103 protein-coding genes (2 of these 103 only partly in view) are annotated in these 111785 nt (G+C 71.5%); 52 read left to right on the top strand and 51 right to left on the bottom strand.

The genetic code is table 11. The features are described from left to right. Positions 1-821, top strand: partial view of a molybdopterin molybdotransferase MoeA gene (locus MNOD_RS24735; protein ID WP_015931691.1) — the 3' portion only. 433 nt of this gene lie to the left of the window's left edge; only the last 821 of its 1254 coding nucleotides appear in the window; its start codon lies off the left edge, out of view; the stop codon is at positions 819-821. Positions 822-1262: 441 nt separating this feature from the next. On the opposite strand, the gene ccoP is transcribed toward MNOD_RS24735, so the two are convergent. From ccoP to ccoN, 4 genes are read right to left on the bottom strand one after another with little or no spacing between them, the layout of a single operon-like run. Next, positions 1263-2144, bottom strand: a complete 882-nt coding sequence (gene ccoP, locus MNOD_RS24730) for a cytochrome-c oxidase, cbb3-type subunit III (protein ID WP_015928786.1) — start codon at positions 2142-2144, stop codon at positions 1263-1265. Positions 2145-2149: 5 nt separating this feature from the next. Beyond that, positions 2150-2299: a cbb3-type cytochrome c oxidase subunit 3 gene (locus MNOD_RS24725; RefSeq protein WP_015928785.1), complete on the bottom strand. Its 150-nt coding sequence runs from the start codon at positions 2297-2299 to the stop codon at positions 2150-2152. Positions 2300-2303: 4 nt separating this feature from the next. Beyond that, on the bottom strand, positions 2304-3047 hold the full coding sequence (ccoO, locus tag MNOD_RS24720) for a cytochrome-c oxidase, cbb3-type subunit II (protein WP_015928784.1): 744 nt from the start codon (positions 3045-3047) through the stop codon (positions 2304-2306). A gap of 27 nt (positions 3048-3074) precedes the next feature. After that, positions 3075-4727: a cytochrome-c oxidase, cbb3-type subunit I gene (gene ccoN, locus MNOD_RS24715; RefSeq protein ID WP_015928783.1), complete on the bottom strand. Its 1653-nt coding sequence runs from the start codon at positions 4725-4727 to the stop codon at positions 3075-3077. A gap of 216 nt (positions 4728-4943) precedes the next feature. Between ccoN and MNOD_RS24710 the strand changes: the two genes are divergently transcribed. The 5 genes from MNOD_RS24710 (at position 4944) to MNOD_RS24690 (ending at position 11924) form a co-directional block, all read left to right on the top strand. Continuing rightward, positions 4944-5759 carry a universal stress protein gene (locus MNOD_RS24710; protein ID WP_015931690.1) on the top strand — a complete coding sequence of 272 codons (816 nt, stop codon included), beginning with the start codon at positions 4944-4946 and terminating at the stop codon, positions 5757-5759. Positions 5760-5847: 88 nt separating this feature from the next. After that, positions 5848-6141: a hypothetical protein gene (locus MNOD_RS24705; protein WP_015931689.1), complete on the top strand. Its 294-nt coding sequence runs from the start codon at positions 5848-5850 to the stop codon at positions 6139-6141. Positions 6142-6369: 228 nt separating this feature from the next. Beyond that, on the top strand, positions 6370-8088 hold the full coding sequence (locus tag MNOD_RS24700) for an NAD(P)H-dependent oxidoreductase subunit E (RefSeq protein WP_015931688.1): 1719 nt from the start codon (positions 6370-6372) through the stop codon (positions 8086-8088). A gap of 214 nt (positions 8089-8302) precedes the next feature. Next, complete coding sequence (gene fdhF / locus MNOD_RS24695; RefSeq protein ID WP_425277516.1) at positions 8303-11086, top strand: formate dehydrogenase subunit alpha; 2784 nt, start codon at positions 8303-8305, stop codon at positions 11084-11086. Positions 11087-11681: 595 nt separating this feature from the next. Next, a complete protein-coding gene (locus tag MNOD_RS24690; RefSeq protein WP_015931685.1) occupies positions 11682-11924 on the top strand; it encodes a hypothetical protein in 243 nt (80 codons plus the stop codon). A 10-nt stretch (positions 11925-11934) separates the two neighbouring features. On the opposite strand, the gene MNOD_RS24685 is transcribed toward MNOD_RS24690, so the two are convergent. The 4 genes from MNOD_RS24685 to MNOD_RS24670 all read right to left on the bottom strand — a co-directional run bounded on the left by MNOD_RS24685 (position 11935) and on the right by MNOD_RS24670 (position 18524). Next, complete coding sequence (locus tag MNOD_RS24685; RefSeq protein WP_015931684.1) at positions 11935-13218, bottom strand: DUF3422 family protein; 1284 nt, start codon at positions 13216-13218, stop codon at positions 11935-11937. 95 nt (positions 13219-13313) lie between these two features. Continuing rightward, positions 13314-14918 carry a bifunctional phosphoribosylaminoimidazolecarboxamide formyltransferase/IMP cyclohydrolase gene (gene purH, locus MNOD_RS24680; protein WP_015931683.1) on the bottom strand — a complete coding sequence of 535 codons (1605 nt, stop codon included), beginning with the start codon at positions 14916-14918 and terminating at the stop codon, positions 13314-13316. Between the two features lie 384 nt (positions 14919-15302). Continuing rightward, positions 15303-17024, bottom strand: coding sequence for a heparinase II/III family protein (locus tag MNOD_RS24675; RefSeq protein ID WP_015931682.1), 1722 nt, complete (start codon positions 17022-17024; stop codon positions 15303-15305). A 153-nt stretch (positions 17025-17177) separates the two neighbouring features. Further along, positions 17178-18524, bottom strand: a complete 1347-nt coding sequence (locus tag MNOD_RS24670; protein WP_015931681.1) for an RsmB/NOP family class I SAM-dependent RNA methyltransferase — start codon at positions 18522-18524, stop codon at positions 17178-17180. Between the two features lie 125 nt (positions 18525-18649). Here MNOD_RS24670 and MNOD_RS24665 point away from each other — a divergent pair, with 125 nt between their 5' ends. The 3 genes from MNOD_RS24665 to MNOD_RS24655 all read left to right on the top strand — a co-directional run bounded on the left by MNOD_RS24665 (position 18650) and on the right by MNOD_RS24655 (position 19716). Beyond that, positions 18650-18856 carry a DUF1674 domain-containing protein gene (locus MNOD_RS24665; protein WP_015931680.1) on the top strand — a complete coding sequence of 69 codons (207 nt, stop codon included), beginning with the start codon at positions 18650-18652 and terminating at the stop codon, positions 18854-18856. 92 nt (positions 18857-18948) lie between these two features. Next, a complete protein-coding gene (locus MNOD_RS24660; protein WP_015931679.1) occupies positions 18949-19323 on the top strand; it encodes a PH domain-containing protein in 375 nt (124 codons plus the stop codon). A 54-nt stretch (positions 19324-19377) separates the two neighbouring features. Continuing rightward, positions 19378-19716: a cupin domain-containing protein gene (locus tag MNOD_RS24655; protein ID WP_015931678.1), complete on the top strand. Its 339-nt coding sequence runs from the start codon at positions 19378-19380 to the stop codon at positions 19714-19716. 357 nt (positions 19717-20073) lie between these two features. Here the strand turns inward: MNOD_RS24655 and MNOD_RS24650 are convergent, their stop codons facing one another. Continuing rightward, positions 20074-20580 carry a L,D-transpeptidase gene (locus MNOD_RS24650; protein ID WP_015931677.1) on the bottom strand — a complete coding sequence of 169 codons (507 nt, stop codon included), beginning with the start codon at positions 20578-20580 and terminating at the stop codon, positions 20074-20076. Positions 20581-20788: 208 nt separating this feature from the next. On the opposite strand from MNOD_RS24650, the gene MNOD_RS24645 reads away from it, so the two are divergent. Beyond that, complete coding sequence (locus MNOD_RS24645; RefSeq protein ID WP_015931676.1) at positions 20789-21028, top strand: DUF6894 family protein; 240 nt, start codon at positions 20789-20791, stop codon at positions 21026-21028. A 9-nt stretch (positions 21029-21037) separates the two neighbouring features. Here MNOD_RS24645 and MNOD_RS24640 read toward each other — a convergent pair whose 3' ends face one another. Continuing rightward, entirely contained in the window at positions 21038-23326 is a 2289-nt protein-coding gene (locus MNOD_RS24640) for a GumC family protein (RefSeq protein WP_157091545.1), read from the bottom strand. A 196-nt stretch (positions 23327-23522) separates the two neighbouring features. On the opposite strand from MNOD_RS24640, the gene MNOD_RS24635 reads away from it, so the two are divergent. The 3 genes from MNOD_RS24635 to MNOD_RS24625 all read left to right on the top strand — a co-directional run bounded on the left by MNOD_RS24635 (position 23523) and on the right by MNOD_RS24625 (position 27286). After that, positions 23523-24095 (top strand): polysaccharide biosynthesis/export family protein, encoded by a 573-nt coding sequence (locus MNOD_RS24635; RefSeq protein WP_015931674.1) that lies wholly within the window; start codon positions 23523-23525, stop codon positions 24093-24095. Positions 24096-24279: 184 nt separating this feature from the next. Then, positions 24280-25530: a glycosyltransferase gene (locus MNOD_RS24630; RefSeq protein WP_015931673.1), complete on the top strand. Its 1251-nt coding sequence runs from the start codon at positions 24280-24282 to the stop codon at positions 25528-25530. Between the two features lie 235 nt (positions 25531-25765). After that, the gene (locus MNOD_RS24625) at positions 25766-27286 is read left to right on the top strand and encodes an undecaprenyl-phosphate glucose phosphotransferase (protein ID WP_015931672.1); all 1521 of its coding nucleotides are present in this window, start codon (positions 25766-25768) and stop codon (positions 27284-27286) included. Positions 27287-27328: 42 nt separating this feature from the next. On the opposite strand, the gene MNOD_RS24620 is transcribed toward MNOD_RS24625, so the two are convergent. The 7 genes from MNOD_RS24620 to MNOD_RS24590 form a co-directional block, all read right to left on the bottom strand. Further along, complete coding sequence (locus tag MNOD_RS24620) at positions 27329-29020, bottom strand: cation acetate symporter (protein ID WP_015931282.1); 1692 nt, start codon at positions 29018-29020, stop codon at positions 27329-27331. Continuing rightward, positions 29017-29325 (bottom strand): DUF485 domain-containing protein, encoded by a 309-nt coding sequence (locus tag MNOD_RS24615; RefSeq protein WP_015931281.1) that lies wholly within the window; start codon positions 29323-29325, stop codon positions 29017-29019. The genes MNOD_RS24620 and MNOD_RS24615 overlap by 4 nt, the downstream gene beginning before the upstream one ends. 83 nt (positions 29326-29408) lie before the next feature. Then, entirely contained in the window at positions 29409-31358 is a 1950-nt protein-coding gene (acs, locus tag MNOD_RS24610; RefSeq protein WP_015931280.1) for an acetate--CoA ligase, read from the bottom strand. A 246-nt stretch (positions 31359-31604) separates the two neighbouring features. Further along, positions 31605-31877 (bottom strand): hypothetical protein, encoded by a 273-nt coding sequence (locus MNOD_RS24605; protein WP_015931671.1) that lies wholly within the window; start codon positions 31875-31877, stop codon positions 31605-31607. A gap of 62 nt (positions 31878-31939) precedes the next feature. Then, positions 31940-33289: an MFS family transporter gene (locus tag MNOD_RS24600; RefSeq protein WP_015931670.1), complete on the bottom strand. Its 1350-nt coding sequence runs from the start codon at positions 33287-33289 to the stop codon at positions 31940-31942. Between the two features lie 248 nt (positions 33290-33537). Further along, positions 33538-34872 (bottom strand): ABC transporter substrate-binding protein, encoded by a 1335-nt coding sequence (locus MNOD_RS24595; protein ID WP_015931669.1) that lies wholly within the window; start codon positions 34870-34872, stop codon positions 33538-33540. Between the two features lie 113 nt (positions 34873-34985). Then, positions 34986-37895 (bottom strand): ATP-binding protein, encoded by a 2910-nt coding sequence (locus MNOD_RS24590; RefSeq protein ID WP_015931668.1) that lies wholly within the window; start codon positions 37893-37895, stop codon positions 34986-34988. Positions 37896-38131: 236 nt separating this feature from the next. Between MNOD_RS24590 and MNOD_RS24585 the strand changes: the two genes are divergently transcribed. Further along, positions 38132-38575 (top strand): phasin, encoded by a 444-nt coding sequence (locus MNOD_RS24585; protein WP_015931667.1) that lies wholly within the window; start codon positions 38132-38134, stop codon positions 38573-38575. Positions 38576-38813: 238 nt separating this feature from the next. Here MNOD_RS24585 and MNOD_RS24580 read toward each other — a convergent pair whose 3' ends face one another. Then, a complete protein-coding gene (locus tag MNOD_RS24580) occupies positions 38814-39053 on the bottom strand; it encodes a hypothetical protein (RefSeq protein ID WP_015931666.1) in 240 nt (79 codons plus the stop codon). A 129-nt stretch (positions 39054-39182) separates the two neighbouring features. On the opposite strand from MNOD_RS24580, the gene MNOD_RS24575 reads away from it, so the two are divergent. After that, a complete protein-coding gene (locus MNOD_RS24575) occupies positions 39183-39470 on the top strand; it encodes a hypothetical protein (RefSeq protein WP_015931665.1) in 288 nt (95 codons plus the stop codon). Positions 39471-39539: 69 nt separating this feature from the next. Here MNOD_RS24575 and MNOD_RS24570 read toward each other — a convergent pair whose 3' ends face one another. The 6 genes from MNOD_RS24570 to MNOD_RS24540 form a co-directional block, all read right to left on the bottom strand. After that, positions 39540-40187, bottom strand: a complete 648-nt coding sequence (locus MNOD_RS24570; protein WP_015931664.1) for a L,D-transpeptidase — start codon at positions 40185-40187, stop codon at positions 39540-39542. An 874-nt stretch (positions 40188-41061) separates the two neighbouring features. After that, on the bottom strand, positions 41062-41313 hold the full coding sequence (locus tag MNOD_RS24565; RefSeq protein WP_015931663.1) for a hypothetical protein: 252 nt from the start codon (positions 41311-41313) through the stop codon (positions 41062-41064). Positions 41314-41541: 228 nt separating this feature from the next. Continuing rightward, entirely contained in the window at positions 41542-42615 is a 1074-nt protein-coding gene (locus tag MNOD_RS24560; protein ID WP_015931662.1) for a transglycosylase SLT domain-containing protein, read from the bottom strand. Positions 42616-42861: 246 nt separating this feature from the next. Beyond that, positions 42862-43083, bottom strand: a complete 222-nt coding sequence (locus MNOD_RS24555) for a hypothetical protein (RefSeq protein ID WP_015931661.1) — start codon at positions 43081-43083, stop codon at positions 42862-42864. Between the two features lie 255 nt (positions 43084-43338). After that, entirely contained in the window at positions 43339-44352 is a 1014-nt protein-coding gene (locus tag MNOD_RS24550; RefSeq protein ID WP_015931660.1) for an NADP-dependent oxidoreductase, read from the bottom strand. A 373-nt stretch (positions 44353-44725) separates the two neighbouring features. Then, positions 44726-45286, bottom strand: a complete 561-nt coding sequence (locus MNOD_RS24540) for a hypothetical protein (RefSeq protein WP_015931659.1) — start codon at positions 45284-45286, stop codon at positions 44726-44728. 176 nt (positions 45287-45462) lie between these two features. Here MNOD_RS24540 and MNOD_RS24535 point away from each other — a divergent pair, with 176 nt between their 5' ends. The 5 genes from MNOD_RS24535 (at position 45463) to MNOD_RS24515 (ending at position 48241) form a co-directional block, all read left to right on the top strand. After that, positions 45463-46164 carry a phosphodiester glycosidase family protein gene (locus MNOD_RS24535; RefSeq protein ID WP_244424811.1) on the top strand — a complete coding sequence of 234 codons (702 nt, stop codon included), beginning with the start codon at positions 45463-45465 and terminating at the stop codon, positions 46162-46164. 45 nt (positions 46165-46209) lie between these two features. Further along, entirely contained in the window at positions 46210-46710 is a 501-nt protein-coding gene (gene coaD / locus MNOD_RS24530; protein WP_015931657.1) for a pantetheine-phosphate adenylyltransferase, read from the top strand. A 62-nt stretch (positions 46711-46772) separates the two neighbouring features. Continuing rightward, positions 46773-47312: a peptidylprolyl isomerase gene (locus tag MNOD_RS24525; RefSeq protein ID WP_015931656.1), complete on the top strand. Its 540-nt coding sequence runs from the start codon at positions 46773-46775 to the stop codon at positions 47310-47312. After that, a complete protein-coding gene (locus MNOD_RS24520) occupies positions 47302-47790 on the top strand; it encodes a hypothetical protein (RefSeq protein ID WP_015931655.1) in 489 nt (162 codons plus the stop codon). The genes MNOD_RS24525 and MNOD_RS24520 overlap by 11 nt, the downstream gene beginning before the upstream one ends. After that, positions 47783-48241: a peptidylprolyl isomerase gene (locus tag MNOD_RS24515; protein ID WP_015931654.1), complete on the top strand. Its 459-nt coding sequence runs from the start codon at positions 47783-47785 to the stop codon at positions 48239-48241. The genes MNOD_RS24520 and MNOD_RS24515 overlap by 8 nt, the downstream gene beginning before the upstream one ends. A 293-nt stretch (positions 48242-48534) precedes the next feature. Here MNOD_RS24515 and MNOD_RS24510 read toward each other — a convergent pair whose 3' ends face one another. Continuing rightward, positions 48535-49203, bottom strand: coding sequence for an LON peptidase substrate-binding domain-containing protein (locus tag MNOD_RS24510; protein WP_015931653.1), 669 nt, complete (start codon positions 49201-49203; stop codon positions 48535-48537). A gap of 65 nt (positions 49204-49268) precedes the next feature. Continuing rightward, the gene (gene trxA / locus MNOD_RS24505) at positions 49269-50177 is read right to left on the bottom strand and encodes a thioredoxin (RefSeq protein WP_015931652.1); all 909 of its coding nucleotides are present in this window, start codon (positions 50175-50177) and stop codon (positions 49269-49271) included. 242 nt (positions 50178-50419) lie between these two features. On the opposite strand from trxA, the gene MNOD_RS24500 reads away from it, so the two are divergent. After that, a complete protein-coding gene (locus MNOD_RS24500; RefSeq protein WP_015931651.1) occupies positions 50420-52177 on the top strand; it encodes an ABC transporter ATP-binding protein in 1758 nt (585 codons plus the stop codon). 170 nt (positions 52178-52347) lie between these two features. Then, positions 52348-53331 (top strand): cysteine synthase A, encoded by a 984-nt coding sequence (gene cysK, locus MNOD_RS24495; protein ID WP_015931650.1) that lies wholly within the window; start codon positions 52348-52350, stop codon positions 53329-53331. Between the two features lie 111 nt (positions 53332-53442). On the opposite strand, the gene MNOD_RS24490 is transcribed toward cysK, so the two are convergent. Further along, entirely contained in the window at positions 53443-53733 is a 291-nt protein-coding gene (locus MNOD_RS24490; protein WP_015931649.1) for a hypothetical protein, read from the bottom strand. A gap of 221 nt (positions 53734-53954) precedes the next feature. Between MNOD_RS24490 and MNOD_RS24485 the strand changes: the two genes are divergently transcribed. The 5 genes from MNOD_RS24485 to MNOD_RS24465 all read left to right on the top strand — a co-directional run bounded on the left by MNOD_RS24485 (position 53955) and on the right by MNOD_RS24465 (position 57381). Next, positions 53955-54308 (top strand): hypothetical protein, encoded by a 354-nt coding sequence (locus MNOD_RS24485; RefSeq protein WP_015931648.1) that lies wholly within the window; start codon positions 53955-53957, stop codon positions 54306-54308. Then, positions 54305-54496 carry a hypothetical protein gene (locus MNOD_RS24480; protein ID WP_015931647.1) on the top strand — a complete coding sequence of 64 codons (192 nt, stop codon included), beginning with the start codon at positions 54305-54307 and terminating at the stop codon, positions 54494-54496. Before MNOD_RS24485 ends, MNOD_RS24480 begins: the two co-directional genes overlap by 4 nt. A gap of 58 nt (positions 54497-54554) precedes the next feature. Further along, positions 54555-55160, top strand: coding sequence for a sulfite oxidase-like oxidoreductase (locus MNOD_RS24475; protein ID WP_015931646.1), 606 nt, complete (start codon positions 54555-54557; stop codon positions 55158-55160). Between the two features lies 1 nt (position 55161). Beyond that, positions 55162-55866, top strand: a complete 705-nt coding sequence (locus MNOD_RS24470) for a ferredoxin reductase (RefSeq protein WP_015931645.1) — start codon at positions 55162-55164, stop codon at positions 55864-55866. Between the two features lie 120 nt (positions 55867-55986). Then, the gene (locus tag MNOD_RS24465) at positions 55987-57381 is read left to right on the top strand and encodes an FAD-binding oxidoreductase (protein WP_015931644.1); all 1395 of its coding nucleotides are present in this window, start codon (positions 55987-55989) and stop codon (positions 57379-57381) included. A gap of 363 nt (positions 57382-57744) precedes the next feature. Here the strand turns inward: MNOD_RS24465 and MNOD_RS24460 are convergent, their stop codons facing one another. Continuing rightward, positions 57745-58536 (bottom strand): DUF4198 domain-containing protein, encoded by a 792-nt coding sequence (locus MNOD_RS24460; protein ID WP_015931643.1) that lies wholly within the window; start codon positions 58534-58536, stop codon positions 57745-57747. 490 nt (positions 58537-59026) lie between these two features. Between MNOD_RS24460 and MNOD_RS24455 the strand changes: the two genes are divergently transcribed. Together MNOD_RS24455 and aac(3) are read left to right on the top strand one after the other, a co-directional pair. Further along, entirely contained in the window at positions 59027-60262 is a 1236-nt protein-coding gene (locus MNOD_RS24455; RefSeq protein ID WP_015931642.1) for a helix-turn-helix transcriptional regulator, read from the top strand. After that, on the top strand, positions 60259-61071 hold the full coding sequence (aac(3), locus tag MNOD_RS24450; RefSeq protein WP_015931641.1) for an aminoglycoside 3-N-acetyltransferase: 813 nt from the start codon (positions 60259-60261) through the stop codon (positions 61069-61071). Before MNOD_RS24455 ends, aac(3) begins: the two co-directional genes overlap by 4 nt. A 16-nt stretch (positions 61072-61087) precedes the next feature. On the opposite strand, the gene MNOD_RS24445 is transcribed toward aac(3), so the two are convergent. From MNOD_RS24445 to MNOD_RS24425, 5 genes are read right to left on the bottom strand one after another with little or no spacing between them, the layout of a single operon-like run. After that, positions 61088-62341 (bottom strand): CCA tRNA nucleotidyltransferase, encoded by a 1254-nt coding sequence (locus MNOD_RS24445; protein ID WP_015931640.1) that lies wholly within the window; start codon positions 62339-62341, stop codon positions 61088-61090. Then, positions 62338-62595, bottom strand: a complete 258-nt coding sequence (locus MNOD_RS24440; protein WP_015931639.1) for a DUF6111 family protein — start codon at positions 62593-62595, stop codon at positions 62338-62340. Before MNOD_RS24440 ends, MNOD_RS24445 begins: the two co-directional genes overlap by 4 nt. Further along, the gene (locus tag MNOD_RS24435; protein WP_015931638.1) at positions 62592-63260 is read right to left on the bottom strand and encodes a CoA pyrophosphatase; all 669 of its coding nucleotides are present in this window, start codon (positions 63258-63260) and stop codon (positions 62592-62594) included. Before MNOD_RS24435 ends, MNOD_RS24440 begins: the two co-directional genes overlap by 4 nt. Beyond that, positions 63257-63841, bottom strand: coding sequence for a DUF1285 domain-containing protein (locus MNOD_RS24430; protein WP_015931637.1), 585 nt, complete (start codon positions 63839-63841; stop codon positions 63257-63259). Before MNOD_RS24430 ends, MNOD_RS24435 begins: the two co-directional genes overlap by 4 nt. Before the next feature lie 40 nt (positions 63842-63881). Next, positions 63882-64307, bottom strand: coding sequence for a PaaI family thioesterase (locus MNOD_RS24425; RefSeq protein ID WP_015931636.1), 426 nt, complete (start codon positions 64305-64307; stop codon positions 63882-63884). Between the two features lie 211 nt (positions 64308-64518). Between MNOD_RS24425 and MNOD_RS24420 the strand changes: the two genes are divergently transcribed. The 4 genes from MNOD_RS24420 (at position 64519) to MNOD_RS24405 (ending at position 71520) form a co-directional block, all read left to right on the top strand. Beyond that, complete coding sequence (locus MNOD_RS24420; RefSeq protein ID WP_015931635.1) at positions 64519-65529, top strand: AAA family ATPase; 1011 nt, start codon at positions 64519-64521, stop codon at positions 65527-65529. A gap of 8 nt (positions 65530-65537) precedes the next feature. After that, complete coding sequence (locus MNOD_RS24415) at positions 65538-66449, top strand: DUF58 domain-containing protein (protein WP_015931634.1); 912 nt, start codon at positions 65538-65540, stop codon at positions 66447-66449. Between the two features lie 16 nt (positions 66450-66465). After that, positions 66466-69285 carry a DUF4159 domain-containing protein gene (locus MNOD_RS24410; protein ID WP_015931633.1) on the top strand — a complete coding sequence of 940 codons (2820 nt, stop codon included), beginning with the start codon at positions 66466-66468 and terminating at the stop codon, positions 69283-69285. A gap of 156 nt (positions 69286-69441) precedes the next feature. Beyond that, the gene (locus MNOD_RS24405) at positions 69442-71520 is read left to right on the top strand and encodes a membrane protein (protein WP_015931632.1); all 2079 of its coding nucleotides are present in this window, start codon (positions 69442-69444) and stop codon (positions 71518-71520) included. 5 nt (positions 71521-71525) lie between these two features. On the opposite strand, the gene MNOD_RS24400 is transcribed toward MNOD_RS24405, so the two are convergent. Next, the gene (locus tag MNOD_RS24400; protein ID WP_015931631.1) at positions 71526-72026 is read right to left on the bottom strand and encodes a GNAT family N-acetyltransferase; all 501 of its coding nucleotides are present in this window, start codon (positions 72024-72026) and stop codon (positions 71526-71528) included. Between the two features lie 265 nt (positions 72027-72291). Between MNOD_RS24400 and MNOD_RS24395 the strand changes: the two genes are divergently transcribed. The 4 genes from MNOD_RS24395 to MNOD_RS24380 are packed head-to-tail and all read left to right on the top strand — an operon-like array spanning position 72292 to position 75393. Further along, the gene (locus tag MNOD_RS24395) at positions 72292-73176 is read left to right on the top strand and encodes a transporter substrate-binding domain-containing protein (protein WP_015931630.1); all 885 of its coding nucleotides are present in this window, start codon (positions 72292-72294) and stop codon (positions 73174-73176) included. A 6-nt stretch (positions 73177-73182) separates the two neighbouring features. Further along, entirely contained in the window at positions 73183-73881 is a 699-nt protein-coding gene (locus MNOD_RS24390) for an ABC transporter permease (RefSeq protein ID WP_015931629.1), read from the top strand. Continuing rightward, the gene (locus MNOD_RS24385; protein WP_015931628.1) at positions 73878-74594 is read left to right on the top strand and encodes an ABC transporter permease; all 717 of its coding nucleotides are present in this window, start codon (positions 73878-73880) and stop codon (positions 74592-74594) included. Before MNOD_RS24390 ends, MNOD_RS24385 begins: the two co-directional genes overlap by 4 nt. Before the next feature lie 16 nt (positions 74595-74610). Further along, on the top strand, positions 74611-75393 hold the full coding sequence (locus tag MNOD_RS24380) for an ABC transporter ATP-binding protein (protein ID WP_015931627.1): 783 nt from the start codon (positions 74611-74613) through the stop codon (positions 75391-75393). Between the two features lie 373 nt (positions 75394-75766). Here the strand turns inward: MNOD_RS24380 and MNOD_RS24375 are convergent, their stop codons facing one another. The 3 genes from MNOD_RS24375 to MNOD_RS24365 are packed head-to-tail and all read right to left on the bottom strand — an operon-like array spanning position 75767 to position 78389. Further along, a complete protein-coding gene (locus tag MNOD_RS24375; protein ID WP_015931626.1) occupies positions 75767-76540 on the bottom strand; it encodes a MetQ/NlpA family ABC transporter substrate-binding protein in 774 nt (257 codons plus the stop codon). Between the two features lie 27 nt (positions 76541-76567). Beyond that, on the bottom strand, positions 76568-77233 hold the full coding sequence (locus MNOD_RS24370) for a methionine ABC transporter permease (protein ID WP_015931625.1): 666 nt from the start codon (positions 77231-77233) through the stop codon (positions 76568-76570). Further along, a complete protein-coding gene (locus MNOD_RS24365) occupies positions 77223-78389 on the bottom strand; it encodes a methionine ABC transporter ATP-binding protein (RefSeq protein ID WP_015931624.1) in 1167 nt (388 codons plus the stop codon). Before MNOD_RS24365 ends, MNOD_RS24370 begins: the two co-directional genes overlap by 11 nt. 376 nt (positions 78390-78765) lie before the next feature. Between MNOD_RS24365 and MNOD_RS24360 the strand changes: the two genes are divergently transcribed. Together MNOD_RS24360 and MNOD_RS24355 are read left to right on the top strand one after the other, a co-directional pair. After that, on the top strand, positions 78766-79938 hold the full coding sequence (locus MNOD_RS24360) for a zinc-dependent alcohol dehydrogenase (RefSeq protein ID WP_015931623.1): 1173 nt from the start codon (positions 78766-78768) through the stop codon (positions 79936-79938). 106 nt (positions 79939-80044) lie between these two features. Then, positions 80045-80620 carry a DUF4267 domain-containing protein gene (locus MNOD_RS24355; RefSeq protein ID WP_015931622.1) on the top strand — a complete coding sequence of 192 codons (576 nt, stop codon included), beginning with the start codon at positions 80045-80047 and terminating at the stop codon, positions 80618-80620. Here MNOD_RS24355 and MNOD_RS24350 read toward each other — a convergent pair. The 3 genes from MNOD_RS24350 to MNOD_RS24340 form a co-directional block, all read right to left on the bottom strand. After that, complete coding sequence (locus MNOD_RS24350) at positions 80598-83816, bottom strand: error-prone DNA polymerase (RefSeq protein ID WP_015931621.1); 3219 nt, start codon at positions 83814-83816, stop codon at positions 80598-80600. The two genes, MNOD_RS24355 and MNOD_RS24350, sit on opposite strands and share 23 nt — an antisense overlap. A gap of 300 nt (positions 83817-84116) precedes the next feature. After that, entirely contained in the window at positions 84117-85625 is a 1509-nt protein-coding gene (locus tag MNOD_RS24345; RefSeq protein ID WP_083786543.1) for a Y-family DNA polymerase, read from the bottom strand. Continuing rightward, complete coding sequence (locus tag MNOD_RS24340; protein WP_015931619.1) at positions 85543-86292, bottom strand: ImuA family protein; 750 nt, start codon at positions 86290-86292, stop codon at positions 85543-85545. The genes MNOD_RS24345 and MNOD_RS24340 overlap by 83 nt, the downstream gene beginning before the upstream one ends. Before the next feature lie 104 nt (positions 86293-86396). Here MNOD_RS24340 and MNOD_RS24335 point away from each other — a divergent pair, with 104 nt between their 5' ends. Further along, positions 86397-87326, top strand: coding sequence for a hypothetical protein (locus tag MNOD_RS24335; protein ID WP_244424558.1), 930 nt, complete (start codon positions 86397-86399; stop codon positions 87324-87326). Positions 87327-87357: 31 nt separating this feature from the next. Here MNOD_RS24335 and MNOD_RS24330 read toward each other — a convergent pair whose 3' ends face one another. The 6 genes from MNOD_RS24330 to MNOD_RS24305 all read right to left on the bottom strand — a co-directional run bounded on the left by MNOD_RS24330 (position 87358) and on the right by MNOD_RS24305 (position 95163). Then, positions 87358-88107 (bottom strand): sigma-70 family RNA polymerase sigma factor, encoded by a 750-nt coding sequence (locus MNOD_RS24330; protein WP_015931617.1) that lies wholly within the window; start codon positions 88105-88107, stop codon positions 87358-87360. A 200-nt stretch (positions 88108-88307) separates the two neighbouring features. After that, positions 88308-91475, bottom strand: coding sequence for an efflux RND transporter permease subunit (locus MNOD_RS24325; protein ID WP_015931616.1), 3168 nt, complete (start codon positions 91473-91475; stop codon positions 88308-88310). A gap of 11 nt (positions 91476-91486) precedes the next feature. Continuing rightward, the gene (locus MNOD_RS24320; RefSeq protein ID WP_015931615.1) at positions 91487-92644 is read right to left on the bottom strand and encodes an efflux RND transporter periplasmic adaptor subunit; all 1158 of its coding nucleotides are present in this window, start codon (positions 92642-92644) and stop codon (positions 91487-91489) included. A gap of 262 nt (positions 92645-92906) precedes the next feature. Beyond that, positions 92907-93284 carry a hypothetical protein gene (locus MNOD_RS24315; RefSeq protein ID WP_244424557.1) on the bottom strand — a complete coding sequence of 126 codons (378 nt, stop codon included), beginning with the start codon at positions 93282-93284 and terminating at the stop codon, positions 92907-92909. Between the two features lie 86 nt (positions 93285-93370). Then, the gene (locus MNOD_RS24310; RefSeq protein WP_015931613.1) at positions 93371-94204 is read right to left on the bottom strand and encodes a beta-keto acid cleavage family enzyme; all 834 of its coding nucleotides are present in this window, start codon (positions 94202-94204) and stop codon (positions 93371-93373) included. Positions 94205-94206: 2 nt separating this feature from the next. Next, a complete protein-coding gene (locus MNOD_RS24305; RefSeq protein WP_015931612.1) occupies positions 94207-95163 on the bottom strand; it encodes a 3-hydroxyacyl-CoA dehydrogenase NAD-binding domain-containing protein in 957 nt (318 codons plus the stop codon). 147 nt (positions 95164-95310) lie between these two features. Between MNOD_RS24305 and MNOD_RS24300 the strand changes: the two genes are divergently transcribed. The 3 genes from MNOD_RS24300 (at position 95311) to MNOD_RS24290 (ending at position 98183) form a co-directional block, all read left to right on the top strand. After that, complete coding sequence (locus tag MNOD_RS24300) at positions 95311-96291, top strand: ABC transporter substrate-binding protein (RefSeq protein WP_015931611.1); 981 nt, start codon at positions 95311-95313, stop codon at positions 96289-96291. 249 nt (positions 96292-96540) lie between these two features. Continuing rightward, a complete protein-coding gene (locus MNOD_RS24295) occupies positions 96541-97374 on the top strand; it encodes an ABC transporter permease (RefSeq protein ID WP_015931610.1) in 834 nt (277 codons plus the stop codon). Between the two features lie 5 nt (positions 97375-97379). Continuing rightward, the gene (locus tag MNOD_RS24290) at positions 97380-98183 is read left to right on the top strand and encodes an ABC transporter ATP-binding protein (protein ID WP_015931609.1); all 804 of its coding nucleotides are present in this window, start codon (positions 97380-97382) and stop codon (positions 98181-98183) included. A gap of 291 nt (positions 98184-98474) precedes the next feature. Here MNOD_RS24290 and uvrB read toward each other — a convergent pair whose 3' ends face one another. After that, a complete protein-coding gene (uvrB, locus tag MNOD_RS24285; RefSeq protein WP_043749343.1) occupies positions 98475-101180 on the bottom strand; it encodes an excinuclease ABC subunit UvrB in 2706 nt (901 codons plus the stop codon). Positions 101181-101327: 147 nt separating this feature from the next. Then, positions 101328-102245, bottom strand: coding sequence for a LysR family transcriptional regulator (locus MNOD_RS24280; RefSeq protein WP_015931607.1), 918 nt, complete (start codon positions 102243-102245; stop codon positions 101328-101330). Between the two features lie 103 nt (positions 102246-102348). Here MNOD_RS24280 and MNOD_RS24275 point away from each other — a divergent pair, with 103 nt between their 5' ends. Next, a complete protein-coding gene (locus MNOD_RS24275) occupies positions 102349-102747 on the top strand; it encodes a DoxX family protein (RefSeq protein ID WP_015931606.1) in 399 nt (132 codons plus the stop codon). 11 nt (positions 102748-102758) lie between these two features. Next, positions 102759-103304 carry a VOC family protein gene (locus MNOD_RS24270; protein ID WP_015931605.1) on the top strand — a complete coding sequence of 182 codons (546 nt, stop codon included), beginning with the start codon at positions 102759-102761 and terminating at the stop codon, positions 103302-103304. 69 nt (positions 103305-103373) lie between these two features. On the opposite strand, the gene MNOD_RS24265 is transcribed toward MNOD_RS24270, so the two are convergent. Next, entirely contained in the window at positions 103374-103640 is a 267-nt protein-coding gene (locus MNOD_RS24265; RefSeq protein WP_015931604.1) for a DUF3297 family protein, read from the bottom strand. Positions 103641-103904: 264 nt separating this feature from the next. Between MNOD_RS24265 and MNOD_RS50070 the strand changes: the two genes are divergently transcribed. The 3 genes from MNOD_RS50070 to MNOD_RS24255 all read left to right on the top strand — a co-directional run bounded on the left by MNOD_RS50070 (position 103905) and on the right by MNOD_RS24255 (position 105183). Beyond that, entirely contained in the window at positions 103905-104033 is a 129-nt protein-coding gene (locus MNOD_RS50070) for a hypothetical protein (protein ID WP_015931603.1), read from the top strand. Beyond that, the gene (locus tag MNOD_RS24260; protein WP_015931602.1) at positions 104030-104314 is read left to right on the top strand and encodes a hypothetical protein; all 285 of its coding nucleotides are present in this window, start codon (positions 104030-104032) and stop codon (positions 104312-104314) included. The genes MNOD_RS50070 and MNOD_RS24260 overlap by 4 nt, the downstream gene beginning before the upstream one ends. A 164-nt stretch (positions 104315-104478) precedes the next feature. Continuing rightward, positions 104479-105183 carry a hypothetical protein gene (locus MNOD_RS24255; RefSeq protein ID WP_015931601.1) on the top strand — a complete coding sequence of 235 codons (705 nt, stop codon included), beginning with the start codon at positions 104479-104481 and terminating at the stop codon, positions 105181-105183. 321 nt (positions 105184-105504) lie between these two features. Here the strand turns inward: MNOD_RS24255 and MNOD_RS24250 are convergent, their stop codons facing one another. Further along, positions 105505-106380: a lytic transglycosylase domain-containing protein gene (locus MNOD_RS24250; RefSeq protein WP_015931600.1), complete on the bottom strand. Its 876-nt coding sequence runs from the start codon at positions 106378-106380 to the stop codon at positions 105505-105507. Positions 106381-106518: 138 nt separating this feature from the next. Between MNOD_RS24250 and MNOD_RS24245 the strand changes: the two genes are divergently transcribed. The 4 genes from MNOD_RS24245 to MNOD_RS24230 all read left to right on the top strand — a co-directional run bounded on the left by MNOD_RS24245 (position 106519) and on the right by MNOD_RS24230 (position 111499). Further along, entirely contained in the window at positions 106519-108144 is a 1626-nt protein-coding gene (locus MNOD_RS24245) for an ABC transporter ATP-binding protein (protein WP_043749339.1), read from the top strand. Further along, positions 108141-109364 (top strand): phosphopentomutase, encoded by a 1224-nt coding sequence (locus MNOD_RS24240; protein WP_015931598.1) that lies wholly within the window; start codon positions 108141-108143, stop codon positions 109362-109364. Before MNOD_RS24245 ends, MNOD_RS24240 begins: the two co-directional genes overlap by 4 nt. An 82-nt stretch (positions 109365-109446) precedes the next feature. Beyond that, positions 109447-110766, top strand: a complete 1320-nt coding sequence (locus tag MNOD_RS24235; protein ID WP_043749336.1) for a cytochrome P450 — start codon at positions 109447-109449, stop codon at positions 110764-110766. An 88-nt stretch (positions 110767-110854) separates the two neighbouring features. Next, entirely contained in the window at positions 110855-111499 is a 645-nt protein-coding gene (locus MNOD_RS24230) for a TetR/AcrR family transcriptional regulator (protein WP_015931596.1), read from the top strand. Positions 111500-111511: 12 nt separating this feature from the next. Here MNOD_RS24230 and rnd read toward each other — a convergent pair whose 3' ends face one another. Then, on the bottom strand, positions 111512-111785 hold the 3' portion of the coding sequence (gene rnd / locus MNOD_RS24225) for a ribonuclease D (RefSeq protein ID WP_015931595.1). It continues 896 nt past the right edge of the window; 274 of the gene's 1170 nt are visible here — the last part of the coding sequence; the start codon falls outside the window, past its right edge; the stop codon is at positions 111512-111514.

Below are 111785 nucleotides of genomic sequence, written 5' to 3'. Positions count from 1 at the left end.
ACCGGCGCCCGGCCGGCGAGGATATCGGCCGCGGCGCCGTGGTGATCCCGGCGGGCCGACGCCTCTCGCCGCCCGACCTCGCGCTCGCGGCCGCCACCGGGCATGCGGCGCTGCCCGTGCGCCGCCCCTTGCGGGTCGCGGTGTTCTCGACCGGCGACGAGCTCGCCGAGCCCGGTGCCGCCCTGCGCCCGGGCGCGATCCACGACTCGAACCGCGTGCTCCTGGTCACGCTCCTGCGCCGCCTCGGCACCGCGGTGTCGGATCTCGGCATCCTGCGGGACGAGCCCGGCATCTTGCGCGAGCACCTCGCCGCGGCGGCTCGGGAGCACGACCTCATCCTGACCTCGGGCGGCGTCTCCACCGGCGAGGAGGACCACGTGAAGGCGGCGGTCGAGGCGATCGGCCGCCTCGTCTTCTGGCGGCTCGCCATCAAGCCCGGCCGGCCGGTGGCGATGGGCCTCATCGATGACGCGGCCTTCGTCGGCCTGCCCGGCAATCCGGTCGCGGTCTACGTCACCCTGCTCTTCGTGGTACGCCCGCTCCTCGCCCGTCTCTCGGGGGCGACCCTCGCGCCGCCTCCCTCCCAGCCCGCCCGGGCGGCCTTCCGCTACCGCAAGAAGACGGGGCGGCGGGAGTACGTGCGCGTCTCGCTGCGGCGGGCACCCGACGGCACCGTTGAGGCCGTCAAGTTCCCGCGCGACGGGGCGGGCGTGCTGACCTCGCTCACCGGCAGCGACGGCTTGGCGGAACTGCCCGAGGATGCGGCCGGCGTGGAGGAGGGCGACCGCGTCGAGGTGTATCTCCACCCGCTGCTGTGGTGAGCGGGGACTGGTTCCTGTCTCGGAGCTGCCTCGGCGTCCTGGCTGCACGCGGCGCATCGCGCATCATCCGTGCGGTGCTCCCTTTATCTTTCCTGGATCTCCTTCCGCTGGCGCTGCATGCGCCCGGGAAAGGGGCGGATACCAACGATCATGTCCAAAGATACGGTTTCCGGTTGATCTGTTCGGAGACAAGAGGGCGCGGGAACCGCGGGATCCCCTCTCCCGTGCGGGAGAGGGGTATGGGGATCGAAGATCCCACGTGAGGGTCCCGGACCCTTCAGAATAAAACCAAGACGGCGGTGCTGGCAGCGGCCCGGTTCAGGATACTTGCCGAACCACCTGGGCCCTCACGCGCGATCTTCGATCGCCTGCCCCTCTCCCGCACGGGAGAGGGGTTCCCCGCGCGGACTCGTCTCGGAAGGAATCGGATCGGAAACCGTACTATTTCCCGCCGCCGAGGCTGTGCAGGTAGACGGCGAGGGACTTGATGGTGGCGGTGTCGAGCCGGCCCTCCCAGCTCGGCATCACCCCCGCGCGGCCGCCGCTGATCGTCGCCGTCACCTGCGGGGGCGCAGCGCCGTACAGCCAGACCGCATCGGTCAGGTTCGGCGCGCCGAGCTCCGGATTGCCCCGGCCCTGCTCGCCGTGGCAGGCCGCGCAGTTCTGGGCGAAGAGCTCGGCGCCCGTGGCCAGGCTCAGATCCGCGGCGAAGGCCCGGCCCGACCAGGACAGCACGTAGTTGGCCACCGTCGCGATCTCCGCCCGCGTCAAGAGCCCGTCCCGCCCGAAGGCCGGCATCTCGCCCGCGCGGGTCTCGGCATGGCCCGAGCGGATCCCCACCCGGATCGTCCGGGCGATCTCCTCCAGCGTCCCGCCCCAGAGCCAGTCGTCGTCCTGCAGGTTCGGATAGCCCAGCCGGCCCGTGGCCGCGCTGCCGTGGCAGCCCGCGCAATTGTCCCCGAACGCCGCCTGGCCGGTGGCCTGCGCCAGCGCCCGCAGCCCCGGATCCGCCGCGATCGCGCCCAGCTCCGCCGCCGCCAGCCGGTCCTGGCCCAGCAGCGCCCGCGCCTGCCGGGTCTGCGCCAGCTCCGCCAGCACCGCCGCCCGGCTCGAATAGCCCAGCAGCCCGCGGCTGTGATCGGCCACGAGCGGCCAGGCCGGATAGGCGATCCAGTACCCCACCGCCCAGACGATCGTCGCGTACAGCCCGTACAGCCACCAGCGCGGCAGCGGGTTGTTGTATTCCCGGATCCCGTCCCACTCGTGCCCCGTGGTGGCGGGGGCGCCGGGCCGGTCCGCGGAGGAAGGGGATGCGTCGGCCATGGGGCTCACTCCTCATCCAGCGGCAGGCGGGCGGCGGCGTCGAACCGGCCCTGGTGGCGCGGCCACAGCGCGTACAGGAGGGCGCCGGCAAACAGCCCCACGAAGTAGAGAAGGCCGCTGGTCTGCGCGAAGCGGGCGGCGAGATCGTAGCTCACGGCATCACCTCAGGTTCTGCTGCGCGTCGTAGAGCTTGAAATCCACCATGGTGCCCAGCACCTGCAGGTAGGCGACCAGGGCATCGAGCTCGCTCACCGGGCCGCGCCCGCCGGGCCGGTGCAGCCCCGCCCCGGGATAGCGCTGCTGCAGCCCGGCGGCGCCCGGGCCGTCCGGATCGAGCTGGGCGTGCAGGTCGGCGCGGGCCCGGGCGATCATCGCCGGGCTGTAGGGCACGCCCAGCCGCCGCTGGGCCACGAGGTCGTCCGCGATGGCCTCGGCCTCGAGCGGCCGCTCCAGGAAGGCATAGGCCGGCATGATCGAGCCGGGCACCACCGCGCGCGGATCCCGCAGATGCTCGCGGTGCCACTCGTCCGAATACTTGCCCCCGACCCGGGCGAGATCCGGCCCGGTGCGCTTCGAGCCCCACTGGAAGGGATGGTCGTACAGGCTCTCGGCGGCGAGCGAGAAATGGCCGTAGCGCTCGACCTCGTCGCGCAGCGGCCGGATCATCTGGCTGTGGCAGAGATAGCAGCCCTCGCGCACGTAGATGTTGCGGCCGGCCAGTTCGAGCGGCGTGTAGGGCCGCACGCCCTCGACCGTCTCGATGGTGCTCTTGAGGTAGAACAGCGGCACGATCTCGATCAGGCCGCCGAGCGCCACCACGAGCAGGGTGCCGAGCAGCAGCAGGATGGAGTTGGTCTCGAAGAGCTCGTGCCTCTTCCAGAGGCCGGGCGGGGCGAGGGCCATGGCCGGGGTCTTTCGTGTGCGAGGGGATCAGGCGGCCGGCGCGAGGGCGGCGCCGGGGACGGGGGCGGGGGCTTCCCGGCCGCGGATGGTCATGGCGAGGTTGTAGGCCATGATCAGCGCGCCGATCAGGAACAGCGTGCCGCCGAGCGCCCGCACCAGATAGTAGGGCTGCATCGCCGCGACCGTCTCGACGAAGGAGTATTCGAGGAAGCCGAAGCTGTTGTAGGCCCGCCACATCAGGCCCTGCATGATGCCGGCGACCCACATCGAGCAGATGTAGAGCACGATGCCCAGCGTCGAGAGCCAGAAGTGCCACTCGACCAGGCGCAGGGAATAGACCTCGCGGCGGTTCCACAGCCAGGGCACCAGGCAGTAGAGGGCGCCAAACGAGATGTAGGCGACCCAGCCGAGCGCGCCGGCATGCACGTGGCCGATGGTCCAGTCGGTGTAGTGGCTGAGCGCGTTGACGGCTTTGACCGACATCAGCGGGCCCTCGAAGGTCGCCATGCCGTAGAAGGCCAGCGACACCACCATCAGGCGCAGGATGGGGTCGGTGCGCAAGCGGTCCCAGGCGCCCGAGAGGGTCATCAGGCCGTTGATCATGCCGCCCCAGGAGGGCATCCACAGCATGACCGAGAAGGTCATGCCGAGCGTCTGGGCCCAGTCGGGCAGCGCGGTGTAGTGCAGGTGGTGCGGCCCGGCCCAGATGTACATGAAGATCAGGGCCCAGAAGTGGATGATGGAGAGCCGGTAGGAATAGATCGGCCGCGCGGCCCGCTTCGGGATGAAGTAGTACATGATGGCGAGGAAGCCGGCGGTGAGGAAGAAGCCGACGGCGTTGTGGCCGTACCACCACTGGATCAGCGCGTCCTGGACGCCGGAGAAGATCGGGTAGGACTTGGAGCCGAACGGCGAGACCGGGAGCGCGAGGTTGTTGACGATGTGGAGCATCGCGATGGTGACGATGAAGGCGAGATAGAACCAGTTGGCCACGAAGATGTGGGGCTCCTTGCGCTTGCGCAGGGTGGCCAGGAAGACGAGGAGATAGACGACCCAGACGAGGGTGAGCCAGAGATCGGCGTACCATTCGGGCTCGGCGTATTCCTTGGACTGGGTGACGCCCATCAGGTAGCCGGTGGCGGCCATCACGATGAACAGGTTGTAGCCGAGCACGACGAACCAGGGGCTGAGGTCGCCGGCGAGCCGGACCCGGCAGGTGCGCTGCACGACGTAGAGGGAGGTGGCGATGAGCACGTTGCCGCCGAAGGCGAAGATCACCGCGGAGGTGTGCAGCGGGCGCAGGCGGCCGAAGGTGGTGGCGTCGAGGCCGAGATTGAGGGCGGGGGCCCAGAGCTGGAAGGCGATCAGGCAGCCGACCAGGAAGCCGGCGAGGCCCCAGCCGAGGGCGGCGAGGGCGGCGACCTTGATGGGGCCGAGCGCGTAGTTGGGCTTGCCGGCGATCTCCTGCGGGATGGGATCGGGCCCGCGGGCGGCGTAGCGGCGCAGGATGGCGAGGAGGCCGGCGGCGCTGGCGGCGGCAAACAGCAGGGCGTGGGCGGCGAAGGGGGCGTCGACGGCCTTGGCGGCGGCGACCAGGCTGAGGAGGAAGCCGAGGGCGAGGGCCGCGCTGAGGCCGGCCTCGCCCTCGGTCATGTATTTGCTGGCAGGGGCTGAGGCCATGGCTCGCTCGCGGGAAGGCGCGGATCGCCGCGCGGACCAGCGCTTATCCGGCACGCCCCGCCCCCCGGCCTTGATGTGGATCAAGCGGACGCCCGACGAGCCGGTTGGCCGGACCATGATGCGCGAGACCGGGTGGCGGGTTTGCGCTGAATCAACGCCGCCTCCGTCCGCGGGGAGCAGGATCAGAACCGCACAGTCGTGGCTGCGGAGAGTCCCATGACCTATGCCAGCATCATGGTTTCCCTCGATCTCGGCCCCGCCGCCGCAGCGCGCGTGCAGCTCGCGGCCGATCTCGCTGGCCGGTTCGACGCCCGCCTGATCGGCGTGGCGGCACGCCACGTGCCCGATCCGGTCACCGCCGCCGACATCGCCGAGGTGGAACAGATCTTCGAGGCCGAGAAGGACCGCGTCGTGGAAGAGCTGGGCCAGGCCCGGGACCTGTTCGAGCGCGCGGCGAACTCCTACGCCGAGACGGCGTGGCGTTCGGCGATCGCGCCGGGCATCGCCTATCTGGCCCTCCAGGCCCGTGCCGCGGACCTTCTGGTGGTGGGCCGCCACGGCGCGCGGGACGGCGATGCGGGGCCGCTCGGCGTGCCGCCCGGGCCGCTGCTGATGGAGGCGGGGCGCCCGATCCTCGTCGTGCCGCCGGGTCTAACCCGCATGCGGGCGGAGCACGCCGTGGTGGCCTGGAAGGACACGCCGGAGGCGCGCCGGGCCGTCCTCGCCGCCCTGCCGCTGCTGCGCCGGGCGAGCGACGTCCTCGTGCTGGGCATCGCGCCGGAAACGGACGCAAAGGCGGTCGGGGACGTGGCCGACTTCCTGGTCCGGCATGGCGTCGCGGCGGCGGCGAAGACCGTGCCCGAATCCGAGATCCGCGCCGGTGCGGCGATCCTCGCCAACACGGCGGCGCAGCGGGCCGATCTCCTGGTGATGGGCGCCTACGGCCACAGCCGCCTGCGCGAATGGCTGTTCGGCGGCGTCACCCGCGAGATCCTGCAGACCGCCACGGCCTGCTGCCTGATGAGCCATTGAACCGCACCCCGGTCCGGGCCGACAAGGCCGGGGGGACGAATCCGGCCCTCGCGCGTTTCTCCTCCCGCCACGCGAGGGAGCAGCGCCCATGCCGGAGACGGAGAGGACGGCTCGCGGTTGGGCCCGGATCACCGCGGAAGCCTACGCGGCCGAGACGCGCCCACCGCTGACCGCCACCATGCGGAAGGATCTCGAAGCGCGGCTCTCCGCCGCGTGGCCGGACGGGCTCGATGCGGTCAACGCCGTCCTCGACGCCTTCGAGGAAGCCCTCGACGCGGTCGCCGGCCCGCGCCTCGCAGAGATCGACGCGGCGAAAGGGCGCGTGCGTCTGGTGCACCGGTCGGAAGCCGGCCGGCCGCTTCGCGCTTTCGGTGGCCAATAGCCCTGCATTCGACTTTGGTAGGGGGCGCCGGCTCCTGACGCAGGCGCGCGCAAGCCCTTATGCTATCTGTCTGAACGAGGGTCGGTTCGTCGCGCCGGGCGCGACGATCGGGGCGAGACCTTGGCGAGCCCCCCGCCTCATCACGCGCAACACCGCCCGGCGAAATCACCCCGCGAGCGCCTCTGTGCGGATCCTTGTATTTTGTATGCCAGCTGGTACGGTAGCCCCATGAGCCAGCACGACGTGTCGCGCGTACAGCGCTTCGAACATCCCGGACGGGGCCGCGAGCGGGCCAGGCCCGTGCCGAAGGGGCGCCAGGTCGACCCGCGCGCCAAGGCGGAGATCGCCGCCCTGCTCGGCGAGGCGCCGCGCCGCCGCGACCTCCTGATCGAGCACCTTCACCTCATCCAGGACACCTATGGCCAGATCAGCGCTCCCCATCTCGCGGCGCTCGCCGACGAGATGGGGCTCGCCTTCGCGGAGGTGTTCGAGACCGCCACCTTCTATGCCCATTTCGACGTGGTGAAGGAGGGCGAGGCGGCGGTTCCGGCCCTGACGGTGCGCGTCTGCGACAGTCTCACCTGCGCGATGCACGGGGCCGAGGCGCTGCTCGCCACCCTGCAGGCCGAGATCGGCGGGCCGGTGCGCGTCGTGCGCGCGCCCTGCGTCGGCCTCTGCGATCACGCCCCGGCGGCGGAGGTCGGCCACAACTTCCTGCCCCGGGCCACGCCCGAGCGCGTGAAGGCGGCGGTCGCGGCCGGCGACACCCACCCGCACATCCCCGACTACGTGGACTACGACGCCTACCGGGCGGCGGGCGGCTACCGCACCCTGGAGCGCCTGCGCGCCGGCGAGCTGACGGTCGAGGCGGTGCTCGCCATCCTCGACGATGGGGCGCTGAAGGGGCTCGGCGGGGCGGGCTTCCCGACCGGGCGCAAATGGCGCTCGGTGCGCGGCGAGCCGGGGCCGCGGCTGATGGCGGTCAACGGCGACGAGGGCGAGCCCGGCACCTTCAAGGACCAGCTCTACCTCAACACCGATCCGCACCGCTTCCTCGAAGGCACGCTGATCGGCGCCCATGTGGTCGAGGCCGCGGAGATCTACCTCTACATCCGCGACGAGTACCCGATCGCCCGCGCGATCCTGGCCCGCGAGCTCGCCAAGCTCCCGCCGGGCGGCCCGCGCATCCACCTGCGCCGCGGGGCCGGGGCCTATATCTGCGGCGAGGAATCCTCGATGATCGAGAGCCTCGAGGGCAAGCGCGGGCTGCCGCGCCACAAGCCGCCTTTCCCGTTCCAGGTCGGCCTGTTCGGGCGCCCGACGCTGATCAACAACGTCGAGACCCTCTACTGGGTGCGCGACCTGATCGAGAAGGGGGCCGCCTGGTGGAAGAGCCACGGCCGCAACGGCCGCACCGGGCTGCGCTCCTACTCGGTCTCGGGCCGGGTGGCCGCGCCCGGCGTGAAGCTCGCGCCGGCCGGCCTCACCATCCGCGAGCTCATCGACGAGTTCTGCGGCGGCATGGCCGCGGGCCACCGCTTCGCGGCCTACCTGCCGGGGGGCGCCTCGGGCGGCATCCTGCCGGCCGCCATGGACGACATCCCGCTCGATTTCGGCACGCTCGAGAAATACGGCTGCTTCATCGGCTCGGCCGCGGTGGTGGTGCTCTCGGACCAGGACGATCTGCGGGGCGCCGCCCTCAACCTGATGCGGTTCTTCGAGGACGAATCCTGCGGCCAATGCACGCCCTGCCGGGTCGGCACCCGCAAGGCGCGCCGGCTGATGGAGCAGGGGGTCTGGGACACCGACCTCCTCGGCGAGCTCTCGCAATGCATGCGCGACGCCTCGATCTGCGGCTTGGGGCAGGCGGCCGCGAATCCCGTCACCAGCCTCATCAAATATTTCCCGGACCTCTTCCCGACCCCGCGGCCCGTGGCGGCCGAGTAGGGATTGCGGGTTCGGCAGCGGAAGCGACACCATGAGCAGCGGCACCCAGAACAGCAATCCGGCCGGCAGCGACCCGCTCGTGACCGGCCCGTCCGCCCCGCAGGATGCCGGCGGCTCAGGGGGCCGGCCGCAGGCGGGCGGCGCCTCTTCGCAGGGCACCAAGGCCGGCGGCCAGGCCGGGCCGGCGCCCAGCGGCACCCTGTCCCTGCGCGAGATGCCGGCGGGCATCCCGGGCGTGGTGTTCGAACTCGACGGGGAGCCGGTCGAGGCGCGCCCCGGCGAGACGCTGTGGGCCGTGGCCCAGCGCCTCGGCAATCCCATCCCGCATCTCTGCCACAAGCCCGCGCCGGGCTACCGGCCGGACGGCAATTGCCGCGCCTGCATGGTGGAGATCGAGGGCGAGCGCGTGCTCGCCGCCTCCTGCAAGCGCGTGCCGGCCGTCGGCATGAAGGTGAAGACCCAGAGCGACCGGGCCGTGAAGGCCCGCGCCATGGTGATGGAGCTCCTCGTCGCCGACCAGCCGGAGCGCGCGACCTCGCACGACCCGGACTCGCATTTCTGGGCCCAGGCCGATGGCGTCGGGGTGACGCAGAGCCGCTTCCCGTCCGAGGCGCGCTGGCAGCCGGATGCGAGCCATCCGGCCATGCGGGTGAACCTCGATGCCTGCATCCAGTGCAACCTCTGCGTCCGCGCCTGCCGCGAGGTCCAGGTCAACGACGTGATCGGCATGGCCTACCGCAATGCCGACGCCAAGGTGGTGTTCGACTTCGACGACCCGATGGGCCAGTCGACCTGCGTGGCCTGCGGCGAGTGCGTCCAGGCCTGCCCGACCGGCGCGCTGATGCCGGCCGCCTACCTCAACGAGGCGCAGGAGCGCGTGGTCTATCCGGACCGCGCGGTCGATTCGCTCTGCCCCTATTGCGGCGTCGGCTGCCAGGTCTCCTACAAGGTCAAGGACGACCGCATCGTCTACGCCGAGGGCATTGACGGCCCGGCCAACCACAACCGGCTCTGCGTCAAGGGGCGCTTCGGCTTCGACTACGTCCACCATCCCCACCGGCTGACGAGGCCGCTGATCCGCCTCGACAACGTCCCGAAGGACGCCAACGACCAGGTCGATCCGGCCAATCCCTGGACGCATTTCCGCGAGGCGACCTGGGAGGAGGCGCTGGAGCGCGCGGCGGGCGGCCTGCGGCGGATCCGCGAGGCGCACGGGCGCCACGCGCTCGCCGGCTTCGGCTCGGCCAAGGGCTCGAACGAGGAAGCCTACCTGTTCCAGAAGCTGGTCCGGCTCGGCTTCGGCAGCAACAACGTCGACCACTGCACCCGGCTCTGCCACGCCTCCTCGGTGGCGGCGCTGATGGAGGGGCTGAACTCGGGCGCCGTCTCGGCCCCGTTCTCGGCCGCCCTCGACGCGGAGGTGATCGTCATCATCGGGGCGAACCCGACCGTGAACCACCCGGTCGCCGCCACCTTCATCAAGAATGCCGTGAAGGAGCGGGGCGCCAAGCTCATCATCATGGATCCGCGCCGGCAGGTGCTGTCGCGCCATGCCCATCGCCACCTCGCCTTCAAGCCCGGCACCGACGTGGCGATGCTGAACGCGATGCTGAACGTGATCGTGGCGGAGGGGCTCACCGACCAGCAGTACATCGCCGGCTACACCGAGAACTTCGACGCGCTGAAGGAGCGCATCCGCGAATTCACGCCCGAGCGGATGGCCCCCGTCTGCGGCATCCCGGCCGAGACCCTGCGCGAGGTGGCGCGGCTCTACGCCCGCTCGCGGGCCTCGATCATCTTCTGGGGCATGGGGGTGAGCCAGCATGTGCACGGCACGGACAATTCCCGCTGCCTGATCGCGCTGGCGCTCACCACCGGCCAGATCGGCCGGCCCGGCACCGGCCTGCACCCGCTGCGCGGCCAGAACAACGTCCAGGGCGCCTCCGACGCCGGCCTGATCCCGATGGTCTATCCCGACTACCAGTCGGTCGAGAAGAAGGCGGTGCGGGAGCTGTTCGAGACCTTCTGGGGCCAGTCCCTCGATCCCCAGCAGGGCCTGACCGTGGTCGAGATCATGAAGGCGATCCATGCCGGTGAGATCCGCGGCCTGTATGTCGAGGGCGAGAATCCGGCGATGTCGGATCCCGACCTCAACCACGCCCGCGGCGCCCTGGCGCGGCTCGACCACCTCGTGGTGCAGGATCTGTTCCTGACCGAGACCGCCTTCCACGCCGACGTGGTGCTGCCGGCCTCGGCCTTCGCCGAGAAGGCCGGCACCTTCACCAATACCGACCGGCGGGTGCAGATGGCCCGCCCGGTGGTGCCCCCGCCGGGCGAGGCGCGCCAGGACTGGTGGATCATCCAGGAGCTGGCGCGCCGCATGGGCCTGGCCTGGGACTATCGCGGCCCGGCCGACGTCTTTGCCGAGATGACGCGGGTGATGCCGTCGCTCAAGAACATCACCTGGGAGCGGCTGGAGCGCGAGGGGGCGGTGACCTACCCGGTCGATGCCCCGGACGAGCCCGGGAACGAGATCATCTTCTACGCCGGCTTCCCGACCGAGAGCGGGCGGGCCAAGATCGTGCCGGCCGCGATCGTGCCGCCGGACGAGGTGCCCGACAGCGAGTTCCCGATGGTGCTCTCGACGGGCCGCGTGCTGGAGCATTGGCACACGGGCTCGATGACGCGGCGCGCGGGCGTGCTCGACGCGCTCGAGCCCGAGGCGGTGGCCTTCCTGGCCCCGCGCGAACTCGGCCGCTTGGGGGTGGGTCCGGGCGACCGGATCCGGCTGGAGACCCGGCGCGGCGCGGTGGAGGTGACGGTGCGCTCCGACCGGGACGTGCCGGAGGGCATGGTGTTCATGCCGTTCTGCTACGCGGAGGCGGCCGCGAATCTGCTCACCAACCCGGCGCTCGACCCGCTGGGCAAGATCCCGGAATTCAAGTTCTGCGCCGCCCGGGTGGTGCCGCTCGCCGCCTCCTCAATCGCCGCGGAGTGATTGCGGCGGGGCGACGGATCGTCGCGACCTGCCTGCCTTTGTCCTGATCGATCGTGCCGACCGGCCCTGTGCCGGTCGGCCTTTTCGTGATGGGCCGGTGGCGGCGTTCTCCTGTGAGCTGCGGGGCATCATTCAGGATCGTCCATTTCTGGGGGGCTGAACCCTCCTCAAGCTGAGAGGTGCAGGCGATCGAAGATCGCGCAGGCTGCCTCGAAGCACGCCTGACCGCTGATCCGAGACGCGGGTGGCCGGGATTACCGGCCCGGGGTGCTTCGAGGCAGCCTGCGCGATCTTCGATCGCCTGCACCTCAGCATGAGGAGCGGGGCGGCCTCCACGCACATCAGTTTCGATTGAGGGCCGTTCCGGCCTCCACGACCGCTGGTTTCGATTTAGGATCGCTCTGCGTGCCAAGCCCGGCCCCAAGCCTGGCCGCGGCGGCCTTGCCCATCACCCCACCCATTGCCGCCTTGGCGAGCGCCGTTCGGCGCCCATGTCTCGGAAGGGGAGGGCAGCCAGGCTTGGCACGGGCCGTGCCGGGAGAACCGGCCGACCGGTCTCCTGCCGGCCGGCGTCAACGGGAAGGGTGGTCATCCCATGAAGACTGCGCTCGTCGTCGCTCTCTCGCTGATCCAGCCGGTGCATTCCTGGTACCCTTACGAATGCTGCTCTGATCAGGATTGCGAGCCGGTGAGCGATGCCGTCGAAGTCCCGGGAGGCTACAGGACCCACGGCATCTTCATCCCGATGGCCAAGGTCCGCCCGAGCAAGGACGGCAACTTCCACTGGTGCCACCGAGGCGATTACGTGTTCTGCTTCTTCGTGCCCCTGGCGGGATGAGCGCCGGCGCTCAATGGGCGCCGGGCTCCGCGTGCATCCGCCGGATGCGCCGGACCATCCAGGCGACGCCGAGCACGATGACGGGCACCGCCACCGCGGTGCCGACCGTCGCATCGACATGTAGGCCCGCCGCATGGGCCCCCTCCAGCACCAGATGCATGAGGCTCGCCACGTAGTAGCTGATCGCCGCGACCGAGAGCCCTTCCACCGTCTGCTGTAGCCGGATCTGGAGCCTGACGCGGTCGTTCATCGCCTGGAGCTGGGCGTGGTTCTGCCGCTCCAGCTCCACGTCGACCCGGGTGCGCAGCATCTGCGCGATGCGCGACAGCTTGCGCGAGAGGGTGTCCTGCCGTTCGCCGGTGGTGACGCAGGTGCGGATCGCCGGGTTGAAGCGGCGGGCGAGGAAGACCGACCAGCTCGTCTGGCCGGGAATCGCCTGCTCGCGGATGGCCTCGAGCCGCAGGCGGATCAGCTCGTCATAGGCCCGTGTGGCGCCGAAGCGGAACAGCGAGCGGGCCGCTCCGGCTTCGAGCTCGGCCGCGAGCGCGATCAGCCGGTCGAGGAGGCGGTGGTTCGCCTCGAAACCCTCGCTCGTCCGCATCTCCTCCATGAGGTCCGGCAGGGCGGTCTCGATGCGCCGGATCGCGGGCGCCAGCGCCTGCGCTTCGGGCAGGCCGAGGAGGGCGAGGGTGCGGTAGGTCTCGATCTCCAGCACGCGCTGCACCAGGGCCCCGGCCGCCACCCGCGTCATGCCCCGGTCGGCGATGACGATGCGCACGTAGCCGTGGGGATCGGGCTGGAAGTCCGTGGCGATCAGGGCCGCGCCGCCCTCGGCCTGCGCCGCCGCGAGCGAGGCGGGCGTGAAGGTGGTGCCGATCTCGGGCGGCAGGTCGCCCTCGCCCGCCGCCAGCAGGTGGAGGTCGACCGCGGCGAGGAGGGGACCGGGCTGCGGCAATCCCTCCATGACCCCTGAGAGCGCATCGGGCTGGGGCTGGAAGGCGAGGCCCTGCCCGTCGGCGAATTCCCAGGTGTAGGTGGTGAACTCGCTGTGGCTCTCCCAGCGCAGGATCGCGCCGGAGAACACCACCCGGTGCTGCTTGGCGCCCGGTGCCGGTCCCGGCAGGCCGAGCGAGGCGCAATAGGCGTCGAGGGCGGCGCGGTCGGCCGCCGCGGCCTCGCCGTCGGTCAGGAAGGCGTAGTGCAGGAAGCGCCGCGGCGTCTTGACCGGCATGAAGGGGCGGGCGTGGACTTCCGCCAGCACCCGCGCCCGCAGGTCGTGTTCGTAGAGCCGCATCCCGTCCTGCCCCGCCGTCCGCCGCGGCCGACGGCTAGGCTTGGCGCAAGGCGGTGGCGGACGTCAACGCACCCGCCGGCTCCGTCCCCTCCGGATCAGTGCCGGAAGTGCCGGTGCCCCGTGAACACCATGGCGAGGCCAGCCTCGTCGGCGGCGCGGATCACCTCGTCGTCGCGCATTGAGCCGCCGGGCTGAATCACCGCCGTGGCACCGGCCTCCGCCGCCGCGAGGAGCCCATCCGCGAAGGGGAAGAAGGCGTCGGAGGCGACCACCGCCCCGCGGGCGAGGCTCTCGGGGGCGCCCGCAACCCTGGCGGCCTCCGCGGCCTTCCAGGCGGCGATGCGGGAGGAATCGACCCGCGACATCTGCCCGGCGCCGATGCCGACCGTGGCGCCGTCCTTGGCATACACGATGGCGTTCGACTTCACGTGCTTGGCGACCCGGAAGGCGAAGCGCAGATCCGCGAGCTCCCGCGCGTCGGGGGCCCGCTTCGTCACGACGCGCAGGTCCATGTCGTCGACCACCGCCGCGTCGCGGCTCTGCACCAGGATGCCGCCCGCGACCGTCCGCCAGACCGCGCCCGGCTGGCGCGGGTCGGCGACCCCGCCCGTCACCAGGAGGCGCAGGTTCTTCTTGGCCGCCACGATCGCCGCAGCCTCCCCGGTGGCGTCGGGTGCGATGATGACCTCGGTGAAGATCTCGACGATGCGCCGCGCAGCCTCTGCATCGAGCGTGCGGTTCAGCGCCACGATGCCGCCGAAGGCCGAGACCGGATCGCAGGCGAGCGCCCGCTCGTAGGCGGCGAGCAGCGAAGCCCCTTCGGCCACGCCGCAAGGGTTGGCGTGCTTGACGATGACGACCGCCGCCGTGCGCGCGGGATCGAACTCGGACACGCATTCGAAGGCCGCGTCCGTGTCGTTGAGATTGTTGTAGGAGAGTTCCTTGCCCTGCAGCTGACGGGCCGTCGCCACGCCGGGGCGCGCTGCGCCGGCCGTGCGATAGAAGGATGCCTGCTGGTGCGGGTTCTCGCCGTAGCGCAGGCCCTGGGCGAGGGTGCCGCCGAGCGCGCGATACACCGGCGCCTCGGCGACCTCCGCGGCGTATTCGCCTTCGAGCCAGGTGGCGATCGCCGCGTCATAGGAGGCGGTCCGCGCGAAGGCCTTCTGGGCGAGGCGCCGCCGGGTCGCCCGGATCACCGCGCCGCCATGGGCGTCGAGATCGGCCAGGATCGCGCCGTAATCCGCGACATCCACCACGACGGCCACATCCTCGTGGTTCTTGGCCGCCGCCCTGATCATCGCCGGCCCGCCGATATCGATGTTCTCGATGCACTCCGCCGCCGGGCGCCCGGCCGCCAGCGTCGCCTCGAACGGGTAGAGGTTGACGACGAGGAGATCGATCGGCGCGATGCCATGGGCGAGCATCGCCGCCTGATGCTCGGGGTTGTCGCGCACGGCGAGCAGCCCGCCATGGACGCCCGGGTGCAGCGTCTTGACCCGGCCGTCCATCATCTCGGGAAAGCCGGTGAGGTCGGAGACTTCCGTGACGGCGAGTCCCGCCTCGGTGAGCGCCCGGTGGGTGCCCCCGGTCGAGACGAGCGCCACGCCCCGCGCGGCGAGCGCCCGGGCGAAATCCACGAGGCCGGTCTTGTCGGAGACCGAGAGCAGCGCGCGGGTGACGGGGATGAGGTCGCTCGCCATGGGTCAAGGTCCGTGCATCGGAGCGGAAAGCGGGCGTGAGCGCCTGCCAGCGGGTTGGAATCAGCGCGCGGTAGCAGAAACGGCCGGGGGAGGCCAGCGGAGGCGTTGCGCCGTCCCCCGGAGCTCGCGGTGTCATATGGCTTCCGGTTGATCTGTTCGGAAACGAGAGGGCGCGGGAACCGCGGGATCCCCTCTCCCGTGCGGGAGAGGGGTAGGGGTGAGGGTCCCGGACGGATCCGCAATAATCCTGAGGCCGTGGTGCTGACAGCGGCCCGGTTCCGTCTTCTTGCTGAACCACCTGGACCCTCACCCCTGCCCCTCTCCCGCACGGGAGAGGGGTTCCCCGCGCGAACTCGTCCCGGAACAGATCAATCGGCAGTCGTATCAAAGCCGCCGGAACCGCCACGCCACCCTGGTGCCGTCCGTGACGCTCAGGTGCAGCACGATCTGCTCCGTGCGCCGCGCTCCGTTGAAGGCTGCGAAGAACACGCTCTCCTCGATGACCGGGTCGATGGCCTCCGCCTCGAACAGCCAGGTCTCGCCGTTCGCGCCGAGGAGGCGCACGGCGTGGCCCTCGCGTCCGACCCGCACCGACGGATGCAGATGGAAGCGGATCGCCGCCTCGACTGGCCGGGTCTCGTCGCGCCCGCTTCCCTCGCGCAGCGGGCGCAGGAAGGCATCCTCGCCCTCCAGCAGCGCGCCGTCCGCCGCAAGGCGCCAGCGACGCTCGTGAACGAGGCCGAAGCTCGGGACGTAGCCGTCGTGGCTCGCTGCGAGCACGCTCGTGCCATCCGGTTCCGAGCCGCGCTCGGAGGGGACATGGGCGGGGCCGCGCACGATCACCGGGCCGATCCGGCTCTTGAGCCAGACCGCGAGCGGATGCGTGAAGCCGCGCCCCGGCGGGTTGAGGAACCGGCACGACGATGTCTCGCTGAAGGTTGCGGTGGAATGGGCCGCCGTGGTGCGGGCGAGCTGGCGCATGTCCTCCCCGCTCGCCGGCATGCCGCAATTCACCACCAGGCGCTGGGCGCCGCTCGACAATTCGAAGGACAGGCTGCCGGCCCCCGCCACGGTCGAATAGGCGGGCGGGGGCGCCGCCCCGATATCCGCCACGAGCAGCGTCGCGCCGCCTTCGAGGCGGGAATAGCCCGTATGGGGCGCGTGCATCAGCGGGCGGGCGAGCGCCCCGTCGTAGATGAGGAGCGTCGCGAGCTGGTCGGCCTCCGTCGCCCCCATGCCGTTGTGGTGGCCGAGGGAGGCGTCGCCGTGGCGCAGCAGCCGCAGGAAGGGCAGCATCCGGTCGATGGCGTTGAGCAGCGCCTCGGGCGGCGCAATGTCGCGGCTGAGGAAGCTCTGGCGCAGCGGCAGCAGGTCGAGGAGGAGTTCCTTCACGGCCGCCGGGTCGCGGCTGCGATGGCCGCCATCCGGCAGGATCTGACGGGCGAGTTCCCGGGATAGGAGCCGCACGCCGCGGCGCAGCACCGGCTCGTAGCCGTCGCAGCACAGGCCCGCATAGGTGAGCGCGACGGCGGCCCCGAGGCGCTGCCGGGGCGGGATGCCGTGACGCACCGCCGCGTCGAGGCGGCGCACGCAGCGCTCGATCCCCTTCAGAAAGGCCTGGTAGAAGGCGTGATCCGCCCCTTCGAGCACGAGCGGCGACTGGCTGAGGAGCGAGATCAGGCGCCGCGCCGCCACGGATGGGCGGTCGGCGATCTCCCGGTCGCCGCGCCCAGCCAGGAAATCCTGCACGAAGGCGCGGGCGTTGGAGCGGGCGAGCGCGCTGTCGGCGGCGCTCAGGTGGCGCAGCCAGCCGAAGCCGTAGAGCGCCTCGCCCCATTCGGGGGAGGGCGGCGTGAAGTCGAAGGGCGAGCGCCCGCCGGTGGCGAGCGCCCGGCCCGCGAAGACAAACAGCCCCGCATAGATATCGCCCGCCAGGGTGGCGTCGCTGGTGCGCAGATCCTGAGGCGCGATGACGAGACCGGTCGGGCGCAGCCGTGCGAAGGCCGACGGGGCCGAGGAGACTCGGCTGACGGCGCCGCGCGCGGCGCGGCCGATCTCACGCCCGACGAGCCGGTAGAATCGCCAGCGGTCAGGCCCCCAATGCAAAATACCCCCCGGAAGCCTCCGCGCGCGGCGGGGCGCCCGGCCCCGGCTGCGCGAGACCGTGCTCAGCCAACCGGGATCAACCAATGGTGAAGGATCACGGCGGCGTCAAACGCCGCGGCTGCACTTGTGAACAGCGCCGGACCAATTTGGCGTTCAGGTCTCGGCCTTCCGCAACCGGACCGCGAAGAACCCGTCGATTCCGCCGCGACCTCCCGCCGCGTCCGGCCAGTGCGAGGGGAGGGTGCGCAGGTCGCCCCGCTCGCTCACGAAGCCGGTCTCCCCGCCGACCTCCTCGGCGGCGATCGGCAGGCGCGCGAAATCCGAATGGCGGGCCAGGAAGGCGTCGGCCTGGGCCTCGCCCTCCTCGGGCTCCAGGGAGCAGGTGCAGTAGACGAGCCGCCCGCCCGGCCGCAGGAGCCGCGCCGCTTTGTCGAGGAGCTTCCCCTGAAGCGCCGCGAGGCGCGGGAGATCCCCTTCGCGCTTCGTCCAGGCGACGTCGGGGTGGCGGCGGATCGTACCGGTGGCGCTGCAGGGCGCGTCGAGCAGGATCGCGTCGAATTGGTCGTCGTCCGGGAGCGTCAGGGCGTCCACCGCCCGCGTTTCGGCGGCGAGGCCGAGCCGTGCGAGATTCTCGCTCAGGCGCCGGAGCCGGGCCTCCGAGCGGTCGACCGCCACTACCGCGGCGCCGGCGGCGGCGAGCTGGGCGGTCTTGCCGCCGGGGGCGGCGCAGAGATCGGCGACGCGTTCGCCCGGCCGCACCGCGAGCAGCCGGGCCGGGAGGGCGGCGGCGGCGTCCTGCACCCACCATGCGCCGGAATCGTAGCCGGCGAGTTGCGGCACCGGCGTGCGGGCGTCGTCGAGCCGCAGGCTCCCGGTCGGCAGGAGCCGGGCCCCGAGGCGCTCCGCCCAGGTTTCCGGATCCGCCTTGACGGTGAGGTCGAGGGGGGCGCCGCGCATGTGCGCTTCCGCAATGGCCCGCGCCGTCGCCGCGCCATGGGCCGCACTCCAGCGGCGGGCGAGCCAGGCGGGCGTGCCGAGCCCCAGCGGGTCGGCGTCGCCTTCCTGGCGGATCGCCGCCTGCTCCCGGGCGATGCGCCGCAGCACCGCGTTCACGAGCCCGCTCAGGTGGCGCAGGGCCGCTTCGTTCTTGGCGATCCGCACCGAGAGGTCGACGGCCGCATGATCCTGAACGTTGAGGTAGAGGATCTGCGCCGCCCCCGTCGCCAGGAGCGCGAGGAGCCGCGGCTGGTCCTCCGGCAGGCCCTGGGTCATCCGGGCGGCCAGCGCGTGGCGGATGACCCCGAGATGGCGGAAGGTGGCTGCGGCGATCGCCCGGGCGAGCCCGAGATCCTGCGCGCCGAGGGAGGCCCGGGCGGCTGCCGGGTCGAGCACGTCGTCGAGGACGGTGCCGGACCGCGCCCCGAGGAGATCCGCGACGCTCGCATGGGCGAGGCGCCGCGCCGCCAGTCCGGCCGTCCGATCGTCGTGCCCGTCATCCATGCGCCTGTCGCCGCTCCTGCCTTGACGGCGCGCCGGCCCCCCTCCACCTGCGGGAGGAGATCCGACGCGCGAGGGACCGGGCGTGGCACCGCGCCGGCCCGGATGCAAGCGGGAGCATGACGAGCATGGACGACACCAAGCCGGCGCAGGCGCCGCGCAAGCCCCTCAGCCCGGCAGCGGAGCGCGCCCTTGCCGAGGCGCAGGCCCGTCGCGCGGCGATCGATGCCCGGGCGGCCGAGATCCGGCGCGCGCGCGAGATCGACGGGCGCGGCGGGCTCGAACCCGTGCGCTACGACGATTGGGAGGTGAAGGGCCTCGCCACGGATTTCTAGAGCCAGTCCAGGGGACGCGGACAGCTTTTCTCCGTCCAGATGGGCGACACGGCAAGGTTTGGCGCCGCAGAGACACCCAGAGGAGGAACGCGATGGGGTTGCTCGACGGGCTCCTCGGTCATGGCAGCGACGCCGCGCCCGATGCCGTGGCGCGCGACCTCGACGGGATGCTGGTCCCGGGCGAGGCGGTCCAGGTGGCTTTCCGGGTCATCCGCGACCTGATGGTGTTCACCGACCGGCGCATGATCCTCGTCGACCGCCAGGGCCTCACCGGGCGCAAGGTCTCCTACCTGACCGTGCCCTACCGGGCGATCACCGCATTTTCGATCGAGAATGCCGGCAGCTTCGACCTCGATTCCGAGTTGAAGATCTGGGTCTCGGGCCGGCCCGAGCCGATCGCCCGGACGCTCGGGCGCGGCGCCGACATCCGAGGCATCCAGCGGGCGATCGCGGCCTCCCTGGCTTAAGGGAACACCGGCCGTGAGCCTTCCGTTGGGGTCGGAACGATCGCGGAGGCAGCGATGGCAGAGACAACGATCAAGAAGATCTCCGGCGAGACCTCTCCGCACGGGCCGCAGGGCGAGCGCTATCTCGCCTCCGGCAAGCGCGTGTCGATGCGGCTCTGGGAGAAGGAGGCGCCGACCGACAGCAAGCCGGCGGCGGCACGCGACTACGAGACCGTGGGCTATGTGATCGCGGGCCGGGCGGAGCTGGAGGTCGCCGGGCAGACCGTCCGCCTCGAACCCGGTGATTCCTGGCTCGTGCCGGCCGGGGCGCAGCACACCTACCGCATCCTGGAGACCTTCACGGCGGTCGAGGCCACGTCCCCACCCGCGCAGGTGCACGGGCGGGACGGGTGAGACGCTCGCCGAACGGTTGATTCGGAGAGCGTCTCATCGATCGGCCCGCCCGGCTTCCTCACGCCCGCTCCCCCCTGTTCCGGGCGCATGCAGCGTCAGCGGAATGCGACCCGGGACCCAGCAGAAGAAGTCGCGCAGCGACCGCTTGTCAGCGCCGGTGCTGGAAGATTGAGCCGCTTCGCGGCACGTCCTCGTGCTGGGTCCCGGGTCTCCTTCCGCTGGCGCTGCAGTCGTGCAGGCCCGAACGGGCCCGGAAAGAGGGAGCCGGAAGAGCGGAGAATCCGGGAAGGGGCGGAGACCGGATCATCGCGCTCCCATCCGCACGGCGAAACCATCGACCAGATGTCGGAGGACGCGTCAGTGCGTCACGATTACCGGGGTCCCGACCTCGACGCGGCTGTACAGATCCACGACATCCTGATTGTACATCCGGATGCAGCCGTAGGACGCGAATGTCCCGATCGAGCTCGGGCGGTTGGTGCCGTGGATGGCGTACTCGCCCCGGTCGAGGGTGAGGGCGGCGGCGCCCATCGGGTTGTGAGGCGAGCCGCCCGCAATGATCCTCGGCAGGCGCGGGTTGTCGCGCTTCACCTCGGCGGGCGGTGCCCAGGCCGGCTGGACGTACTTGCCCTCGATATGGGCGAGCCCCGTCCACTGCTTGCCGAGCTTGCCCACCGCGATCGGATAGCGGATCGCCGTACCGTCCCCGTTCACGAAGTAGAGCCGGCGTTCGCCCGTGCGCACCACGATGCTGCCGGGCGAGACGCCGGGATCGAAGGCGACGATCTCGCGCGCCGATGCCGGGCCACACGCCACCATCGCCGCGACGGCCAGCGCCGCGGCCCCACCACTCTGCTTGATCATCCCTGCGGTCCTCGAACGTGACCTTTGAAGCGGGACGATAATTCGCGGCGATTTCTGTCGTTCCGGTTGGCGAAGATGCTTGCTCGACCGTGAATGGCGGCCTCGTCCGGGCGAGGCTTAACGCTTGGCTTCGGGAATCGCGCGACTGCGCATTGACATGCGAACAAAGTGTGAACAAATCTCGGATCGCACAGGGAGATCCGAACGCATGGCGACCTACCGGTTCCACTGCACGAACGGACTGGAATGCCTTCTCGACGCGGAGGGCCAGCGCGTCCGGCCGGGCGAGTCGATCCGCCGGCGGGCTGCGCAGGTGGCCGAGGGCGTGCGGCGGCGCTTCGGCGGCGACTGGTCCGACTGGAGCGTCACGGTGCACGACCTGGAGGGGCGGCAGGTGCTCCTGCTGCCGTTCGGGGCGGAGGCGGCCGGGATGGCGCTCGCGGCGTGACGCCGGTCTTCAGGCCGAACGCCGCAGCGGATAGGCCGGCATGGCGATCGGCGCCGGCGGCTGCTCCTGCGCCACGATCACCTCCGGAACGCCGGCTTCCTCGGCGAGATCGTAGAGCGCCACCAGGTTCGCATCGTCCGGCGCGGCATCCGAGGCGATGACCACCGCATCCATCCAGCTCGACGTGGCGGCGATCAGCGGTCGCATCGCCCCGGTGCTTCCGTCGTTCACGGCGCAGAGGATCCAGTCATAGGCCTGCCCGAGGGCGTCGAGGGCGATGCCGAGGCCCTGTCGCTCCTCGATCAATAGGCCGATTTCACTGACGCCGCGATCGATGACGTGCAGGCGCGAGCCGGGGTCGCGCCGGATGGCCTCTCCGAAGGCTGCCTCGCCGGCGACGATGTCGGTGAGGCCCGGGTGCTTGGCCGCGCCCGCCACTTCCATGCGGACCATCACGGCGCGGGACGAGCGGGCGAGCGAGCGGCCGAGTGCCGTCGCGAGCGCCTCGAAATCCTCCTCGGACCCGGTGCCGACCACGAGCACCCGGCGGCCGCCGCCGGCGGTCTCGACGGTGCCGAGCCGGGCCACCAGGGCGTCGAAGTCGAATCGCTCCGTGCCGGGATCGATCGTCCGCCTGGGCGCCGGCGATCCGGGCTTCGCCAGGGACGCGTCCGCGGAGCCGCCTGGCGCGGTGGTCCGGCCGAAGGGAGCGGGCGGATGGACGGTGGTGCGCGCAAGTCCCGGGCCGTCCGTCCGGCCCGCGGGGGGCGGGATGTCCGTCGGGCCTGCGGCGCTGCGGGGCGGCGGGCTGCCGCGCCGGCGCTGGTCGTCGGGATCGGCCGCGATCAGGCTGCGCGCCACCACGGCACCGGCGGCGAGCAGGAAGGCCACCACGGTGGTGAAGCCGACGATCGGCAGCTTCTTGGGGAAGGACGGCGTGTCCGGCACGATCGCCCGCGAGACCACGCGGGCATCCGCCGGCGCGGCGCTCTCAGCGTCGCGGGCCGCGGCCTCGCGATAGCGGGCCAGATAGGATTCGAGCTGCTCGCGCTGGACCTTCGCCTCCCGCTCCAGGGCGCGCAGCTGCACCTCGCTGGTATTGCCCTTGGCGACGACGTCGCGCTGGGATTCGACCGCGGCCTGGAGGGTCTCGACGCGGCTCCCGGCGATGCGGGCATCGTTCTCCAGGGTGCGGACGGTGCGGTCGGCGGCGGCGCGGATCTGCCCTTCGAGGTCGGCGAGCTGCGCGTTCAGCTCCTTGATGCGGGGATGCTGCGGCAGCAGGGTGCGGCTCTCCAGCGCGAGCTGTGCGCGCAGGGTGATGCGCTGCTCGACGAGCCGGCGGATCAGCTCGTTGTTGGCGACGTCCGGGATCTCGAAGGCCCGTCCGTCCCGCAGCATGTCCTTGATCAGCTTGGCCTTGGCGGCGGCGTCGGCCTGGGCGGCGCGCGCCTGGGTGAGCTGCGTCGACAGCTCGGTGAGCTGCTGGGTGCCGATCGGCTGGGTCCCGGCGGTGCCGGCGGCCCCGCCGATCAGGCCGTTCCTGGCGCGAAACGCCTCGACCTTCGCTTCCGCCTCGGCCACCCGGCTGCGCAGGGTGTCGATGTTCGAGCCGAGCCAGGTCGAGGCGAAGCGGGCCGTGTCGACCTTCGCGGCGGCGAGCGAGGCGAGGTAGAGTTCGGCGATGGTGTTGGCGCCGCGGGCGGAGAGCTCGGGGTCGCGGGAGCGGAACTCAATCGTGAGGATGCGCGACTTGCCCGCCGGATAGACGAGCAGGCGGTTGAAATAGGTCTCGAGGATCCGGTCCTCCGGATCGCGGTCGAGGGGATTGGGCAGGAGGCTCAGCATGACGAGGGCCCGCTGGACCGGGCCGACCCCCTCCACCATCGGGTCGAACTCGCGGTTGCCGACGAGGCCAAGGCGCTTGATCGCCTCCCGGGCGATGTCGCGGGACATCACCACCTGCACCTGGCTCGCCACCGCCTGCTCGTCGATGGGCTGGGGCACGTCGCCCCGCTCCTGCTGCGGCCGCGTCAGCGCGCTGTCGCGGCTCTCCAGCAGGAGCTTCGCCTCTCCGGTGTAGCGCGGAGGCACGATCTGCACGAAGGCGAGCGAGAGGGCGAAGGCGGCGAGCGTCGGGAGCAGGATCGCGAGCCAGTGCCGCCGCAGCAGGCGGCTGAGATCGCCGAGCGCCACGCCCTCGTCCCTCGGTGTCTCGCGGCTGCCGGGCCGGCCGGCGCGGCCGGGCAGCGCGCCGCCCGCAAGCAATCTCGGGGCAACGGGAGAGACGCGGAACATGCGGGCCGTCTGCAGTTGAGAGGAGCCGAGGACCATCGGAGCGGTCCGGCCCCGATCACACCTGATTAAGGTTGCCGGCCGGTAAAGATCCGCCGCGTCGCCTCGACCCCAAGGCGGACAAGTCGAGTATCCGGGTGAGCTTTCATTAACCATGCCGGCCTAAACCGGGCGCATCGGACGCATTTGGCCGAAAGCGATGAATCGACGCGTTCTCCTGACCGGTCTCGCCGCCACGCTGGCGCTCGGCGGCTGCATGCATCCCGGATATCGGACCGAGTATCTCGACGCGGCCGTCACCGGCTCGACCGGGGCGCAATACGCTCTCGCGGCCGGCGACAGGCTGCGGGTGATCGTCTTCGGGCAGGACAATCTCTCCAACCTCTACACGGTCGATGGAGGCGGGCGGATCATCATGCCGCTGATCGGGCCCGTGCCGGTGGGCGGGGGGACCACGCTGCAGGCGGCGCGGGCCATCGAGGCGCGCCTGCGCGACGGTTTCGTGCGCGAGCCGCACGTGACCGTCGAGATCGACCTCTACCGGCCCTTCTTCATTCTGGGCGAGGTCACGACCTCGGGGCAGTACCCCTACGTGAACGGCATGACGGTGGAGACCGCGGTGGCGATCGCGGCGGGGTTCGCGCCCCGGGCGGCCCGCGACCATGCGGTGCTGACCCGCCAGACCCGCGACGGCCTCGTCTCGGGGATCGTGCCGATGACCTATCCGGTGCGTCCCGGAGACACCATCCTCATCAAGGAGCGGTGGTTCTGACGGCCGGGCGTTTTTCGTCACGCGCCCTTAACCACCGTTCAAGGCGGCCGGACCGGAGCGGCCGCGTTTAACCCGCCGGCTACGACAGCGGCCCGAGAACGGGGCCGCGCGGGGTCCGGATGCGACCCGCCCGTTCCCGGGGGAGCGGCCACCCCGCTTCTCGTTCGCCGTCCGGGAGAGGATCGTGGCCGCGCCCCAACTCCGTTCCATCGATCCATCGCCGGGCCCCGTCCCGCCGCAGGTCGCGCCCGCGCCGCGGGAGCGCATCCTCCATGTCTTCCGGGCCCCGGTCGGCGGCCTGTTTCGCCATGTGCTGGATGTCGCCCGCCTGCAGGTCGCGGCGGGACACGCGGTCGGCATCTTCTGCGATTCCAGCACGGGCGGCACCCGGGCCGAGGCCGTGCTCGCCGAACTCGTGCCGCGGCTTGCGCTCGGCCTGACCCGCGTGCCGATGCGGCGCAATCCGCACCCGCTCGACCTTGCGGCGCTCGCCCGCCTGCACCGCGTCGTCGGCCGGACTGCCCCGACCGTCCTGCATGGGCACGGATCGAAGGGCGGGCTGTTCGCGCGGCTCGTCGCGAGGCCCGCCGGCGTGCCGGACGCGATTCGCGCCTACACGCCCCATGGCGGCAGCTTCAACTACCGTCCGGGCACGGTGCTTCACGGCCTCTACATGACGGCCGAGGCGATGCTGACCCGGCGCACCGACGTGTTCCTGTTCGAGAGTGCCTATATTGCGGGGCGCTACCGCGAATATGTCGGCGAGGCCGACCGGCTGGTCCGGATCGTCCCGAACGGCATCGACGCCGCCGAGTTTGCGCCGATCGCGCCGGCGCCCGAGCGGCACGACCTCGTCTATATCGGGGAATTGCGGGAGGCGAAGGGCGTGACGGTGCTGTTCGACGCCCTCGCGCGCATCCGGCACGGGCCTGGCCGCCGCCTCACCCTGCTGGTCGTCGGCTCGGGCCCCGACGAGGCGGATCTTAGGGAGCGCGCCGAGCGTCTCTCCCTCGGCGACGTGATCCGGTTCGAGCCGCCCCAGCCGATCCGGGACGCCCTCTGCCGCGGCACGGTGATGGTCGTGCCCTCCTTCGCGGAATCGCTTCCCTACGTGGTCCTGGAGGCTGCGGCGGCGGCTCAGCCCCTCGTCGCGACGGGTGTCGGCGGCATCCCGGAGATCTTCGGCCCTGCTGCGGGCGCGCTGGTGCCGCCGCGCGACGTGGAGGCGCTGGCTCGGGCCCTCCTGCGCAAGCTCGACCAGTCCGAGGAGGAGCGCCGGAACGAGGCCGCGGGGCTGAGCGCCTTCATCCGCAGCCGCTTCTCGATGCAGCGCATGGCCGATGGCGTGGCCGCCGGCTACGGCGCCGCCCGCGAGACGCGGCGCGCTTCCCTCGGCCGCGCTCCGGCTCCCGACACCGCGGCAGCGCCGCGTTAAGGCTTCCGTGAGGGCTCGCCGCACATAAATCCCGCCGGGCATCGCCCCTCGGCCGTCATCCGCCGCCGCGCCGGCCGCCCGGCCACGACCGGGTCGCCCGCCGGCGGGGTGCCGGCCCGCCGACGGCGCCCGCCCGACCGCCAGCCTGCGCGCGTGCCCCGGAGCCGTCGAACCGCGGCCGCATTGCGCCCGATCGCCCCGCGGGACGGGGCGCCGCGTAGCCGGAAGACGCGACATGACTGCGTTCAACGTTCGCGACATCCTGAAAACGGCCGCAGCCCAGCCGGCGCAGGCAGGCCCGCGGGCGGCGATGCCCCCGGCCGAGAACCTCGTTCCGCCCCGGAGTGGAGGCCCGCTGTCGCCGATCGTGCTCACCGGCTGCGTCCGCGCCGGGGAGTTCGCCCTCATCGCGGTCACCGGCATCCTGGTGCAGCTCGTCCTGCTGCGCGGGATCATCCCCCTGCATGCGGGGTATCTCGCGGCGATCTTCGGGCTTGCGGGGCTCAACGTGGCGGTACTGCAGGCCGCCGGCACCTACGGCATCCGCGCCTTCCGGGCCTTCTTCTCGGTGGGCTTGCGGGTGGTGCTCGGATGGTCGCTGGTCGTCCTGCTCGCAGCGACCGTGCTGTTCTTCGCCAAGCTCGGCGATCACTATTCCCGCCTGTGGCTCGGCGTGTTCTTCGTCGTGGGACTGGTGCTCCTGCTCGCCGGGCGGCTCATCCTGTCGGTCATCGTGACCGCGCAGATGCGGCGCGGCCGCTTCGACCGCCGCACCGCGATCGTGGGCGGGGGCGAGCCTGCCGAGGCGCTGATCGAGGCGCTCGAATGGCAGCCGGATTCGGGGATCCGCATCGTCGGCGTGTTCGACGACCGCTCGGACGGGCGCTCCTCGGATGTGGTCGCGGGATATCCGAAGCTCGGCACCGTGAGCGATCTCGTGATCTACGCGCGCAACACGCGGCTCGACCTCATCGTCTTCACCCTGCCGATCTCGGCCGAGGCCCGCATCCTGCAGATGCTGTCGAAGCTCTGGGTGCTGCCCATCGACATCCGCCTCTCGGCGCATGCGAGCAAGCTCAGGCTGCGCCCGCGCAGCTACTCCTATCTCGGCTCCGTGCCGGTGCTCGACCTGTTCGACAAGCCCATCGCCGACTGGGACGTGGTGGTGAAGACCCTGTTCGACCGCGTCGTCGGTGGCCTTCTTCTGATCGCCTTCGCGCCCGTGATGCTGGCGGTCGCGCTCGCCGTGAGGCTGACCTCGCGGGGACCGGTCCTCTTCCGGCAGAAGCGCTACGGCTTCAACAACGAGCTGATCGAGGTCTACAAGTTCCGGTCGATGTATGTCGACCAGAGCGACGCGGGCGCGGCCAGGCTGGTCACGAAGAACGATCCGCGGGTGACGCCGGTCGGGCGCTTCATCCGCAAGACCTCCCTCGACGAGCTGCCGCAGCTGTTCAACGTGCTGAAGGGCGACCTGTCGCTGGTGGGGCCGCGGCCGCACGCGCTCCAGGCCAAGGCCGCCAACACCCTGTACGATCAGGTCGTCGACGGCTATTTCGCCCGCCACAAGGTCAAGCCGGGTCTCACCGGCTGGGCCCAGATCAACGGCTGGCGCGGCGAGACCGACACCAGCGAGAAGATCCAGCGCCGTGTCGAGCACGACCTCTACTACATCGAGAACTGGTCGGTGTTCTTCGACCTGCAGATCCTGGCGATGACGCCCTTCGCGCTGCTGAAGACCGAGAACGCCTATTGAGGAAGGCCGCCCTCCCGCCAGGGGAGGGCGGTTTCGGCCGCGTCAATGGGCGTGAGCGGCGGCGGCGCCGATGCCGGTCTCGGAGCGGACATACTGCGCCTCGAAGCTGTCGCGCTCCCGGCGCGCCCGGGCGCTGGCATCGAGCGACGACACCGCCCAGATCGCCAGGAAGGCCACGGGCATCGAGAACAGCGCCGGGTTGTCGTACGGAAACAGCGCCGTCGCAAACCCCAGCGTCGCCACCCACACCGCCTTCGACAGCACCACCATCACCACCGCGCTCACCAGCCCGATCAGCCCGCCCACCAGCGCCCCGGTCGTGGTCGTCCCCTTCCACAGGATCGACATCGCCAGAACCGGGAAGTTGCAGCTCGCCGCCACCGCGAAGGCCAGCCCCACCATGAAGGCCACGTTCTGGTTCTCGAACACGTAGCCCAGCCCGATCGCCACCAGCCCGATCGCCACCGCCGCCAGCTTCGACAGCCGCACCTCCTGCTGCTCCGAGGTCCGGCCCCGCGCCAGCACCTGCGCGTAGAGGTCGTGGCTCACCGCCGAGGCCCCCGCCAGCGTCAGGCCCGCCACCACCGCCAGGATGGTCGCAAACGCCACCGCCGAGATGAAGCCCAGAAACAGCGCCCCGCCGGTGGCGTTGGCCAGGTGGATCGCCGCCATGTTGGTCCCGCCGATCAGCCCCGCCACCCGGTCGTAGGCCCCCTCCGGCCCCGGCTTGAAGTAGCCCGGATCGCTCATCAGGAAGGTGATCGCCCCAAACCCGATGATGAAGGTCAGGATGTAGAAATAGGCGATCAGGCCGGTGGCGTAGAACACCGACTTGCGCGCCGCCCGCGCATCCGCCACCGTGAAGAACCGCATCAGGATGTGCGGCAGCCCGGCGGTGCCGAACATCAGCCCCAGGCCCAGCGAGAGGGCCGAGATCGGGTCGCTGACCAGCCCGCCCGGCGCCATGATGGCGTCGTGCTGGGGATGCTCCTGCACCGCGGCCGCAAACAGCGCCTCCGGGTTGAAGCCGTAGCGCCACAGCACCGCCGCCGCCATGAAGCTGGCCCCCGCCAACAGCAGGCAGGCCTTGATGATCTGCACCCAGGTCGTCGCCTTCATGCCGCCGAAGGCCACGTAGACGATCATCAGCAGCCCGACCAGCACCACCGCATAGAGGTAGTCGAGCCCAAACAGCAGCTGGATCAGCTTGCCCGCGCCCACCATCTGGGCGATCAGGTAGAAGGCCACCACCACCAGCGTGCCGGTGGCCGACAGCAGGCGGATCCGGGTCTGGTCGAGCCGGAACGAGGCCACGTCCGCGAAGGTGAACTTGCCCAGGTTGCGCAGGCGCTCGGCGATCAGGAACAGCACGATCGGCCAGCCGACCAGGAAGCCGATCGAGTAGATCAGCCCGTCGAAGCCCGAGGCGAAGACCAGGCCCGAGATGCCCAGAAACGAGGCCGCCGACATGTAGTCGCCCGCGATGGCGAGCGCGTTCTGGCCGGCCGAGATGCCGCCGCCGGCGGCGTAGAAATCCGCCGCCGAGCGGGTCTGGGCGGCGGCCCGGTAGGTGATGCCGAGCGTGCCGAGCACGAACAGCAGGAACATGCCGATCGCCGTCCAGTTCAGGCCCTGCTTCTGCACGGCGCCGAGATCCGGCCCGGCCGCCGCGGCGGCGGTGGCGGCGAGCGCCGCCAGGAGGAGAAGAAGGAGGGGCAGGCCGCGGCGGATCATCGGGCGAGGTCCCGGGCGAGGGCGCGGGTGAGGTCGTCGAAGCGGCCGTTGGCGCGCTGCACATACAGACCGGTGAGCCCGAAGGCCGCCAGGATCACGCCGAGGCCGAGCAGGATGCCGAGCGAGGTCACGCCCGCGCCGATCTTCAGGGCGAGAAAGCCCTTGGCGAAGGCCACCAGCAGGATGAAGCCGAGATAGATCCCCAGCATCACGCCGGAGAGCACCCAGCCGAACCGCGTCCGCTGCTCCACCAGCTCGCGGAACTTCGGGTTGTGCAGGATGCGCGCAGTGTCCAGGCCGGACATCGGGGTTCCTCCCTGTGGTGGGCGGCGCGGGCCGGGCCCGCCCGCGCGGCTGCCGACCCCCCGCCTGAGGCGGGGCGCAAGGCTCAGCCGGCGCGGTTCTGCCGGTTCTCGATCAGGTCGTCGACCACCGCCGGATCCGCCAGGGTCGAGGTGTCGCCGAGCGCGGCAAAATCGTCCTCGGCGATCTTGCGCAGGATGCGGCGCATGATCTTGCCCGAGCGGGTCTTGGGCAGGCCGGGGGCGAACTGGATCAGGTCGGGCGAGGCGATCGGGCCGATCTCCCGGCGCACCCAGGCGACCAGCTCCTTGCGCAGCGCCTCCGAGGGCTCCACCCCCTGCATCAGCGTCACGTAGGCGTAGATGCCCTGGCCCTTGAGGCTGTGGGGATAGCCCACCACCGCCGCCTCCGAGACCTGCGGATGCGCCACCAGGGCGGATTCGACCTCCGCCGTGCCCATCCGGTGGCCCGAGACGTTGATGACGTCGTCCACCCGGCCGGTGATCCAGTAGTCGCCATCCTCATCCCGCCGGCAGCCGTCGCCCGAGAAGTAGCGGCCCGGGAAGGTCGAGAAATAGGTCTGCACGAAGCGCGCATGGTCGCCCCAGACGGTGCGCATCTGGCCGGGCCAGGACTCGTCCAGGCAGAGATTGCCCTCGCAAGCACCCTCCAGCACCCGGTTGTCGCCGTCGACCACCACCGGCTTGACGCCGAAGAACGGCCGGGTGGCCGAGCCGGGCTTGAGCGGGGTGGCGCCGGGCAGCGGGCTGATCAGGATGCCGCCGGTCTCGGTCTGCCACCAGGTGTCGACGATCGGGCAGCGCTCCTCGCCGACCACCCGGTAGTACCATTCCCAGGCCTCCGGGTTGATCGGCTCGCCGACCGAGCCGAGGATGCGCAGGGAGGCGCGCGAGGTCCGCTGCACCGGCTCCGCGCCGGCGCTCATCAGCGAGCGGATGGCGGTCGGGGCGGTGTAGAAGATGCTGACCTGGTGCTTGTCGACCACCTCCCAGAACCGGGCGACCGACGGATAGGTCGGGATGCCCTCGAACATCAGGGTGGTGGCGCCGTTGGCGAGCGGCCCGTAGACGATGTAGCTGTGCCCGGTGACCCAGCCGACATCGGCGGTGCACCAGTAGACGTCGCCCTCGTGGTAGTCGAAGACGTACTGGTGGGTCATGGCGGCATAGACCAGATAGCCGCCGGTGGTGTGGACCACGCCCTTGGGCTGGCCGGTCGAGCCGGAGGTGTAGAGCAGGAAGAGCGGATGCTCGGCCTCGACATGGGCGGCCGGGCACTCCTCGGTGACCTCGCGGGCGGCGGCGTCGTAGTAGACGTCGCGCCCCGGCTCCATGGCGACGGCGCCGCCGGTGCGGCGCACCACGATGACATGGTCGACGCTGTCGGCGGGCAGGCGGGCGATGGCCGCATCGACATTGGCCTTGAGCGGGACCGTGCGGCCGCCGCGCAGGCCCTCGTCGGCGGTGATGATCAGGCGCGAGGCGCAGCCCTGGATGCGGCCGGCGAGGGAATCCGGGGAGAAGCCGCCGAACACCACCGAATGGATGGCGCCGAGCCGGGCGCAGGCCAGCATGGCGACGGCGGCTTCGGGGATCATGGGCAGGTAGATGGTGACGCGGTCGCCCTTGGCGACGCCGCGGTTGCGCAGGACGTTGGCCATGCGGCCGACCTGGGCGTGCAGCTCGCGGTAGGTGATGCGGCGGGTGTCGGCGGGATCGTCGCCCTCCCAGATGATGGCGACCTGGTCGCCGCGGCTGGCGAGGTGGCGGTCGATGCAGTTGTGGGCGACGTTGGTGATGCCGTCGGCAAACCAGCGGATGGAGACGTTGTCGGGTCCGAAGCTGGTCTCCTTGACCCTGGTATAGGGCTTGAACCAGTCGATCCGCTTGCCGTGCTCGCGCCAGAACCCCTCCGGATCGTTGATCGAGGCGTCGTACCACGCCTTGTACTTGGCTTCGTCAATGTGAGCCCGCGCACGCACCGCGTCCGGCACCGCGACGATCCGATGGTTCATGGCGCTCTCCCTGTCGTCACCTTCGCCGGATCCTCCGCATCGGTGATCCGCTGCCTGTCAGGTGGTGTTAATCCCGCGGGAGCCCGGCCGGCAACGGATTCTTCCGTCTAACGCCTTTCGGATAATCCGGTCTCCCGCCGCCCCTCGACTCGACAAGACATCCGGACGCGGGCGCGCGGCTGGACAGCGTCTCGGTCGTGTGACGGGCGGTCTCGCACGGGCGGAAGCAGAGGGCTTTGACCTGGATCAGTTGCAGCCGATGCAGATGCCGGTATCGATCCTGCGGTTGATCTCCTTGATCCGGTCGGGCTGGTTGCCCTCCCGCGGGGCCGCGGCCCGGCCCGGCGGCTTTGTCTGGCCGGTCGACGTGATGGTGCGGGTCGTCGTGCCGGTGCTGGTCGGCTCGTTGGTGCGCGGGCCCGGGAGCGGCGCCCCCGGGTCGGCGGTCTGGGCCGCGAGCGGGGCCGCACCGAGGGAGGCGGCCATGAGCGCGAGGCCGATCAGGCGGGTGGGGCGCATCGCTGAATCCTTCTCTCGGCGGAGGATGTCTCGCAAAGCCAACGCCCTTCCCCGGCCGAGGTTCAGGCGGTGCCGTCGCCCTGCAGGTAGCCGGAGCGGCGGCTGTCGGGCATCTGCAGGGAGGTCAGGAACGCGATGGCGCACATGCCCGTCACGTACCAGAAGAACCAGGTCTCCACGCCCAGATCCTTGAACTGCAGCGCCACGAACTCGGCCGAGCCGCCGAAGATCGCGTTGGCGATGGCGTAGGAGAGGCCGACACCGAGCGCGCGCACCTCGGCCGGGAACATCTCGGCTTTCACGAGGCCGCTGATCGAGGTGTAGAACGACACGCAGAGCAGCGCCGCCGTGATCAGGCCATAGGCGAGGATCGGATCCTTGGCGGAGCCGATCGCGTGCAGCAGCGGCACCGTCAGCAATGTGGTCGAGGCGCCGAAGATCAGCATCGCGGTCTTGCGGCCGAACCTATCGGCGAAGAGCCCGAACAGCGGCTGCACCACCATGTAGGTGAACAGGACCGCCGTCATCACCAGGTTGGCGGTCTTCTTGTCCATGTGCGTCGTGTTGACGAGGTATTTCTGCATATAGGTGGTGAAGGTGTAGAAGATCAGCGAGCCGCCGGCGGTGTAGCCGAGCACCGTCAGGAAGGCGCGGCGGTGATGGTGCCAGAGCGCCCGCACGCTGCCGGCTTCCCGTGAGCCGCGGGTCTGCTCCGTCGAGGTCTCGTGCAGGGAGCGCCGGAGATAGAGGGCGACCACAGCGGCGAGCGCGCCGATGAAGAAGGGGATGCGCCACCCCCAGGCGGACATCTCCTGGTCGCTGAGCGCGAGGGTCACCAGGACGACGACGAGCGAGGCGAGCAACTGCCCGCCGATCAGCGTGACGTACTGGAACGAGCCGTAGAAGCCGCGCCGGCCCTTCAGCGCCACCTCGCTCATGTAGGTCGCGCTGGTGCCGTACTCGCCGCCGACCGAGAGCCCCTGCACCATGCGGGCGAGAAGCAGCAGCACCGGGGCGAGGAGGCCGATCTGCCCGTAGGTCGGCAGCACCGCGATAACGAGCGAGCCGAGGCACATCATCAGGACGGAGATCAGCATCGAGGTCTTGCGGCCGAACCGGTCGGCGACGCGGCCGAACAGCCATCCGCCGATCGGCCGCATCAGGAAGCCGATGGCGAAGACCGCCGCGGTGTTGATGAGCTGGACCGTCGGGTCGGAGCCGGGGAAGAACGCGTCCTTGAAATAGATCGCCGTGAAGGCATAGGCATAGAAATCGTACCACTCGACGAGATTGCCCGACGACGAGCCGATGATGGCCCGGATGCGCGCCCGGGTGTCGTAGGCGGCGATGGTCGGGTTCTGCGACGCGAGGGCGTCGGCGGCGGTGGCCTGGGCTGTGGTCGTGGTGGTCATCGCGGGGGCGCGTCCTCCTGGGCAGCGTCGCGGCCCGGTGTCTCCGCAGAGATCGACCGTCCGGCGACTGCATGCGCACTTAGCCCCTGCCGGCCGCCGATGGAAGCGCCCGCCACGCGACAAGTCTATTGCCCTGTGATTCGGCCAGGACGCGCGTTTCTCAGGTCGTCCTCAAAGAAGAGATGAAATCTTGGCTCCAGACGAGCCGCCGCATCATGGGCCGGATACGGCGGAATGGCAGCAGGACCTTAGGTCCGGTCGCAGGGCGCCGGTCGCTCCGGCCAGGGCTGTCCCGTCTCGGTCGCGGCGCGGGCGACGAACTCCGTCGCCGCGGAATCGAGCCGGGGACGCAGGCGCTGGCGCAGGGGCGCGATCTTGTCGCTCACCTGCACCCACTTGGCGCCGTTCCACTCGAGCACGAAGCCCGCCAGATGGCCGCTGTGATTGGTGCAGGAGAGCCGCAGGCTCGCCGCGAACCCGGTCAGGCCGAGTTCCTTCCAGCGCGCCCCGTCGAGGTTCACGGCCTCGAGCCCGCGCTGCACGGCGTCGCCGTCGACGATCCGGCGCCCGGCGAGACGCTGCGCGTTGCGGATGCCCTCCGCCATCACCACCGCCGCATAGACGCCCCGGTTGTACAGGAGGCCGGTCGCCCGGTCCTTCTCGGTGCGGGAGAGGCCCGCATCGATGACGAGGAGGTCCATCTGATCGAAGGCCGGGAAGCTGTCCGTGGCCGCGTGCCACGTGATCTCCTTGAATCCCTTCGCGGCCGGCCCCGCCCGGCGCAGGGCCTCGATCCCTGGCCCGCCGAGCGCGATGACGCGGCCGAGCGGGATTCCCGCCGCAGCCGCATCCGTGACCGGATCGCCCGCGAACCCGGCCGAGCCGTCGAGGAGCAGGTAGTCGGGGGAGGCCGCCTTGGCGGCGCGCCAGACATCGGCGGCCTTGCCCTCCGGCGCGTCCGGCAGGGCGTAGCTGCGCAAGCTGAAGCCGAACTCCTCCGCAAGCCCCTCCAGCATGCGGACCGGATCGCGGCCCGCCGCGCTGTCCCGGTGGAGGTAGGCGATGCGCCGTCCCTGCAGGTTCTCCGGTCCGTCGAGCTCGTCGATGAGATAGGCGAGCGCGATGCTCAGCCCGTCCCAGACGGTCGCGGGAGGCGCGAAGGCATAGGGGAAGATGCGGCCGAGAGCCGTGACCGAGGGCCCCGCCGCGACGGTCACCAGGGGGATGCGGTCCGCCGCGCTGGCGTTGAGGAGCGCCAGGGCGAGGTCGGCGCCCCCCGGATTGACGGCGACGACGCCCTGCGCCTTGGCGGCCTCGTAGCAGGACAGCCCGCGCTCAACGCTTCCGCCGGTCTCGCACTCGGCGACGGCGATGCGCTGGCCCCCGATGCCCCGATCGCGCTGGTTGAGCATCGTGAAATAGTCGGAGAAGCCGTTGGCGAGCGCCTCGCCCGTCACCGCGGCCGGGCCGGTGCGCTGGGTGAGGAGCGCCACGGAGAGACCGTCCGCCGCTGCGCAGCGCGGGGCCGCCGCGGCGAGCAGGGTCCCGGCGAGAGCGGCGCTCAGCACGTGGCGGATCGTCATGACGGTTCCCTGGCGGAGCGCGCGGCCGAGCCCCGGGCAAGCCTCGCCGCACCGCACAATTCTAGCGCCGTTCGGCGCCCCGACGATAGATGGACCCTGGTCGGGGAAGCCGCTCAGCCGGCGAGCACGCGAGCGGGGGGAAACAGCACCTCGACCAGCGTGCCCTCGTGCTTGCGGCTCGTCACCCGCAGCGTGCCCCGGTTCGCCTCGACCAGGGCCTTGGTGAGAGGAAGGCCGAGCCCGGTGCCGCGCCCGCGCCGGTTCTGCGCGGTCGCGACCTGCCGGAAGGGCTGCAGCGCCGTCTCGATCTCGTCGGGCGTCATGCCGATTCCGGTGTCGCGCACCCGCAGGGCGACGCCGCCGCGGTCGGTCATCGCCGTCGAGACGATCACCTGCCCGCCCGCATCCGTGAACTTGATCGCGTTGGCGATCAGGTTGAGGGCGGCCTGCCGCATGGAGCGCATGTCGGCCAGGACGGGCTTGAGGCCGCTCGCGAAGCTCGTGCGGACGACGACGCGCTGGCGGGCGGCCTGAGGCTGCATCAGCGAGACGCTCGCGCCCACGAGATCGTTCAGCGCCACCCCCGTGAAGCTGAGGTCGAGGTGACCCGCCTCGATCTTGGCGAGGTCGAGCAGGTCGGTGACGAGGCTGACCACATGCTCGCCGGAGGTGCGGATGTCGCGCAGGTAGTCGCGATAGCGCTCGTTGCCGATCGGCCCGAACTGCTCCTCCATCATGACTTCCGTGAAGCCCAGGATGGCGTTGAGGGGCGTGCGGATCTCGTGGCTGATCGTGGCGAGGAAATCCGACTTCTGGCTGTTCGCCGCCTCGGCGGCCCGCTTGGCGCGCAAAAGCTCGGCCTCCGTGCGCCGCGCGGCGGTGACGTCGCGCAGCAGCGCGGAGAAGCGGCGCGTGCCCTCGCCGGCGATCGGCGCGACGGTGAGGGCAAGGATGCCCTCGCGCCGCTCGCCGATGGCCTCGATGCTCGCCGGCTCCCCGGACCGGGCGCGCTGGAGCGCCGCCTGCACGGCCGGCCGGCTGTCGGGGGTGAAGAGCAGGGAGAAGTCCTCGCCCGTGACCTCCCGCGGCTCATGGCCGAAGAGCGCCTTGGCGCCCTTGTTGAAGTCGAGGATGCGTCCGCTTCCGTCGAGGGTGACGACGCCGTCGGTCATGGAATCGAGGACGGCCTCGATCTCGCGCAGATTCGCCTGCTGCCGGGCGAGGTCGAGTTCGGCGGCGGCCAGGTCCTGGGCCGGGTCGGCATCCGGAAGACGGCGCAGGAGCAGCAGGCTCGCGGGCGCGCCGCTCCACTCGACGGTGGTGAGCGTGACCGCAACCGGCAGCGTCCCGCCCTCGCGCGTCGCGAGGCAGACCGGATATCCGGCCTCCGTGGGGGGAAGGCTTGCGGGATCGCGTCCCTTGAACAGCGCCCCTGCGCCTCCGGCCTGCGAGAGGTCTTCGGCCGTCCCGTAGCCGGCAAGGCCGAGCAGGCGCCGGTTGGCGAACAGCACATCGTCGCCGCGATGCACCAGGACGCCCAGCGGCAGCCGGTCGAGGATGCGCGCCGACGGATCCTCGGCGCCGGCCGGTTCGCGACCCGCCTGGCGGGCAGGCGCCGCGGCACCGCGGAACGGGGTCACGGCGCCGCCGCGGCGGGGCGCGCCGTCATCCGCCCCCTCCGCCGCCGGATCCATCCCGGGCGGGTCGCCTGCGAAACGCGCGCCGAGCGCCCGCGCGATCTCCCGGAAGGCCGCATGCTCGTTGAGAGAGAGCTGGCTCGCCGCAAGGGGCCTGCGCCCCGCGGGCTCCGGGGCGGACTCGGGCGCCTTCACCGCCTCGGGCGCCGCTTCGGAGGGTGCCGCAGCGGCCGCCTCGCCCGGGCCGGGCGCATCCGGACCGGGGGGCGGCGAGGCCGGAATCTCGCGGGGAGGCACTTCCTCGCTGGCCGGCTCTCCGGCCTCGTCGGCGGGATCCGAACAGAAGGTCCAGCCGAGGCCGAAGGGATTGAGGGACGTCGAGGCCATCATGCCGGCGAAGCCCGCGAGCGTCGCGCCCGCGAGGGACGCGAAGGCGGGAAGATCCGCGACGTAATCCGGATTGGCTCCCGGCGGAGGAGAGGGCGCCTCGGGATTCGCGGCGCGGCCGATGGAGATCACGGCAGCCGCGCGCTCCCGCAGGCTCGGACGCGGCCTTGCGGGCGAAGCCGGAGGCCGGGGCGGGAGGGCCGCGACACGATCCGGGTGGATCACCCCGAATCCGCTGAAGCCCGCGAAGGCCCGTCCCTCTCCGAGGCGCGGCGCGCCCGAGAGATCCACCTGCACGCCCTGGTCGCTCTCGCCGAGCCGCCAGCGGACCGGCACCGCCCGGAAGGTCCGGTGCTCCTCGAGGGCCGCCGCGAGGCGATCGTCCTGCGTCAGGACGGTGCCGGCGAGAAGCTCGTCCCAGTGCTGCCCGACCGGGGAGGCGCCGACCGCATCCGCGAGGGATGGGGTCGCCTCGACCAGCCGACCGCCCGCGTCGCTGCGCCAGAGGAAGCGGATGGGGGCGGCGTCGGCCGCCGGAGCGGGCGTGTGCGCAGCTGGCGCAGGCGGTGCGGGCGCGCCCACGACGCCCGGGGCGGCGGCCCGGCGCCGCGGCCGCAGGGCGGGGAGGGGATCGACCGGGACCAGGGCAAGGGCCTGTCGCCCGTCGCTGAAGGTGACCTGGAGGCACGCGCAGACCAGCGGAGGGGAGAGCCGGCCCGGATCGAGCCGCAGCCGCGAGAGCCGCGGCGGCCCGGCCTCGGGCGCGAGAGGTCGAACCCCGCGCAGCTGTTGCGCAAGGCGAAGCTCGGGGTCGATGCGCCCCGCCGCATCCGCCATCGCCTCCCGGAGACCAATTGCCGCAGGGGAAGCGTACAGGATGCGCTCGGCCGCCTCGTCGACGAACAGGCACGGCAAGGCGCGGCCGGCCATCAGCCGGTCGAGGGCCGGAAGCGCCTGCAGGGCCGCGATGCTCGCCTCGAACAGCGCCGTGTCGTCCACTTCCGCTCCCCAACCCGCCCGATCCTGGCCGAACCGGACGATTCGCCGTCCCGCATCCTTCCCGATCCCGGATTTAACGGAAATGAAACGCTGGCGCACGGGCACGGATTGCGCAGGCCAAGCGTTACATCATCATTAACCTTAACGACCCGCGTCAAACTGGCGTTCCGCGGGCGATGTGGTATTGTGCAGTGCACAACGCCCGTGCTGCACAAATCACCAGCGAGGAGACGAACATGACCACGACCCCGAACTACGAGATCCCGGCCGAGATGCGCGACTTCGCCGAGAAGAGCGTCGAGCAGGCCCGGAAGGCGTTCGACTCGTTCATCAGCGCCGCGCGCAAGACGGCCGACACGATCCAGGGTTCGGCGGAAGTGGCCCGGACCAATGCGCAGACCATGTCGAGCCGCGGTTTCACCTTCGCCGAGCAGAACGTGAACGCGGCCTTCGACCTGGCCCAGAAACTCGTCCGCGCGCGCGACGTGCAGGAGGCGATGCAGTATCAGGCCGAGTTCATCCGCAACCAGTTCGCGGCGATCCAGTCGCAGGCGAAGGAGTTCGGCAGCATGACGCAATCGGCCATGCAGCAGGGCGCCGAGACCGCCAAGGCGGCCATGCAGCAGGGCGTCGACACGGCCAAGGGTGCGGCCAACGACACGACCCAGAGCGCCTCGTAAGCGCAGCCGCAGGTCGAGCTCCCAGAGCGGCCATCGCGCGGCTCGCCCGCGCGGTTCACGACCGGGCATCCGAGGTTCTCCGCGGAGCCCGAGCCAAGGAGGAGACGGTGAGGGCGCCGGCAGGGCGGCCGTCGCCGGGGAAGGAAGAAGCCTTCCCGAATTCGAATAACGGGCGTTGATGGGCGGCCGTATCCCGGACGGGGTACGGCCGCTCGCGTTGCCGGGTTTCCGCGCCGGATCACGGGGCGCGCGTCGGTTGCGACGACAGCGCGTGGGTCAGGGCACCGACTTCCGGCTCCGTGTCCGAATCGGCCTCGGGCGCGCCGGTGCAGCTCTCGCCCGGCGGCGGTTCGAGATTGCGCATGAGTCGGGCGATCTGCATGGCGCGATCGGCGCAGTCGGGAGAGAGCCGCGCGATCTCGTCCGTCAGGGCGAGAATCGCATCGAGGGTGCGCTGCCACTGGCCCGGGCTGGTCATGGCTTGCCTCCCGGCCTTCCCTCAAGAAGCGAGACCGTACGTTGCCGGTGCGGTCGGCTTCCGCTACCGATGCCCCCCACGCCGGCCCGCCCCGCGGGGCGGCGCCTCATCCTGACGGAGAACGCAGTGATGCGACGGTTCGTTCGCGCCTCCCTCGCGTCGGCGGCCCTGCTTGTCACGGCCCTGACCGGCTTGGCCGCCGCCCAGCCCTATTACGTCCCCGACGACGAGCCGCCGCCGCGCCGCCGCGCCGTCGGCTACAATTGCGAAGCGATCCAGCGCGGGTTCACGGGGCCCCACCCCTATTCCTGCCCGATGCCCGGTCCGCGTCCGCTCGGCGCACGCTGCTTCTGCGACGTGCCGATCGCGCCCTTCAGCCCGCCCCAGCCTCCCGCCCCGGGGCGCGTCGTTCCCTGAGCGGCGTCGCTCCTTGAACGACGAAGGGCTGCCTCGCGGCAGCCCTGCACAATCCCGGCCCGGTGCCGGTCAGTTCAGCACGACGACTTTCGTACCGACCTTCACCCGGTCGTAGAGGTCGGTCACATCCTCGTTGGTCATGCGGATGCAGCCCGAGGACACCGCCTGGCCGATCGTATCCGGCTCGTTCGAGCCGTGGATGCGGTAGAGCGTGCCGCCGATATACATGGCGCGGGCGCCGAGCGGGTTGTCGATACCGCCGGCCATGTAGCGCGGCAGGTCGGGACGGCGCGCCAGCATTTCCTTCGGGGGCGTCCAGGACGGCCACTCGCGCTTCGCCACCACCCTCTTGGTCCCCGACCAGGTGAAGCCGGGTCGGCCGACGCCGACGCCGTAGCGGATCGCCATGCCGTCGCCGAGCACGTAGTAGAGGCGGCGCTCCGAGGTCGACACCACGATGGTGCCGGGCCCGTACTTGTTGCCGAAGGGCACGAGTTCCCGGGGAATCGGCGCGACCTGTGCCTGATCCGTGCTGCCCGCCATGTGACCCTGACCATAGGACGGGGTGCTGTAGATGGGGGCGCCGTAGGGCCGGCTGGCGTAGTACTCCTCGCCGGGATTGATATCGAAGGGGTCGTAAGGCGCGGCCTTGACCGGGGCCGAGGCGAGCACGCAGGCACCAAGGACGCCCGCGAGGGCGGTGGCGAAGATCTTCATGGCTGGGAGCCTTACCTCAGCAATTACCTTTGCAGTGAAGAATGTACGACGGGCGATTCGGTTCCGTGAAAATGCCACGGTTCGTGCGGCGGTGAACCACTGAGCCGTCGGACGGTTCACGACTGCTTGACCGCATCATGCGGATGCTGCGGTGCGCCCGCACACCTTGGCCGTTCCGCGCGCAGGCGCACGCTCATCTTCGCCCTGCGCGTCGTCCTTGCGTACCCCGAAAGAGACGAGAGTGCCGGCGCGGCGCTCGCTCCGGGATGGGCCGGCCTTGATCGAATGCCCGCGCGTATTCGTCGGAACCCTGCTCCCGCACGGGAGGGGATTCCCGGTGCCTCACCTGTCGCCAAATAGAAACCGACCTGCGTGAAGGCCGCCACGCTCCTCAGGTTCCGATTGAGGCCGCGTCAACCCACGCGAGGATATCCGCTCCCTCTTTCCCTGGCGCATGCAGCGGCAGCGGAATGCGACCCGGGACCCAGCACAGGACGTCGCGCAGCGACCGCTTGTCAGCGCCGGTGCTGGAAGATTGAGCCGCTTCGCGGCAACTCACCGTGCTGGTTCCCGGATCTCCTTCCGCTACGCTCCAGTCGTCCGGGAAAGGGAGAGTGCGAAGGGCGGAGAATCCGGGAAAGGGGCGGAGACCCTGTGATCTGGTCTGCGACCGCTCGTTCGCAGACCGTCTCGTCGCGCCCCTTAAGCCAAGCATGCCGTCCGAGCGCTCCCGCCAGGGGCAGCCAACTTCAGCCCTCAATCTCATGCTTGCTCAGCATGAGCACCGGTAAGGATGCCATCGGAAGGGGCGCCCTTGCGGCCGCCTCAGGTTCCATCCGTCACGGTCGGCAAAGGTCGGTGGTGAACTGATGCGTCAGTGCGGCCCGCGGGCCCGCGCCTCGAAAGCCTCGGCCATCGTGTCGTCGTGGCGGCCCAGCGATTCGAGGTGCTCGGCGAGTCGGGTCTGCTCCTCGCGGTCCGCGCCGCGGCTCAGGTCGGCGGACAGCCGCGCCCGGGCCGCCTCCCGCCGGTGACGCTCGGCCTGCTCGCGGAAGAAGGCGGCCTGTTGCCCGGCCGTGGCGGCGTACTCGCTGGCGTAGGAATCCGCGTCGTCCTTCGCTGCCATCGCGATCCTCATCTCCCCCTGAACGGCGTCCTTCCGGACCGACCCCGTCCCGCGCGGAACGGCCGACGGGTTCGGCCCGGCTCTGCGAGCAAGAAAGTTTAGAGCATTTTCCGACGAAGTGGATCCCGGGGCACCGCAGACGATGCGGCGAAAACAAAGACCTGGAGTGGAATCCGTTCCACCGTGAACGGATTCCACTCTAGGGCAGCGGGATCGAACGGGCGCGCGTCAGGGCGACTGTGCGGCGGCGTAGGCCATGATGCCCGTGAGCGAGCCGACGTCGCGATAGCGGTCGCCGCGGGTCGTCATCATGGCCTCGAACTTGTCGTGGACCTGCGCGACGGTGAGGCTGCGGGCTTTCCGGCGCCCGACGCGCTCGTAGAAGATCGGCTTGTTGGCCTTCGCGGGCTTGGGCAGGAGAGCGGCGGCCTCCGCCTTCGGCTCCTCCACGACCTTCGCCATGAAACGCTCGGCGTCGTCCGGGCCGAGGAAGTGCGCGAGGTAGGTCTCGCCGAGAGACAGGGTGCGGCCGATCCGGGCGGCGATCCGGGCGCTGTCGCGCTTGAGCATCTCGCCCGCGAGGATCGCCGAGAGGGCCGGATCGCGGCGCAGGTCGAGGATCCGGGCGCGCTCGGCCGCATCCGCGACGGTGTTGTCCTCGGCGATCAGCGACGCCTCGCGGGCGTAGCCGTGCAGGGCGCCGAACTCGCGCATGACCTGGAGCCAGGTGCGCTCGATGAACTGGTAGAGGCCGGTGGCCGAGGAGGTGCGCGCCTGGACCTCGGTGAGGAAGCTCGATTCCTTGTCGGCGACCGCCATCAGCAGAACCGGGTCCATGCCGACCGTGTAGGCCGCCTTCACGATCTTCTGCACGATGTGGCGGCGCACCCTCATGGGGCCGAAGCTGAGCACCTCGTTCGGATCGCCGCCGACGGTGGCCGACAGGAGGTCGTCGTAGGAGACGCGGTCGACGCCTTCCGAGCCGAGCGCCGTGTCGAGGTCGTGCACCGGCATGCTCAGTGGGGCCTCCTTGGGCTGCGTCTGCACGCGCGGCTTCGGCATGACCAGGAGGTCGGCCATCATGGCGACCGAGGGGCGGGTCGTCGTGAGGTCCGGACCGTAGCGGTGCAGCAGGGAGCCGAGCCCGGCGGCGAGGCAGGCGGCGGTCAGCATGGTGCGGGCGAGAACCGGGATTCCGCCCTGATGCGCGCGGGCACGGCCGCCAAGGGTCAGGACATCCCGGGAGCCGGAGGGCGCCCAATGGACGGCCTGGGCCGACGGTCCGATCGCGCGACGCTGCATGAAGGGTCATCCCCGTGCTTCGGCCGAATGTGTCCGGCCCGTTTCGGCCAAGAAGCCGGGGAGTTGTGGCGATAAGACGGCGCCCCTCGCGCGGCCGTGAGCGGCGTTCCGGGAAAGCTTCACCGGTCCACACGGGATCGCTGGCCGTCGAACGGCCAAGCTCAACTCGGATCGACCGGGTGAAGCTTGGCCGTATTCGTGCTGCGCCGCGAAGAGCGCGGTCGGGCGGCGGCCGGATGCTCCGAATCAGCGATTCGCCGGCGGCGCGTTGCGCGCACGCTCGCGCTTGTTCGCCTGATGGCGCCCGATCGCGCAACCGGCCGCAGCCCCGGCGAGGCCGTGATGCCCCGCATAGTGGCCGGCGATCCCGCCGACGATCGCACCCTTGATGCAGCCCTTGGCCTCCGCCATGCCGCAAGCGGCCAGGAGGCCAGCTGCCGCCGATGCGGCGATCAGGAGCGTCTTCATCGGTCCTCCTTCGGCGACCGGACCGGTCGCGACAGCCGGACCGGTCGCGATCTGGCGACCCCATCGGTCGCGCGGGAAGGAACCCCGGCCCGGCGATCCGGTTCCGGGCCGTGGCCGTCGCGGCTGCGCCACCCGATTCGAGCATCGTCCGGCCCAGGAGGTGCCGAAGGAGATGCCGGTTCGTCGCACGCGCTGCGGCCCGATCGAGCATCGGGAGCACAGCCTGTTACCGGTGGAACGGAGCGTGCTCGCGCGTCAGAGCTTCACGACCAGCTTGCCGAAGTTGCGGCCCTTGAGAAGGCCGATGAAGGCCTCGGGCGCCTGTTCGAGACCCTCGACGAGATCCTCGCGATAGCGGATGCGGCCCTCGCGCAGCCAGCCCGCCACGTCCCGCAGGAAGGCCTGCTCCTGCTCGGCGAAGTCCCACACGATGAAGCCCCGGAAGGTGAGCCGCTTGCTCAGGATCGCGCGCATCAGCGCCGGCACCCGGTCGGGACCGGGCGGCAGCTCGGTCATGTTGTAGTTCGCCACGAGGCCGCAGACCGGGATGCGGGCGAAGTCGTTGAGGAGCGGCAGCACCGCGTCGAACACCGCCCCGCCGACATTCTCGAAATAGACGTCGATGCCCTTCGGGCAGGCCTCCGCCAGAGCCGTGGGCAGGTCGTCGCCGCGGTGATCGACGGCCGCGTCGAAGCCGAGCTCCTCGATGAGGTAGCGGCATTTGTCCGGGCCGCCCGCGATGCCGACAATCCGCGCGCCCTTGAGCTTGGCGATCTGTCCGACCAGGGAGCCGACCGGTCCGGTCGCGGCGGCGACCACCACGGTTTCGCCCGGCTTCGGCGCCCCGATCGTGAGCAGGCCCGTATAGGCCGTCATCCCCGGCATGCCGAGCACGCCGAGCGCCGTCGTGACGGGGGCCACAGAGGGGTCGAGCTTGCGCAGGCCCTGGCCGTTCGAGACCGCGAAATCCTGCCAGCCACCATAGGCGAGCACGGTGTCGCCCACCACGAAGTCGGGATGATGGGAGGCGACCACCTCCGCGACCGTGCCGCCGACCATCACCTCGTTGATCTCGACCGGCTTGGCATAGGACTTCGCCGCGCTCATCCGGCCGCGCATGTAGGGATCGAGGGAGAGATAGCGGTTGCGTAGCAGCACCTCGCCGTCCCGGGCCACCGGCATGGCGCTCCTCTCCAGCCGAAAATGCGCCGGAGTCGGCTCGCCGTGCGGGCGGGAGGCGAGGACGATGCGGCGGTTGAGGTCGGACATGCGCGGTCTCCCTGAGAGGACGGTTCCGAGCCATGCGACGGTTCGGCCTGCCGGCCGCCGCGGTTCCCGCGAACCGATCGCCCAGCTTGCTGCGGCCACTTGGGGCAATGGTCGCGCTCGTCAATGAGCGCGTGCGGCCCGGCGGGGTGCCGGCGATCGCGGCCGAGCCCGGGAACCCGCGCGTCGCCCGGCGGCGCATGCTCGAGGATGCGCGGGCCGGGAAACGGGAACGGGATCCGGTCGTGGCCGAGGCGGTCGGTGCAGGCGCCGAGGCTGCGGCCGTGCGGCGGTCGCCGCGATGCCGATGCGCACGAGGCGGATCGACGCAAATTGCGGTGAGCGGGGCCGCGCGAGGCGGCCCTGCATCCGCCGATCAGTAGCAGCGGGTCACGAGGACGCGCTGGTAACCGAAGGGGGTCCAGCGCACGCGCGGCACCTGGTAGCAGCCGGCGCCGTAGTAATAATCGTCGTAGCCGTAATAGCCCGCCGGATAGTAGCCGCCGTAATACCCGTAATACGGATAGGCCGAGGCGGCTGCGAGGCCGAGACCCAGGCCCAGGCCCAGACCGGCCGCGCCGAGGCCCCATCCGCGGCGATAGCCCCAGCCATGGCGATAGCCCCAGCCGCCGTAGCCGAACCGCGCGCCGCGGAAGCCGTAGCCGCCCGCGAAGCCCGGACGGGCGAAGCCGCCCGCGAAGCCCGGACGGGCGAAGCCGCCCGCAAAGCCCGGACGGGCGAAGCCGGCACCCCGGAAGCCGCCACCGAAGCCGGCGCCACGGAATCCGCCGCCCGCGAAGCCGCCGCGGAACCCACCTCCGCCGAAACCGCCGCCGCGGAAGCCTCCGCCGCCGAAGCCGGCACGCGCTTCCGCCATCGTGGGCACCAGCATGAGCGCGCCCACGAGTGCTGCGGACGCCACCATCACCCGTTTCATGTCGTCCTCCGCGTGCAAGAACGAAGTCCCCCGGAAAGAAACGCCGTGGTGGCGCTTTCGGTCCGCACTGCACAGGAACTTGATCGCGTGCTACCGACCCTCGCCAGGGGAGACCGCGACGAGGCGGGGGAATGTCGAGTCGGAACGGCGGCCTGCGGGCCGCTCTCGGTTGCGCGATGCTGGTGTGGACCGCTGCGGCCGCAGCCTCCCCAGGGCCGTGCGAGCCGATGACGCATGAGGGCGAGCGTTTCGTCGCCTGCACGGTCGATCTGCGCCGGGCCCGGGTGAAGCTTTTCTGGCGCGGCGCCGACGGGCTGCCCTACGGCTCCCTCGGACGGCTCGCCTCCGCGCAGGGGCCGCGGCTCTCCTTCGCGATGAATGCCGGCATGTACAACGCCGACCTCGCGCCGGTCGGCCTCTACGTGGAGGACGGCCGCGAGATGAAGGTGGCCAACACGGCGAACGGCCCAGGCAACTTCCACCTCAAGCCGAACGGCGTCTTCTACGTGAGCGGCGACAAGGTCGGGGTGGTGGAGACGGGCCGCTACCTGCGCAGCCGCGTGAAGGCCGACTACGCCACCCAATCCGGGCCGATGCTGGTGATCGGCGGGCGCATCCACCCGAAGATCTCGACGAACGGCCCCTCGCTCAAGATCCGCAATGGCGTCGGGGTGAAGCCGGACGGGCATACGGCGGTCTTCGCCATCTCGGAAGGGCCGGTGACCTTCGGGGCCTTCGCGCGGCTGTTCCGGGATGCCCTGAACTGCCCGAACGCGCTGTTCCTCGACGGGAGCGTGTCGAGCCTCTATGCGCCCGCCCTCAACCGCTCGGATCTGAGCCGCCCGCTCGGACCCCTCGTCGGCGCCGTTCCGCGCTGACGGCCCGGTTTCCTTCTCCGACCCGATGCTCTACCTGGGGCCGCGATGAACCGTACCGCGCTCTATGCCGGGTCCTTCGATCCGGTGACCAACGGCCACGTGGACGTGATCCGGCAGGCCTGCCGCCTCGTCGGGCGCCTGGTCATCGCCATCGGCGTGCATCCGGGCAAGACACCGCTCTTCTCCGCCGAGGAGCGGGCGGAGCTGATCCGCGCCACCTGCGACCCGATCGCCGCGGCGGAGGGGTCGGCCCTGGAGGTCGTCACCTTCGACGATCTCGCGGTCTCAGCCGCGCGGCGGGCGGGGGCGAGCCTGTTCATCCGCGGCCTGCGCGACGGCACCGACCTCGATTACGAGATGCAGCTCGCCGGCATGAACAGCGCCATGGCGCCGGAGGTGCAGACCGTGTTCCTGCCGGCCTCCACGGGCGTGCGCCCGATCACCGCCACGCTGGTCCGGCAGATCGCCGCCATGGGCGGCGACGTGCGGCCCTTCGTGCCGGAGCTCGTGGCGGAACGCCTCGAGGCGCGCTTCGCCAAGCCGTGACCGTTCGGCCCCGACGCCGAGACCCGGGCGCCCCGCGCTCTCCCGATGAGAAGGATTCCCCGATGACCCGCTGGCTCGTCGCCCTGGTGTTCACCGTTGCGGCGGCCTTCGGCGCCGCTGCGGCGCCGGATGCCAACACCGTCTATCTCGACACCAAGGACGGCCGCATCACCATCCAGCTGCGGCCCGACCTCGCGCCCAAGCACGTCCAGCAGATCAAGACGCTGGTGAAGCAGGGCTTCTACAACGGCGTGCCGTTCCATCGCGTCATCGACGGCTTCATGGCCCAGACCGGCGATCCCACCGGCACCGGCATGGGCAAGTCGAAGCTCCCCGACATTCCGGCCGAGTTCACGCCGACCCCGTTCAAGCGCGGCACGGTCGGCATGGCCCGCGCGCAGGACCCGAATTCCGCGAACTCGCAGTTCTTCATCTGCTTCGGCGATGCCTCCTTCCTCAACAACCAGTATACGGTGGTGGGCGAGGTCACGTCCGGCATGAACGTCGTCGACAAGATCAAGAAGGGCTCGAGCGCTGCGAACGGCTCGGTGCAGAACCCCGACAAGATCGTGCGGATGCAGCTCGCCCAGGATGGCCAGTAGGCGGAGGGCGGCGCTCCGGCGGGCCGCTCTCGCGGCCGCCCTCATCGCCCTGGGGGCTGCGCCGGCGGCGGCGCAGTTCGACGATGACGAGAATCCGCCGGTCCTGTCGCTGCCGACGACCCTGCGGGCGACCGTGCGGGTGCCGGTCGATCGCGCCAGGATCGTCGCGCCGGCCGATACGCTCACCCAGCTCTATCCGGCTCTCGCCGCCTGCTGGACGCCGCTGCCGGGCCTCGGGCGTGCCCAGATCACCCTGCGGCTCAGCCTCACGCGGGACGGGCGCCTGCAGGGCCCGCCGCACGTCACCTATTCCAGCCTGCCCCTTGAGCGGCGCCGGCCGCTCGCCTCTGCCACGCTCGATGCCCTGCACGCCTGCACGCCCGTGCAGGTGACGGCGGGGCTCGGTGGTGCCATTGCGGGGCGGCCCATCGCCCTGCGATTCGTGTATTCCGGACCAAAGGAGACCCGGCATGAGTGATCAGAACACCCTGGTGATGGAGACGACCAAAGGCCGCGTCGTCATCCAGCTTCGCCCCGACCTCGCCCCCAACCACGTGGAGCGGATCCGCACCCTGTCCGAGCAGGGCTTCTACGACGGCGTGCCGTTCCATCGCGTCATCGAAGGGTTCATGGCCCAGACGGGCGACCCGACCGGCACCGGGACCGGCGGCTCCGACCTGCCCGACCTCAAGGCCGAGTTCAACGCGGAGCCGCATGTGCGCGGCACCTGCTCGATGGCCCGCACCAACTTTCCGCATTCGGCGAATTCGCAGTTCTTCATCTGCTTCGCCGATGCCCGCTTCCTCGACCGCCAGTACACGGTGTGGGGCAAGGTCACGGAGGGCATGGAGGTCATCGATCAGATCAAGCGCGGCGAACCGGTGCGCGATCCCGACAAGATCCTCTCGATGCGCGTGAAGGCCGCCTGAGCCTTACGGAGCCGATGCCGCGACGCTTGTGGAAGTCGCTGCGCTCCTCATGCTGAGGTGGCCGGCGAAAGCCGGCCCTCGAAGCACCCCAGACCGATGATCCAAGCCACCCGGAGCTTGGATGAGCGTTCAGGGGTACTTCGAGGCTGCTGCGCCGCACCTCAGCATGAGGGCCAGGGTTGGCTGCCACATGAGCGCTCATTCAGCCGGTTTCATCCATCAGGGCCGGCCGGGTGGTGAACTATGCCGAGGCGCCGTGCGCCTGCCGGAGCGCAGGCGAGCCCCGCTTAGCCTCACTGCAGGGTCGGCTCGGAGCCCGACCCGCGCACCAGCTCCATCTCGGTCACGGCGATCAGCACCTCGGCGCGGGTCTTCAGGTCCGGCGCCTCCAGCATCGCCTGCTTCTCGCGGGGGCCGAACGGGCTCATCATGCAGAGCGCGTTCACCAGCGCCTCGTTCGGCGCTTCCTCGATCCCGGCCCAGTCGACCTTGAGGTCGTTGGCCTCCACGAAATCCTTCAGCGCGCGCAGCACGCCCGCCCGATCGACCGCCTCCTCGCCCGCCCGCGCGTGGAAATCCGCCGCGAAGGGGTCGAAGGTCACCCGGCAGAGCCGGTAGGGCATCGTCGTCGAGAGTTCCTCGTCGACCCGGAATCGCGCGATACCGGTGAGCGAGATCAGATAGCGGCCGTCGCCCGTCTCGGCGAATTGCGTGACCCGGCCCGCGCAGCCGACCCGGTAGAGCCTCGGCGCGAGCGGCTGCTCGGCGGCATCCGGATCCGGCTGGATCATGCCGATCACGCGGTCGCCGCGCAGGGCGTCGTCGACCATCGCGAGGTAGCGCGGCTCGAAGATGTTCAATGGCATCTGGCCTCGCGGCAGCAGCAGCGCTCCCGGCAGGGGAAACACCGGGATCACCGCCGGGCAATCGCCCGGGCCCTTGTACGCCACATTCATGCTCATCGAGCCGCTCCCGCCCCTGTCGCGGCCGGCCTCCGGGGCGCCCCACGCCCCGTCCGGCCTGTCACCTACGAGAACATCAGCGACGACAGCTTGCGCCGGCCCCGGATCGTCATCGGGTCCATGGGACCCCAGGCCTCGAAGAGCTGCAGCAGCTGCTTGCGGGCGGCGTCGTCGTTCCAGCCCCGGTCCCGCCGCACGATCTCGATCAGGTGATTGACCGCATCCTCCTGACGGCCACGGGCATTGAGCCCGAGCGCGAGGTCGAAGCGCGCCTGATGATCGGACGGATCCGCTTCGACCTGACGTTGCAGAGCGCCGAGGTCGCCCAGGGCGGCGGCCTGCTCGGCGAGCTCGATCGCCGCGCGCACGCTCGCCACGGCCGGGCTCTTGGCCGCCTCGGGCGGCGCCGAGTCGAGGAATTGGCGCGCACCCTCGACGTCGCCGCGGTCGAGGACGAGCTTGGCAAGCGCCGCGATCGCGCCGGCATGGCCGGGCTCCTGGGCCAGCACCGCGCTGTAGATCTCGGCGGCCGCCTCGGCGTCGCCATCCGCGGCCACCGCCTCGGCCTCGGCCATCAGGTCCTCGACCTGCGTGGGCCCGAGCGGCCCGACGAGGCGCTCGATGAAGCTCTTCACCTGGCCCTCGGGCAGGGCGCCCATGAACCCGTCCACCGGCTGGCCGCGCTGGAAGGCGATCACCGCCGGGATCGACTGGATGCCGAGCTGGCCGGCGATCTGCGGGTGCTCGTCGATGTTCATCTTGACGAGCTTCACCTTGCCGCCGGCGTTCTTGATCGCCTTCTCGAGAATCGGCGTCAGCTGCTTGCAGGGGCCGCACCAGGGTGCCCAGAAGTCGACCAGCACGGGCTGCCGCATCGACTCCTGCATCACGTCCTGGCGGAAGCCGTTGGTGGTGGTGTCCTTGATCAGGGCGTCCGCAGGCGCTTGGCCGGCCGCGGGGGTGTCGGTGAGCATGAAGACCTCGGGGAAACGACGGGCGTTTCGGCGACGCTGGACTGTCCGGCAGGACATTCCGTCCGGCAAGACATGGGGTCGCACTGCCAGCCTGACTAGTGTGCCCGGCCCGCTGCCGCCAAGCGAAATCGCCAAGTGAAGTCGCCGGTGGAGTCGCCGAGCCGACGTCGCCGGCGAAATCGGCACGGGCGGCTTCGCCGCCGTCTTGCCTCGCCGGGCTTGCCCGCGTACGCGCCTTGGCGATGCGCGCGCTGATCGACCTTGTCCGCGTGATGCGTCCGCGCGACCGGCGGCGCATCCTCCTGATCGCCCTCGGGCTCGCCGTTGCGAGCCTGTTCGAGATCGTGGGCGTCGCCTCGGTGGTGCCGTTCCTCTCCCTGGTGGGCGATCCCGCAGCGGCGTCCCGCATCCCGGTGCTCGGGACGGTCCGGGCGGCGCTCGGCCTCACGGACGATCGCAGCTTCCTGGTGGCCACGGGCTTTGCCGCGCTCGCCGCGATCCTGACGACGAGCGTCGTCAATGCCGGGCTCAGCTACGCGCAGCTCCTGTTCGCGCACCTGACCGGCTACGGCTTCGCGCGGCGGCTCCTCGCCCGCTACGTCGCCCGCGACCGCCTGTTCTTCGCCCGCACCAACAGCGCCGAACTCGCCAAGAACGTGCTGAGCGAGACCGACCGGCTCGTGACCGGGGTGCTGATGCCGAGCCTCGTCATCGCCTCGCGCGCGGTCTCGGCGACGGCCATCGCGGTCTTCCTGCTCGTCTACGCGCCCACCCTCGCGCTGATCTTAGGCGGAGGCTTCGGCAGCCTCTATGTCGGGCTCTATCTCGTGGTGCGGGCCCGGCTGGCGCGGCTCGGCGCCCGGGCGACCGCCGACAACGAGATGCGCTTCCGGGTGGTCCAGGAGACCTTCGGGGCCCTGACCGAGCTGTCGCTCTACGGACGGGTCGGCCCCTTCACGGCCCGATTCGACGCGCCCGCCCGCGCCTATGCCCGCGCCAGCGCGGCGAGCCTCGTGACCGGTCAGATGCCGCGCTTCGTCATCGAGGCGCTCGCCTTCGGCGGGGTCATCGTGGTGGTGCTGTTCGCGTTCTCGCGCGGGCTCGACACGGCCGGGCTGCTGCCGCTCCTCGGGCTGTTCGCCTTCGCCGGCTACCGCATGCTCCCGGCCTTCCAGAACATCTTCAATTCGCTCGCCCAGCTGCGCTTCTACCTGCCGGCGGTCGGCCGGATCGTGGCCGAGCTCTCCCGCGAGGAGGAGCCGCGCCCCCGCTTGCCCGAGCGCCTGCCCTTCCGCGACGCGGTCCGGTTCGAGGGGGTCTCCTTCGCCTACGAGCCGGGGCGCCCGACCCTGCGCGGCGTCGATCTCACCATCCGGGCGAACACCACGGTCGGCCTGGTGGGCCGGACGGGGTCGGGCAAGTCGACCCTGATCGGCCTGCTCCTCGGGCTCGTCGCCCCCGCCGCCGGGGCGATCCGGGTCGACGGGGTGCGGCTCGATTCCCACACCCTGCCGGCATGGCAGAACCGGATCGGCTACGTGCCCCAGGACGTGTTCCTGATCGACGGCACGGTCGCGCAGAACATCGCGCTCGGCATCGAGGATCCGGATCCGGCCGCCATCGAGCGGGCGGCCCGGCTCGCCGGCCTGCACGAGGTCGTGGCGGCGCTGCCCGGAGGATATGGCGCGGGGGTCGGCGAGCGCGGAGCACGGCTCTCGGGCGGCCAGCGCCAGCGCATCGGCATCGCGCGGGCGCTCTATCACGATCCGGACGTGATCGTGTTCGACGAGGCCACGTCGGCCCTCGACGGCGAGACCGAGGCCGCCGTCATGGCCGCCCTCTCGGCTCTGTCGGGGACGCGCACCGTGGTGATGATCGCCCATCGCCTGACGAGCCTCGCCCGCGCGGACGTGGTCCACATCCTCGACGAGGGGCGGGTCGTCGCCTCGGGGCCGCCCGCCTCCGTGCTGGCCGAGCGCGGCCTGATGGCCCGGGCCTGACCTCCGGCGGGCGGGATTGCGGCCGGCGGAATTGGCCCTGCTACCCACATTCCACAGTCGAAATATGTATGATCGACTATATCTCGACGCCAAGTCGGATTTAGGCTAGGCGTGCTCGTGGAGCGGGCCCTTGCGCCCCTGCGTCACCTCTGCCTTCCAGGAGCTTCGACATGGCCGATGCTGCCACCACCGCCTCTGACACGGGCCGCAAGCCCGGTCACGGCCGCGTGTTCGGTTCGATCACCGAGACCATCGGCAACACGCCGCTCGTACGCCTCAACCGCCTGCCCCAGGAGCGCGGCGTCGAGGCCGAGATCCTCCTGAAGCTCGAATTCTTCAACCCGATCGCCTCCGTGAAGGACCGCATCGGGGTGAGCATGATCGACGCGCTCGAAGCCTCCGGCACCCTCAAGCCGGGCGGCACCCTGGTCGAGCCGACCTCCGGCAATACCGGCATCGCGCTCGCCTTCGTGGCGGCGGCCCGCGGCTACCGGCTGATCCTGGTCATGCCCGAGACGATGTCGATCGAGCGCCGCAAGATGCTGCTCTTCCTCGGCGCCGAACTCGTGCTCACCCCCGGCCCGCAGGGCATGAAGGGCGCCCTCGCCAAGGCCGAGGAACTGCTTGGCGAGATCCCCGGCTCGATCATGCCCCAGCAGTTCAACAACCCGGCCAATCCCGAGATCCACCGCGACACCACCGCGGAGGAGATCTGGAACGACACGCAGGGCCATCTCGACGCCTTCGTGGCCGGCGTCGGCACGGGCGGCACCATCACGGGTGTCGGCCAGGTGCTGAAGCCGCGCCTGCCGCAGCTGCGGGTGATCGCGGTGGAGCCGGAGGATTCCCCGGTCCTGTCGGGCGGCAATCCCGGGCCGCACAAGATCCAGGGCCTCGGCGCGGGCTTCGTGCCCAACGTCCTCGACCGCAGCGTGATCGACGAGGTGGTCACGGTGTCGAACCAGACCGCCTTCGAGACCGCCCGGCTGCTCTCGCGGCTGGAGGGCATCCCCGGCGGCATCTCGACGGGCGCCAACGTCGCCGCCGCCCTCGAGGTCGCTGCGCGGCCCGAGTTCAGGGGCAAGCGGATCGCCACCGTCGCCCCCTCCTTCGCGGAGCGCTACATCTCGTCGGCGCTGTTCGACGGCATCTGACCTCGGTGCAAGCCTCAGCCTCCCGCGGAAGCGGGAGGTTGCGGCACTCGAAGTCTCGATCGGTCATCCGTTCGGGCGGAGAACCGGATTCCACCTCTCCCGGACAGATCTCTAGGCCACCAGCTCGGGCTTGCCCGGGCAGTCGGGCACGGAGCGCCGGAACAGTGCAGCGCAGCGCGATTCCCGGTGCACGCTCAGGATCGAGGCCCGGTCGATGTCCGGATTCTCGGCCAGGATGCGCCGGACGTCTTCCACGAGCTGCCCATAGCGGCCCGGGTCGTAGCCGCTCTCCAGCGGGCTCACCGCGATATAGGCCTCGACCACCAGAACCTTCTCGGACGACTCGCGGGTGACCTCCGCCGCGATCCAGGCGGATTTCACCAGACGATTCGGCATGACCATGGCGTACCTCCAGATTGCTCGGCCGCTCTCCCGACAGCCTGTGCCGGCTTCAGACTGCGACAAGCCGGAGCGGGATTAAAGGGGCCTTGGCACGATTTCGCCGCATATTCGTTGCGGCGGCGCAAGGCGCGGCCCCGCGACGCTGCCCTGGCCGAGCCGCAACCTCATCCGGCGCCCGGAGTTGTCTCCGGACATCCGCGACCAGCGTGAGGCTTTCGACCATGGCGAAAACGGATCAGGCGCGGCCGTCGCTGCGCGAGTTCGATCCCTATACGGATCGCAACGGCCAGGACATGGGCCAGGACAGTCCGCTGGACGTCGGCGTCCCGTCCCGCACCCAGCAGGATCTGAAGAGCAACCCGATGGGCGAGGCCGGCACCGCCCGCACGGCCTCGGACGAGGACCGGCTCGATTCGATCGGGGCGACCGATGCGAGCGAGCAGACCGCGGCCGAGACGTCGCCCGAGACCCTGCGCCGGATCGGCGACCCGCGGGCGCGGCCCGCGACCGAGGAGGCGATCGACCGGGCGACCGCGTCGGTCGGGCACGAGGACGAGCGGGGCCCCAGCCGATGAGCGCCCGGGAGAAGAAGAGCGCCGAGGACAGGAAACCCGCCCGCGAGGCGCGCACCGACCGGCCGGTGACGGCCGAGGATCTCAAGGGCGTCGCGGCCGTGCCGCAGGACGGAGGAGCCAACGGCAACCGCTCGGGCGCCGACGCCTCGGACCGCCAGGGCGACGAGGTCGATCCGGGGGCGGGCTGAGGGCTCGACGGCAGGTCGACCGCGCGCCATCTTGGCGGCACGCGACGAGGAGACCCGTATGGCGACGCGAGGGTTCACGGGCCGGCGGCCCTCCCGGCCAGTCGAGGAGCGGCTGCCGCCCGGGCAGTATCTGACGACCGACTTTCCGGTCCTGCAGCTCGGGCCGACCCCCCGCATCGACCTCGCCCGCTGGTCCTTCACCCTCTGGCAGGGGCCGAAGCCCCTGAAGAGCTGGACCTGGGACGAATTCGAGGCCCTGCCGCACACCCGCTGGAGCGGCGACATCCACTGCGTGACCAAGTGGTCGAAATTCGACACGGCCTGGGAGGGCGTGAGCTTCGACGACCTTCTCTCCGCCGCCGGCATCGCGGCGCCGACGCCCTTCCTCCTCGCCGAGGGCTACGACGATTACAGCACGAACGTTCCGGTTGCCGACCTCGCCGGCGGCAAGGGCATGGTGGCCACGCGCTACGACGGCCGGCCGATCCCGCCCGACCATGGCGGCCCGGCCCGGCTCCTGGTCCCTCACCTCTACTTTTGGAAGAGCGCCAAGTGGGTGAAGGGCCTGCGCTTCACGGCCAAGGACGAGGCCGGATTCTGGGAGCTGCGCGGCTACCACATGTACGGCGATCCCTGGCGCGAGCAGCGGTTCTCGGACGATTGAGGTGGCGCTGGCGTGGCAGGAGGCGGTGATCGCGGCCATCGCCGCCGAGACGCCGCGGGTGAAGCGCTTCACCCTCCGCCCCGACCGTCCCTTCCCGTTCCGGGCCGGGCAGCACGTGGATGTGCGGCTCACCGCCCCGGACGGCTATCAGGCACAGCGCAGCTACTCCATCGCCTCCGCGCCGGGCGGCGAGGAGAGCTTAGATCTCATGATCGAGCACCTCGACGACGGGGAGGTCTCGGGCTTCTTCGCCGACGTGGCGGAGGTGGGCGATCGCATCGAGCTGCGCGGGCCGATCGGGGCCTTCACCTGGGAGGCGGGGCAGGGCGGTCCGCTCCTCCTCGTTGCGGGTGGATCGGGCGTGGTGCCGCTCCTGTCGATGCTCCGCCATCGGGCCGCGGCCGCGCCTTCCGTGCCGGCCCTCCTTCTCTATTCCGCCCGCACGCCCGAGGAGGTGATCGCCCGCGCGGAGCTGCTGCGGCGCGACGCACAGGAGCCGGCCTTTCAGCTGATGCTCAACCTGACCCGCGTCCCGGGCGGACGGCGCCTCGACGCGGCGCGCGTGGCGGAGGCGCTGTCCCGCCTCGGCCCGCCCGCGAGCAGCTTCGTCTGCGGCGGCAATCCCTTCGTCAGCACGGCATCCGACCTCCTCGTCGATGCGGGCGTGGCGCCGGAGACGATCCGGACCGAGCGGTTCGGTGGTTAGAGTCCGTCCGGACGGAGAGCCGCTGACCCCTTCGCCCGGATCTCCGCGAGACCGCGCTTGACGCCGGGCGGCATCCGCGCGAGGGCGGGCCCTCGCTTGCCCTTCCGGAGACCGCCCCCGATGAGCCCCGAGACGACACACGACCTCGTCGCGCGCCTCGCCGCCCGTCTCGGTCCGGGCGGCCTTCTCACCGAGGAGAGCGACATCGCCCCCTTCGCCATCGACTGGCGGCGGCTGTTCCCGGGCCGTCCGGCCTGCGTGGCGCGGCCCGCGAGCACCGCAGAGGTGGCCGACGTGGTGCGGATCTGCCGCGAGGCCGGGGCGGCCCTCGTGCCGCAGGGCGGCAATACCGGCCTTGCAGGCGGCGCCGTGCCGGACGCCTCGGGGACGCAGGTCGTGCTCTCGCTCATGCGCATGAACGCGATCCGGGCGGTCGATCCGGTGGGGCTGACGCTCACGGCGGAGGCCGGCTGCGTGCTCAAGGCGGCGCAGGACGCGGCAGCGGACGTGAACCGTCTCTTGCCCGTCAGCTTCGCGGCGGAGGGCTCCGCGATGGTGGGCGGCGTCATCGCCACCAATGCGGGCGGGCTCAACGTCGTGCGCTACGGCATGACCCGCGGCAACGTGCTGGGCCTTGAAGTGGTGCTCGGGGACGGCACCGTCGTCGACGGGCTGCGGGCCCTGTGCAAGGACAATGCGGGCTACGACTGGAAGCAGCTCTTCATCGGGTCCGAGGGCACGCTCGGCATCGTCACGGCGGCGGTGCTGCGGCTCACAGCCCGCCCGCGGCACGTCGCGACCGCGCTCCTCGCGGTGCCGGATCCGCAGGCGGCCCTGCGGCTGTTCACCCTGGCTCAGGACGAGCTCGGCGACGCGATTCAGGCCTTCGAGCTGATCTCCGGCCTGTCCCTCGATCTCGTCGCGCGCCATGGGGGCCTGCGCAATCCGCTCGGACCGGCCGGCTGGTACCTGCTCGTCGAGGCGGCCTCCTCGCTTCCGTCCCTGCGCGAGGCGGCCGAGGGCGTGCTTGCGACGGCGCTGGAGCAGGGGGATGCGGTCGATGGCGTGCTGGCCGAATCGAGCCAGCAGGCGGCCGGCCTGTGGGCGCTGCGCGAGGGCATCACCGAGGCCGAGGCGAAGGAGGGGCGCGGCGTCAAGCACGACGTCTCGGTGCCGATCACGGCGATTCCCGCTTTCCTGGAGGCGGCCGGGCGGGCGCTCGCCGCGGATCTGCCGGGCGCGCGCGCCAATGCCTTCGGCCACATGGGCGACGGCAACATCCACTACAACGTGCTGGCCGCGCCCGGGCAGACCAGCGAGGCGATCAACCAACTGGTGCACGGCGTGGTGGAGGATTTCGGCGGCAGCATCTCGGCCGAGCACGGCATCGGCCAGTACCGGGTGACGGAGCTGGTCCGCCATCGCCGGCCCGGGGAAATCGCCCTGGCACGCCGGATCAAGGCGGCGCTCGACCCCGACGGCCTGCTCAATCCCGGCAAGGTCCTGGCGCGCTGACCTCTCCCGGGCACGTTCGATCGCGCCCGATCCAAATAGAAGCCGAGGTGCGTGGCAGCCGCTCCGCTCCTCATGCTGAGGTGGCCGGCGCGAGCCGGCCCTTTGGCCGGCATCAGCCGGCACGCACCCCGGACCGGTGCTCCCAGCCACCCAAAGCCTCGGACCAGCGGTCAGGCGTGCTTCGAGGCTGCTACGCAGCACCTCAGCATGAGGGCCGGGGTTGGCTGCCACGAAAGGAAGTGCTCATCCGGCCGGTTTCATCCGTCGGGGTCGGCCCGGCCGGTGGTGAACTCAGCCAACGGCCCAGGCTGCTGACGCAGCAGGTGCTGACGCATCAGGCCGTTGACTTAATGCTGCGGCGCCTCAGTTCACCGAAGCCTCATCGAGGCGGAACGCGAAGGTCGCGCTGTAATCGTCGCGGTCGGCCAGGTCCGGCGTCGCCGAGGGGCTGACGCCGTGCCGGACCGTGAGAAGCTGCGCCCCGGCCTTGCGGATGGGGACGGTCGCGATGCCCTCCGCATCGGCCGTGACCTGCGGCGCCTGGCCCGGGTCGAGGTCGGCGCCACTCTCACCGTAGACCACGCTGGCGCCCGCCAGCGGCTCGCCCCGGAACAGCACCCGCACGCGGATCGCGCCCGCGGTCGGCGCCGGAATCTCCAGCGGCACGATCTCGAGCGCGTGTCCGACCACCTTCAGCCAGGGGGCCGCAGGCCCGAGCGCCGCCTTGGCGAATCGCACCGACCAGCGGCTGGCCGTCGCGTCCGGCACGAGGCGGCGGCTGGTGTTGCGGCCGCTCCCGTCCGTCAGAGTCACCCAGTAGCCGCTGTCGTAGGTCGCGGCGACGAGCGTGCGGCTTGCCTTGCTGGGCAGGGGGGCCACGAGGGCCGGCGGCACGTCCGGCGGGCTTGGGCGCAGCGCCGCCACGAAGGTCGTCGTCTCGTCCGGCGTGATCGCCTGAAGCGCCACGAGCTTGGGCTTGGCCGGCGTCAGCCGCTCCCGCGGAGAGCCGAAATTCACCCGCACCTGCGGGCCGGCCTCCGGCGTGCTCAGCGTCAGCCACAGGTCATGCGCGCGGGCCGGCGCGGCGAGAGCCGCGAGCGCCATCACCGCCGCCACCGCGAGGGAGGTTCGGCGCGGGATGGGGGGATGGGACATCGGCCGTTCGTGCTCCTGGCGCCGCTCTGCTGCAGACCGATTGCAGGTGGGATCGCAGGCCATGACGTCAAGCGTCATGCCGGATCCGATGCGGCCATGCGGGGGCGCCGTTCGGACGAGCCCTGCCGCGAGACCGGGCGAGACGCCCGACGGTTGTGTTTGCAGCAGTCCTTACATCCGATGGCCGCTCTTCTGCCTCAGGCAAGTTCACGCGAGTGTACGCGGTCGACATCATATCATATCCGATCTCTCTATGCTCTTGCCGAATGCTCTTGCCGAGAGAGCCCGCGGCCAATGATCAGGTGCGGAAACGCACGTCTCGGCTGCGACGCTCCTTGGGCCATCCTGACACGATCTTGCCGAGAAGCCCAAAAAAATACCAAATCGGTACCGGCCGATCGGGGCGATCGGCCGTTCTCCAGACGGGCCGGACCGTCTCCCGGGGTGGGACGGCCCGCCCGCCGGGAGGCATCCTCCGGGGGGCCCATTCATGCCGCTGACGCAGGGCGCTTTCTCCGATCTGGTGGGCCGCATCTACGATTGCGGACAGGATCCCGACCTGTGGCCCGACACCTTGGCACGGCTCGTCGAGGCGCTCGGCGCGCTGGCGGGCTGGATCGGCATGCAGGACCCCGCGGGCCGCAATGGTTGCATCGCCGTCGGGGTCGGCCTCTCGCCGGAGCAGCAGTCCCTCTATGCCGAACGCTTCGTCGGCCTGTGCCCCGTCTCCCTGGCGACGTGGTTCACGCAGGTCGGCAGCGTCGTTGCCCTGTCGGAACTCGTCGACCGCGACGCGTTCCGGGACACGGTCTTCTACAAGGAATGGTGCCGTCCGCAGCGGATCGAGGACCTGATCGCCGGCATCCTCACGAAGTCGCCGGCCGGCTGCGGGAGCCTGTCCGTCTCCTTCGACCGTCCCGCTTCGACGGAGGCGCGGGAGCTGATGATGCTCCTGCTGCCCCATCTGCGCCGGGCGGTCGAGACGGGGCGCCTGCTCGCCGAGCGGAGCGGCGAGACCGAATGCCTGACCGCCGCGATGGACGCCCTCAGCGCGGGCGTGATCCTTCTCGACGGAGCCGGCCGCGTGCTGCGCACCAACGCCGCGGCGGACGCGATCCTGCGCGAGGGCGACGCTCTGCGGCGCATGCCGGCCGGCACGCTCGCGACCGCCGAGCCCCGGTCTCAGGGCGCCCTGGAGGCTGCGCTGGCGGTCTGCCGATCGGGCGACGATGCCCGGCCGCGGCCGGCCTTGCCGTTTCCGTCGCGGCGCAAGGCCGTGCCGCGGGGAGGGCTGGTGGGGCAACTCGTGCCCCTGCGCAGCGCCATCCTGGCCCCGCGCGACCCGGTCTGCGGCGCCGGACCGGATGCGGAGCGCAAGCCGGTGGCCGCGCTCTTCGTGCAGGATCCCGAGCGGCCCTGCGCGGTGCCGAGCGAGGCGCTGGTGCGGCTCTACGGCCTGACACCGGGCGAATGGCGGGTGCTGCACGGGCTCGTGCAGGATCTCACGCTGAGCGAGATCGCGGAGATCTACGGCATCGGCGTCGCGACGGTGCGGACCCATCTGGCGCGCCTGTTCGACAAGACCGGCACCCGGCGGCAGGCCGAGCTGCTCCGCGCCGTGATGGCGGCAGCCCCGGCGCTGCGCGCGCCGGAGCCGTGTCAGGATCGCGGCGTTGCGCCCGCATCGGCGGGCCTACGCGCGCGGGGCGCGACGATGCCGGCATGACGGAATCCCCGCACTCCTTCCGAACCCGCGCCGCGCTGCGGGCCGACCTCGCGGCCCTGGGCGTGGGCGCGTCCGACGCCGTCATGGTGCATGCGGCGATGCGGCGGGTGGGCCGGCTCCTGAACGGGCCGGACGCGCTCATCGGCGCGCTGCGCGATGCCGTCGGCCCCGGCGGGACGATCCTCGCCTATACGGACTGGGACGCGGCCTATGACGGCCTGCTCGACGCCGAGGGCCGCGTACCGCCGGCCTGGCGGGAGCACGTGCCGCCCTTCGATCCGGCCGCCTCCCGGGCGATCCGCGACAACGGCATCCTGCCCGAATTCCTGCGCACGACGCCCGGCGCGCTGCGCAGCGGCAATCCGGGCGCCTCCGTGGCGGCGCTCGGTGCCCAGGCCCGCTGGTTCACCGCCGATCATCCGCTCGATTACGGCTACGGCGAGGGGTCGCCCTTCGCGAAGCTCGTGGAGGCGAACGGCAAGGTGCTGATGGTGGGCGCCCCGCTCGACACGATGACGCTCCTCCACCATGCCGAGCATCTCGCCCGTATTCCCGGCAAGCGCGTGCGCCGCTGCGAGGTGCCCTTCGCCACGCAAGCGGGCGTCCATTGGCGCATGATCGAGGAGTTCGACACGGCAGCGCCGGTCGTGGCCGGTCTGCCCGACGATTACTTCGCCGACCTCGTGCGCGATTTCCTCGCGACCGGCCAGGGGGCGCACGGATCCGTCGGCGAGGCGCCCGCCCTGCTCGTGGAGGCCGCGCCCCTCTGCCGCTTCGCGGTGGCATGGCTGGAGGAGAGGGTAGGCTGAGCGTCGGCCGAGACCGTCAGGCCGCCGGTTCGATTCCGAGGGCGATCGCCACGAGGCGCTCGCGCGCGCCGGCATCGGTCGGGCAGCCCGCATCGAGCCACGCCGCGCGGGCGGCGGCGAGCGCGCGCCCGAGGCTGGGGCCGGGCTTCGCGCCGCGGGAGACGAGAAGCGCCCCCGAGATGGGTAAGGCGGGCACCGGCTCGGCCCCGGACGCGAAGGCGGCGAGCGCCCGCGCGGCCTCCTCGGTGAGGACGGGAGTCGGCTCGCCCGTGAGCACGAGGATGGCGTCCGACACCGCCTGAACCCCGGACAGCGCCACCCGCCGGCGGATCTCCGCGACATCGACGGGCGCCTGCGCCCCGTGCAGGGCGGCGGAGGCCTCCGCATAGGCCGCGAGACGCGCATGCTCGGCCTTGGACAAGCGCAGGGCGTCGCGCAGGCGATCGGCATCGGGGCCCGACAGAACGGCGAGGGCGGCGAGGCGGCGCAGGGGATCCGGCACCGCCTCGCTCGCGGCCAGGCGGGCGAGGCGGCCGAGATCGCCGATCCCGCCGATGAGCCGCTGCAGGAGCCCGGTCCCCGAGAGGATCGCGGTGGCCTGCGCGGCGCCGGGCGCAGCAAGGAGCTTCAAGAGCTCGACCCGCACGCGCTCGCGCGACAGGGTGGCGAGGCCCTCGCGCGCGGCGATCGAGGCGGCCAGCCCTTCCGGATCCAGGGCCCCGCGCCCGTAGCGCGCGTGGAAGCGGAAGAAGCGCAGCACCCGCAGGTAATCCTCGCGGATGCGCTGCGCGGCCGCGCCGATGAAGCGCACCCGCCCGGACGCGAGATCCGCGGCTCCGCCGACCGTGTCGTGGAGACGGCCCGCCGGATCCGCCGACAGGGCATTGATGGTGAAGTCGCGCCGTTCGGCATCCCGCGCGAAGTCGCGGCCGAAGCGCACCACCGCATGACGGCCATCCGTCTCGATATCCTCGCGCAGAGTCGTGACCTCGAAGGGCTCGCCCTCGGCAACGACCGTGACGGTGCCGTGATCGATCCCGGTCGGCACCGGCTTGAGGCCGGCCTTCGCAGCCAGTCGCACCACCTCCTCCGGCAGCAGCGTCGTGGCGAGGTCGACATCCGCGACGCGGCGGCCGAGCAGCGCGTCCCGCACCGCCCCGCCGACGAGCCGCGTCTCCTCGCCGGGAGCCTCGAGGGCGGCCAGCACCCGGCGTAGGCGCGGGCGGGCGAGGAGCGCGGCGAGGCCGGCCTCGTCGAGCCCTGCGGTCATCGGAACTGCCCCGGCACGACCCGGCCGTTCTCGATATGCGTCGGCACGAAGCCCTGGCCGTGCCGCTCGGCCAACAGGCCGGCGGCCATGAGCGAGGCGACGACGAGGAGGCCGCCCGCGATCGCGAGCCGCAGCGCCTGATCGCTCCAGTGGATCCACCGGAACGGGCTGCGCTGCCGCAGCACGAGGTAGAGCGCGAACAGCGCGAAGGGCAGGAAGAACAGGATCAGGTCGTCGATGACGGCGCGGATCATCGCGGGGCGGCCTGGGAGAGGCGGTCGGAGAGGTTGCGCACGATCCCGGCCGTGACGCCCCAGATATAGCGCTCGCCGAACGGGATCGCGTAGTAGCGGCGCCGGCGCCCGCGCCATTCCCGGCTGTGCAGGGCGTGGTTGGCGAGGTCGAGCAGGAAGGCCAGCGGCACCTCGAAGGCGTCCGCCACCTCGTTGGGGTTGAGAGAGAGCGGCGCCGCCGGATCGACGAGGCCGACCACGGGCGTCACCAGGAAGCCGGTGCCCGACAGGTACGGGTCGAGATAGCCGAGCGGGCGCACATGCGACCGGTCGAGGCCGATCTCCTCCTCGGCCTCCCGCAGGGCGGCGGCGAGCGGGGAGGGGTCGGCGGGATCGATCTTGCCGCCCGGGAAGGCGATCTGGCCGGAATGCTCGCGCAGATGGGCGGCGCGCTGGGTGAACAGCACGGTCACCGCCTCGGGCCTCGCCAGGACCGGCACCAGCACCGCCGCGAGCCGCGGCGGATGCGCGAGCGCTGCGCCGAGCACGTCGGGTTCGAGGTCGTGGTCGCCGCGCGGGTTCGAGGTCGGGTCGAGCGGTCCCGGCGGGTCCGGGCGCAACCCCGCCGCCGCCCGCGCCAGGAAGGCCTCGACGGCAGAGGGCTGTGGCGAGACGGCCGCCGTCACGACAGATCCGCGGCCGGGAGGATGCGGTGGAAGCGCCCGCCCGCCGCGAGTCCGAACCAGCGCGTGCCAGCGACCATGCGCTCCTCACAGAGATCCACGAGATCGTAGACCAGCGAACGGGTCACCAGGGCCCAGAGCCCGTGGCGGACATGCAGGTAGGGCTTGAAGCCGCCCGCGGCGTCGCGCTCGAAGCGCAAGGGGTGGTCTTCATCCACCGGCACGACGTCGTCCATGTTGGTGCGGAAGGCGAGCGCGCGTCCGTCGCCCTCACCCTCCACCGCCATCTCGACCGCGAGGAACGGTGCGTCCTCGACCTCGATGCCGACCCGCTCCGCCGGGGTGACGAGCACGATGCGCCCGTCGGGATCGCGCCGCAGGATCGAGGCGAACAGGCGCACCAGCGCCGGCCGGCCGATCGGGCTGCCGTTGTAGTGCCACGTCCCGTCCGCGGCGATCCGCATCGGGATCTCGCCGCAATAGGCGGGGTTCCAGCGCTCGACCGGCGGCGGGCCGCGCCGGTTGCCCTCCGCCCCGAGGGCGGCGGCGAGGCGGTCGAGGGGTCCGGACGGTACGTGCGTCATGCGTGCCAAGATAGGTGAGACGCGGCGGTTTTGAACGGCATCATGCCGGCACCTCCGGGCGCCGCCGCAGGATCTTCCACACGCCGGTGCAGCTCGCCGCAACCCGGCCGCCGCTCATCAGGTCGCCGCGCAGGAAGACGAGCGTGCCGGTGCGCTGCACCACCTGCGGCGCCAGCGTCACCACCTCGCCCATCCGCACGGCGGCGATGAACTGCATCTCGAACTGCACCGTGACGCAGTTCGCGCCATCCGCCGCCGCCATGGCGGTGACGCCGAGCGCCCGGTCGGCGAAGGTCATCAGCATGCCGCCCTGCACGACGCCGATGAGGTTGGCGTGCTTGGGCTCCGCCCGGAACGCATAGGCAGCCGGGCCGTCGCCCTCGCGGACGAAGATCGGGCCGACGAGATCGACGAAGCCGGGATCCGTGAAGGGATGCCAGCCGGCGGCGGGATCGAGTTCGCTCATGCGCCGGCGAGTAGCGAGCCGGGCGGCCCTCCGCAACGGCGCATCCGCCGGGCCCGCGCCGCGGACCGCCACGCTCTGCCTGAAAGGACGACGGCGGAGCAACCCTGCGTCGTCTCGCCAACCTTGCCACGCGGGGGGGAAGGGTCCCACACTCCCGGGTCTGGTGCGGATCGGGGCGGATCCGAAACCACCGCGAGCAGAGGATCCCCGCATGACCCACGGCAGCGCGCCGGCCACCGCGACCTCCCTCGACGACGGCATCGTGGCCGCTGCGGAAGCCTGCCTCGCCTCGGTCGGGAAGGCGCGCGAGGCGATCCAGCAGGTGATCTTCGGCCAGGAGACGGTGGTCGATCTCGCCCTGGTGACGCTCCTGGCGGGCGGCCACGGGCTCCTCGTCGGCCTGCCCGGTCTCGCCAAGACCAAGCTCGTGGAGACGCTCGGCACCGTGCTCGGCCTCGATGCCCGCCGGGTGCAGTTCACTCCCGACCTGATGCCCTCCGACATCCTCGGCACCGAGATCCTCGACGAGGATCAGGACGGGCACCGCACCTTCCGCTTCGTGCGCGGCCCGGTCTTCACCCAGCTGCTGATGGCCGACGAGATCAACCGCGCGAGCCCGCGCACGCAATCGGCCCTGCTGCAGGCGATGCAGGAGCACTTCGTCTCGGTGGCGGGCGACCGGCACGACCTGCCGCGGCCCTTCCACGTGCTCGCCACCCAGAACCCGATCGAGCAGGAGGGCACCTACCCGTTGCCCGAGGCCCAGCTCGACCGCTTCCTCCTCGAGATCGACGTCGGCTATCCGGACCGGGCCGCCGAGCGGCGCATCCTCATCGAGACCACCGGCGCCGAGGAGCACCGGGCCGAGCCCGTGATGACGACCGAGGCGCTGCTCGCCGCCCAGCGGCTGGTGCGACGCCTGCCCGTCGGCGACCGGGTGGTGGACGCGATCCTCGACCTCGTGCGTGCCGCGCGGCCCGACGGAGGCGACGCGGCCGTGGCGCCGAAGCTCCTCTGGGGCCCGGGGCCGCGCGCGAGCCAGGCCCTGATGCTGGCGGTGCGCGCCCGCGCGCTGATCGAGGGCCGGGTCGCCCCCTCCATCGACGACGTGGCGGCCCTGGCCGAGCCGGTCCTCAAGCACCGCATGGCCCTCACCTTCGCGGCCCGCGCGGATGGCGAGACCATCACCGGCCTCGTCGGCCGGCTCGCCTCCCGCCTTTAGAGCACCACATGGTCTCGACCCGCGTCCTCGACGCGCCCGGCCGCGCCCCGGGGCGGCGGGAAGCCGAGAGCGGCCTCGCGCTCGCCGAGCGGATGCCGCGCCTGATCCTGGAGGCGCGCCGCGTCGCCTCCACGCTCTCGCACGGCCTGCATGGACGGCGGCGGGCGGGGCCCGGCGAGAGCTTCTGGCAATTCCGGCCCTTCGTGGCCGGCGAGGCGGCGAGCCGGATCGACTGGCGCCGCTCGGCCCGCGACGAGCGGCTCTACGTTCGCGAACGCGAATGGGAGGCGGCCCATACGGTCTGGCTGTGGATCGACCGCTCCGCCTCGATGGGCTTCGCCTCGTCGCTGGCGCAGGCCCCGAAGGTGGAGCGCGCCCTGGTGCTGGGCCTTGCCCTTGCGGACACCTTCGTGGAGGCGGGCGAGCGGGTGGGGCTCCTCGGCCTGGCGCGGCCGCAGGCCTCGCGGACCATCGTGGAGCGCGTCGCCGAGGCGCTGGTGGCGGACGCGTCCGGCCTCGACGAGGACCTGCCGCCGCGCGCGCCGGTCGCCCGCTTCGACGAGGTGATCCTGATCGGCGATTTCCTGACGCCGGTGGACGAGGTCCGTGCGGCGGTGGCCGGCATCGCGGGGGCGGGCGGGCGCGGGCACCTCGTCGTCATCGTCGATCCGGTGGAGGAGACCTTCCCCTTCGCGGGCGAGGCCGAGCTGCACGACCTGGAGGCCGGGCTGTCCCTGCGAGTCGGCGACGCGGCGGCCTGGGGCAGCGCCTACCGCACGCGGATCCAAGCGCATCGGGACGCGTTGGCGGAGGTTGCCCGCGGTCACGGCTGGACCGTCAGCCTGCACCGCACCGACCGGCCGGCGAGCGAGGTGGCCCTGCGTCTCGTGACGCTCGTCGCCGCGCGCGGCGCGGGTTGAGGGAGACGCGACCCCGATGTTCGGACTTCCCGTCAGCTTCGCCGCGCCGCTCGCCCTCGCCGCGTTGCTGGCGCTGCCGGCTCTCTGGTACCTGCTGCGGGTGACGCCGCCGCGCCCGCGCCGCATCGACTTTCCGCCGCTGCGCATCCTCGCCGATCTTCTGCCGGAGCGCGAGACGCCGGCCCGCACGCCGCCCTGGCTGCTGATCCTGCGGCTCGCCGCCGCCGCCTTCCTGATCCTGGCGGTGGCCGGCCCGGTCTGGAACCCGGCCGCCACGAGCATCGGCGACGGGCGCTCGCCCCTGGTCCTCGTCCTCGACAACGGCGCCACCGCCGCCCAGGACTGGCGCGACCGCGTCCGGGTCGCCACCGACGAGGTGGAGGCGGCATCCCGGGCCGGCCGACCCGTCGCGATCCTCGCCACCGCCTCCGCGCCGGCGGGCCTGGAGGCGACCGGGCCCGGGCCGGCCCTGGAGCGCCTGCGGGCGATCCAGCCCCAGCCGCACCTCGCCGCGCGCGACGCGCACCTGCCCGCGCTCGCGGCCTTCCTGGAGCGCGATCCGGGCAGTGCCGTGGTGTGGATCAGCGACGGCGTCGCGGGGGTCGACGAGGGCCGTTTCCCGGCGGGTCTCGCGGAGGCCGCGGCCAGGACCTCCGCCTCCCTCACCGTGCTGAAGGGCGACCGTGCTCCCGCGCTCGCGCTCTCCGGCCCCGAGGGCTCCGGCGGCCGCATCGGCGTGCGGGTCCTGCGGGCCGAGCCGAACGGCCGCGATTCCGGAACCGTGCGGGCCCTCGACGCGAAGGGCCTGCCCCTGGCGGAGGGCCCCTTCGGCTTTGCGAGCGGCGCCACCGAGGCCGAGACCGGCTTCGATCTGCCGGTCGAGATCCGCAACGCCATCGCCCGCTTCGAGATCGCCGGCGAGCGCTCGGCGGGTGCCGTCACGCTCGCCGACGAGCGCGGGCGCCGCCGCCGCGTCGGCCTCGTCTTCGGCGGCACGGCCGATCAGGCCCAGCCGCTCCTGTCGCCGATCTACTATCTCTCCCGCGCGCTCTCGCCCTTCGCCGACGTGCAGGAGCCCCGCGGCGGCAAGGGCGTCGCCGAATCCATCGGCCAGATGCTCGACAGCCAAGTCTCCGTGCTGGTGCTCGCCGATGTCGGCGCGCTCGATCCGCCAACGCAGGAGCGCGTCGCGGGCTTCGTCGAGGCGGGCGGGCTGCTCCTGCGCTTCGCCGGTCCGCGGCTCGCCGCGGGCAGCGACGACCTCGTTCCCGTGCGCCTGCGCCGGGGCGGCCGGGTGCTCGGCGGGGCCCTGTCCTGGGACAGCCCGAAGACGCTGGCCCCCTTCGCGCCCGAGAGCCCCTTCGCGGGCCTGAAGCCCCCGGCCGATATCGGGGTGCGGCGGCAGATCCTGGCCGAGCCGGACGGCGATCTCGCCCGCAAGACCTGGGCGGCGCTGCAGGACGGCACCCCGATCGTCACCGCGGCCAAGCGCGGGGAGGGGCTGGTGGTTCTCGTCCACGTCACCGCCGACACGACATGGTCGAACCTGCCGCTGTCGGGGCTATTCCTCGACATGCTGCGCCGGACGGTGGCGCTCGCCGGCACCGCTCGGCCGGTCGAGGGCGGGCCCCAGGCCGGGCCGCCGCCGGTGCTCGCCCCGCGCTTGGCGCTCGACGGGTTCGGCGCGCTGAGCCCGCCGCCCGCCACCGCGCGGGCGATCCCGGCGACCTATACCGACCGCGCCACCGCCGAGCACCCGCCGGGCTTCTACGGCCCGGCCGATGGCGGGCTCGCGGTGAACGCGCTCAGGCCCGACGACCGCCTGCGGCCTCTCGACTTCGCCCCCCTCCAGGCCGCCCGGTTCGGCAGTCTCGGGCAGGAACAGAGGCGCGACCTGCGCGGGCCTCTGTTCCTGCTCGCGCTCGGCCTCCTTGCGCTCGACACCCTGGCGACCCTCTGGCTCGGCGGCTTCCTCGGCCTGATGGCGGCCCGCTGGCGGCGTCCGGCGGCCGTGTCCCTGCTCCTGCCGGGTCTTCTCGTCCTCGGCGCCCCCGAGCCGGTCCGGGCCGCCGAGCCCCAGGCCAACCGGCCGAACGGGTTCGAATCCGCCCTCGTCACCCGCATCGCCTACGTGGTCACCGGTGATGCCACGGTCGACGAGACCAGCCGCGCCGGGCTCACGGGCCTCACCCAGATGCTGTCGAGCCGCACCGCCCTCGAACCCGGCGAGCCGGCCGGGATCGACCCGGCCAAGGACGAGCTCGCCTTCTATCCGCTGATCTACTGGCCGATCGTGCCGAGCCGTCCGCAGCCGAGCGCACAGGCGATCCGGCGCATCGACGCCTTCATGAAGAACGGCGGCACCGTGATCTTCGACACCCGCGACGCCATGACGGCCCGCTCCGGCGGTCCGCCGACCGCCGAGGGGCTCTATCTCCAGCGCATGCTCGCGACCCTGGAGGTGCCCGAATTGGAGCCGGTGCCGCGGGACCACGTGCTCACCAAGGCCTTTTATCTCGTCGACGGCTTCCCGGGCCGCTACGCCAACGGCCAGACCTGGGTCGAGGCCCTGCCGCCGGCCGGCGACGGGGCCGAGCGCCGCCCGGCCCGGGCGGGCGACGGCGTCTCGCCGATCGTGATCACGGGCAACGACCTCGCCTCCGCCTGGGCGGTGGGCCGGCGCGGCGAGGCGCTCTACCCGGTGGTCGGTGGCGATCCGCGCCAGCGCGAGATGGCCTTCCGCGGCGGCGTCAACCTCGTGATGTACGTGCTCACCGGCAACTACAAGGCCGATCAGGTCCACGTCCCGGCCCTGCTGGAGCGGCTGGGGCAGTGAGGACGGAATTGATCGGGTTCCGGATGCCGCTTCCGAGACGAGACTGCGCGGGGAACCCCTCTCCCGCACGGGAGAGGGGGCCTCCGTCCCGCGTTTCATTCTGAGAGGGACGCGGGAGCCGGCCCCGACCCGACGCGGCGGACCCGAGGACCACCGATGCTGAGCCTGAGCTTCTCACCCCTCGTCCCGGTCCCGGTCCTGTGGGGATTGCTCGCGCTGGCGGCCGTGCTCGGCGTGCTGGCCTATCTGGCGCGCGGGCCGGTGGCGCTGCTGCGCGTGCTCGTCCTCGCCCTGGTGCTCGCGGCGCTCGCGAATCCCTCTCTCGTCCAGGAGGAGCGCGAGCCGGTCAAGGACATCGCGGCCGTGATCATCGACCGCTCGGGCTCGCAGATGCTCGGCGACCGGCCGGCCATGACCGACCAGGTGAAGGCCGAGCTGCAGCGGCGCTTCGGCGGGCTGACGGAGGTCGAGCCCCGCTTCATCGAGGTGCCGGAGGCCGGCAGCGACGAGGGCACCAAGCTCTTCACCGCCCTGTCGAACGCGCTGGCCGACGTGCCGCCGGACCGTCTCGCGGGCGTCGTCATGGTCACGGACGGCGTCGTTCACGACATCCCGGCCAACGCGGCGGCGCTCGGCTTCAAGGCGCCGCTGCACATTCTCGTCACCGGCCGGCCGGACGAGCGCGACCGGCAGATCCGTCTCATCGAGGCGCCCCGCTTCGGCATCGTCGGGCGCGAGCAGACCATCCGCGCCGAGGTGATGGAGCGCGGCGGCACCGGCTCGGCCGTGGTGACCGTGCGCCGCGACGGCGAGGAGGTGGTGCGCCAGTCCGTGCGCACCGGCCGGCCCTTCACCCTGACGCTGCGCATCGAGCATGGCGGGCCGAACGTGGTCGAGATCGAGGCCGAGGCGCTGCCGGGCGAGCTGACCACGGCCAACAACCGCGCCGTGCTGCCGATCGAGGGCATCCGCGAGAAGCTGCGCGTCCTGCTCGTCTCCGGCGAGCCGCATGCGGGCGAGCGCACCTGGCGCAACCTGCTCAAGTCCGACGCCAATGTCGATCTCGTCCACTTCACCATCCTGCGCCCGCCCGAGAAGCAGGACGGTACCCCGATCTCGGAACTCTCGCTCATCGCCTTCCCGACCCGCGAGCTGTTCCAGCAGAAGATCAAGGACTTCGACCTGATCATCTTCGACCGCTACGCCAACCAGAGCGTGCTGCCGTCGAGCTACTTCGACAACATCGTGCGCTACGTGCGCGAGGGCGGGGCGCTGCTGATCGCGGCGGGACCGGAATTCGCCTCGGCCGCCAGCCTCGCGCGCACGCGGCTCGCCGCGATCCTGCCGGGCGAGCCGAACGGCCGGGTGGTCGAGCGGCCCTTCAAGGCGGCGCTCACCGGCAGCGGCCAGCGTCACCCGGTCACGCGCGACCTGCCGGGCTCCGAGGCGAGCCCGCCGGCCTGGGGCGACTGGCTGCGGCTGATCGGGGCCGAGGTGCGTCCCGGCATCACGCCGATCATGGCGGGCGCCGACGCGCTGCCGCTGCTCGCCCTCTCGCGCGAGGAGAAGGGGCGCGTCGCGCTCCTCCTGTCGGACCATGCCTGGCTGTGGGCGCGCGGCTATCAGGAGGGCGGCCCGCATCTCGACCTGCTGCGGCGCCTCGGCCACTGGCTGATGAAGGAGCCGGCGCTCGAGGAGGAGGCGTTGCGCGCGGCCACCACGGGCCATGGCCGCGAGGTCCGGGTCGAGCGCCAGACCATGGCCGACACCACCGAGCCCGTCACCGTGACGGCGCCGAGCGGCGCCACGCGGAGCCTCACCTTAAGCCCCGACAAGCCGGGCCTGTTCGCCGCCACCTTCGAGGCGGGCGAACTCGGCCTGCACACGCTGCGGTCGGGCAATCTCGTCAGCTTCGTCAGCGTCGGACCGGCCAATCCGCGCGAACTCGTCGACGTGTTCAGCGACACCGAGCGCCTGCGCCCGGTGGCCGAGGCGACGGGCGGCTCCGTGCGCCGCCTCGCCGAGGCCGGCGGCGGCGTGACCGTGCCGCGGCTGCAGATCGCCCGCTCGGGACGGCTCGCGGGCGCCGAGTGGATCGGCTTCCGGCCGAGCGACAGCGCGGTGGTGCGCGGCGTCTCGGTCTATCCGCTGGCGCTCGGCCTCGTCGCCCTCGCGCTGCTGGCGGCCGCCGTGGTGGCCATGTGGCTCGCGGAGGGGAGGCGGGGGCAGGCGTGAGGCTGTCAGGCCCCGCCGACGATGGCCCCCGTCACGCCCTCCAGCGCCCCCTCGCGCAGTTCCAGCACCAGGAACCGCGCCGGGTCCACCGGCCCCGGCAGCGTGAGGCGCCGCGGCGGAACCGGGCGGAAGCCGAAGCGGGCGTAATAGGGCGCATCGCCGACGAGCAGCACGAGGCCGTGCCCGCCGTCCCGCGCGGCGTCGAGCGATGCCGTCATCAGCGCGGCGCCGATGCCGCGGCTGCCGAAGGCCGGGTCGACCGTGAGCGGACCGAGCATCAGGGCCGGCGTGCCGCCGATCCGGACCGGCGAGACCCGGACCGAGCCGACGAGCAGCGTGCCGACGAGGGCCGTGAAGGAGAGGTCGGGCAGATGCGCCACGCCCTCGCGCAGCCGGTAGGCGGTGCGCGCAAAGCGGCCGGGGCCGAAGGCCCGCTCGTGCAGGCGATCGATCGCGTCGGAATCGCCCACGCGTTCGGGGCAGATGACGAGGGGGAGAGAGCTCACGGGATGGCCTCGCGATGGGAAGGACGGACGGATGGCCTCATTGCGGCCGTCGTCGCGCTTCCCCGCGCCGTGCTCCCATGGCTGGCTCCCCTCCGGCCCGAGGCTTAAGGGCCGCGCCGCCCGATAGCAGGCCGGACGGGCCGGTGCAAACCTCCGCTGGCACGGGGCTGGCATCGCGGGGACGCGTGCGATGCGGGGCTTGCGGAGCGGGGCCGTCCGCGGGTTCATTGCAGCGCCCCAACGCGGACAGCCACGGGATCGACCCATGCCAGGATTCTCCACCCCTCCGATGCTCCGGCCGCTCGTCGCGTTCGCCGCCCTCGCGCTCGTCGCGATCGGAGCAGCGGGTCCGGCCGCCGCAGAGGAAGCGGTCCCGCCCGTGGTGCGCATCGCCACCGAGGGAGCCTACGCGCCCTACAACTTCACCAAGCCGGACGGCAGCCTCGACGGCTACGAGATCGAGCTCGCCCGGGAGGTCTGCAGGCGCGCCAAGCTCACCTGCGAATTCGTGGTGCAGGACTGGGACGGGGTAGTGCCGGGCCTGCAGGCGAAGAAGTTCGACGCGATCATGTCGGGCATGACCATCACGGATGCGCGCCTCAAGGTGATCGACTTCACGCGCCCCTATAGCAGCGACTTCTCGGGGCTCGCCGTCGACCGCAACGGGCCGCTCGCCAGGCTCCCCCTCGCCGACCGGAAGCTCAGCCTGACCGCCGACGAGGCGCAGGCGGTGAAGGCCATCGACGAGATCAAGCCGCTCCTCAAGGGCATGGCCGTGGGCGTCCAGGTCTCGACCATCCACGCCGCCTTCCTCGACAAGTACCTCAAGGGTACGGTCGAGATCCGCGAGTACAAGACCACCGAGCAGCATGACCTCGACCTTGCGGCCGGGCGCATCGACGCGATCTTCGCCAACGACGCGGTGCTGCGCGCCACCGCCGAGAAGCCGGAATTCAAGGGGAGCATCGCGCTGGCCGGGCCGCGCTTCCGGGGCGGCATCCTCGGGCAGGGGGTGGCGATGGGGCTGCGCAAGGGCGAGACGGCGCTGAAGGCCCGCCTCGACGAGGGCATCGGCTCGGTCATCGCCGACGGCACGCTCAAGGCCCTCTCGATCAAGTGGTTCAAGGTCGACATGACGCCCCAGGGCTGAGGCCGCGTGGACGCCCTCGCGCTCCTCGGGCCGGGCGGTTGGGGCCCGGCCCTCCTGCTGGCAGCGGGCACCACGCTCGCGCTGGCGCTGTGCGGCTTCCTGGTCGGCGCGGTGATCGGGGCGCTCGCCGCCTCGGCCAAGCTGTCGGGCCTGCTGCCCCTGCGGGCGGCGGCGGATGTCTACACCACGCTGCTGCGCGGGGTGCCGGATCTCCTCGTGATCTATCTCCTGTATTTCGGCGGCAGCGCCGCGCTCGGCTCCGTTGCCGGCCTGTTCGGCGCCTCGGGCTTCGTCGGCCTGCCACCCTTCGCGGTCGGGGTCGCGGCGCTGGGGATCATCTCGGGGGCCTACCAGGCCGAGGTCTTCCGCGGCGCCTATCTGGCCCTCGACCGGGGGCAGATCGAGGCCGCGCGGGCCGTCGGCATGTCGCCCGCGCTCCTGTTCCGGCGGGTGGTGACGCCGCTCGTCGCCCGCACGGCCCTGCCCGGCCTCGGCAATGTCTGGCAGATCCTCCTCAAGGATTCGGCCCTGGTCTCGGTGACCGGGCTGGTGGAGCTCCTGCGGCAGGCGCAGGTCGGGGCGGGCTCGACCCGCCAGCCCTTCACCTTCTATCTCGCCGCCGCCGCCCTCTACCTCGCCATCACCACGCTCTCGACCTGGGGTTTCTCCCGGGCGGAGGCCCATGCGCGACGGGGGCTGCCGTGATCGATCCGGACTTCCTCGGCGAGACCCTGGTCGCGCTGTCGCGCGGCCTGCCCCTGACGCTCGGCCTCACGGCGGGCTCCGTCGCCTGCGGGGCGGTCCTGGCGGCCCTCGCGGCGGCCGCACGCCTCTCCGGGATTCCGGGCCTCGGCCTGCTCGCGCGCGGATACATCTTCGTGTTCCGCGGTACGCCGCTCCTGGTGCAGCTCTTCCTGATCTATTACGGGCTCGGCCAGTTCCGGTACGGCCTCCAGGCGCTCGGCCTGTGGTGGTTCTTCCGCGAGCCCTATTGGTGCGCCCTGCTGGCGCTCAGCCTGAACACCGGCGCCTACACGGCCGAGATTTTTCGCGGTGGGGTGCTGGCGGTGCCGCACGGGGCGCTCCTGGCCGGGCGCGCCTGCGGCATGTCGCGGCTCACGCTGCTGCGGCGCGTGACCCTGCCGCTCGCCGCCCGGCAGGCGCTGCCGGCCTACGGCAACGAGATCATCTCGGTGGTGAAGGCCACCGCGCTCGCTTCGACCATCACCATCCTCGAACTCACCGGCATCGCCCAGAAGCTGATCGCCCAGAGCTTCCGGGCGCTGGAGATCTTCCTCTGCGCGGCCGCCTTCTATCTGGCGATCGTGAGCGCCATCATCGTCCTGGTGCGGCTGGCGGAGGCATGGCTCTCGCCCGACCTGCGTGCGCGGCCGGTGGTTGCGCCGCGCGCCGCGTGACCTTTCGGAGTTTCCCGTGCTGGCTCCCGCTCCGCCCCGCTCCGACGCCGTCGCGGTCCGCAACCTGACGAAGCGCTTCGGCACCCACGAGGTGCTGCGCGGCGTCTCGCTCTCCGCCCGGGAGGGCGAGGTGGTGGCGATCCTGGGCTCGTCCGGCTCGGGCAAGTCGACGCTCCTGCGCTGCATCAACCTCCTGGAGGTGCCGGAGGCGGGCGAGATCACGGTCGGCGGCGAGACGGTCGCCTGGCGGGCTCGCCGCGGCGGGCGCGTGCCGGCCGACCGGCATCAGGTGGAGCAGCTCCGCGCGCGGGTCGGCATGGTGTTCCAGAGCTTCAACCTCTGGTCCCATCGCACGGTGCTGGAGAACGTCATCGAGGCGCCGGTCCACGTCCAGCACCGCCCGAAGGCGGACTGCATCGCCGAGGCCGAGGCGCTCCTCGCCAAGGTCGGCATCGCCGAGAAGCGAGACCATTACCCCGCCCATCTCTCGGGCGGGCAGCAGCAGCGGGCCGCGATCGCCCGGGCGCTCGCCATGCATCCGCAGGTGCTGCTGTTCGACGAGCCGACCTCGGCCCTCGATCCGGAGCGGGTGGCGGAGGTGCTGCGGGTGATCCGGGCGCTCGCGGAAGAGGGGCGCACGATGCTGATCGTCACCCATGAGATGGCCTTCGCCCGCGAGGTCGCCCACCGGGTGGTCTTCCTGCACGAGGGCCGGATCGAGGAGGAGGGCGCGCCGGACGCGCTGTTCCGCTCGCCGCGCTCGGAGCGGCTGCGGCAGTTCCTGGCCCGGGGCGGGTAGGGTCGATCGCCGAGAAAGCGGTAGCGTCCGGCAAGCAGACCGCTTCCACGCCCCTCAGGGTCGATTGAGACCGCGTCGGCCCAGGCGAGGATGTCCGCTCCCTCTTTCCCGGATCTCCTTCCGCTGGCGCTGCAGTCGTGCAGGCCCGAACGGGCCCGGAAAGAGGGAGCGCGCAGGGGCGGAGAATCCAGGAAGGGCGGAGACCCTGTGATCCGGTCTGCGAAGGATCCGTTACGCGGCGCGGAGTTCTGCTCCGCGCCGGCTTGACCTCTGCATGAGGAGCCTGGCGGCCTCCACGCACGTCAGTGTCGAGTCAGGAAGCTCGTGCCCTCCGGCCGCGGGGGATACCGGCGGGACGCGGGATGGTCGCCCGCTACCAGCTCGTCAGCACCGCGCCCTTGAAGGTCTTCTCCACGAAGTCCTTCACCTCGGGCGAGCGGTAGGATTCCACCAGCGCCTTCACCCAGGGCTTGTCCTTGTCGGCGCTGCGCACCGCGATGACGTTCACGTAGGGGCCCTTCGGCTCCTCGCGCAGGATCGCGTCGGTGGGCTTGAGCCCGGCAGGCTCCGCGTAGTTGGTGTTGACCGCCGCCGCATCCACGTCGTCGAGGGAGCGCGGGGTCTGGGCGGCGTCGACCTCGATGAAGCGCAGCTTCTTCGGGTTCTTCACGATGTCGGCGACGCTCGGCTTGAAGCCGACGCCCTCCTTCAGGGTGATCACGCCCTTGTCCTGCAGGAGCAGGAGCGAGCGCCCGCCATTGGTCGGGTCGTTCTGGATCGCGATCGTGGCGCCGTCCGGCACCGCATCCCAGGACTTGTATCGCTTCGAGTAGATCCCCATCGGGAAATTCACCGTCTGGGCGACGCTGTCGAGCTTGTAGCCGCGATCGGCCTTCTGGTTGTCGAGATAGGGCTGATGCTGGAAGGAGTTGGCCTCCAGCTCGCCGGCCGCGAGCGCCTCGTTGGGAATGACGTAGTCGGAGAATTCCTGCACCTGGAGGTCGATGCCGTGCTTGGCCGCGATCGGTTTGACTGCCTCCAGGATCTGGGCGTGGGGGCCCGGCGTGGCGCCGATGCGCACGCGGTCGGCGGCCGCGGCGGGAAGAGCGGCGGCGAGCGCCGCCACGAGGGTGAGAACACGCAACATCGGTCAAGGTCTCCGAGGGGGGAAAGCTCAGGCGTGGCGCAGGCGCTTGTTGAGGCGGCGCGCGAGCCGGTCGCCGATCGTCTGCACGGCCTGCACGAGGACGATCAGCACGGCGACCACCGCGGCCATCATCTCGGGCATGAAGCGCTGATAGCCGTAGCGGATGCCGAGATCGCCGAGCCCGCCGCCGCCGACCGCGCCGACCATGGCCGAGAAGCCGATGAGCGAGACCACCGCGAGGGTCAGGCCGAGCACGATCCCGGGCAGCGCCTCGGGGATCAGCACCTTCAGCACGATCTGGAGCGGGCTCGCCCCGAAGGCGCGGGCGGCCTCGACGAGGCCGGCATCGACCTCGCGGATTGCACCCTCGACTAGGCGGGCGATGAAGGGCGTCGCCGCGACCGTGAGCGGCACCGTCGCGGCGTTGGTGCCGATCGAGGTGCCGGCGACGAGCCGCGTGAACGGGATGATCGCCACGACCAGGATGATGAAGGGCGTCGAGCGCGTCGCGTTGACCAGGATGCCGAGCACCCGGTTGGCCCAGGGCGCGGCGAAGAGCTCGCCCCGCCCGCTCGTGGCGAGGAAGACGCCGAGCGGCAGGCCGAACAGGGTGCCGAGGCCGGCGGCGATCGCCACCATCCGCAGGGTGTCGCCGGTGGCGACGACGAGGAGGCGCAGGAGTTCAGGCGACATGGTTTGATCCGGTCTGGCTCGATCCGGTCCGGCTGGCGGGCGGCCACGCGGCGGCGGGCAGCGAGCCCAGCACCTCCACGTCGAGGTTGCGCGCCCGGAGGAAGTCCTGGGCGCGGGCGACGAGGCCGGGCGCCGACGACACCCCGACCACGAGCGTGCCGAAGGGGCGTCCGGCGATCTCGTCGACCGTGCCCGAGAGGATGCAGGGCTCGATGCCCGCATCGTGCGCGAGCTGCGCCAGCACCGGGTCGGTGGCGTGCGGCCCCCGGAAGGTGATGCGCAGCACGGTGGTCTCGCCCGCGCCCTCCGGCATCAGCCGGGCGGCCAGGACCGGCGGCAGGGCGCGGCCGGTCTCGCGGTCGAGGAAGGTGCGGGTGATCGCCGCCTGCGGGCGGGTGAAGACCTCGAAGACATCGCCGCTCTCGGCGATGCGGCCGCCATCGAGCACTGCGACCTCGTGGGCGATGGCCCGGATCACCGACATCTCGTGGGTGATGAGCAGGATGGTGAGGCCAAGCTCGCGGTTGATGCGCCCGAGCAGATCGAGGATCGAGCGCGTCGTCTCGGGGTCGAGGGCCGAGGTGGCCTCGTCGGAGAGCAGCACCTTCGGCTTGGTGGCGAGCGCCCGGGCGATGCCGACCCGCTGCTTCTGCCCGCCCGACAATTCGGCCGGGTAGCGGTCGCCCCGGTCGGCGAGCCCGACCAGCGCCAGTAGCTCGTCGACCCGGGCGCGGATCGCCGCCCTGTCATAGCCCGCGATCTCGAGCGGGAAGGCGATGTTGCCGGCGGCCGTCCGCGACGAGAGCAGGTTGAAATGCTGAAAGATCATGCCGATGCCGCGCCGCTCGCGGCGCAGGGCGGCCTCGGAGAGGCTGGAGATCTCGGCGCCGTCGACGATGACGCGCCCGCTCGTCGGCCGCTCCAGCCCGTTGACGAGGCGGATCAGGGTCGACTTGCCGGCGCCGGACCGCCCGATCACGCCGAGCACCGAGCCGCGCCGCACCGCGAGGTCGATGCCGTCCAGGGCCGTGATGGCCGCAGCACCCCGGCGCGCCGGGTAGGTCTTGGCGATTCCCTCAAGGCGTACCAGCGCGTCGGACGCGCCGAGGCGGTCGCCGAGGTCGGCCGGGGCCGGCACGCGCACCGGGGCGGTCATGGCCGCGCCTCGGCCGGAGCGGGAAGAGCGGGAGAGAGCATGATCCGTCGTCCGTCTGGTTGGGCGGACAGAAACCGCGGATGGACCGGCGTGTCAACCGAAACGTTCTTTTTAGAGAACGTACCCGAAGAGAAAGCCGTGCCTTTCAGGCAGGGCGAGGCAGGATGCGGTTCCCGCGGGCGGAGCGGGCCTCTGCCATGGGGCCGCCGCAGCCTGAGGGCCGCGCAGTCCTGACCTGAGCGCGGGTCTGAGAACTCCTCCCAAGTCCTGATCGCATGGCTCCTGCCGGTGCGGGCGCGTTGTCCCGCGATGCCGGATCGCGTTCCGCGAGACGGGACGGCGGTCGCGCGCGGATGGCTCAACGAGGAATGCCGGCATGAAGGCTCTGGTTTGGCACGGAACGGCGGATATCCGCTGCGAATCGGTTCCGGACCCGCGCATCGAGGACGATCGCGACGCCATCGTCAGGGTGACGACCTGTGCCATCTGCGGCTCGGACCTGCACCTCTACGACCACTTCATGCCCGGCATGGAGAAGGGCGACATCATGGGCCACGAGTTCATGGGCGAGGTGATGGAGGTCGGCAGCGGCGCCAAGTCCGCCCTCAAGGTCGGCGAGCGCATCGTGGTGCCGTTCACGATCATCTGCGGCCAGTGCGACCAGTGCCGGCGCGGCAATTTCTCCGTCTGCGAGCGCTCGAACCGCAACAAGGCCATCGCCGACAAGGTCTTCGGCCACGCCACCGCGGGGCTGTTCGGCTACACGCATCTCACGGGCGGCTATCCGGGCGGACAGGCCGAGTATGTCCGCGTGCCCTTCGCGGACAAGACGCACATCAAGGTGCCGTCGGGCCTCACCGACGAGCAGGTGCTCTTCCTCGGCGACATCTTCCCGACCGGCTGGCAGGCCGCCGTGCAATGCGACATCGAGCCGACCGACACGGTGGCGATCTGGGGCTGCGGGCCGGTCGGCCAGATGGCGATCCGCTCGGCGATCCTGCTCGGCGCCCGGCAGGTGGTTGCCATCGACTGCGTCCCCGAGCGCCTCAGCATGGCGCGGGCGGGGGGCGCCACCACGATCGACTTCCGCGAGGAGAGCGTCGTCGAGCGCCTCAACGCACTGACGGACGGCAAGGGCCCCGAGAAATGCATCGACGCGGTCGGCCTCGAAGCCCACGCCACCGCGACCCTCGACTCGATCTACGACCGCGCCAAGCAGGCGGTGATGGCCGAGACCGACCGGCCGCACGTGCTGCGCGAGATGATCTATGTCTGCCGCCCGGCCGGCACCCTGTCGGTCCCGGGCGTCTATGGCGGGCTCATCGACAAGCTCCCGTTCGGGGCGCTGATGAACAAGGGGCTCACCGTCCGCACCGGCCAGACCCATGTGAACCGCTGGACCGACGACCTCGTGCGGCGGATCGAGGAAGGCCAGATCGATCCCTCCTTCGTCATCACGCACAGCGTCGGCCTGGAACGGGGCCCCGAGATGTACAAGACCTTCCGCGACAAGAAGGACAACTGCATCAAGGTCGTGCTGAAGCCCTGAGAGCGTCCTGAGCCGACGGGACAGGAAGACAGACCCGTCTGCTGTGGCGTCCGCCAGACGACGGGGAATGCTCCCCCGTTTCGAAAACTCTTCGAGGAGACCCCCCATGCCCGCGACGCGCCCCGACCAGACCCTGCTCTCCCGCCGCACCGCCGAAACCCTCGCCAAGGGGCTCGGCCTGTTCTCGATCGGCCTCGGGCTCGTCGAGCTTCTCGCGCCGCGCCGCCTGACCCGCACCCTCGGCATGCCCGGCTTCGAGGGGGTGGTGCAGGCCTACGGGGTGCGCGAGATCACGAACGGCGTCGCCATCCTCGCCTCGCACGATCCGACGCCTTGGCTGTGGACGCGGGTCGGAGGGGATGCGCTCGACCTCGCCACGCTGGCGACCGGCCTCGATAGCGACAATGCCCGCAAATCCCACGTGATGCTGGCTTTCGCGGCGGTGGCGGGCGTGACCGCGGCCGACATCGCCTGCGCCAGGGCGCTGGAGGAGCAGCGCGAGACGCATCGCGGGCCGTTCCGCGACTTCAGCGACCGCAGCGGCTTCCCGCGCCCGCCGAACGCCATGCGGGGCGCCGCGCGCGACTTCGCGATCCCGAAGGACTTCCGCACGCCGGAGCTGCTGCGGCCGTTCCCGCAGAGCCGCGGTGCGGCGCCCCTCACCGGAAGTCCCGCGTCCTGATCCGCAGGCCGGGGCGGACGAGGCTCCGCGCGCCGCCGCCGCCCGGGCGCGCCTCGTCCCCGCACCCGCCCGGCGACAGCAGGGCGCCGCGCCCGCCGATCTCGGCCAGCAGGTCCGAGAGGTCGATCAGGTGCTCGGCGACGAGGTGGATCACCTCGCCCTCCCGCTGCACCCGGCCGCGGGCCGCCATCATCCCGGCCGACAGGATCAAGCTGCGCTGGCGGGCGAACAGCGCGGGCCAGACCACGAGGTTGGCGACCTCCGTCTCGTCCTCAATGGTGATGAACAGCACGCCCTTGGCCGAGCCCGGCTTCTGGCGCACCAGCACCAGCCCCGCCACGGTGACGCGCGCCCCGTCCCGCAGGCGTTTCAGCGCCGCGCAGGCGCTGATGCCGTCCCGGGCGAGGTCGGGGCGCAGGAAGGCGACCGGGTGCCGGCCGAGGCTCAGGCCCGAGGCGCGGTAATCCGCCACCACGGCGGCCCCCTCGGGCATGGGGGCGAGCGCCACGGCGGGCTCGTCCAGTTCGGGCCGGATCGCCGCCTCGCGTGCGTCCGCCGCCGCGAAGAGCGGCAGGGGCAGGGGCGCGAGGCCCTTGATCGCCCACAGCGCCTCCCGGCGACCGAGGCCGAGCGACCGGAAGGCATCCGCGGCGGCGAGATGCTCCAGGGCCTTGAGCGGCACGGCGGCACGGCGCCAGAGATCCTCGACCGAGCGGAAGAGATCCGCCTCGCGCACGGTGGCGATGCGGGCGCCCTCGGCATTGCCGAGGCCCCGCACCAGGCGCAGGCCGAGCCGCAGGGCCATCAGCCGCCCCTGCGCCGGTTCGAGCGTGCAGTCCCAGCGCGAGGCATTGACGTCGATGGGGCGGACCGGGACCCCGTGCCGGCGGGCGTCGCGCACGATCTGGGCCGGGGCGTAGAAGCCCATCGGCTGCGCGTTGAGGAGCGCGCAGGCGAAGACGTCCGGATGGTGGCATTTCAGCCAGGACGAGGCGTAGGCGAGGAGCGCGAAGGAGGCGGCGTGGCTCTCCGGGAAGCCGTAGGAGCCGAAGCCTTCGAGCTGCCGGAAGGTGCGGGCGGCGAAGTCCGGCGTGTAGCCGTTGCGGATCATCCCGGCGATCAGCTTGTCGCGGTAGAGGCCGATCTTGCCGTTGGCCTTGAAGGTCGCCATGGCGCGGCGCAGGCCGTCGGCCTCCGCGGCCGTGAAGCCGGCCGCCACGATGGCGACCTGCATCGCCTGCTCCTGGAACAGCGGCACGCCGAGCGTCCGCTCCAGCACGCTCTTGAGCGCCTCGCTCGGATAATGGACGAGGCTGCGATTCTGGCGGCGGCGCAGATAGGGATGGACCATGTCGCCCTGGATCGGGCCGGGCCGCACCAGCGCGACCTCGATGGTGAGGTCGTAGAGATGCTTCGGCTGCATCCGCGGCAGCATCGCCATCTGGGCCCGGCTCTCGATCTGGAACACGCCGAGCGTGTCGGCCTTGCCGATCATCGCGTAGGTGGCGGCATCCTCGGGCGGGATCCCGGCGATGTCCTGGGGCGGATTCTCGTCGCCCCGGTGCTCCTTCAGGAGCGCGAAGGCCCGGCGCAGGCAGCCCAGCATGCCGAGGCCGAGCACGTCGACCTTCATGAACTTCAGGGCCTCGATGTCGTCCTTGTCCCATTCGATGGTCTGCCGGTTCTCCATGGTGGCGGGGGTGATCGGGCAGAGTTCGTCGAGGCGGTCGAGGGTCAGCACGAAGCCGCCCGGATGCTGGCCGAGATGGCGCGGCGTGCCGATGAGCGCCTTGGCGATGTCGAGGGTCAGGCGCAGGCGCCGGTCGGAGAGGTTGAGGTTGAGGGCTTCCGCCTCCCGCTCGCCGGCCCCGTCCCGCGACCAGCCCGAGACCAGGCGGGCGAGCGCCCCGGTCACGTCCTCGGGGACGCCCAAGACCTTGCCGACCTCGCGCACCGCGCCGCGGGCGCCGTAGCGGATCACCGTGGCGGTGAGCGCCGCGCGGTGGCGCCCATAGGTCGCGTAGACCCACTGGATCACCTCCTCGCGCCGGTCGTGCTCGAAATCGACGTCGATGTCGGGCGGCTCGTCGCGGTTGTCCGAGACGAAGCGCTCGAACAGGAGCTTTAGCCGCACCGGATCGATGGCGGTGATCCCGAGGCAGAAGCAGACCACCGAGTTCGCCGCCGAGCCCCGCCCCTGGCAGAGGATGCCCTGGTCGCGGGCGAAGCGCACGATCGCCTCGACGGTGAGGAAATACGGTGCGTAGGTCTTGCTGGCGATGAGGTCGAGTTCGTGCCGGATCTGCTCGCGGACATTCTCCGGGATCCCGCCGGGGAAGCGCTGGGCCGCCCCCGCCAGGGTCATGGCCTCCAGCCGCTCCTGGGCCGAGCGGCCGTCCTCCCCGGTCTCGTCCGGATAGGTGTAGGTGAGGTCGTCGAGGGAGAAGCGGCAGGATTCGGCGATGGCCTGCGCCCGCTCCACCGCCTCTGGGTGGCGGGCGAACAGGCGGGCGGTCTCGGCGGGGGGCTGCAGGTGGCGCCCGGCATGGCGCTCACGGGCGAAGCCGGCGGCCTCGATGGTGGTGCCGAGCCGGATACAGGTGACGACGTCCTGCATCAGGCGGCGTTCCGGGACGTGGTAGAGCACGTCCCCCGTCGCCACGATCGGCACCCGGGCCGCGCGGGCGAGATCCGCGATACCCTCGAGCCGCCGATGGTCGTTGACGCCGAAGCGGCGGGTGAGGGCGCAGAAGCTGTGCCGGCCGAAGATCCCTTTCAGGCGGCCGAGCCGCGCCGCGAGGGCGTCGTCCGACTTGTCCGTGAGGAGAACCGCGATCAGGCCCTCGCTCCATTCGGCGACGTCGCCGAAATCCAGCGTGCAGCCGCCCTTGCCGGCCCGCTCCTTGCCGAGGGTGAGCAGGCGGCAGAGCCGGCCATAGGCGGCGCGATCGGTGGGATAGACGAGGAGCGCGGTGCCCTGGTCCGGCCCGGACAGGTCGAGTCGGCAGCCGGCGACGAGGCGGCAGCCCGTCGCCCGGGCGGCCTCGTGGGCCTTCACCAGCCCGGCGACGGAATGGCGGTCGGTGACTCCGAGGGCGGTGAGGCCGAGGAGGGCGGCGGTCGTGAACAGCTCCTCCGGCGAGGAGGCGCCGCGCAGGAAGGAATAATGCGTCGTGACCTGGAGCTCGACGGTCATGGCGGGGAGCACCCGACCGACCTGAACGGCCGGTCCAGGCAGCGGCCAGGATGGGATCGGCGTTCCGGGATGCTTCTTCTGTGGCAACCAATCTCGGCCCTCATGCTGAGGTGGCCGGCGACAGCCGGCCCTCGAAGCACGCCTGACCGCTGGTCCAAGGCTCTGGTGGATGGGAGAATCGGTCCGGGGTGCTTCGAGGCTCCTTCGGAGCACCTCAGCATGAGGAGCGGGGTTGCCTCCACGCATCTCAGGGTCGATTGAGGCGCGTTGCGGGTGCCATGAGACGGGGCGGCCATGGCTTCACGCCTCCCCCAGACCGTGCAGCCACCAGCGTCCCCCTTCCGCGGCCGGGGCGTCGCGGAAGAGCCAGTAGCGGGCGCCGGTCCGGTCCTCGACCCGGTAATAGTCGCGCACGGCCGAGACCTCCGCGTCGCTGCGCCACCACTCGCCGAAGACCCGCTCGGGTCCGTCCGCCCGCGCCACCCGGCAGCGGCGGGCGCGCCAGACGAACAGGGCCGGGGGTGCGTCCGGCAGCTCCGCGATGGCATCGATGCGCTCCGGGGGATCGACGAGCCGGCCCGGCCGCGGCAGCCCCGCGGGCCAGGTGAGGCCGCTCGCCGGCGCGAGCGGCGCCACGCGCCGCACGCTCCGCTCGGGCCACTCGCTCTCGACGGGTGCGGCGCGAAACAGCCGGCCCGGCCCGAGCCGCGCGGCGAGGCGGTCGACGAGTTCGCCCATCGCTTCCGGGTCGGGCTCGCCGTCCGCCGCGAAGGCCGCGATCTGCCGGGCCGACAGGGGCTCGGTGCGGGAGGCCGCCAGGGAGGCCTCCTCGATGCCGAAGCCCGGATCCACCGTAGCGAGGCGCTCCGCGAAGAGCCGGGCGAGATGGGCCGCCTCGCGGCTCGGCCGGGCGGTGCCGAGCGCCAAGGCCTGCGACAGGCCGTCGACCCGGCGGAAGACGAGATCGAGCCGGCGCGCCCCAAGCCCCCGGCGCTCCAGGTCCCGGGCCAGGAGGGCGGTGAGCCGCCCCACCACCCGGGCGAGCGTCTCGGGCGCGCCGATCGGCTCCGCGAAGGCGAGCCGGGCCCGCAGGGTCTCGGGGGGCGCCAGATAGGGCAGGGGTTCCGGGGCGGACCCGAGGGCTTGGTCGAGCCGCAGCGTCACCGCCTCGCCGAAGCGCAGCCTCAAGGGGGCGCGGGGCGTGGCGAGAAGCTGCCCGATCCGCACGAGGCCGAGCTGCGCCAGCCCGGACGCCGTCTCGGCGCCGAGGCGCAGCGCCCGCACCGGCAGGGGCTCCAGCACGGCCCCTTGAGTGCCCGGCGCCACGATCGGCGCCCGCGGCGCATGGCGCGCCACCGCCCAGGCGGCGCCCGGCGTATCGGCGATCCCCGCCTGCACGTGAAAGCCTCCCGCCCTGATGCGGTGCGTGAGATCCATGAGGAGCCCCGCCTCGCCGCCATGCAGATGCGCCGCGCCCGCGCTCTCGATCCAGATCCCATCCGGCGGATCGAGGGCGACGAGGGGGGCATAGGCGAGGCACCAGCCCGCAAGGCGGGCAAGCCCCGCGCGATCGCCCTCCGGATCGGCCTCCACCACCGCGAGGTCCACCACCATGCCCTGCGCCTGCGCCACCGGCATCCCGGGCCGCAGGCCGAGCCGCCGGGCGGCGGCGTCCACGGAGGCCAGTACCCGGCGCGGCCCCTCCGTCGTCGCGGTCACGAGGGGCCTATCCGGCGGCAGCCCGCCGCTCCTGCGCCGCAGGCGGTCGGTCGGCCAGGTCGGCAGGAAGACGGAGACGACCCTGCGCATCGGGAGCCTCGACGAGCCATGTCCGGGGTTCGGCGCCGCGGGCGCGCAGCAGGGCGAGGGACCAGCAGGCCCGCGACAGGCCGGGTACGGAAGAGGCGGGGGAGGGCGCGGCGGCGACGCACCAGCGGGTGGCGGCGGCGCTCGGCTCGGCTCCGGCTCCGGCCCCCTCGCGCCAGCGGCGGATCACCAGGGCGAGCGAGCCGCCGCGCTCGGCGGCGAGCTGCAGCCGGCGCGAGGCGGTGAGCCCGACCCGCGCGACCTCGCCCACCACGGCCGCGAGGCTGCCGTGCCGCAAACCCTCCTCCATGGTCGGGAGAACCTCCGTGACCCGGCGCGTCTCGGCGTAGAGAACCCGGTCGGGATGGAGCCCCACCGCCGCGAGGCCGGGTGCGAAGAGGTCGCGGCCGGCAAGGCACCAGAGGATGGGGCCGGGCAGCCGGGCGAGGAGGCCGCCCACGAAAAGGGCGGCGAGCGCCGCATGGCCGGCGGCCGGGCCGGCCTCGACCACCTCGTGCAGCGCGCCGAGCCGCAGGCCCCCACCCGGCAGGTGGCGGTCGATCGCGGGAATCCCGACGGGCAGGACCGGCCGGGCCTGCGCATCCCGCTCCAGCCCGCCGATCCGCTCCCGCAGGGCGGCGAGCTGCCGTTCTCGTCCGGTCTCATGCATCTCATGTCCGCCACCGGTCCGAACGTTTATGTTCTTGCTTTGTTCTAGCGCGACAGCGCGCCGTCGCGCGAGTCCGTCGGGCTCCGGCCAGGAGCAGCCTGTGGATGGCTGTGGACAACTGGGCTTTGCGAGGGATGCGACGGCGATGGGTCCGCAGGGCCTGTTCGTGGATCCGGCGCTGCCGGCGAGGCCAGCATCCGACAGGATGTGATTCCCAAGCCCGAATCCGCGGCCATCGCCTGTGGCGCGAGAGCGTCGCCCCTCCGCGTGGAATTCATTCCTTCAAGCGCTGCCACAACAAGACCATCAACCGTCGCCACCGAGGGCGGGGCTCAACCCCCGGCCAGCGACAGGTCTTTTCCATGGCTCCGCTCTTCTTTCTCCATCTTCCCAAGACGGGCGGCACCAGCATCCGCTACGCAGCCCATGAGATCTTTCCCAAGGACAAGATCTTCATGCTGTACGGTAAGGACAGCTCGACAACACATCCCTACGCAAATGACATCATGTACTACCGCGGGGGGATGCAGATCGGTGATCAGCTGCAGATGATCTCCGACTATCTAATGCAGAACGAAATCGGTTTCTATTCAAGCCATATGAGCGCGGCCTACCTGCCATGCTTCGATCCGGAGCGGGCCTTCACGCTGGTCCGCGAGCCGACCGAGCAGGTCTTGTCCTACTACGTCTTCCAGAAGAAGCACGGCCGCACGCAGCAGAGCCTGGAAGCCTTCATCGAGGACCCGCGCAACCAGAACGTTCAGACACAGGCATTCGGCTGTGCCGAGATGGACCGGCTCGCCCTGGTCGGGATCCTGGAAGCCTACGAGGCTTTCGTGGAGCGGCTGAACCGTCGCTTCGGCCTCGCCTTCAAGGTGGCGCACAAGAATGCTCGCGGGCTTGCCTCGCGTCTCACCGGCCCGAAGCCGAGCCCGGCCTTGCGCGCCTATGTCGAGCGGCTCAATGCCTCCGACATGGACCTGTATGAGCGCGCGGTCGCGCGCTGGTCGCGGATCGCCGCGAGCCCGGCGTGAACGAGCCCCAGGTCCGGCCTGTGCGGGCCGCTCAGCCTTCGAGGGCCATGAGGCTGCTGTTGGTGAGGACCGAGCGGGTGAGGCGGTCGGCGCCGAGCTCCCCGCCCGTGTAGCCGAGGAGTTCGGCAAGCTTGTCGCGCGCGCGGCAGACGCGGCTCTTCACCGTGCCGACCTTGCATTGCATCAGCGCGGCCGCGTCCTCGTAGGACAGATCGCCGACCGCGACGAGAAGCAGCGCCTCGCGCTGCTCGGCCACGAGCTTGTTCAGCGCCGCCTGCAGATCCTGCACGTCGAGCCGGTCGCCCTGGTTAGGGGCCGTAGTCAGGCGCGCGGAATAGACGCCTTCGCCGTCCTCCACCTCCCGGGAGCGCTTGCGGTGCTCCGAGTAGAAGGCGTTGCGCATGATGGTGAACAGCCACGCGCTCAGGTTCGTGCCGTCCTCGAAGCGATCCCGGCTCTGCCACGCCTTGAGGAGCGTATCCTGCACGAGGTCGTCGGCCCGGGAGGGATTCGCGGTGAGCGTCAGGGCGAAACGCCGCAGGGACGGTGCAGCCGCCAGGAGCTCATCGCGGAAGCGGTCCTGGCTCGGAGCACCGAGGGCGGCGAGCGCGGCCTCGAGGCGGGCGAGCAGGTCCGTGAAGGCGGCAGGGGCCTCGCTCTCGCCGAGTGCCGCATAAGCCTCGCGCAACTGGCGGCCGAGATGCTCCTGCACCTCCGCGGGAAGGGTCGGGGGCGATGCCGGAACCGGCTTGATGCGGCCGGTAGAGGGAGAGTCGGTCATCGGTCTGCACGCTGGCGCGGGGGGACGCGAGCCAAGCTAGACCATAAGTGTGTCGCGGGCGAGGGCCAACCGCCATTCACAGGTGCGCGATCACACCTCACAACGGCTGTTGTGATCGGCCCGGGCCCCATGAACAGCCGGGACGGGCGATGGTTCCGCCGCGTCGTCCGGGCGCGAGCCGTGGACGACGCGGCCTCGCCTTAAGTGAGTGGCGCGGGTTCGCGCTCGAATTCCGGCAGGGCGCGGGCGGGCGCGGCCCCCTCCTCCTCCCGCACGCGGCGGCGCTGGAAGACGCGCATCGCCACCACGAAGAAGACCGGCACCAAGATCACCGCGAGCACCGTCGCCGAGATCATGCCGCCCATCACGCCCGTGCCGATCGCCTGCTGGCTCTTCGAGGCCGCGCCCGTCGCGATGGAGAGCGGCACGACGCCGAAGATGAAGGCGAGCGAGGTCATCACGATCGGCCGGAAGCGCAGGCGCGAGGCCTCGATCGTCGCGGTGACGAGCTTGGTGCCGGGACGCCAGAGCTCGCGGGCGAACTCGATGATCAGGATCGCGTTCTTGGCCGAGAGGCCGATGATCGTGATGAGGCCGATCTTGAAATAGACGTCGTTCGGCATGTCGCGGAGCATCACGCCGGCGACCGAGCCGATGACGCCGAGCGGGATCACCAGCATCACCGAGAGCGGAATCGACCAGCTCTCGTAGAGCGCCGCGAGGCACAGGAACACGATCAGCACCGAGAGGGCCAAGAGCAGCGTCGCCTGCGAGCCGGCCTGCTTCTCCTGCAGGGACTGGCCGGTCCAGGTATAGCCGAAGCCCTTCGGCAACTGCTCCATCAGCCGCTCCATCTCGGCGATCGCCTCGCCCGAGGTGTAGCCCGCCGCCGGCTCGCCGGTGATGCGCACCGACTGGTAGCCGTTGAAGCCGATGATCTGGGCCGGGCCGACGCTCCATTTCAGGTCGGCGAAGGACGCCATCGGCACCATGGTGCCCTGCGCGTTCCTGACGCCGTAGTTCAGAAGGTCGCTCGGGTTGAGCCGCTGCACTGCATCCGCCTGCACGATCACGCGCTGCATCTTGCCGCGGTTGGGGAAGTCGTTGGTGTAGACCGAGCCGAGATTGACCTGGATGGTCTCGTTGATGGCCTCGAAGGACACGCCGAGCGCCGCCGCCTTCTCGCGGTCGATGACGAGCTCGGCCTGCGGCGCGGGCGGCAGACCCTCGACATAGACGTTTTTCAGGACCGGGCTCTTGCGGGCCAGCGAGAGCAGCTGCTCCTGCGCCGCCATCAGGGCCGAGTAGCCCTTCTGCGCCCGATCCTGCAGGCGGAAGCTGAAGCCCGAGGCGTTGCCGAGATTGTCGATCGGCGGCGGCTCGAGCGCCTGGATCACCGCGTCCTTGTAGGAGGCGAGCGCCTTGTTGGTGCCGGCCACCAGCGCGGCGGCCGACTGGTCCGGCCCGCGCTCCGACCAGTCCTTCAGGGTCACGAAGGCCTGCGAGGTCATCTGGCCCTGCCCCGAGAAGGAGAAGCCGTTGACGATCGTCACCGTGGCGACCCCGGGCTGGGCCATGAGGTGCTCCTCGACCTTCTTCACCGCCGCGAGCGTCCGGTTGAAGGACGAGCCCGGCGGCGTCTGGATGTCGACGGTGAAGAAGCCCTGATCCTCGACCGGCAGGAAGCCCTCGGGCAGGCGCACGAAGGCATAGGCCACGCCCGCGACCAGGATGAGGTAGATCGCCATCATCCGCCCGGACTTGGCGATGGCCCAGGCCACGCCGCGGCCGTAGCGCGCCGTCTGGCGGTCCACGAAGCGGTTGAACCAGCCGAAGAAGCCGCTCTTGGCGTGGCCGTGGCCCTTCTCGATCGGCTTGAGCAGCGTCGCGCAGAGGGCGGGGGTCAGCGAGAGCGCGAGCAGCGCCGAGAAGGCGATCGAGGTCACCATCGCGATCGAGAACTGGCGGTAGATGATGCCGACCGAGCCGGGGAAGAACGCCATCGGGATGAACACCGCGACGAGCACCAGCGTGATGCCGATGATGGCGCCGGTGATCTGGCTCATCGCCTTGCGGGTGGCCTCCTTCGGGGAGAGCCCCTCCTCGTTCATGATGCGCTCGACGTTCTCGACCACCACGATCGCGTCGTCGACCAGGATGCCGATCGCCAGCACCATGCCGAACATGGTGAGCACGTTCACCGAGAAGCCCGCCAGCAGCATCACCGTGCAGGTGCCGAGCAGCGCGATCGGCACCACGATCGTCGGGATCAGGGTGTAGCGGATGTTCTGCAGGAACAGGAACATCACGATGAAGACCAGAACCACCGCCTCGACCAGCGTCATCATGACCTTCTTGATCGAGGCCTTGACCGCCGGGGTGATGTCGTAGGGGATGTCCCACTTCACGTTGGAGGGGAAGAACTGCGACAGCTCCTCCATCTTGGCCCGGATGGCCTTGGCGGTCTCGAGCGCGTTGCCGTCCGGGGCGAGCGTCACCGAGATGCCCGCCGCCTCGCCGCCGTTGAGGCGGGTGGTGAACTTGTAGTCCTCGCCGCCGAGCTCGATGCGGGCGACGTCGCGCAGGCGGACGGTCGAGCCGTCGGGGTTCGCCCGCAGCACGATGGCGCCGAATTCCTCCGGCGCGCGCATCTGGCCCTTGACCAGGATCGGGAAGTTGACCGCATGGGCCGCGGGGCTCGGCTGGGCGCCGACCGCGCCCGAGGCGATCTGGACGTTCTGGTTCTGGATCGCCTTCGTCACGTCGGAGGCGCTGAGCGACAGGCCGCGCAGCTTGTCGGGATCGACCCAGATGCGCAGAGAGCGCTCCGTCGAGTAGAGGGTGGCGCGCCCGACGCCGGGGATGCGGCGGATCTCGTTGATGACGTTGCGGATCAGGAAGTCCCCGAGCGCGACCTCGTCCATCGAGCCGTCGGTCGAGACCAGGGTGATGATGTTGAGGGTCGCGGCGGAGGCCTCCTCCACCAGGATGCCCTGCTGGCGGACCTCCGCGGGCAGGCGGGCCTCGACGCGCTTGAGGCGGTTCTGCACCTCGACCGAGGCGTAGCCCGGGTCGGTGCCGGGCGCGAAGGTCGCAGTAATCTCGACGACGCCGAAGGAGTCGCTCGCCGATTCGAAGCTCTGGATGTTGGCCGCGCCGTTGAGCTCGTCCTCGATGAGGCGGGTCGTGCCCGTATAGAGATCCTCCACCGAGGCGCCCGGATAGGCGGTGGAGAGAGCGATCGAGGGCGGCGCGATGATCGGATACTGCGCCACCGGCAGCATCGGGATCGCCAGGATGCCGCCGAGACAGATGAACAGGGCGATGACCCAGGCGAAGACCGGACGGTCGATGAAGAAGCTGGCCACGGCTGCCCTCCTCAGCGACGGTCGGTGCCGGCCGCGGCCGTCTGCCAGGGCACGGTCTTCACCACCGTACCGGCGACGATCTTCTGGAAGCCCTCGGTGACGACCCGGTCGCCGGCCTTGAGGCCGTCGCGGATCACCCACTGGCCCTCGACCACCGGGCCGACCTCGACCGGGTGGAGCATGACCTTGTCGCCCTCGCCGACGAGCCAGACTTCCGCCCGCCCGTCATTGGAGCGGTGGACGGCCTGCTGAGGGACGGCGATCGCGTCCGCGTCGATGCCCTGGCGGATGCGCGCCCGGACGTACATGCCCGGAAACAGCTCGTTGTGCGGGTTCGGGATCTCGACGCGCAGCGTCACCTGGCCGGTGCTCGGATCGGCCGTCACGTCGGAGAAGAGCAGGCGGCCGGGCTCGGAATAGAGCGAGCCGTCATCCATGATGAGCCGCACGCTAGCGGTGTCGGGGGCGATGCTCGCCAGTTCGCCGCTCGCGAGATCGCGGCGCAGCTTGTTGAGCTCGCTCACCGACTGGGTGATGTCGACGTAGATCGGGTCGAGCTGCTGGATCGTCGCCAGGTTGGTGGCGCTGCCCTGCTCGATGAGGGCGCCCTCGGTGACGAGGGCGCGGCCGATGCGGCCCGAGATCGGCGCGCGCACATCCGTGTAGCTCAGGTTCAGCCGGGCGCGGTCGCGGGCCGCCCTGGCCCCCGCCACCTCGGCCTCGGCCTGTTTCTGGGCGGCGTAGGCGGCGTCGTACTGCGCCTGGCTCGCGGTCTGGCGGGCGAGCAGGGTTTCGAGGCGCTCGGCCTGCTGGCGGGCGAGGACCAGGGCGGCCTCGGCGCGGGCGAGCGTCGCCTCGACGCTGTCGAGCTCGACCCGATAGGGCGCCGGGTCGATCTTGTAGAGGAGGTCGCCCTCCTTGACCTGGCTGCCCTGCTGGAAGGCCCGCTTGACGACGAGGCCCGACACCCGCGCGCGGACCTCGGCGATGCGGGTCGGGGCGACGCGGCCGGGCAGTTCGCGCTCGAACGGAATCGGCTGGTTGCGGACCGTCACGATGCTGACTTCCGTCGGCAGGGTCTCGGCCGGCGCGGCACTCTGCTGAGTGGGCTTGCAGGCGGCGAGCGCGAGGGCGGCGAAGGCGGCGAGAGCGAGGCGGCGATGCGTCACGGGCGTTCGGACTCCTGCACGCGGCGGGGCGCTCGGCCCGGACCCGCGGCGATGGCGATGATGCGAGGGGGCGCGCCCGTCGGCCGGGCACGGGAACAGCGATGCGGGCGTAGGGATCACCGCGCCGGGCCGGAACACGGCCGACGTGGCTCCACGCCAGGGATCGGAGGGGACGCGGCCTGAACGGGGCGGATCCGGCCACCATGTGCGCATGCGGCGCGAGCCGCATGGTCGCGGCGTCACCGCGACGGTCGCGTTGCCGTCAGGCGATGGGCTTCGGAGGCCGGTCGAGGCGCATGCCGCATGGAAGCGGGCAGGAGCCGAGATGGCGCGGCGGCAGGATCAGGACGGAGGCGGAGACCGCCGGCGGCTGGGCCATGATCGGACTCGGGCCCTGGGCGCCTTCGTCACATCCGCGGGTCGGCTCGCCGGGCGCCGACACGCTCGTAATGCAGCGCAGCGGAAGGGTCGGCAGGTCGGCGTGCAGGCTCGCGTCGATCATCTGCGGGGTGACGGCGCGCATGACCGCGCCGCCCCGCTCTCCGGCGGCCGAGGCCGCCGAGACAGCGAGCACGGCGACGATCAGGCCCAGAAGGGCCGTCGCAGCGCGTCGCAGGAGAAGATCCAGAAATGCCGTCACGGAGCTTCACAGTGGGGGTATTGGTGCAGCGCCACAAGAGTCCCGCGGCATTCTGTCAATTCGTTGACCGCGCGATCACCAGGTCGTTACCGGCGGGCGGAGAGCAGCGTCCGGGCGATGGTCGGAGTGGCGATCTCGAGGCCGAGGCGGGCGGCGAGGGACGCGATGGCGGCGACCTGGGTGGCGTTGTCCGGGGCGAGGCTGCCGTCCGGCCGCCACAGATTGTTCTCGAACCCGACCCGCACGTCGCCGCCGAGGCAGGAAGCGGTGATCAGGCAGGCCGCCTCCTGCCGGCCGAAGGCGCAAAGCGCCCAGGGCAGGTCGAGGTGGTGCCCCGAATTCCAGGCGGCCAGGAAGGGCAGGAGATCGGCGGGCTCCGAGCGCTGGCCGGCGCTGTAGCGCCCGAGCACGAACAGCACGCTCGCCCGCTCCAGCGGGATCAGCCCGCGGGCGACGAGCCCCTGGAAGCGCGTGACGTCGCCCGCATCGTACAGGATGTGCTGCACGAGGGTGCCGGCACGCGCCTGCTCGGCCAGGAACGCCGCCGCCGCTCCCTCGTCGTCCGGCTCGGCGAAGAGTTCGCGCACCGCCACCGAGAAGGCTTCGGGCCTCAAGCCCCGGATTGCCGCGATCTGCTCGGCGGGCGCGTAGAGGCCGACGGATTCCGTCGTCACCTGCACGATCATCTCAGGGCCAGCCTCGCGCCGCACCGCCGCGATGGCCGCCCGGTAGCGGTCGAGGTCGAGGCTGTGGCGCTCCTCCGCGTCGCGCACGTGCAGATGGATCATCGCCGCACCGGCCTCCCGGCAGCGGGCGGCTTCGAGGCCGAGCTCGCGCGGGGTGATCGGCAGGGCCGGATGATCCGCCTTGGTGAGGCGGGCGCCGTTCGGGGCGACCGCGATGATGAGAGGCTTCGTCACGATCATTCCTCCGCTGTCCCGTCCTGCGCCGGGTCCGGGGCCACGGTCTCGCGCGCCTTCAGGATGCCGACGAGGGCCCGGTCGCGCCTTGCCTCCAGCTCCGCGACGGAGAGGCCCGCCGCCTCCTCGGCGACGCCCGCCACGATCGCCGCCTGCACCTCGGGCGTGAGCGCCGGGTTGCCCAGGGAAGCCCAGCGCCGCTCCTGGCTCGGGCCGAGATGGGCGAGGTAATGGGCGATTCCGCCCGCGCCGCCGCCGAGATGATAGGTCATGTGCGGGCCCATCGCGGCCCAGCGCAGGCCCGGCCCGTGGCAGAGGGCCGCGTCGATATCGGCCACGCTCGCCACGCCCTCGGCGACGAGGTTGACCGCCTCCCGGTAGAGCGCCGAGGCGAGGCGGTTGGCGATGTGCCCCGGCATCTCCCGCCGCAGGATGACCGGGCGGCGCCCGAGGCCGCGATAGAAGGCGGCGGCCCGCGCGGCGGTGGCGGCATCGCCCGCCACGATCTCGACGAGCGGCACGAGGTGAGGGGGGTTGAACGGGTGGGCGACGAGGACGCGCTCAGGCCGCGCGCAGTCCGCCACGATGGCGCTGCGCAGGAGGGCCGAGGTGCTGCTCGCCACGAGAACCTGCGGCGGCAGCAGCCGGTCGATCTCGGCAAGCAGCGCGCGCTTGAGGGCCTCGGTCTCGGGCGCGTTCTCCTGCACGAACTCCGCGCCGTCGAGAGCCTCCGGCACCCTGGGCACGAAGCGGAGCCGCCCCGAGCCGGTGAGGCCGAATCCCGCAAGCTGCGCCCGCGCGCCCTCCACGAAGGCACGCAGGCGCTCCTCCGCCCCCTCGGCCGGATCGGTCGCCGTCACGTCGAGGCCGTGGACGAGGAAGAGCGCCGCCCAGCTCGCCCCCACCGTGCCGCAGCCGATCACCGCCGCGCGCTGCACCCTTCCGCCGCCCTGCGCCACGTCCTGGCCTCCCTCCGCAATCCGCGAGTCTAAAGTCTTATCCCGTCGAGCAGGAACCGTCTTCCCGCGAGCCCGACCTTTGTCCAGTATCCCGCGCCAACGAGCCGGCGCCGCCAGAGCCCGGCCAGACGCGAACGGGAGTGACGAATGTTGAAGCGCCTCGCGGCCCTGGCCGCCGCCATCGCGGTCTGGGCCGGGCCGGCCGCCGCCGAGGACGTGGTCCGCCTCGGCAACCTCAAGTTCGCCCATTATGGCGCCATCTCCTACATGAAGGAGATCGCGCCGAAATACGGCATCCGCATCGACGAGAAGGTCTTCGCCAAGGGCGCCGACATCTACCCGGCCATGGCGGTCGACCAGATCGACATCTCGGCCTCCGGCGCGGACGGGGCGATCGCGGCGCGCGGCAACGGCGTCAAGCTGTTCGTCGTGGCAGGCTTCGCCAATGGCGGCGTGCGCATCCTCGGCCGGCCGGACCTCGGCGCCAAGACCCTGGCCGACGTGAAGGGCAGGAAGGTCGCGGTGGTCCGCGGCGGAACCCAGGATCTGATGCTGCTTGCGGAATTGGAGAAGAACGGCCTGAGCTGGTCCGAGCGGCCCGGCAAGGACGTGCAGCTCGTCTATTTCAACAACTACGCCGATCTGAATCAGGCGCTGGCGCAGAAATACGTCGACGTGATCTGCCAGAGCGAGCCGCAATCGACCCAGGCGCTGTCCGCCGGCTGGGGCTACGAGATCGTCAAGCCCTACGACACGCCGGTCGGGGTTCCCTACCGCCCGCTCGTCATGACCGAGAAGATGTACACCGAGCGGCCCGATGTCGCCGCCCGGGTGCTGAAGCTTTTCGTCGAGGCGACCAAGACCTTCATCGAGAAGCCGGATCTCGCGGAAAAGTACGTCCGCGAGCAGGTCTTCAAGGGCCAGCTCTCGTCGCAGGACTACAAGGACGCGATGGCGAATGCCGCCTTCACGTACGACATGCCAGCGAACCACATGCAGGTCACGGCCGACCTGATGCACAAATACGGGCTCGGCAAGATGATGAATCCGCCGAAGAGCGATGCGGAGTGGGTGAAGCTTGATCTGCTCGAGAAGGCGAAGGCGGAACTCGGGACGAAGACGAACTGACGCCTGCCGTGTGAAGCGCGGGGAACCCCTCTCCCGAGTGGGAGAGGGGTATGGGGATCGAAGATCCCACGTGAGGGTGGAGACGGTTCCGCAAGAAGCCTGAACCGTGCCGCTGTCAGCGCGGCGCTCAGTGCTTTGTTCTGAAGCGTAGCACCCTCACGCGCGATCTTCGATCGCCTGCCCCTCTCCCACTCGGGAGAGGGGAGCCCCGCGCTTCCTGTGCCACCTCCGAAACACCATGATTCCACGATGATTCCCCGAACATCCGTCGTGACCCGCCTCTCGGCCCTGCGCGGCGCGCTGCTGCCCGTCGGGCTCCTTCTCGTCTGGGAACTCGCCAGCCGCGCGGGCCTGTTCTCGGCCGTGGTGCTGCCACCGCCGAGCGCCGTCGCGGTGCGCTGGTTCCACAGCCTGATTCCGGCGCTGCCCCACGATCCGCAGACCCAGAGCTACGCCGAATGGCTGTTCTCGGGCGAGCTGCCGCACGACGCGGTGGCGAGCCTCGGGCGGGTGATCGCGGGCTTCGCGATCGGCGTCGCGCTCGCGCTACCCGTGGGGCTGCTGATGGGCACCAGCGACCGGCTCTACGGCCTGGTCAATCCGCTGCTCCAGATCCTGCGGCCGATCCCGCCGATCGCCTATATCCCGCTCGCCATCGTGTGGTTCGGCCTCGGCAACCCGCCGGCCCTGTTCCTGATCGCCATCGGCACCTTCTTCCCGGTCCTCGTCAACACGGTCGCGGGGGTGCGGCAGGTCGATTCCATCTACATCCGGGCGGCCCGCAATCTCGGGGCCGGGCCCTGGACCCTGTTCCGCCGCGTGATCCTGCCGGCGGCGAGCCCCTTCGTGCTCGCGGGCATGCGGATCGGCATCGGCACCGCCTTCATCGTGGTGATCGTGGCGGAGATGATCGCGGTGTCGGACGGGCTCGGCTACCGCATCCTGGAGGCGCGCGAGTACATGTGGTCGGACAAGATCATCGGCGGCATGCTGACCATCGGGCTCCTCGGCCTCCTGATCGATTCGGCGATGTCGCGGCTGAACGACCATCTGCTGCGCTGGCATCGCGGCCTGGAGCGGTGACGCGCATGAGCCGGGATTCCGCCGAGATCGCGATCGCGCAGGCCTCCAAGGTGTTCGGTGCGGGCGACCGCGCCGTGGTGGCGCTGGAGGACGTCACCGCCACCATCCCCGAGGGCCAGTTCGTGTGCCTGCTCGGCCCCTCGGGCTGCGGCAAGTCCACGCTCCTCAACGCCGTCGCGGGTTTCGCGCCGCTCACCGGCGGCACCATCCGCGTGGGCGGTCGCCCGGTGACCGAGCCCGGCCCCGACCGCGGCATGGTCTTCCAGGAATACGCCCTGTTTCCCTGGATGACCGTCGAGCAGAACGTGCGCTTCGGCCTCGACATCAAGGGCGTGCCGCGCCGCGAGGCCGAGGCCATCGTGGCGCGCATCACCGGCACGCTCGGCCTCTCGGATTTCCGGGGCCGCTTCCCGAAGGATCTGTCCGGCGGCATGCGCCAGCGCGTCGCCATCGCCCGCATCCTGGCGCTCGACCCGCCCGTGATGCTGATGGACGAGCCCTTCGGCGCGCTCGATGCGCTCACCCGGCGCACGCTCCAGGACGAGCTGCTGCGGATCTGGGCGGAGTACCGCAAGACCATCGTCTTCGTGACCCACTCGATCGAGGAGGCGATCTACCTCGCCGACCGGATCCTGGTGATGACCTACCGGCCGGGCCGCCTGAAGCGGGACATCGCCGTGTCGCTGCCGCGCCCGCGCGACACGGCCTCGGCGGAGTTCAACGCCCTCAAGCGCGAACTCGCCGGGCTGGTGATGGAGGAGCAGCAGCGCTTCACCCAGGCCGAGCTGATGGGGGCGGCGGTGGATTGATGCGGTTTCCGGTTGATCTGTTCGGAAACGAGAGGGCGCGGGAACCGCGGGATCCCCTCTCCCGTGCGGGAGAGGGGTATGGGGATCGAAGATCCCACGTGAGGGCCCAGGTGGTTCAGCAAGACGACTGAACCGGCCCGCTGCCAGCACCGCCGTTTCAGCCATATTGCGGAACGGTCCGGGACCCTCACCCCTGCCCCTCTCTCGCACGGGGAGGGGTTCTTGCGCTTCCCGCGCTTCATCCTGAGCGCCGCGGGGCCGACCGCAACCCGGTCAATCACGGGGGCGTTCTCACCCCCGCCCCTTGCGGCCCTTGTATTTCGGCCGCTGCCCCGGGAAGCCCTGCGTCGAGCGGGCGGCCGGCCGCTCGACGAAGATCGGGATCTCCCGATCCGTGCCTGGGCCCATCTCGTCGAGGGTCGGCTTGCGGATGCGGGTGCCTTCGTCCGAGCGGCCCTTGCCGGGCGGCAGATCCGCGTTGCGGCCGTCGCGGCGCCGTCCCCCCTTGGCACCGTAGCGGCCGGCCTGATCCTCCACCTCCTCCTGGCGGGCCATCGGGTCGTCCGCGATGGCGAGCTCGGTCGCCTGCAGGCGCTTCAGCTCGTCGCGCAGCCGCGCGGCCTCCTCGAAGTCGAGGTCGGCGGCGGCGGCGCGCATGCGCTTCTCCAGATCCGCCATCACGGCCTTGAGATTGTGCCCGACCGTCACCGCGCCCTTGGCGAGGCCGGTGTCCACCTGGACGTGGTCGCGCTCGTAGACGCTCTCCAGGATGTCGGCGATGTTGCGCTTCACGCTCTGGGGCGTGATGCCGTGCTCGGCATTGTAGGCGAGCTGCTTGGCGCGCCGCCGCTCGGTCTCGGCGATGGCGCGGTCCATCGAGCCGGTGCGCTGGTCCGCATACAGGATGACCCGCCCCTCGGCGTTGCGCGCCGCGCGGCCGATCGTCTGGATCAGCGAGGTCTCGGAGCGCAGGAAGCCCTCCTTGTCCGCATCCAGGATCGCGACCAGCGCGCATTCCGGAATGTCGAGGCCCTCGCGCAGGAGGTTGATGCCGATCAGCACGTCGAAGGCCCCGAGCCGCAGGTCGCGGATGATCTCGATGCGCTCCAGCGTGTCGATGTCCGAATGCATGTAGCGCACCCGCACGCCGTTCTCGTGCAGGTACTCGGTGAGGTCCTCGGCCATGCGCTTGGTGAGCGTCGTCACCAGCGTGCGGTAGCCCGCCTGCGCCACCGCCTTCACCTCGCCGAGGAGGTCGTCGACCTGGCTGCGGGCCGGGCGGATGATCACCTCCGGGTCGACGAGCCCGGTCGGGCGGATCACCTGCTCGACGAAGACGCCGCCCGTCTGCTCCAGCTCCCACTTGGCCGGCGTCGCCGAGACATGGACCGATTGCGGGCGCATCGCGTCCCACTCCTCGAACCGCAGCGGCCGGTTGTCGAGGCAGGAGGGGAGGCGGAAGCCGTACTCGGCCAGCGTCGCCTTGCGGCGGAAGTCGCCCCGGTACATGCCGCCGATCTGCGAGATCGTGACGTGGCTCTCGTCCGTGAAGACGAGGGCATTGTCCGGCAGGTACTCGAACAGGGTCGGGGGCGGCTCGCCGGGCTTGCGGCCGGTGAGATAGCGGGAATAGTTCTCGATGCCGTTGCAGGAGCCCGTCGCCTCGATCATCTCGAGGTCGAAGGTGCAGCGCTGCTCCAGCCGCTGCGCCTCGATCAGCCGGCCCATCCGGGTCAGCTCCTCGACCCGCCATTTCAGCTCGTCCTTGATGCCCTTGACCGCCTGCTGGAGGGTGGGGCGGGGCGTCACGTAGTGGCTGTTGGCGTAGATCTTGACGAATTTCAGCGGGTTGACGGTCTTGCCGGTGAGTGGGTCGAACTCGGTGATCGCCTCGACCTCGTCGCCGAACAGGCCGATGCGCCAGCCGCGATCCTCCAGGTGGGCCGGCCAGAGCTCGATCACGTCGCCGCGCACCCGGAAGGTGCCGCGGGCGAAGTCGGACTGGACGCGCTTGTACTGCAGGGCGACGAGGTCGGCGATGAGCTGGCGCTGCTCGATCCGCTCGCCGAGCGTCACCGTGAACGACATCGCCGTGTAGGTCTCGACCGAGCCGATACCGTAGATGCAGGAGACCGACGCGACGATGATGACGTCGTCGCGCTCCAGGAGCGCCCGCGTCGCCGCGTGGCGCATCCGGTCGATCTGCTCGTTGATCGACGATTCCTTCTCGATGAAGGTGTCGGACCGCGGCACGTAGGCCTCGGGCTGATAGTAGTCGTAGTAGGAGACGAAGTACTCGACCGCGTTGTCCGGGAAGAAGGCCTTGAACTCGCCGTAGAGCTGGGCGGCCAGCGTCTTGTTGGGAGCGAGGATGAGGGCGGGGCGCTGGGTCTCCTCGATGACCTTGGCCATCGTGAAGGTCTTTCCCGAGCCGGTGACGCCGAGCAGCACCTGGTCGCGCTCGCTGCGGCGCACCCCTTCGACGAGGTCGGCGATGGCCTTCGGCTGGTCGCCCGCCGGGGTGAAGTCGGATTTCAGCCGGAAGGGCACGCCGCCCTCCGACTTCTGCGGCCGCTCCGGCCGGTGCGGCACCCAGGGCTTGCCGTGCTTGAACAGCGGGTTGCCCTCGGTGAGGAGCTTGGTCAGCGCATCGACGGTCGCCGAGACGCCCTGCGCGGCGAGGGAGGTCTGCTTGTCCTCGGCGAGATCCGGACCGTCGTCGGGCGTGCGCAGGCCGAGCGATTGCGCCAGCGCCGGGTCGACATCCGCGACGGTGCCGTGCGCGAAGGCCGCCTGCGGCGCCTCGCCGAACCCGCCCGCCTCGCCCTTCTTCGCCCGCCCGCGTCTGCGCGGCTCCGCCGCGGGGGCCTCCGGGGCCGGCAGCCGGTCGCGGTTGAGGGCCGGGTTCAGCAGGTCGGCGAGGAACGGATCCAGCGGCTTCAGCTCGGGTTTCGAGGCTTTGGCCGCGGAGGAGCGCGGTTTCTTCGGAGCGGGCATGGGGGCAATATGGAGCCGTTCCGTCAGCCGAGAAAGACTGCCGGGGAGGCGGGTTGCCGCGGCATGAGACGCAGTGCTCGCGCTGCCGGCGGGAGACATGCCGTTTCCGGCATGGCCATCTGTTCGACGCTGACTCCGCTCCCTGTCCTATTCCGCGGCCAGCGGCACCGGCAGCCCCCGGTCCCAGGCCGGCTCGCTCCCGAACCGCGCCGCCAGGAAATCCACGCAGGCCCTGACCTTGGCGGGTTGGCGCCGGCCTGGCGGCATCAGGGCATGGATCGGCAGCGTGGCCGGCGCGGCGCCGAGATCGAGCGAGACGAGGCGGCCGTCGCGCAGGGCCTCCGAGACGATGAAGGTCGGCTGGTAGATCAGCCCCTGGCCGGCGATGGCGGCGGCGAGCAGCGCGTCGCCGTTCGAGGCGCGCAGGTTGCCGGAGACCGGATAGGCCCGCTCCCCGAAGCGCCAGCCCTCGGCGCTCGCCAGGGTGTAGCCGAGGCAATTATGGGCCGCGAGGTCGTCGGGCCGGCGCGGCGTGCCGTGGGCCTCCAGATAGGCCGGCGCCGCGCAGACCAGCAGGCGGCAGGGTGCCAGGAAGCGGGCGACGAGGCTCGAATCGCGCAAGCGGCCGATGCGTACCGCAAGGTCCCAGCCCTCCTCGATCAGGTCGACGGTGCGGTCGTTGAGCCCGAGATCGATCCGCAGCCCCGGATGGGCCGCCGCGAAATCGGCGAGGGCCGGGGCGATCTCGCGCACGCCGAACGACAGCGGCACGTTGAGCCGGAGCGTGCCGCGGGGCTCCACCGCCTCGGCGCCGGCCGCCGCCTCGGCTTCGTCGATCTCGGCGAGGATCCGCTCGCAGGCGTCCAGGTAGCCGCGCCCTGCCTCCGTCAGGGTGAGGCGCCGGGTGCTGCGGTGGAGGAGGCGGGTGCCGAGCCGCTCCTCCAGCGCCGCCACGTGCTTCGTGACGCCGGTCTGCGACAGGCGCAGCGCCCGGCCCGCCGCCGAGAAGCTGCCGAGCGCCGCGACGCGCACGAAGACCTGCATGCCGGTGACACGGTCGAGCATCGCCCAATCTCACTCCGCTGGTGTGAGCTGAATGGCGAAGATAGCGGATTATCGCCAGCCGCGGGCGAGGGCAGGTTGGCGCCACGAATCTGGAGCTCTCCCGATGACCGATGCCCGCACCGCCCCTTATGCCGCCCTGCTGCTGCGGCTCACCCTCGGCGGCCTCTTCCTGGCCCATGCCGGCCTGAAGCTTCTCGTGTTCACGCCCGCCGGCACCGCGGCCTTCTTCGGCAAACTCGGCTTGCCCCCGGCTCTCGCCTATGCGGTGATCGCCGCGGAGGCGCTCGGCGGCCTCGCCCTGATCCTCGGCCTCTATGCCCGCTGGGTCGCGCTCGCCCTGGTGCCGATCCTGATCGGCGCGATCGTCACCGTGCACGGCGCCAACGGCTTCTTCGCGCAGAACCCGGGCGGCGGCTGGGAGTTTGCCGGGTTCTGGGCCGTCGCCCTGCTGGTCCAGGCGCTGCTCGGGAACGGGGCGCATGCGCTGACGCGCCGAGCCTGACGGAGACCGCGATGACCGAAGACCTGACTTCCGCGCCGATCGATCCGGGCACGCGCATCGGGCACGTGCACCTCAAGGTCGCCGACCTCGACCGGGCGCTCGCCTTCTATTGCGGGGTGCTCGGCTTCGCGCTGATGCAGCGCTACGGCGGCCAGGCCGCCTTCGTCTCGGCGGGCGGCTACCACCACCATATCGCGCTCAACACCTGGGAGAGCCTGGGCGGCCGGCGCCCGCCGCCGGGCACGACCGGCCTCTACCACGTGGCGATTCTCTACCCGACCCGTGCAGCGCTGGCGGACGCGCTCGCCCGCCTCGACGCGGCCGGCATCCCGCTGACGGGAGCGAGCGACCACGGGGTGAGCCAGGCCCTCTATCTCGACGACCCGGACGGCAACGGTCTCGAACTCTGCTGGGACCGTCCCGAAGCCGAATGGCCCCGTGACGCCGACGGGAACCTGCAGATGACCACGCGCCGGCTCGACCTCGCGGCCCTGCGCGAACTCATACCAACGGCCCGGGCTGCTGACGCAGCAGGTGCTACCGCATCGGGCCGTTGACCCAACTCGAATTGTCGATGCCAAGCCAAAGGCTTGACGAAAATTCAAGAGCGGAACCAACGGTCCTTTTCAATGACCGTTGGTATCGCCCGACCGGGGCGGCCCGCGGAAATACGGCTCGACCGGCCCCTTGAGCTTGATCGTCATCGGGTTGCCGAAACGGTCGCGGGCATTGCCCGCCACGAGCCGCACCCAGCCCTCGCTCACGCAATATTCCTCGACATTCGTCTTCTCGACGCCCTTGAAGCGGACGCCGACCCCGCGCTCCAGGGCGGCCGCATCGTGGTAGGGGCTGTTCGGGTCGGTGCAGAGGCGGTCGGGAGGGGTGTCGCTCATCGGAACGGCTTCTCGGGTTGCGCTTTCAGCGCTCCCTAGCGGCTCGCGTCCCTCCTGCCAACCGGCCCCGCGCATTGGAATCATGATAATTCCGATTCCGATTTGATTATGGATGCGCCAGTATTGAACCGATCCAATCTTTGCTCGTCTGCTTGATTGCCGGCAGAAACCATCGCATGTCTTGATCGTCGGGCGAGATCATCGCCGCCGGGCCGCGGCGGAGAGCGTCCGGCAGCCGCTGTTCGAGATGCGAGGGAGCCCGCGATGGTGCATGCCTTGACCCTGATCCACGGATGCATCGGATTGCTGCGCGAGGGCTGGCCGATGCGCCGTGTCGGTGTGGAGCATCTCGTCGGGCTGTTCGCCGAGGGGGCCGGGAGGGCAGGGCGATGAGCGGCCAGGACGCGCTCGCGCAAGCGCTCGCCCGGGCCTTCTGGCAGGCGCTGGAGCGGCGCCCGATGCCGCCGATGGCAGCCCTCGAAGCCGCGGCCCGCACGGTCGGCGACCTCTACCGTCAGGTGGCCTCGCTCCACGGCGACCGGCCCGCCTGCGGCTGCGGCTGGCAACCCGATCCGGAGGAGGATCTGATGCGGCTGGAGGCCGTCCTGGCCGCCGCCCTCGGCGAGCCGCCCCCGCGGGACCTCGCGTCGCTGCCCGTGGCCGGCCGGGCCTGAACGGGGCTCGCTGCCCGCGCGAAAGGGTGTAGGCTTCCGCGTCAGGCATCATGCGCCGGAACCTCTCAGGCTTCGGCGGAATGATGATGATAATGGGGGATCAGGATCCAGAGCAGGATCGCGCGGCTCGGGGCCGAGCGATCCGGCTTGGTACCGGAGGCCACATGCGCGGCGCGTTCGACCACATCCTCCACTGGCGGCTGCTGCCGGGCTCCCACGCCTTCCCGGGGCCGGACGGCGGCACCTGCATCAACGAGGCCGCCATCGTCGCGGCCGGGCTGCCCTACCGGGCGATCCGCTCCTCGGCCGATTGCCCGCCCTGCTTCTCGCGCCCGCTCGCCGCCTACGCGCTCGGCCTCAACGACGCGATGCCGGATGCCGAACGCCCGCGCCTGATGGCCTTCGTGCTGCGCCTGTCGGGCTCGGCCGACGCCGAGGCCATGGAGGCCGCCCGCACCGCCCATCTCACGGTCGAGACCGTGCGGCGCCTGCTCCCGATCGTGCTGCATCAGGTCGGGCTGACGGCAGAGGCCGAAAGCTGCCGCGCGGCGGGAAGCCTTGCGGAGGCGGTGGCCGCCGCCCGCTCGGCGGCCTGGGCGGCGGGCGCGGTGGCCGATGCGGCGGCGCGCGGCGGCGTCTGGGTGCGCGGGGCGCGGGCGGCCGCGGCCTGCCGGGCCGCGACCTTCGCAGCCGAGATCGACGCCCGTTCGGCCGCGGATGCTGCGGAGGCGGCCGCCCTGTTCTCGCCCGCCGTGTGGCCGGAGGCGGTCGCGATCCTCGACGAGGCGCTCAGGCTGGGGCGTCAGGCGCCGCCGCTCGCGCTCGAGACGGCCCGCGAGCGCATGGTGGCGGCGCGGGCGGGCGCGTGATCCGGTTTCCGGACGATCCGGTTCGGGGATCGGATCATCGAGCCTGCGCGGCGCGTCCGGAGACGATCGAGGATCGGCTCGCCCGGCCTCACCTCGCTCGCTCCCACTTTCCCGGGTCGCATTCCGCTGATGCTGCAGTCGTGCAGGCCCGAACGGGCCCGGAAAGAGGGAGCCGGAAGAGCGGAGAATCCGGGAAGGGGCGGGCGGAGAACCTGTGCTCCGGTCCGCGAACGCTCCCTTCGGAGGCCGTCTCATCACCCCCCCCTTGAGCGAAGCCGACATCCGCATGGCGAAGCCAGCAACCGGATTTCGATCGAGCCCTTACGTCTTGAGCACCAGGCAGGCGCCGCCGATGCCGCGGATGCGGTTGCACAGCGCCTCGGCGGCGTCCCGGGTCTCGGAGGGCACGCGCACCCGGTAGAAGGCCCGGGTGCCTCGGCTGCGGAAGCGGGTGCCGATGATCATCGGGCGCACGTCGCCCAGGATCGACGCATAGCGGTCGCGGGCGCGGCCGAAGGCGGCAAGCGCAGCGGCCTTGGAGAAGTTTCCGGCAAGCTGGATGCCCCAGGGCGCCAGGGACGGCGTGCTGTCGGCGAAATAGGTCTCGTTGCGGCCCCGCACGCGCAAAGCCGCCGTCACCTGCAGGCAGCGCGTGCCGGGCGGCTCGATCAGGTCGCCCTTATGGTCGCCCTTGGCCTCGGCGGCCCAATCCTCCGCCGGGCGGCCCGTGATCGCGGCGACGTAGGCTCGCGTCTCGGCCGGCAGCCCGCCGCCGCCCGCAAGCCAAGCCGAGACCCGCCCCGGCCCGCCGTTATAGGCCGCCGCCGCGAGGCCGAGATTGCCGAAGCGCCGCCGCAGATCGGTGAGGAGCCGCGCCGCATGCGGGATCGCCTGTTCGGGATCGAAGGGATCGGCGAGACCCCGCTCGGCGGCGGTGCCCGGCATGAACTGCGCGATGCCCTGCGCTCCCGCCGGGCTCACCACGCGCGGGCGGAAGCTGCTCTCGCGCCAGATCAGCCGGGTCAGGAAGGCGACGGGAAGGGATTGCGCCTGCGCGGCGCCCTCGATCAGGCGGCAGAGCGCCTGCTCGACGGTCTCGGTGGCGGCGCCCGCGGCTTGCGCGCCGGCAGGCTGCACGCCGGCTAGGCGCGGGCAGAGGGCGAGGAGGAGCAGGCAGAGGAGGATGGTGCGGGTCACGCCGCCGATGTAGCGCGCCGTCGCGTCCGCGCGAGAGCGTGGGCGTCGATGCGGCTGGCGCCGGGCAGCAGAGTGTCGCAGGTTACGGGTCATGCGGGCCGCCCCATACAGGCCCATCCGAGTGACCATATCGAGGCGATGACAGCCGCGCTTCTCTCCGTTCAGGACCTCTCCGTCGCCTTCCGCCAGGGTGGGCGCGAGACACGCGCGGTCGACCGCGTCTCCTTCGAGATCAGGCCCGGCGAGACCGTGGCGCTCGTGGGCGAGTCCGGGTCCGGCAAGTCGGTGACCGCGCTCTCGGTGCTGCGCCTCCTCGACGGGGCCGCCGCGCCGCCGGACGGGCGCATCCTGTTCAAGGGACGCGACCTCCTGAGCCTTCGCGAGCCGGAGATGCGCGCCGTGCGCGGCGCCGACATCACCATGGTCTTCCAGGAGCCGATGACCTCGCTCAACCCGCTCCACCGCATCGCCGACCAGATCGGCGAGGTGCTGCGGCTGCACCGGAAGGTGCCGGACCGGGAGGTGCGGGCGCGGATTCTCGACCTCCTCAACCTCGTCGGCATCCGCAACGCCGAATCGCGCCTCAACGCCTATCCGCACGAACTCTCGGGCGGGCAGCGCCAGCGGGTGATGATCGCGATGGCGCTCGCCTGCGAGCCCGACCTCCTCATCGCGGACGAGCCGACCACGGCCCTCGACGTCACGGTCCAGGCCCAGATCCTGGCGCTGCTCGCCGACCTCAAGGCCCGGCTCGGCATGGCGATGCTGTTCATCACCCACGATCTCGGTGTGGTGCGGCGCGTGGCGGATCGGGTCTGCGTGATGTGGCAGGGCCGCATCGTCGAGGCGGGGCCGGTCGCCGAGGTCTTCGCCGATCCGCGGCACGACTACACCAAGCGCCTGCTCGCCGCCGAGCCGAAGGGGCGCGGCAACCCGGTCTCCGGCTCGGCCGAGACCCTGGTCGAGGCCGGGCCGATCCGGGTGTGGTTTCCGATCAAGCACGGCCTGCTGCGCCGCACGGTCGGCCACGTGAAGGCGGTGGACGGCGTCCGCGTGCGGGTGCGGGCCGGCGAGACGGTCGGCGTCGTCGGCGAGTCGGGCTCCGGCAAGACCACGCTCGGCCTCGCGCTCCTGCGCCTCACCGCCTCGGACGGGCCGATCGTCTATCTGGGCCGGCGCCTCGACGGGCTGTCACAGGGCGCCATGCGCCCGCTGCGGCGCGAGATGCAGGTGGTCTTCCAGGACCCCTACGGGTCGCTCTCGCCGCGCATGTCGGTGGCCGAGATCGTCGAGGAGGGGCTCTTGGTCCAGCGGACGGCCCGCTCCGCCGCCGAGCGGCGGCGGGTGGTCGCCCGCGCCCTCGAGGATGTCGGGCTCGATCCGGCCGCGATGGACCGCTACCCGCACGAATTCTCCGGCGGCCAGCGCCAGCGCATCGCCATTGCGCGGGCCATGGCGCTCGATCCCCGCTTCGTCGTCCTCGACGAGCCGACCTCGGCCCTCGACATGTCGGTGCAGGCGCAGATCGTGGCGCTGCTTCGGGAACTTCAGCGCCGCCGCGGCCTCGGCTACCTGTTCATCAGCCACGACCTCAAGGTCGTGCGGGCGCTCGCGAACCGGGTGATGGTGATGCAGAACGGGCAGGTGGTGGAGGAGGGCGAGGCCGAGACGATCTTCTCGCAGCCGAAGACGGCCTATACCCGCGCGCTCTTCGCCGCCGCCTTCGACCTCGCGGCGGCGCCCGCCGGGGCGGTGCGCGAGTGAGCCGCGCCCTCCTCATCGTACTCGATTCCGTCGGAATCGGGGGGGCGCCGGACGCCGCGTCCTACGGCGACGAGGGCGCCGACACGGTCGGCCACATCGCCGCTTCCTGCGCCCGCGGCGCGGGCGACCGCGCGGGGCTGCGGCAGGGGCCGCTCCGCCTGCCGCATCTGGCGGCGCTCGGCCTCGGCCTCGCCGCAGAGGCGGCGACCGGCCGGATGCCGCCCGGGCTTGCCCCCGCGGGCAGCGTCACGGGCGCCTGGGGGCACGCGGTCGAGACCGCGCGGGGCAAGGACACGGTCTCGGGCCATTGGGAGATCGCGGGCGTGCCGGTCGATTTCGACTGGGGCCGCTTCCCCGCGACGGAGCCGAGCTTCCCGCCCGAACTCACGCAGGCGCTGATCGCCGAGGCCGGGCTTCCCGGCATCCTGGGCGATTGTCACGCCTCCGGCACCGCCATCATCGAGGAACTCGGCGCCGAGCAGGTCCGGACCGGCAAGCCGATCTGCTACACTTCCGTCGACAGCGTCTTCCAGATCGCCGCGCACGAGGAGGCGTTCGGTCTGGAGCGGCTCTCCGCGGTCTGCGCCGTCGCCCGCCGCCTCTGCGACCCCTACCGGATCGGCCGGGTGATCGCGCGTCCCTTCACGGGGGATGCGCGCCGCGGCTTCGTCCGCACGGCCAACCGGCGCGACTTCGCCACTCCACCACCCAGCGACACACTCCTCGACCGCCTGGTGGCGGCGGGCCGGCCCGTGGTGAGCGTCGGCAAGATCGGGGACATCTTTGCCCATCGCAGCACCGGCAGCGAGGTGAAGCCCGCCGGCAACGAGGCCTGCCTCGACGCGGCGCTCGCCGCCTTTGCGGAGTCCGGGCTCGGGCCGGGCGGGCTCGTCTTCGTCAATCTCGTCGACTTCGACACCGAGTACGGCCATCGCCGCGACGTTCCGGGCTACGCCGCCGCGCTCGAACGCTTCGATGCCCGCATCCCCGAGATCCGCGCCGGCCTGGCGCCCGGCGACCTCTGCGTGATCACCGCCGACCACGGCAACGACCCGACCTGGAGCGGCACCGACCACACCCGCGAGCAGGTGCCGGTGCTGTCCTTCGGGCCCGGGCTGCGCCCGGGGCCGCTCGGCCGGCGCGACACCTTCGCGGATATCGGCGCGGCTCTGGCCGCGCATCTCGGCCTGCCGCCCTCCTGCGGCCGGTCCTGGCTCTAACGGACGCCACCAGAAGGACACGGGCGGCATGGGGTTGGGCGCGAGCGCGGCTGGGGACGAAGACGAGCTTTACGCCCCGCCGATGCCTCCGCTCGCCGAGCGGGTCGGCTCGCTGCGCCTCCTGCGCGCCTTCAGGCGCAACACCCTCGACGCCTTCCCGCGCGCCTGCCTGCACGAGCCGGCCGTGACCCTGCGGCTGCCCGGCGGCGGCTGCGTGGTGCTGCTCTGCGTGCCGGAGGCGGTGCGCCACGTCCTCGTCTCCGCGGCGGGGGACTTCGCGCGGCTGCCGGCCGGGCGGCGCGTCCTCGGCCCGATCGCCGGGCGCGGCCTCGTGCTCGCGGAGGGGGAGGCATGGCGGCGTCAGCGGCGGGTGCTCGCGCCCGCCTTCACCCCGCGCACCGTGCCGCTGATGGCCGGCCATATCGCCCGCGCCACCGAGGCCTCCATCCGCCGCCTCGACGCAGCCGGGGGGGCGCCGGTCGATCTCCAGGCCGAGATGCAGCGGCTCAGCCTCGACATCGCGGCCTCCTCGATGTTCTCGCTCGAAACCGGCCCGTTCGAGGCGCGGATCCGGCGGATGGTCTCAGGCTATCTCGGCGGCCTCGGCCGACCACAGGTCTCGGACTTCCTGCTGCCGCCCGGCTGGCCGACGCCCGCCTCCCCGCGCCGGGCGCTGTTTCGCCGCCGCTGGCTGCGGCTCGTCGGCGAGATCATCGCGGCGCGCCGGGCTCAGGGGCACGGGGAGGCGCCGCGCGACCTGTTCGATCTCCTGAGCACGGCGCATGACGAGGCGGACGGGCTCCTCGCCGACGAGGTCGGCACCATGATCGTGGCCGGCCACGAGACCACGGCCTCGACCCTGTTCTGGGCCGCGACGCTCCTCGCCCGCGCCCCCGCCGTGCAGGACGCGCTGGCGGCGGAGGCCCGGGCGCTCGATCTCGGCGAGGAGAGCGCAGCGGACAGCCTGCCCCGGCTCTCCCTCGCCCGGGCCGTCGTCCAGGAGACGCTCCGCCTCTATCCGCCGGCCTACATGATCGCCCGCCGGGCGCTGCGCGACGGTGCGACCTGCGGCGCGGCGCTCCCGGCCGGCGCCACCGTGATGATCCCGACCTGGGTCATGCACCGCAACCCGCGCTGGTGGGCACGGCCCGGCGCCTTCGATCCGCAGCGGTTCCTGCGCCCCGGGACGGAGCCGGACCGCTACGTCTACCTGCCCTTCGGGGCCGGGCCGCGGGTCTGCATCGGCGCGCCGCTCGCCCTGGCGGAGGCGACCCTGGTGCTCGCGCGCCTCGCCCGCGACTTCGTCGTCAGCCTCGACGGTGACCGCCCGGTGATGCCCGTCGCGACCGTGACGGTACGGCCCGACCACGCGCCCCGCTTCCGCCTGCGGCGCCGCCCGTGAACCCGCCCCTCGCGAAACGTTATCGCTTCGGCCCGAGATGGGGTAAGGAGCCGGATCCCTCCCGGTCGGCGCGTGGAGTTCTGTTTCGGTGCGACACTGGCGCAGCGGCCCGTCCGACCGGCGCGGCTACCATCACGGCAACCTGAAGGAGGCCCTGATCGAGGCGGCGCGCCGGTTCATCGCCGAGCGGGGCCTGGGCGGTTTCACCCTGGTCGATGCCGCGCGCTTGGTCGGGGTCTCGCCGGCCGCGCTCTACCGCCATTTCCGGGGGCGCGAGGCCCTGCTGGAGGAGGTGGCCGAGCGCGGCTTCGCGGAACTCGCCGGGCGGCTCGGCCGGGCGCTGCGCGGCCCCGGCACTCCGCTCGAACGCTTCACCCGCATGGGCGAGGCCTATCTGGCCTTCGCCGAGGAGGAGCCGGGCTACTACGCCGCCATCTTCGAGGCGCGCCCGCCCGCCGCCGAATCCTGCGATCCGCCCCGCTCGCCGCGCGATGCCGATGCCTTCGCCCTCCTGGTCGAGGCGCTGCGGACGACCTTCCCGGAGGGGTTCTCGGGGGTCGATCCGCGCTTCATCGCGCTCGAGGTCTGGGCGCTCTCGCATGGCATCGCGACCCTCGCGGCGGCCAAACGGCTGCCCGCGGGGCCCGGCCTGCCGAGCAAGTATGACCTGCTCCGGGCGGGCGTGCTCGCCCTCGTGCACGGCGCCGCGAGCGGGCGCAGGGACGGGGCCTGAGCCGGCCGGCTGTCACCCGTTCGGGGCCTCGCCGAGATCCCGCACCACCACGCGCCCGCCCTCGGCCGAGAGCGCCATGCGGCCGGCCTTGAGGGCGAGGGCCTTCTCGCCGAACAGGCGGCGGCGCCAGCCGGTCAGCACCGGCACGTCGGCCTCGTCGTCATCCGCCAGGGCTTCGAGGTCGTCCACCGTCGCGATGATCTTGGGCGCCACCCGCTCCTGTTCGCAGACCGCCTTGAGCAGCACCTTCAGGAGTTCGACGAGGGCGCCGTTGCCGCCGCTGCGC

Origin of the sequence: Methylobacterium nodulans ORS 2060 (assembly GCF_000022085.1) — a bacterium.
In the GTDB taxonomy this organism is placed as follows: domain Bacteria; phylum Pseudomonadota; class Alphaproteobacteria; order Rhizobiales; family Beijerinckiaceae; genus Methylobacterium; species Methylobacterium nodulans.
Note: the sequence above shows the minus strand (reverse complement) of the source record. Positions and strands in the feature narration are given on the sequence as shown.

Bases quoted from the DNA above. Each gene is read 5' to 3' on its own strand.
- MNOD_RS24425 (WP_015931636.1), bottom strand. From the start codon at position 64,307: ATGAGCGAACTCGATCCCGCCGCCGGCTGGCATCCCTTCACGGATCCC.
- MNOD_RS24415 (WP_015931634.1), top strand. From the start codon at position 65,538: ATGGTCTCGACCCGCGTCCTCGACGCGCCCGGCCGCGCCCCGGGGCGG.
- MNOD_RS24355 (WP_015931622.1), top strand. From the start codon at position 80,045: ATGCCCGCGACGCGCCCCGACCAGACCCTGCTCTCCCGCCGCACCGCC.
- MNOD_RS24570 (WP_015931664.1), bottom strand. From the start codon at position 40,187: ATGAAGATCTTCGCCACCGCCCTCGCGGGCGTCCTTGGTGCCTGCGTG.
- MNOD_RS24640 (WP_157091545.1), bottom strand. From the start codon at position 23,326: ATGTTCCGCGTCTCTCCCGTTGCCCCGAGATTGCTTGCGGGCGGCGCG.
- MNOD_RS24575 (WP_015931665.1), top strand. From the start codon at position 39,183: ATGCGACGGTTCGTTCGCGCCTCCCTCGCGTCGGCGGCCCTGCTTGTC.
- cysK (WP_015931650.1), top strand. From the start codon at position 52,348: ATGGCCGATGCTGCCACCACCGCCTCTGACACGGGCCGCAAGCCCGGT.
- MNOD_RS24300 (WP_015931611.1), top strand. From the start codon at position 95,311: ATGTTGAAGCGCCTCGCGGCCCTGGCCGCCGCCATCGCGGTCTGGGCC.
- MNOD_RS24585 (WP_015931667.1), top strand. From the start codon at position 38,132: ATGACCACGACCCCGAACTACGAGATCCCGGCCGAGATGCGCGACTTC.
- MNOD_RS24350 (WP_015931621.1), bottom strand. From the start codon at position 83,816: ATGACCGTCGAGCTCCAGGTCACGACGCATTATTCCTTCCTGCGCGGC.
- MNOD_RS24520 (WP_015931655.1), top strand. From the start codon at position 47,302: ATGGCCAGTAGGCGGAGGGCGGCGCTCCGGCGGGCCGCTCTCGCGGCC.
- MNOD_RS24535 (WP_244424811.1), top strand. From the start codon at position 45,463: ATGCTGGTGTGGACCGCTGCGGCCGCAGCCTCCCCAGGGCCGTGCGAG.
- MNOD_RS24700 (WP_015931688.1), top strand. From the start codon at position 6,370: ATGAGCCAGCACGACGTGTCGCGCGTACAGCGCTTCGAACATCCCGGA.
- MNOD_RS24660 (WP_015931679.1), top strand. From the start codon at position 18,949: ATGGGGTTGCTCGACGGGCTCCTCGGTCATGGCAGCGACGCCGCGCCC.
- MNOD_RS24500 (WP_015931651.1), top strand. From the start codon at position 50,420: ATGCGCGCGCTGATCGACCTTGTCCGCGTGATGCGTCCGCGCGACCGG.
- MNOD_RS24540 (WP_015931659.1), bottom strand. From the start codon at position 45,286: ATGAAACGGGTGATGGTGGCGTCCGCAGCACTCGTGGGCGCGCTCATG.
- MNOD_RS24670 (WP_015931681.1), bottom strand. From the start codon at position 18,524: ATGGATGACGGGCACGACGATCGGACGGCCGGACTGGCGGCGCGGCGC.
- MNOD_RS24645 (WP_015931676.1), top strand. From the start codon at position 20,789: ATGGCGACCTACCGGTTCCACTGCACGAACGGACTGGAATGCCTTCTC.
- MNOD_RS24480 (WP_015931647.1), top strand. From the start codon at position 54,305: ATGAGCGCCCGGGAGAAGAAGAGCGCCGAGGACAGGAAACCCGCCCGC.
- MNOD_RS50070 (WP_015931603.1), top strand. From the start codon at position 103,905: ATGGTGCATGCCTTGACCCTGATCCACGGATGCATCGGATTGCTGCGC.
- MNOD_RS24280 (WP_015931607.1), bottom strand. From the start codon at position 102,245: ATGCTCGACCGTGTCACCGGCATGCAGGTCTTCGTGCGCGTCGCGGCG.
- acs (WP_015931280.1), bottom strand. From the start codon at position 31,358: ATGAACCATCGGATCGTCGCGGTGCCGGACGCGGTGCGTGCGCGGGCT.
- MNOD_RS24405 (WP_015931632.1), top strand. From the start codon at position 69,442: ATGCTGAGCCTGAGCTTCTCACCCCTCGTCCCGGTCCCGGTCCTGTGG.
- MNOD_RS24515 (WP_015931654.1), top strand. From the start codon at position 47,783: ATGAGTGATCAGAACACCCTGGTGATGGAGACGACCAAAGGCCGCGTC.
- MNOD_RS24295 (WP_015931610.1), top strand. From the start codon at position 96,541: ATGATTCCCCGAACATCCGTCGTGACCCGCCTCTCGGCCCTGCGCGGC.
- MNOD_RS24345 (WP_083786543.1), bottom strand. From the start codon at position 85,625: ATGCGCAGGGTCGTCTCCGTCTTCCTGCCGACCTGGCCGACCGACCGC.
- MNOD_RS24235 (WP_043749336.1), top strand. From the start codon at position 109,447: ATGCCTCCGCTCGCCGAGCGGGTCGGCTCGCTGCGCCTCCTGCGCGCC.
- MNOD_RS24565 (WP_015931663.1), bottom strand. From the start codon at position 41,313: ATGGCAGCGAAGGACGACGCGGATTCCTACGCCAGCGAGTACGCCGCC.
- MNOD_RS24635 (WP_015931674.1), top strand. From the start codon at position 23,523: ATGAATCGACGCGTTCTCCTGACCGGTCTCGCCGCCACGCTGGCGCTC.
- MNOD_RS24395 (WP_015931630.1), top strand. From the start codon at position 72,292: ATGCCAGGATTCTCCACCCCTCCGATGCTCCGGCCGCTCGTCGCGTTC.
- MNOD_RS24555 (WP_015931661.1), bottom strand. From the start codon at position 43,083: ATGAAGACGCTCCTGATCGCCGCATCGGCGGCAGCTGGCCTCCTGGCC.
- MNOD_RS24615 (WP_015931281.1), bottom strand. From the start codon at position 29,325: ATGTCCGGCCTGGACACTGCGCGCATCCTGCACAACCCGAAGTTCCGC.
- MNOD_RS24465 (WP_015931644.1), top strand. From the start codon at position 55,987: ATGAGCCCCGAGACGACACACGACCTCGTCGCGCGCCTCGCCGCCCGT.
- MNOD_RS24455 (WP_015931642.1), top strand. From the start codon at position 59,027: ATGCCGCTGACGCAGGGCGCTTTCTCCGATCTGGTGGGCCGCATCTAC.
- MNOD_RS24485 (WP_015931648.1), top strand. From the start codon at position 53,955: ATGGCGAAAACGGATCAGGCGCGGCCGTCGCTGCGCGAGTTCGATCCC.
- MNOD_RS24290 (WP_015931609.1), top strand. From the start codon at position 97,380: ATGAGCCGGGATTCCGCCGAGATCGCGATCGCGCAGGCCTCCAAGGTG.
- MNOD_RS24665 (WP_015931680.1), top strand. From the start codon at position 18,650: ATGGACGACACCAAGCCGGCGCAGGCGCCGCGCAAGCCCCTCAGCCCG.
- MNOD_RS24335 (WP_244424558.1), top strand. From the start codon at position 86,397: ATGGCTGTGGACAACTGGGCTTTGCGAGGGATGCGACGGCGATGGGTC.
- MNOD_RS24510 (WP_015931653.1), bottom strand. From the start codon at position 49,203: ATGAGCATGAATGTGGCGTACAAGGGCCCGGGCGATTGCCCGGCGGTG.
- MNOD_RS24620 (WP_015931282.1), bottom strand. From the start codon at position 29,020: ATGATCCGCCGCGGCCTGCCCCTCCTTCTTCTCCTCCTGGCGGCGCTC.
- MNOD_RS24580 (WP_015931666.1), bottom strand. From the start codon at position 39,053: ATGACCAGCCCGGGCCAGTGGCAGCGCACCCTCGATGCGATTCTCGCC.
- MNOD_RS24260 (WP_015931602.1), top strand. From the start codon at position 104,030: ATGAGCGGCCAGGACGCGCTCGCGCAAGCGCTCGCCCGGGCCTTCTGG.
- MNOD_RS24340 (WP_015931619.1), bottom strand. From the start codon at position 86,292: ATGCATGAGACCGGACGAGAACGGCAGCTCGCCGCCCTGCGGGAGCGG.
- MNOD_RS24710 (WP_015931690.1), top strand. From the start codon at position 4,944: ATGACCTATGCCAGCATCATGGTTTCCCTCGATCTCGGCCCCGCCGCC.
- MNOD_RS24605 (WP_015931671.1), bottom strand. From the start codon at position 31,877: ATGCGCCCCACCCGCCTGATCGGCCTCGCGCTCATGGCCGCCTCCCTC.
- ccoN (WP_015928783.1), bottom strand. From the start codon at position 4,727: ATGGCCTCAGCCCCTGCCAGCAAATACATGACCGAGGGCGAGGCCGGC.
- MNOD_RS24445 (WP_015931640.1), bottom strand. From the start codon at position 62,341: ATGACCGCAGGGCTCGACGAGGCCGGCCTCGCCGCGCTCCTCGCCCGC.
- MNOD_RS24475 (WP_015931646.1), top strand. From the start codon at position 54,555: ATGGCGACGCGAGGGTTCACGGGCCGGCGGCCCTCCCGGCCAGTCGAG.
- MNOD_RS24685 (WP_015931684.1), bottom strand. From the start codon at position 13,218: ATGCGGCTCTACGAACACGACCTGCGGGCGCGGGTGCTGGCGGAAGTC.
- MNOD_RS24650 (WP_015931677.1), bottom strand. From the start codon at position 20,580: ATGATCAAGCAGAGTGGTGGGGCCGCGGCGCTGGCCGTCGCGGCGATG.
- MNOD_RS24625 (WP_015931672.1), top strand. From the start codon at position 25,766: ATGACTGCGTTCAACGTTCGCGACATCCTGAAAACGGCCGCAGCCCAG.
- MNOD_RS24245 (WP_043749339.1), top strand. From the start codon at position 106,519: ATGACAGCCGCGCTTCTCTCCGTTCAGGACCTCTCCGTCGCCTTCCGC.
- MNOD_RS24255 (WP_015931601.1), top strand. From the start codon at position 104,479: ATGCGCGGCGCGTTCGACCACATCCTCCACTGGCGGCTGCTGCCGGGC.
- MNOD_RS24550 (WP_015931660.1), bottom strand. From the start codon at position 44,352: ATGTCCGACCTCAACCGCCGCATCGTCCTCGCCTCCCGCCCGCACGGC.
- coaD (WP_015931657.1), top strand. From the start codon at position 46,210: ATGAACCGTACCGCGCTCTATGCCGGGTCCTTCGATCCGGTGACCAAC.
- MNOD_RS24430 (WP_015931637.1), bottom strand. From the start codon at position 63,841: ATGACGCACGTACCGTCCGGACCCCTCGACCGCCTCGCCGCCGCCCTC.
- MNOD_RS24370 (WP_015931625.1), bottom strand. From the start codon at position 77,233: ATGTCGCCTGAACTCCTGCGCCTCCTCGTCGTCGCCACCGGCGACACC.
- purH (WP_015931683.1), bottom strand. From the start codon at position 14,918: ATGGCGAGCGACCTCATCCCCGTCACCCGCGCGCTGCTCTCGGTCTCC.
- MNOD_RS24690 (WP_015931685.1), top strand. From the start codon at position 11,682: ATGAAGACTGCGCTCGTCGTCGCTCTCTCGCTGATCCAGCCGGTGCAT.
- uvrB (WP_043749343.1), bottom strand. From the start codon at position 101,180: ATGCCCGCTCCGAAGAAACCGCGCTCCTCCGCGGCCAAAGCCTCGAAA.
- MNOD_RS24600 (WP_015931670.1), bottom strand. From the start codon at position 33,289: ATGACCACCACGACCACAGCCCAGGCCACCGCCGCCGACGCCCTCGCG.
- ccoO (WP_015928784.1), bottom strand. From the start codon at position 3,047: ATGGCCCTCGCCCCGCCCGGCCTCTGGAAGAGGCACGAGCTCTTCGAG.
- MNOD_RS24490 (WP_015931649.1), bottom strand. From the start codon at position 53,733: ATGGTCATGCCGAATCGTCTGGTGAAATCCGCCTGGATCGCGGCGGAG.
- MNOD_RS24460 (WP_015931643.1), bottom strand. From the start codon at position 58,536: ATGTCCCATCCCCCCATCCCGCGCCGAACCTCCCTCGCGGTGGCGGCG.
- MNOD_RS24705 (WP_015931689.1), top strand. From the start codon at position 5,848: ATGCCGGAGACGGAGAGGACGGCTCGCGGTTGGGCCCGGATCACCGCG.
- MNOD_RS24410 (WP_015931633.1), top strand. From the start codon at position 66,466: ATGTTCGGACTTCCCGTCAGCTTCGCCGCGCCGCTCGCCCTCGCCGCG.
- fdhF (WP_425277516.1), top strand. From the start codon at position 8,303: ATGCCGGCGGGCATCCCGGGCGTGGTGTTCGAACTCGACGGGGAGCCG.
- MNOD_RS24655 (WP_015931678.1), top strand. From the start codon at position 19,378: ATGGCAGAGACAACGATCAAGAAGATCTCCGGCGAGACCTCTCCGCAC.
- MNOD_RS24330 (WP_015931617.1), bottom strand. From the start codon at position 88,107: ATGACCGACTCTCCCTCTACCGGCCGCATCAAGCCGGTTCCGGCATCG.
- MNOD_RS24525 (WP_015931656.1), top strand. From the start codon at position 46,773: ATGACCCGCTGGCTCGTCGCCCTGGTGTTCACCGTTGCGGCGGCCTTC.
- MNOD_RS24360 (WP_015931623.1), top strand. From the start codon at position 78,766: ATGAAGGCTCTGGTTTGGCACGGAACGGCGGATATCCGCTGCGAATCG.
- MNOD_RS24595 (WP_015931669.1), bottom strand. From the start codon at position 34,872: ATGACGATCCGCCACGTGCTGAGCGCCGCTCTCGCCGGGACCCTGCTC.
- ccoP (WP_015928786.1), bottom strand. From the start codon at position 2,144: ATGGCCGACGCATCCCCTTCCTCCGCGGACCGGCCCGGCGCCCCCGCC.
- MNOD_RS24375 (WP_015931626.1), bottom strand. From the start codon at position 76,540: ATGTTGCGTGTTCTCACCCTCGTGGCGGCGCTCGCCGCCGCTCTTCCC.
- MNOD_RS24420 (WP_015931635.1), top strand. From the start codon at position 64,519: ATGACCCACGGCAGCGCGCCGGCCACCGCGACCTCCCTCGACGACGGC.
- MNOD_RS24275 (WP_015931606.1), top strand. From the start codon at position 102,349: ATGACCGATGCCCGCACCGCCCCTTATGCCGCCCTGCTGCTGCGGCTC.
- MNOD_RS24440 (WP_015931639.1), bottom strand. From the start codon at position 62,595: ATGATCCGCGCCGTCATCGACGACCTGATCCTGTTCTTCCTGCCCTTC.
- trxA (WP_015931652.1), bottom strand. From the start codon at position 50,177: ATGCTCACCGACACCCCCGCGGCCGGCCAAGCGCCTGCGGACGCCCTG.
- MNOD_RS24365 (WP_015931624.1), bottom strand. From the start codon at position 78,389: ATGACCGCCCCGGTGCGCGTGCCGGCCCCGGCCGACCTCGGCGACCGC.
- MNOD_RS24560 (WP_015931662.1), bottom strand. From the start codon at position 42,615: ATGCAGCGTCGCGCGATCGGACCGTCGGCCCAGGCCGTCCATTGGGCG.
- MNOD_RS24265 (WP_015931604.1), bottom strand. From the start codon at position 103,640: ATGAGCGACACCCCTCCCGACCGCCTCTGCACCGACCCGAACAGCCCC.
- MNOD_RS24270 (WP_015931605.1), top strand. From the start codon at position 102,759: ATGACCGAAGACCTGACTTCCGCGCCGATCGATCCGGGCACGCGCATC.